The sequence below is a fragment of the Sphingopyxis sp. genome (genome assembly GCF_965279755.1).
Classification (GTDB): domain Bacteria; phylum Pseudomonadota; class Alphaproteobacteria; order Sphingomonadales; family Sphingomonadaceae; genus Sphingopyxis.
Window position 1 is genome coordinate 2,789,046 of the sequence record NZ_OZ257261.1, and the last position, 111,741, is coordinate 2,900,786.

111 protein-coding genes and 2 tRNA genes (2 of these 113 running past the window's edge) are annotated in these 111,741 nt (G+C 64.3%); 67 read left to right on the forward strand and 46 right to left on the reverse strand.

Going from position 1 to position 111,741, the window contains the following annotated elements; all coding sequences use genetic code 11:
* A protein-coding gene (locus tag ACQY80_RS13675; RefSeq protein WP_428680663.1) for an SET domain-containing protein-lysine N-methyltransferase crosses the window boundary here: on the forward strand, nt 1-325 show its 3' portion. Its footprint begins 167 nt before the window's first position; 325 of the gene's 492 nt are visible here — the last part of the coding sequence; the start codon falls outside the window, past its left edge; the stop codon is at nt 323-325.
* A gap of 17 nt (nt 326-342) precedes the next feature.
* A complete protein-coding gene (locus ACQY80_RS13680) occupies nt 343-1,548 on the forward strand; it encodes a diaminopimelate decarboxylase (RefSeq protein WP_428680666.1) in 1,206 nt (401 codons plus the stop codon).
* A gap of 245 nt (nt 1,549-1,793) precedes the next feature.
* Here ACQY80_RS13680 and copC read toward each other — a convergent pair whose 3' ends face one another.
* Nucleotides 1,794-2,177: a copper homeostasis periplasmic binding protein CopC gene (copC, locus tag ACQY80_RS13685; protein WP_428680669.1), complete on the reverse strand. Its 384-nt coding sequence runs from the start codon at nt 2,175-2,177 to the stop codon at nt 1,794-1,796.
* 146 nt (nt 2,178-2,323) lie between these two features.
* On the opposite strand from copC, the gene ACQY80_RS13690 reads away from it, so the two are divergent.
* From ACQY80_RS13690 to ACQY80_RS13710, 5 genes are read left to right on the forward strand one after another with little or no spacing between them, the layout of a single operon-like run.
* Nucleotides 2,324-2,590, forward strand: coding sequence for a hypothetical protein (locus ACQY80_RS13690; RefSeq protein WP_428680672.1), 267 nt, complete (start codon nt 2,324-2,326; stop codon nt 2,588-2,590).
* Complete coding sequence (locus tag ACQY80_RS13695; RefSeq protein WP_428680674.1) at nt 2,590-3,030, forward strand: periplasmic heavy metal sensor; 441 nt, start codon at nt 2,590-2,592, stop codon at nt 3,028-3,030. The genes ACQY80_RS13690 and ACQY80_RS13695 overlap by 1 nt, the downstream gene beginning before the upstream one ends.
* Nucleotides 3,027-3,590, forward strand: a complete 564-nt coding sequence (locus tag ACQY80_RS13700; protein ID WP_428680677.1) for an RNA polymerase sigma factor — start codon at nt 3,027-3,029, stop codon at nt 3,588-3,590. The genes ACQY80_RS13695 and ACQY80_RS13700 overlap by 4 nt, the downstream gene beginning before the upstream one ends.
* 57 nt (nt 3,591-3,647) lie before the next feature.
* Nucleotides 3,648-5,435: a copper resistance system multicopper oxidase gene (locus ACQY80_RS13705; RefSeq protein WP_428680680.1), complete on the forward strand. Its 1,788-nt coding sequence runs from the start codon at nt 3,648-3,650 to the stop codon at nt 5,433-5,435.
* Nucleotides 5,432-6,439, forward strand: a complete 1,008-nt coding sequence (locus ACQY80_RS13710; protein ID WP_428680683.1) for a copper resistance protein B — start codon at nt 5,432-5,434, stop codon at nt 6,437-6,439. The genes ACQY80_RS13705 and ACQY80_RS13710 overlap by 4 nt, the downstream gene beginning before the upstream one ends.
* Before the next feature lie 154 nt (nt 6,440-6,593).
* Here the strand turns inward: ACQY80_RS13710 and ACQY80_RS13715 are convergent, their stop codons facing one another.
* Nucleotides 6,594-7,352, reverse strand: coding sequence for an AraC family transcriptional regulator (locus ACQY80_RS13715; protein WP_428680686.1), 759 nt, complete (start codon nt 7,350-7,352; stop codon nt 6,594-6,596).
* A 175-nt stretch (nt 7,353-7,527) separates the two neighbouring features.
* On the opposite strand from ACQY80_RS13715, the gene ACQY80_RS13720 reads away from it, so the two are divergent.
* Genes ACQY80_RS13720 through ACQY80_RS13730 form a run of 3 tightly spaced genes read left to right on the forward strand, consistent with a single transcriptional unit; the run spans nt 7,528 to nt 10,056 of the window.
* On the forward strand, nt 7,528-8,490 hold the full coding sequence (locus ACQY80_RS13720) for an alpha/beta hydrolase (protein WP_428680690.1): 963 nt from the start codon (nt 7,528-7,530) through the stop codon (nt 8,488-8,490).
* The gene (locus tag ACQY80_RS13725) at nt 8,474-9,052 is read left to right on the forward strand and encodes an FMN-binding negative transcriptional regulator (protein ID WP_428680693.1); all 579 of its coding nucleotides are present in this window, start codon (nt 8,474-8,476) and stop codon (nt 9,050-9,052) included. The genes ACQY80_RS13720 and ACQY80_RS13725 overlap by 17 nt, the downstream gene beginning before the upstream one ends.
* The gene (locus tag ACQY80_RS13730) at nt 9,049-10,056 is read left to right on the forward strand and encodes a histone deacetylase family protein (RefSeq protein WP_428680696.1); all 1,008 of its coding nucleotides are present in this window, start codon (nt 9,049-9,051) and stop codon (nt 10,054-10,056) included. The genes ACQY80_RS13725 and ACQY80_RS13730 overlap by 4 nt, the downstream gene beginning before the upstream one ends.
* 41 nt (nt 10,057-10,097) lie before the next feature.
* Here ACQY80_RS13730 and ACQY80_RS13735 read toward each other — a convergent pair whose 3' ends face one another.
* On the reverse strand, nt 10,098-12,302 hold the full coding sequence (locus ACQY80_RS13735) for a TonB-dependent receptor (protein ID WP_428680699.1): 2,205 nt from the start codon (nt 12,300-12,302) through the stop codon (nt 10,098-10,100).
* A 236-nt stretch (nt 12,303-12,538) separates the two neighbouring features.
* On the opposite strand from ACQY80_RS13735, the gene ACQY80_RS13740 reads away from it, so the two are divergent.
* Entirely contained in the window at nt 12,539-14,704 is a 2,166-nt protein-coding gene (locus ACQY80_RS13740) for a S9 family peptidase (protein WP_428680702.1), read from the forward strand.
* A 10-nt stretch (nt 14,705-14,714) separates the two neighbouring features.
* On the opposite strand, the gene ACQY80_RS13745 is transcribed toward ACQY80_RS13740, so the two are convergent.
* A complete protein-coding gene (locus ACQY80_RS13745; RefSeq protein ID WP_428680705.1) occupies nt 14,715-15,356 on the reverse strand; it encodes a CerR family C-terminal domain-containing protein in 642 nt (213 codons plus the stop codon).
* Between the two features lie 231 nt (nt 15,357-15,587).
* On the opposite strand from ACQY80_RS13745, the gene ACQY80_RS13750 reads away from it, so the two are divergent.
* From ACQY80_RS13750 to rplA, 9 genes are all read left to right on the forward strand, one after another.
* Nucleotides 15,588-17,852, forward strand: a complete 2,265-nt coding sequence (locus ACQY80_RS13750) for a TonB-dependent receptor (RefSeq protein WP_428680708.1) — start codon at nt 15,588-15,590, stop codon at nt 17,850-17,852.
* 38 nt (nt 17,853-17,890) lie between these two features.
* Entirely contained in the window at nt 17,891-19,588 is a 1,698-nt protein-coding gene (locus ACQY80_RS13755) for a sulfatase-like hydrolase/transferase (RefSeq protein ID WP_428680711.1), read from the forward strand.
* Nucleotides 19,589-19,651: 63 nt separating this feature from the next.
* A complete protein-coding gene (locus tag ACQY80_RS13760; protein WP_428680714.1) occupies nt 19,652-20,218 on the forward strand; it encodes a methylated-DNA--[protein]-cysteine S-methyltransferase in 567 nt (188 codons plus the stop codon).
* 123 nt (nt 20,219-20,341) lie between these two features.
* Nucleotides 20,342-20,662, forward strand: a complete 321-nt coding sequence (locus tag ACQY80_RS13765; protein WP_428680717.1) for a DMT family transporter — start codon at nt 20,342-20,344, stop codon at nt 20,660-20,662.
* 195 nt (nt 20,663-20,857) lie between these two features.
* On the forward strand, nt 20,858-21,055 hold the full coding sequence (gene secE / locus ACQY80_RS13770; RefSeq protein ID WP_428680720.1) for a preprotein translocase subunit SecE: 198 nt from the start codon (nt 20,858-20,860) through the stop codon (nt 21,053-21,055).
* Between the two features lie 33 nt (nt 21,056-21,088).
* Nucleotides 21,089-21,625 (forward strand): transcription termination/antitermination protein NusG, encoded by a 537-nt coding sequence (gene nusG, locus ACQY80_RS13775; protein WP_428680723.1) that lies wholly within the window; start codon nt 21,089-21,091, stop codon nt 21,623-21,625.
* 40 nt (nt 21,626-21,665) lie between these two features.
* The gene (locus tag ACQY80_RS13780) at nt 21,666-22,604 is read left to right on the forward strand and encodes an acyl-CoA thioesterase (RefSeq protein WP_428680726.1); all 939 of its coding nucleotides are present in this window, start codon (nt 21,666-21,668) and stop codon (nt 22,602-22,604) included.
* Nucleotides 22,605-22,757: 153 nt separating this feature from the next.
* The gene (gene rplK / locus ACQY80_RS13785; RefSeq protein WP_077028838.1) at nt 22,758-23,189 is read left to right on the forward strand and encodes a 50S ribosomal protein L11; all 432 of its coding nucleotides are present in this window, start codon (nt 22,758-22,760) and stop codon (nt 23,187-23,189) included.
* Between the two features lie 4 nt (nt 23,190-23,193).
* On the forward strand, nt 23,194-23,892 hold the full coding sequence (gene rplA, locus ACQY80_RS13790; protein WP_428680729.1) for a 50S ribosomal protein L1: 699 nt from the start codon (nt 23,194-23,196) through the stop codon (nt 23,890-23,892).
* A 131-nt stretch (nt 23,893-24,023) separates the two neighbouring features.
* Here rplA and ACQY80_RS13795 read toward each other — a convergent pair whose 3' ends face one another.
* The 5 genes from ACQY80_RS13795 to ACQY80_RS13815 form a co-directional block, all read right to left on the reverse strand.
* Nucleotides 24,024-24,389, reverse strand: coding sequence for a hypothetical protein (locus ACQY80_RS13795; RefSeq protein WP_428680732.1), 366 nt, complete (start codon nt 24,387-24,389; stop codon nt 24,024-24,026).
* 170 nt (nt 24,390-24,559) lie between these two features.
* On the reverse strand, nt 24,560-25,738 hold the full coding sequence (gene purT / locus ACQY80_RS13800) for a formate-dependent phosphoribosylglycinamide formyltransferase (protein ID WP_428680735.1): 1,179 nt from the start codon (nt 25,736-25,738) through the stop codon (nt 24,560-24,562).
* Nucleotides 25,739-25,800: 62 nt separating this feature from the next.
* Nucleotides 25,801-26,376: a DUF308 domain-containing protein gene (locus ACQY80_RS13805; RefSeq protein ID WP_428680737.1), complete on the reverse strand. Its 576-nt coding sequence runs from the start codon at nt 26,374-26,376 to the stop codon at nt 25,801-25,803.
* Between the two features lie 70 nt (nt 26,377-26,446).
* The gene (locus tag ACQY80_RS13810) at nt 26,447-27,016 is read right to left on the reverse strand and encodes a TetR/AcrR family transcriptional regulator (RefSeq protein WP_428680740.1); all 570 of its coding nucleotides are present in this window, start codon (nt 27,014-27,016) and stop codon (nt 26,447-26,449) included.
* A gap of 57 nt (nt 27,017-27,073) precedes the next feature.
* Nucleotides 27,074-27,556 carry a GFA family protein gene (locus ACQY80_RS13815; protein WP_428680743.1) on the reverse strand — a complete coding sequence of 161 codons (483 nt, stop codon included), beginning with the start codon at nt 27,554-27,556 and terminating at the stop codon, nt 27,074-27,076.
* A gap of 162 nt (nt 27,557-27,718) precedes the next feature.
* Here ACQY80_RS13815 and ACQY80_RS13820 point away from each other — a divergent pair, with 162 nt between their 5' ends.
* Complete coding sequence (locus tag ACQY80_RS13820) at nt 27,719-28,261, forward strand: nuclear transport factor 2 family protein (RefSeq protein ID WP_428680746.1); 543 nt, start codon at nt 27,719-27,721, stop codon at nt 28,259-28,261.
* Nucleotides 28,261-28,728, forward strand: a complete 468-nt coding sequence (locus ACQY80_RS13825; protein ID WP_428680749.1) for a DUF3237 domain-containing protein — start codon at nt 28,261-28,263, stop codon at nt 28,726-28,728. Before ACQY80_RS13820 ends, ACQY80_RS13825 begins: the two co-directional genes overlap by 1 nt.
* Here the strand turns inward: ACQY80_RS13825 and ACQY80_RS13830 are convergent.
* Entirely contained in the window at nt 28,721-30,370 is a 1,650-nt protein-coding gene (locus ACQY80_RS13830; RefSeq protein ID WP_428680752.1) for a long-chain fatty acid--CoA ligase, read from the reverse strand. The genes ACQY80_RS13825 and ACQY80_RS13830 overlap by 8 nt on opposite strands.
* 182 nt (nt 30,371-30,552) lie before the next feature.
* On the opposite strand from ACQY80_RS13830, the gene ACQY80_RS13835 reads away from it, so the two are divergent.
* A complete protein-coding gene (locus ACQY80_RS13835) occupies nt 30,553-31,734 on the forward strand; it encodes an acyl-CoA dehydrogenase family protein (protein WP_428680755.1) in 1,182 nt (393 codons plus the stop codon).
* A 12-nt stretch (nt 31,735-31,746) separates the two neighbouring features.
* Nucleotides 31,747-32,859 (forward strand): acyl-CoA dehydrogenase family protein, encoded by a 1,113-nt coding sequence (locus ACQY80_RS13840; protein WP_428680758.1) that lies wholly within the window; start codon nt 31,747-31,749, stop codon nt 32,857-32,859.
* 19 nt (nt 32,860-32,878) lie between these two features.
* On the opposite strand, the gene ACQY80_RS13845 is transcribed toward ACQY80_RS13840, so the two are convergent.
* The gene (locus tag ACQY80_RS13845; protein WP_428680761.1) at nt 32,879-34,210 is read right to left on the reverse strand and encodes a spinster family MFS transporter; all 1,332 of its coding nucleotides are present in this window, start codon (nt 34,208-34,210) and stop codon (nt 32,879-32,881) included.
* A 187-nt stretch (nt 34,211-34,397) separates the two neighbouring features.
* On the opposite strand from ACQY80_RS13845, the gene ACQY80_RS13850 reads away from it, so the two are divergent.
* From ACQY80_RS13850 to ACQY80_RS13860, 3 genes are all read left to right on the forward strand, one after another.
* Nucleotides 34,398-35,282: an alpha/beta fold hydrolase gene (locus ACQY80_RS13850; RefSeq protein ID WP_428680764.1), complete on the forward strand. Its 885-nt coding sequence runs from the start codon at nt 34,398-34,400 to the stop codon at nt 35,280-35,282.
* A gap of 161 nt (nt 35,283-35,443) precedes the next feature.
* The gene (locus tag ACQY80_RS13855) at nt 35,444-36,247 is read left to right on the forward strand and encodes an IclR family transcriptional regulator (RefSeq protein ID WP_428680767.1); all 804 of its coding nucleotides are present in this window, start codon (nt 35,444-35,446) and stop codon (nt 36,245-36,247) included.
* A 93-nt stretch (nt 36,248-36,340) separates the two neighbouring features.
* The gene (locus ACQY80_RS13860; protein WP_428680770.1) at nt 36,341-37,210 is read left to right on the forward strand and encodes an SMP-30/gluconolactonase/LRE family protein; all 870 of its coding nucleotides are present in this window, start codon (nt 36,341-36,343) and stop codon (nt 37,208-37,210) included.
* A 140-nt stretch (nt 37,211-37,350) separates the two neighbouring features.
* Here ACQY80_RS13860 and ACQY80_RS13865 read toward each other — a convergent pair whose 3' ends face one another.
* Together ACQY80_RS13865 and ACQY80_RS13870 are read right to left on the reverse strand one after the other, a co-directional pair.
* Nucleotides 37,351-38,112: an SDR family NAD(P)-dependent oxidoreductase gene (locus ACQY80_RS13865; protein WP_428680773.1), complete on the reverse strand. Its 762-nt coding sequence runs from the start codon at nt 38,110-38,112 to the stop codon at nt 37,351-37,353.
* Nucleotides 38,113-38,173: 61 nt separating this feature from the next.
* Nucleotides 38,174-40,351: a TonB-dependent receptor gene (locus ACQY80_RS13870; RefSeq protein ID WP_428680776.1), complete on the reverse strand. Its 2,178-nt coding sequence runs from the start codon at nt 40,349-40,351 to the stop codon at nt 38,174-38,176.
* A 292-nt stretch (nt 40,352-40,643) separates the two neighbouring features.
* Here ACQY80_RS13870 and ACQY80_RS13875 point away from each other — a divergent pair, with 292 nt between their 5' ends.
* From ACQY80_RS13875 to ACQY80_RS13890, 4 genes are all read left to right on the forward strand, one after another.
* Entirely contained in the window at nt 40,644-41,408 is a 765-nt protein-coding gene (locus ACQY80_RS13875) for an enoyl-CoA hydratase/isomerase family protein (RefSeq protein ID WP_428680779.1), read from the forward strand.
* Nucleotides 41,409-41,422: 14 nt separating this feature from the next.
* Entirely contained in the window at nt 41,423-43,018 is a 1,596-nt protein-coding gene (locus ACQY80_RS13880) for an AMP-binding protein (RefSeq protein ID WP_428680781.1), read from the forward strand.
* A 91-nt stretch (nt 43,019-43,109) separates the two neighbouring features.
* Nucleotides 43,110-44,732 (forward strand): flavin-containing monooxygenase, encoded by a 1,623-nt coding sequence (locus ACQY80_RS13885; RefSeq protein WP_428680784.1) that lies wholly within the window; start codon nt 43,110-43,112, stop codon nt 44,730-44,732.
* Nucleotides 44,733-44,767: 35 nt separating this feature from the next.
* Nucleotides 44,768-45,847, forward strand: coding sequence for an NADH:flavin oxidoreductase (locus ACQY80_RS13890; protein WP_428680787.1), 1,080 nt, complete (start codon nt 44,768-44,770; stop codon nt 45,845-45,847).
* 34 nt (nt 45,848-45,881) lie between these two features.
* Here the strand turns inward: ACQY80_RS13890 and ACQY80_RS13895 are convergent, their stop codons facing one another.
* Nucleotides 45,882-46,565, reverse strand: coding sequence for an NUDIX hydrolase (locus tag ACQY80_RS13895; protein ID WP_428680790.1), 684 nt, complete (start codon nt 46,563-46,565; stop codon nt 45,882-45,884).
* 124 nt (nt 46,566-46,689) lie between these two features.
* Between ACQY80_RS13895 and ACQY80_RS13900 the strand changes: the two genes are divergently transcribed.
* Together ACQY80_RS13900 and ACQY80_RS13905 are read left to right on the forward strand one after the other, a co-directional pair.
* Entirely contained in the window at nt 46,690-47,754 is a 1,065-nt protein-coding gene (locus tag ACQY80_RS13900) for a bifunctional nicotinamide-nucleotide adenylyltransferase/Nudix hydroxylase (protein WP_428680793.1), read from the forward strand.
* A gap of 52 nt (nt 47,755-47,806) precedes the next feature.
* Complete coding sequence (locus ACQY80_RS13905; RefSeq protein WP_428680796.1) at nt 47,807-49,195, forward strand: nicotinate phosphoribosyltransferase; 1,389 nt, start codon at nt 47,807-47,809, stop codon at nt 49,193-49,195.
* A gap of 36 nt (nt 49,196-49,231) precedes the next feature.
* Here the strand turns inward: ACQY80_RS13905 and ACQY80_RS13910 are convergent, their stop codons facing one another.
* Nucleotides 49,232-50,473, reverse strand: a complete 1,242-nt coding sequence (locus ACQY80_RS13910; RefSeq protein ID WP_428680799.1) for a serine hydrolase domain-containing protein — start codon at nt 50,471-50,473, stop codon at nt 49,232-49,234.
* Nucleotides 50,474-50,972: 499 nt separating this feature from the next.
* Between ACQY80_RS13910 and ACQY80_RS13915 the strand changes: the two genes are divergently transcribed.
* Nucleotides 50,973-52,100, forward strand: coding sequence for a sensor histidine kinase (locus tag ACQY80_RS13915; protein WP_428680802.1), 1,128 nt, complete (start codon nt 50,973-50,975; stop codon nt 52,098-52,100).
* A 115-nt stretch (nt 52,101-52,215) separates the two neighbouring features.
* On the opposite strand, the gene ACQY80_RS13920 is transcribed toward ACQY80_RS13915, so the two are convergent.
* Nucleotides 52,216-53,553, reverse strand: coding sequence for a glycine zipper 2TM domain-containing protein (locus ACQY80_RS13920; RefSeq protein ID WP_428680805.1), 1,338 nt, complete (start codon nt 53,551-53,553; stop codon nt 52,216-52,218).
* A 1,166-nt stretch (nt 53,554-54,719) separates the two neighbouring features.
* Between ACQY80_RS13920 and ACQY80_RS13925 the strand changes: the two genes are divergently transcribed.
* The gene (locus tag ACQY80_RS13925; protein WP_428680808.1) at nt 54,720-54,896 is read left to right on the forward strand and encodes a hypothetical protein; all 177 of its coding nucleotides are present in this window, start codon (nt 54,720-54,722) and stop codon (nt 54,894-54,896) included.
* 264 nt (nt 54,897-55,160) lie between these two features.
* Here the strand turns inward: ACQY80_RS13925 and ACQY80_RS13930 are convergent, their stop codons facing one another.
* The gene (locus ACQY80_RS13930) at nt 55,161-56,030 is read right to left on the reverse strand and encodes a LysR substrate-binding domain-containing protein (protein ID WP_428680811.1); all 870 of its coding nucleotides are present in this window, start codon (nt 56,028-56,030) and stop codon (nt 55,161-55,163) included.
* A 132-nt stretch (nt 56,031-56,162) separates the two neighbouring features.
* On the opposite strand from ACQY80_RS13930, the gene ACQY80_RS13935 reads away from it, so the two are divergent.
* Complete coding sequence (locus tag ACQY80_RS13935) at nt 56,163-56,537, forward strand: nuclear transport factor 2 family protein (protein ID WP_428680814.1); 375 nt, start codon at nt 56,163-56,165, stop codon at nt 56,535-56,537.
* Nucleotides 56,534-57,322: an SDR family oxidoreductase gene (locus ACQY80_RS13940; protein ID WP_428680817.1), complete on the forward strand. Its 789-nt coding sequence runs from the start codon at nt 56,534-56,536 to the stop codon at nt 57,320-57,322. Before ACQY80_RS13935 ends, ACQY80_RS13940 begins: the two co-directional genes overlap by 4 nt.
* A gap of 182 nt (nt 57,323-57,504) precedes the next feature.
* On the opposite strand, the gene ACQY80_RS13945 is transcribed toward ACQY80_RS13940, so the two are convergent.
* From ACQY80_RS13945 to ACQY80_RS13955, 3 genes are all read right to left on the reverse strand, one after another.
* The gene (locus ACQY80_RS13945; protein WP_428680820.1) at nt 57,505-58,431 is read right to left on the reverse strand and encodes a lipid kinase; all 927 of its coding nucleotides are present in this window, start codon (nt 58,429-58,431) and stop codon (nt 57,505-57,507) included.
* Nucleotides 58,432-58,535: 104 nt separating this feature from the next.
* Nucleotides 58,536-58,772, reverse strand: coding sequence for a hypothetical protein (locus ACQY80_RS13950; RefSeq protein ID WP_428680823.1), 237 nt, complete (start codon nt 58,770-58,772; stop codon nt 58,536-58,538).
* An 89-nt stretch (nt 58,773-58,861) separates the two neighbouring features.
* Entirely contained in the window at nt 58,862-59,650 is a 789-nt protein-coding gene (locus ACQY80_RS13955; protein ID WP_428685874.1) for an N-formylglutamate amidohydrolase, read from the reverse strand.
* 14 nt (nt 59,651-59,664) lie between these two features.
* Here ACQY80_RS13955 and ACQY80_RS13960 point away from each other — a divergent pair, with 14 nt between their 5' ends.
* The 5 genes from ACQY80_RS13960 to ACQY80_RS13980 all read left to right on the forward strand — a co-directional run bounded on the left by ACQY80_RS13960 (nt 59,665) and on the right by ACQY80_RS13980 (nt 62,947).
* A complete protein-coding gene (locus tag ACQY80_RS13960; protein WP_428680826.1) occupies nt 59,665-60,621 on the forward strand; it encodes a transglutaminase family protein in 957 nt (318 codons plus the stop codon).
* Nucleotides 60,615-61,439 (forward strand): transglutaminase-like domain-containing protein, encoded by an 825-nt coding sequence (locus ACQY80_RS13965; RefSeq protein WP_428680829.1) that lies wholly within the window; start codon nt 60,615-60,617, stop codon nt 61,437-61,439. Before ACQY80_RS13960 ends, ACQY80_RS13965 begins: the two co-directional genes overlap by 7 nt.
* A gap of 130 nt (nt 61,440-61,569) precedes the next feature.
* Nucleotides 61,570-62,118, forward strand: a complete 549-nt coding sequence (locus tag ACQY80_RS13970) for a hypothetical protein (RefSeq protein ID WP_428680832.1) — start codon at nt 61,570-61,572, stop codon at nt 62,116-62,118.
* A 48-nt stretch (nt 62,119-62,166) separates the two neighbouring features.
* Nucleotides 62,167-62,604, forward strand: coding sequence for a VOC family protein (locus ACQY80_RS13975; RefSeq protein WP_428680835.1), 438 nt, complete (start codon nt 62,167-62,169; stop codon nt 62,602-62,604).
* 79 nt (nt 62,605-62,683) lie between these two features.
* Complete coding sequence (locus ACQY80_RS13980) at nt 62,684-62,947, forward strand: DUF6961 family protein (protein WP_428680838.1); 264 nt, start codon at nt 62,684-62,686, stop codon at nt 62,945-62,947.
* A 481-nt stretch (nt 62,948-63,428) separates the two neighbouring features.
* On the opposite strand, the gene lysA is transcribed toward ACQY80_RS13980, so the two are convergent.
* Genes lysA through ACQY80_RS14000 form a run of 4 tightly spaced genes read right to left on the reverse strand, consistent with a single transcriptional unit; the run spans nt 63,429 to nt 65,783 of the window.
* Nucleotides 63,429-64,709 carry a diaminopimelate decarboxylase gene (gene lysA / locus ACQY80_RS13985; protein WP_428680841.1) on the reverse strand — a complete coding sequence of 427 codons (1,281 nt, stop codon included), beginning with the start codon at nt 64,707-64,709 and terminating at the stop codon, nt 63,429-63,431.
* 23 nt (nt 64,710-64,732) lie between these two features.
* A complete protein-coding gene (locus ACQY80_RS13990; RefSeq protein ID WP_428680844.1) occupies nt 64,733-64,993 on the reverse strand; it encodes a hypothetical protein in 261 nt (86 codons plus the stop codon).
* Complete coding sequence (locus ACQY80_RS13995; protein ID WP_428680847.1) at nt 64,990-65,505, reverse strand: SAM-dependent methyltransferase; 516 nt, start codon at nt 65,503-65,505, stop codon at nt 64,990-64,992. Before ACQY80_RS13995 ends, ACQY80_RS13990 begins: the two co-directional genes overlap by 4 nt.
* 11 nt (nt 65,506-65,516) lie before the next feature.
* Nucleotides 65,517-65,783 (reverse strand): hypothetical protein, encoded by a 267-nt coding sequence (locus tag ACQY80_RS14000; RefSeq protein WP_428680850.1) that lies wholly within the window; start codon nt 65,781-65,783, stop codon nt 65,517-65,519.
* A gap of 651 nt (nt 65,784-66,434) precedes the next feature.
* On the opposite strand from ACQY80_RS14000, the gene ACQY80_RS14005 reads away from it, so the two are divergent.
* Nucleotides 66,435-67,247 (forward strand): universal stress protein, encoded by an 813-nt coding sequence (locus ACQY80_RS14005; protein WP_428680852.1) that lies wholly within the window; start codon nt 66,435-66,437, stop codon nt 67,245-67,247.
* Nucleotides 67,248-67,300: 53 nt separating this feature from the next.
* Nucleotides 67,301-67,993 carry a Crp/Fnr family transcriptional regulator gene (locus ACQY80_RS14010; RefSeq protein WP_428680854.1) on the forward strand — a complete coding sequence of 231 codons (693 nt, stop codon included), beginning with the start codon at nt 67,301-67,303 and terminating at the stop codon, nt 67,991-67,993.
* Between the two features lie 27 nt (nt 67,994-68,020).
* On the opposite strand, the gene ACQY80_RS14015 is transcribed toward ACQY80_RS14010, so the two are convergent.
* Nucleotides 68,021-68,692 (reverse strand): OmpW/AlkL family protein, encoded by a 672-nt coding sequence (locus tag ACQY80_RS14015; RefSeq protein ID WP_428680856.1) that lies wholly within the window; start codon nt 68,690-68,692, stop codon nt 68,021-68,023.
* Nucleotides 68,693-68,861: 169 nt separating this feature from the next.
* Here ACQY80_RS14015 and ccoN point away from each other — a divergent pair, with 169 nt between their 5' ends.
* From ccoN to hemN, 10 genes are read left to right on the forward strand one after another with little or no spacing between them, the layout of a single operon-like run.
* Nucleotides 68,862-70,520 carry a cytochrome-c oxidase, cbb3-type subunit I gene (gene ccoN / locus ACQY80_RS14020; RefSeq protein WP_428680858.1) on the forward strand — a complete coding sequence of 553 codons (1,659 nt, stop codon included), beginning with the start codon at nt 68,862-68,864 and terminating at the stop codon, nt 70,518-70,520.
* Nucleotides 70,521-70,533: 13 nt separating this feature from the next.
* The gene (gene ccoO, locus ACQY80_RS14025) at nt 70,534-71,310 is read left to right on the forward strand and encodes a cytochrome-c oxidase, cbb3-type subunit II (protein ID WP_428680860.1); all 777 of its coding nucleotides are present in this window, start codon (nt 70,534-70,536) and stop codon (nt 71,308-71,310) included.
* Entirely contained in the window at nt 71,307-71,471 is a 165-nt protein-coding gene (locus tag ACQY80_RS14030) for a cbb3-type cytochrome c oxidase subunit 3 (RefSeq protein WP_428680862.1), read from the forward strand. Before ccoO ends, ACQY80_RS14030 begins: the two co-directional genes overlap by 4 nt.
* Nucleotides 71,458-72,402: a cytochrome-c oxidase, cbb3-type subunit III gene (ccoP, locus tag ACQY80_RS14035; protein WP_428680864.1), complete on the forward strand. Its 945-nt coding sequence runs from the start codon at nt 71,458-71,460 to the stop codon at nt 72,400-72,402. The genes ACQY80_RS14030 and ccoP overlap by 14 nt, the downstream gene beginning before the upstream one ends.
* Nucleotides 72,389-73,846, forward strand: a complete 1,458-nt coding sequence (gene ccoG, locus ACQY80_RS14040; protein ID WP_428680866.1) for a cytochrome c oxidase accessory protein CcoG — start codon at nt 72,389-72,391, stop codon at nt 73,844-73,846. The genes ccoP and ccoG overlap by 14 nt, the downstream gene beginning before the upstream one ends.
* Nucleotides 73,843-74,313, forward strand: a complete 471-nt coding sequence (locus tag ACQY80_RS14045; protein WP_428680868.1) for a FixH family protein — start codon at nt 73,843-73,845, stop codon at nt 74,311-74,313. The genes ccoG and ACQY80_RS14045 overlap by 4 nt, the downstream gene beginning before the upstream one ends.
* A complete protein-coding gene (locus ACQY80_RS14050; RefSeq protein ID WP_428680870.1) occupies nt 74,310-76,424 on the forward strand; it encodes a heavy metal translocating P-type ATPase in 2,115 nt (704 codons plus the stop codon). The genes ACQY80_RS14045 and ACQY80_RS14050 overlap by 4 nt, the downstream gene beginning before the upstream one ends.
* On the forward strand, nt 76,421-76,576 hold the full coding sequence (ccoS, locus tag ACQY80_RS14055; RefSeq protein WP_428680872.1) for a cbb3-type cytochrome oxidase assembly protein CcoS: 156 nt from the start codon (nt 76,421-76,423) through the stop codon (nt 76,574-76,576). The genes ACQY80_RS14050 and ccoS overlap by 4 nt, the downstream gene beginning before the upstream one ends.
* Nucleotides 76,573-76,803 (forward strand): hypothetical protein, encoded by a 231-nt coding sequence (locus ACQY80_RS14060; protein ID WP_428680874.1) that lies wholly within the window; start codon nt 76,573-76,575, stop codon nt 76,801-76,803. Before ccoS ends, ACQY80_RS14060 begins: the two co-directional genes overlap by 4 nt.
* A 60-nt stretch (nt 76,804-76,863) precedes the next feature.
* Nucleotides 76,864-78,177, forward strand: coding sequence for an oxygen-independent coproporphyrinogen III oxidase (gene hemN, locus ACQY80_RS14065; RefSeq protein WP_428680876.1), 1,314 nt, complete (start codon nt 76,864-76,866; stop codon nt 78,175-78,177).
* 105 nt (nt 78,178-78,282) lie between these two features.
* On the opposite strand, the gene ACQY80_RS14070 is transcribed toward hemN, so the two are convergent.
* The gene (locus ACQY80_RS14070) at nt 78,283-78,882 is read right to left on the reverse strand and encodes a hypothetical protein (protein ID WP_428680878.1); all 600 of its coding nucleotides are present in this window, start codon (nt 78,880-78,882) and stop codon (nt 78,283-78,285) included.
* 70 nt (nt 78,883-78,952) lie between these two features.
* Between ACQY80_RS14070 and ACQY80_RS14075 the strand changes: the two genes are divergently transcribed.
* The 3 genes from ACQY80_RS14075 to ACQY80_RS14085 all read left to right on the forward strand — a co-directional run bounded on the left by ACQY80_RS14075 (nt 78,953) and on the right by ACQY80_RS14085 (nt 80,799).
* Nucleotides 78,953-79,603, forward strand: coding sequence for a hypothetical protein (locus ACQY80_RS14075; protein ID WP_428680880.1), 651 nt, complete (start codon nt 78,953-78,955; stop codon nt 79,601-79,603).
* A gap of 563 nt (nt 79,604-80,166) precedes the next feature.
* Complete coding sequence (locus ACQY80_RS14080; RefSeq protein ID WP_428680882.1) at nt 80,167-80,382, forward strand: Arm DNA-binding domain-containing protein; 216 nt, start codon at nt 80,167-80,169, stop codon at nt 80,380-80,382.
* An 84-nt stretch (nt 80,383-80,466) separates the two neighbouring features.
* A complete protein-coding gene (locus ACQY80_RS14085; protein WP_428680884.1) occupies nt 80,467-80,799 on the forward strand; it encodes a tyrosine-type recombinase/integrase in 333 nt (110 codons plus the stop codon).
* 362 nt (nt 80,800-81,161) lie between these two features.
* Here the strand turns inward: ACQY80_RS14085 and ACQY80_RS14090 are convergent, their stop codons facing one another.
* From ACQY80_RS14090 to ACQY80_RS14110, 5 genes are all read right to left on the reverse strand, one after another.
* Nucleotides 81,162-82,121, reverse strand: coding sequence for an alpha/beta hydrolase (locus ACQY80_RS14090; RefSeq protein ID WP_428680886.1), 960 nt, complete (start codon nt 82,119-82,121; stop codon nt 81,162-81,164).
* Nucleotides 82,122-82,215: 94 nt separating this feature from the next.
* Nucleotides 82,216-82,605 carry a RidA family protein gene (locus ACQY80_RS14095; RefSeq protein WP_428680888.1) on the reverse strand — a complete coding sequence of 130 codons (390 nt, stop codon included), beginning with the start codon at nt 82,603-82,605 and terminating at the stop codon, nt 82,216-82,218.
* 19 nt (nt 82,606-82,624) lie between these two features.
* The gene (locus tag ACQY80_RS14100; RefSeq protein ID WP_428680890.1) at nt 82,625-83,755 is read right to left on the reverse strand and encodes an alanine racemase; all 1,131 of its coding nucleotides are present in this window, start codon (nt 83,753-83,755) and stop codon (nt 82,625-82,627) included.
* Nucleotides 83,756-83,769: 14 nt separating this feature from the next.
* Nucleotides 83,770-84,399, reverse strand: coding sequence for an HAD family hydrolase (locus ACQY80_RS14105; protein ID WP_428680892.1), 630 nt, complete (start codon nt 84,397-84,399; stop codon nt 83,770-83,772).
* Nucleotides 84,400-84,571: 172 nt separating this feature from the next.
* Nucleotides 84,572-85,471 carry a LysR family transcriptional regulator gene (locus ACQY80_RS14110; protein ID WP_428680894.1) on the reverse strand — a complete coding sequence of 300 codons (900 nt, stop codon included), beginning with the start codon at nt 85,469-85,471 and terminating at the stop codon, nt 84,572-84,574.
* Nucleotides 85,472-85,675: 204 nt separating this feature from the next.
* Between ACQY80_RS14110 and ACQY80_RS14115 the strand changes: the two genes are divergently transcribed.
* On the forward strand, nt 85,676-87,778 hold the full coding sequence (locus ACQY80_RS14115; protein WP_428680896.1) for a S9 family peptidase: 2,103 nt from the start codon (nt 85,676-85,678) through the stop codon (nt 87,776-87,778).
* A gap of 20 nt (nt 87,779-87,798) precedes the next feature.
* Here the strand turns inward: ACQY80_RS14115 and ACQY80_RS14120 are convergent, their stop codons facing one another.
* From ACQY80_RS14120 to ACQY80_RS14165, 10 genes are all read right to left on the reverse strand, one after another.
* A complete protein-coding gene (locus ACQY80_RS14120) occupies nt 87,799-89,193 on the reverse strand; it encodes an NAD(P)/FAD-dependent oxidoreductase (RefSeq protein ID WP_428680898.1) in 1,395 nt (464 codons plus the stop codon).
* Complete coding sequence (locus ACQY80_RS14125; RefSeq protein ID WP_428680900.1) at nt 89,190-89,558, reverse strand: cupin domain-containing protein; 369 nt, start codon at nt 89,556-89,558, stop codon at nt 89,190-89,192. Before ACQY80_RS14125 ends, ACQY80_RS14120 begins: the two co-directional genes overlap by 4 nt.
* A 22-nt stretch (nt 89,559-89,580) precedes the next feature.
* Nucleotides 89,581-90,306 carry an amino acid ABC transporter ATP-binding protein gene (locus tag ACQY80_RS14130; RefSeq protein WP_428680902.1) on the reverse strand — a complete coding sequence of 242 codons (726 nt, stop codon included), beginning with the start codon at nt 90,304-90,306 and terminating at the stop codon, nt 89,581-89,583.
* A complete protein-coding gene (locus tag ACQY80_RS14135) occupies nt 90,303-90,956 on the reverse strand; it encodes an amino acid ABC transporter permease (RefSeq protein WP_428680904.1) in 654 nt (217 codons plus the stop codon). The genes ACQY80_RS14130 and ACQY80_RS14135 overlap by 4 nt, the downstream gene beginning before the upstream one ends.
* Nucleotides 90,956-91,732 carry a substrate-binding periplasmic protein gene (locus ACQY80_RS14140; RefSeq protein WP_428680906.1) on the reverse strand — a complete coding sequence of 259 codons (777 nt, stop codon included), beginning with the start codon at nt 91,730-91,732 and terminating at the stop codon, nt 90,956-90,958. The genes ACQY80_RS14135 and ACQY80_RS14140 overlap by 1 nt, the downstream gene beginning before the upstream one ends.
* Nucleotides 91,733-91,744: 12 nt before the next feature.
* Nucleotides 91,745-94,186, reverse strand: coding sequence for a penicillin acylase family protein (locus ACQY80_RS14145; protein ID WP_428680908.1), 2,442 nt, complete (start codon nt 94,184-94,186; stop codon nt 91,745-91,747).
* Nucleotides 94,187-94,208: 22 nt separating this feature from the next.
* Complete coding sequence (locus tag ACQY80_RS14150; RefSeq protein WP_428680910.1) at nt 94,209-95,405, reverse strand: M20 aminoacylase family protein; 1,197 nt, start codon at nt 95,403-95,405, stop codon at nt 94,209-94,211.
* Nucleotides 95,406-95,504: 99 nt separating this feature from the next.
* Nucleotides 95,505-97,112, reverse strand: a complete 1,608-nt coding sequence (locus ACQY80_RS14155) for an AbgT family transporter (RefSeq protein ID WP_428680912.1) — start codon at nt 97,110-97,112, stop codon at nt 95,505-95,507.
* 91 nt (nt 97,113-97,203) lie between these two features.
* Nucleotides 97,204-100,224 carry a TonB-dependent receptor plug domain-containing protein gene (locus ACQY80_RS14160; RefSeq protein WP_428680914.1) on the reverse strand — a complete coding sequence of 1,007 codons (3,021 nt, stop codon included), beginning with the start codon at nt 100,222-100,224 and terminating at the stop codon, nt 97,204-97,206.
* Nucleotides 100,225-100,408: 184 nt separating this feature from the next.
* Entirely contained in the window at nt 100,409-101,326 is a 918-nt protein-coding gene (locus ACQY80_RS14165) for a LysR family transcriptional regulator (protein WP_428680916.1), read from the reverse strand.
* A 104-nt stretch (nt 101,327-101,430) separates the two neighbouring features.
* Between ACQY80_RS14165 and leuC the strand changes: the two genes are divergently transcribed.
* The 3 genes from leuC to ACQY80_RS14180 are packed head-to-tail and all read left to right on the forward strand — an operon-like array spanning nt 101,431 to nt 104,382.
* Nucleotides 101,431-102,864, forward strand: a complete 1,434-nt coding sequence (gene leuC / locus ACQY80_RS14170) for a 3-isopropylmalate dehydratase large subunit (protein WP_428680918.1) — start codon at nt 101,431-101,433, stop codon at nt 102,862-102,864.
* Nucleotide 102,865: 1 nt separating this feature from the next.
* Complete coding sequence (leuD, locus tag ACQY80_RS14175; RefSeq protein WP_428680920.1) at nt 102,866-103,480, forward strand: 3-isopropylmalate dehydratase small subunit; 615 nt, start codon at nt 102,866-102,868, stop codon at nt 103,478-103,480.
* Nucleotides 103,480-104,382: an alpha/beta fold hydrolase gene (locus ACQY80_RS14180; protein ID WP_428680922.1), complete on the forward strand. Its 903-nt coding sequence runs from the start codon at nt 103,480-103,482 to the stop codon at nt 104,380-104,382. Before leuD ends, ACQY80_RS14180 begins: the two co-directional genes overlap by 1 nt.
* Before the next feature lie 8 nt (nt 104,383-104,390).
* On the opposite strand, the gene fahA is transcribed toward ACQY80_RS14180, so the two are convergent.
* Complete coding sequence (gene fahA / locus ACQY80_RS14185) at nt 104,391-105,689, reverse strand: fumarylacetoacetase (RefSeq protein ID WP_428680924.1); 1,299 nt, start codon at nt 105,687-105,689, stop codon at nt 104,391-104,393.
* Nucleotides 105,689-106,909 carry an aromatic amino acid transaminase gene (locus ACQY80_RS14190; protein WP_428680926.1) on the reverse strand — a complete coding sequence of 407 codons (1,221 nt, stop codon included), beginning with the start codon at nt 106,907-106,909 and terminating at the stop codon, nt 105,689-105,691. Before ACQY80_RS14190 ends, fahA begins: the two co-directional genes overlap by 1 nt.
* Before the next feature lie 102 nt (nt 106,910-107,011).
* On the opposite strand from ACQY80_RS14190, the gene ACQY80_RS14195 reads away from it, so the two are divergent.
* Entirely contained in the window at nt 107,012-107,482 is a 471-nt protein-coding gene (locus ACQY80_RS14195) for an Lrp/AsnC family transcriptional regulator (protein ID WP_428680928.1), read from the forward strand.
* Nucleotides 107,483-107,513: 31 nt separating this feature from the next.
* On the opposite strand, the gene ACQY80_RS14200 is transcribed toward ACQY80_RS14195, so the two are convergent.
* Nucleotides 107,514-107,604 (reverse strand) — tRNA-Ser (locus ACQY80_RS14200).
* A 73-nt stretch (nt 107,605-107,677) separates the two neighbouring features.
* On the opposite strand from ACQY80_RS14200, the gene ACQY80_RS14205 reads away from it, so the two are divergent.
* Nucleotides 107,678-108,742: a peptidylprolyl isomerase gene (locus tag ACQY80_RS14205; RefSeq protein WP_428680930.1), complete on the forward strand. Its 1,065-nt coding sequence runs from the start codon at nt 107,678-107,680 to the stop codon at nt 108,740-108,742.
* Nucleotides 108,743-108,748: 6 nt separating this feature from the next.
* Nucleotides 108,749-109,063 (forward strand): DUF1905 domain-containing protein, encoded by a 315-nt coding sequence (locus ACQY80_RS14210; RefSeq protein WP_428680932.1) that lies wholly within the window; start codon nt 108,749-108,751, stop codon nt 109,061-109,063.
* On the opposite strand, the gene ACQY80_RS14215 is transcribed toward ACQY80_RS14210, so the two are convergent.
* Nucleotides 109,053-109,253, reverse strand: a complete 201-nt coding sequence (locus ACQY80_RS14215; protein WP_428680934.1) for a hypothetical protein — start codon at nt 109,251-109,253, stop codon at nt 109,053-109,055. The two genes, ACQY80_RS14210 and ACQY80_RS14215, sit on opposite strands and share 11 nt — an antisense overlap.
* Nucleotides 109,254-109,297: 44 nt before the next feature.
* Between ACQY80_RS14215 and ACQY80_RS14220 the strand changes: the two genes are divergently transcribed.
* Together ACQY80_RS14220 and ACQY80_RS14225 are read left to right on the forward strand one after the other, a co-directional pair.
* Nucleotides 109,298-109,372: transfer RNA gene (locus ACQY80_RS14220), tRNA-Thr, on the forward strand.
* Nucleotides 109,373-109,463: 91 nt separating this feature from the next.
* Nucleotides 109,464-110,564 (forward strand): AI-2E family transporter, encoded by a 1,101-nt coding sequence (locus ACQY80_RS14225; RefSeq protein WP_428680936.1) that lies wholly within the window; start codon nt 109,464-109,466, stop codon nt 110,562-110,564.
* On the opposite strand, the gene ACQY80_RS14230 is transcribed toward ACQY80_RS14225, so the two are convergent.
* Nucleotides 110,561-111,439: a LysR substrate-binding domain-containing protein gene (locus tag ACQY80_RS14230; protein ID WP_428680938.1), complete on the reverse strand. Its 879-nt coding sequence runs from the start codon at nt 111,437-111,439 to the stop codon at nt 110,561-110,563. The genes ACQY80_RS14225 and ACQY80_RS14230 overlap by 4 nt on opposite strands.
* Before the next feature lie 160 nt (nt 111,440-111,599).
* On the opposite strand from ACQY80_RS14230, the gene ACQY80_RS14235 reads away from it, so the two are divergent.
* Nucleotides 111,600-111,741, forward strand: partial view of a CDC48 family AAA ATPase gene (locus tag ACQY80_RS14235; protein WP_428680940.1) — the 5' end (the start) only. It continues 2,183 nt past the right edge of the window; 142 of the gene's 2,325 nt are visible here — the first part of the coding sequence; its start codon is at nt 111,600-111,602; its stop codon lies beyond the right edge, outside the window.

A 111,741-nucleotide genomic window follows, 5' to 3' on the forward strand; every position in this document is an offset into this window, starting at 1 on the left:
GCACAGCCTGCAGGTGGCGCCTGGTCTCCATATCGGAGGAACCCGCTATATCGGTTATCTGTCGCACGGATGCGACCCCAACTGCCGTCTCGACATGGTGCGCTTCGAACTCGTGGCGTGTCGTCCGATCGGCGCGGGCGAGATATTGACGATCGACTATGCCGCGACCGAGGACCAGCTTTTCAGTCAGTTCGCCTGCGCGTGCGGGGCGGAAAACTGTCGTCACTGGATCACCGGCCGTCTCGACCCGGTCAGCGCCGCGGGGCAGCTTCATCTCTCCGCGCGCGACCTCGCTGCACGCCATATCGCCGCCGCTTCCGCTTGACCGAACAGTCGGTCGCCATGCCTCGCCTCTGGTGGGAACGCCCCGATCTTTGTTATGAGGACGGACGGCTCCGCTTTGCCGGACATGATGTCGCCATGCTGGCGAAAGAGGCCGATGGCCCACTCTATCTTTATTCCGCAGCACGGGTCAGGGCGAACATCGGACGCGTGCGCGATGCGCTGGTGGCCACAGGCACTCCCTTCCGCATCTATTATGCGATGAAGGCGAACCGTCACGCGCCGCTGCTGACGATGTTGGCCGGCACTGGCCTTTGCGGCGTCGATATCTGCTCGCCGGGCGAGCTCGACCATGCCATCGCGTGCGGCTTTCGTCCCGACCGGATAAGCTTTACCGGTACCGGGGTCGCACCGCGCGATCTCGACCGCCTGCTCGTGCACGATGCGCTGACGATCAATTGCGATACGATCGGGATGATCCGCCGGATCGGCGAGCGCGTTCCGGGCCGCGCGATCGGCATCCGTGTGAACCCCGCGCGCGGAGTAGGGTATGACGACAGCGAACGTCTGACCTATGCGGGCGCGCAGACGACGAAATTCGGCATCTATCGCGAGCAATGGGGCGAAGCGCTGGCGGTCGCCCGCGCGCATGACCTGCGCATCACGAGCCTACATTTTCATGTCGGCTGCGGCTATCTCGACCAGCAACTCGATAGTTGGGAAGCTGCGATTGAGGCGGGTCTTTCTTTCCTTGCCGATCTTCCGGACGCGCGCACGGTAAATGTCGGCGGAGGTTTGGGGGTGCCCCATCGGGCATCGGACAGTCCGCTGAACCTTGCGAAATGGGCGGCCGCGTTGCGGCGTCATTTTGCAGATCGGTCCGTCGAAATCGCAGTCGAACCCGGCGATTATCTGGTGAAGGATGCTGGCATGCTGGTGCTTGGCGTGACCGACGTGGAACGCAAGCGCGACACGCTGTTCGTTAGCGTCGATGGCGGTTTCAATCTACATCCCGAGCCGGTCTTCTATAATTTGCCGTGCGAGCCCGTTGCCTGTGTGCCCCGCTCGGCCGATTCGGCAAACTGGCAGCGCTGCACCATCGCCGGGAACATTAATGAGGCGCTCGATTTATGGGCGAAGGACGTTGCAATGCCGCCGCAGCAAGAAAACGACTTTATCGCTTTTCTGAACGCTGGCGGTTATGGCGCGGCGATGAGTTCGCATCATTGCATGCGATCCCACTTCATCGAGATGTTGCTCGCTTGAAGCGGGGCATATTATCGGGTTTCGTTGTATCGACAGGTCCGGCTTCTCAATCTCGCCCACCCAGATCCGCGCGGTAGGCCAGTTCAAGAACAAGCAATCTGACCAGCTCTGCTGCTTGTGGCAGAGCCATCTCGCGCAACCCGGCACGGCGAAACGCGTAAAGCGGACATGCCGCCAGCCCATGATCGGCATCAGGTTCGCGAACAGCAGAAACCGGATGCCGATCATGAAGGGGGGCCATTGCTCTATTTTACGGTGAAGCTGAATTCGCTGCCCATATGGTGCGTATCGGCGCCAGCGGCCGACCATTTGACCTTGTAAGTGCCGGGAACGAGCGCGCGTTTCGGGGTAAGTGTCAACGACTTGCCGTCCTTCCCCATCGCTGAGGCCACGGCGATCTTCATTGGCGGATGATCTGCCATGCCCGGCATTCCGGTCATCACCAGCTCGGCCTTGACGGTCGAAGCGATGAGTTTCTCGCTGAATTTGAGCTCGATCGAGGTGAGCTTGGCGACCTTGGCATTCGCTGCAGGCGTCGATGCCACGAGCTTCGCATGCGCCAGAGCGGCGGTTGGCGCAAACGCCAGCGCCGCAGCCGCGGCGACAGCGGAGAGCGAAAGTTTGATCATAAAAAGCTCCAATCGGATGGTCATGCTGCTAATACGCATGGCAATACCGCAGCCCTCGAAGAAATAAGCCGGGGCTGTTCCGGGAGAGTATGAGGGGTGCCGCGTTTTCGTGCGTATATCTTCCTGAAAGGACCGGAGAGACGTCGATGGACGAGGAGTTTCGTAAACTGAATGCGGCCGCGCTGCCGTCGGCGCTCGATGCGCTCGACGATCGCGTCCTCTTCGCGCTCTCTGTCCGGAAGGCCGAGACGGCGGCAACGCGCCGCATGATGGCCGTCGCGGCGCTCTGTTCATTGGGTGGCGGCATGGTCGCGGGCGGTCTTTTCATGCCGGGTGCCGTTTCTGCGAGTCCGCTGACGCCGCTGATCCCCGCGAGCCCACTGGCACCTTCGGCCCTATTGGACGTGCGCTGATGACTGCCGCGCGCCGGGTGGCGATCATCGGTTTCATTGCGTTCCTGGCGGCGCTTGCGGGTGTTTTCGTCGGCCGGCTGCTCGTCGAAGCGCCGAAGCAGAGCGAGACCGAGCTACATACACTGTTGCACCGCGAACTGACGCTCTCTTCTGATCAGGAAAAGCGGCTGCAGGCGATCGAGGCGCAATATTCCGGGCGGCGCGGAGCGCTCGAGCTCGAGATGCGGGCGTCCAATATCCGTTTGGCGCAGGCGATCGAGGCCGAGCATGGCTATGGCCCCCGCGTCACCAAGGCGATCGACGAGACGCACGAAGTGATGGGGGAATTGCAGAAGGAGACGCTCCGTCATTTGTTCGCGATGCGCAGCGTTCTCGACCGCGATCAGGCGGCGATGTTCGACAAGGTTGTGGTCAAGGCGCTGACCGCCGATGCGAGGTGACGGGCGATCTGTCGCAATTTGGCGACCGCGATCTCGCGGCTCTCGCCCTTTCCGGCCGACAGGATGCCTATCGTGAGTTTCTGGCGCGGTACAAGGCGCCGGTCTTCCGCCTGATCCGCGCCAACGTCGGCGACGAGGGCGAAGCGATGGACCTGACGCAGGAAAGCTTCGTCGCGGGTTTCGCAGCGCTCGCGCGCTATGACGGCGACCGGCCGTTCCGCGTCTGGATCTCGCGCATCGCGCTCAACAAATGTCGCGACTGGACACGCCGCCGCGCGGTGCGTTCCTTTTTTACGCGCGCGCTTCCGCTGGAAGCTGCCTATGACGTGGCCGGCGACATCCCCACGGTCGAAATGGTGGCAGCCGACCGTGCTCAACTGGCCCGGGTGCAGAGAGCGATCCTCGACCTGCCGGCCAATCTTCGCGAAGTCATCGTGCTACGCGGAATTGAGGAATTGAGCCAGGCCGAAGCGGCGGGGATGCTGGGCGTCAGCGAGAAGACGATCGAGACGCGCCTCTATCGTGCACGCGCCAGATTGCGCGAGATGCTCGACGAATAAGGGACGCGTCGGGCGCGTGCGTATAGTCTTGCAGGTATAACAGAAAGAAGCGGGATAATGCAGATTGATCGGCGGCGTTTTATCGGCGCGGCGGCGGGAGGCGGCGCGGCCGCTGCGCTTGCCGCATGGTTGCCGGCGTGGGCGCAGCCCGTTTCGACCGGCCTGAAGGCCCGGTTGCCGACCGTGTCCGGGGAGGACATCACGCTGCGGATCGCGCGCCAGACGATGCGCGTCGATGGCAGGGTGTCCCGCGCAATCGGGATCAACGGGACGATTCCTGGCCCGCTGATCCGCCTGCGCGAAGGGCAGAGGGCGCGTCTTACCGTCGTCAACGACCTCGACGAGGACAGCTCGATCCACTGGCACGGCCTGATCCTGCCGTTTCACATGGACGGCGTGCCGGGGGTCAGCTTTCCGGGGATCAAGCCTCGCTCCACTTTCGTCTATGAATTTCCGATCGTGCAGGCGGGCACCTATTGGTACCACAGCCATTCGGGGTTGCAGGAACAGATCGGCCATTATGGTCCCATCGTCATCGACCCGAAGGATGCCGACCCGGTCGGATATGACCGCGAGCATGTCATCGTCCTGTCCGATCACAGCCGCCTTTCGCCCGAGGCGATTTTCCGCAAGCTCAAGGTCAACCCCGGCCATTTCAACATGCAGCGCCAGACGCTTTCGGGGCTGGCCGCGGGCGAGGATCAGCCACTTAAGGAGCGGGTCGCCTGGGGTGCGATGCGGATGGATCCGACCGACGTCGCTGACGTCAACGGATCGACCTATACCTTCCTCGTCAACGGTCACGGTCCGCGCGACAACTGGACCGCGCTGTTTGCGCCCGGCGAACGGGTGCGGCTGCGCATCGTCAACGCCTCGGCGATGTCGATCTTCAATGTTCGCATTCCCGGGCTGGGCATGACGATCGTGCAGGCGGACGGGCTGAACGTCGTGCCGCTGCCGGTCGGCGAATTTCAGATCGGGGTCGCCGAAACATACGACGTGATCGTCACCCCGGTCGAGGATCGCGCGTACACATTCGTGGCGGAGGTCAACGATCGCTCGGGCATGGCGCGCGCGACGCTGGCGCCGCGTGCAGGAATGACCGCCGAGGTCCCGCCGCTCCGCAAACGCCCGCTCGCGACGATGAAGGACATGGGCATGGGCGCGATGGCGAGCGGCGATGCGTCCTGCACCGCAGAACATGCGGCGATGGGACACTGCATCCCTGCGCTCGCCGATGCGTCATCCGGCGATCATGCCGCGATGGGGCATGGTGCGGGCGGGATGCAGCACCGCATGCGCGACTTCAGCGTCGCGCCGCAGGTCAAGCGAGATCCCAGCGTCCAGTCGATTTCGCCGATGCCGGTCGACCGCATGGGCGAACCGGGGCAGGGGCTGGAGGATGTCGGACACAAGGTGCTCACCTATCGCGACCTCGTCGCGCTTGATCGCAATCCCAACGTTCGCGCTCCCGATCGCTCGCTCGACATCCACCTGACGGGCAATATGGAGCGCTTCATGTGGTCGTTCGATGGGGTGAAGATGTCCGACCATCACGAGCCGATCCCCTTCATTGAGGGCGAGCGCGTGCGGGTGAATCTGATCAACGATTCGATGATGGTCCATCCGATCCATCTGCACGGTCATTTCTTTGAACTGGTAACGGGGAAGGGCGATCGCGCGCCGCGCAAGCATACGGTGATCGTACAGCCCGGCGGTATCGCAGCCTTCGATTTCACCGCCGATGCGCTCGGCGACTGGGCGTTCCATTGCCATCTCCTCTATCACATGCATGCTGGCATGATGCGCGTCGTTAGCGTGCGTCCGCGGGAGGATGCGGCATGATGCGCGCGTCGATCCTGCTCGCGGGCCTTTCCGTCTTCGCAGTCGTTCCTCCCGCAGCGGCCCAGTCGGACCACGCGGGGCATGGCGGTGCGCAGTCGGCGCCGGTTGCGGAAGAGTCCATGCCGATGGATCATGGCGACGGCGCACAGATAGACATGGAGCCTTCCGCGACCTGCGGGCCCGAGCATGCGGCAATGGCGCATTGCACGCCCGCTGCGCCGCTGCGGACCACGTCTTCGGGTGCGGTGGGAACCGATCTGCCGGCAGGCGATGCCCCGGCGCCGCCGGTGCCGGGCGACTGGTATGCCGATCGGCTCTATCCGAAAGGGGAGATGGAACATTCGCGCCACGCGATGATGGTCGAAAGCGGCGGGCTGGCGACCGGCTTGCTCAGCTTCAATCTTGCCGAATATCAGGCCCGCAAGGGGCGCAACGGCTATCGCTGGGACGCCGAGGGGTGGTATGGCGGCGACATCAATCGCCTGACGGTCAAGAGCGAGGGCGAGGGGGTGTTCGGCGAAGCGATCGAAAACGTCGAAACGCAAATCCTCTACAGCCGCGCGATCGATCCCTATTTCAATTTGCAGGCGGGCGTGCGTCAGGATCTGGGGCATGGCCCCGACCGGACCTACGCCACGCTCGGCTTCGAAGGGCTGGCTCCCTACTGGTTCGAGGTCGATGGTGCGTTGTTCCTTTCGAACAAGGGCGATGTATCCGGCCGCATCGAGGGCTATTACGATCAGCGGATTACGCAGAAGCTGATCCTGCAACCGATGGCCGAGCTAAATCTCGCGGTGCAGGACGTGCCCGAAAACGGCATCGGATCGGGACTGTCGGACATGGAACTTGGTCTCCGCCTCAGATACGAGATCGTCAGGGAGTTTGCACCCTATGTCGGGGTCGAATGGACCCGCAAGTTCGGTGATACGGCACGCTTTGCGCGGGCGGCCGGCGAGGGTGCCAGCGGCGTCAGCTTTGCCATGGGTGTCAGAGCCTGGTTCTGATTTTCAGCAGCACGCAGGGTCTGGCGGCCGCGTCTCGAAATCCGGGGCGCGGCCGTTTTGCCGATATGCGATTGGGGCTTCGCCGGAATTCAGCAATCATCCGAAATTGCCAGGTTAGCAGCCTGATCGTCGAGCGCGCTGCTGCGCCTTCGTCCTACTGCTTCAGATACTGGCTTGGCGGTACACCGAAGGCACGGCGGAACATCGCGGCAAAACCGCTGGGGCTGTCGTAGCCGACGTCATAGGTGACCTGCGTGATCGATGCGCCCGCGGCGAGCATCGACAGCGCCTCCATCAGCCGCACCTGTTGCCGCCAGACCGCTAGGCCCATGCCGGTTTCCTGCTTGAAGGTGCGCGTGAAGGTTCGTCGCCCCATTGCCGCGAGCCCGGCCCAGTCATCGATGTCGCGCGGATCGGCCGGATCGGCGAGGATCGCGTTACAGACACGGAGCAGCCGGAGGTCGCTCGGCATCGACACCTGATAGGGGGCGTTGGGCATGCGCTCGATCTCTTCGAGCAGCAGGTCGATGATCCGGCCCTCGCGCCCGGTCACATCGTAAAGTGGCCGGAAATCGACGACCTCGAGGATGAGGGCCTTCAGCAGGTTCGAGACTTCGAAGACCCGGCATTCGGCGTCGCGCGCGGCGTGACCGCTCGGTAGATAGAGCGTGCGGAGAGATACGGGTCCGCGGCAGGCGACCTCGTGCTTCATCCCGGCGGGCAGCCACACCGCGCGCTGCGGCGGGATGACGAAGCTGGTTTCGGGCGTCCGCACCGACATGACCCCCGCCGATGCGTAAAGAATCTGCACATGATCGTGGCTGTGCATCGGGTCGACATAGCCCGCAGGATATTCGTCCTGCAGCGCCATGACGGGCCGCGCGGTGCGCAATATATCAATGCTGTGCTTCATGGCCCATTTCCCACAAATATCAGCTGACCCCACCTTACAGGCCGAATGACGAAGAAGCCAGATGCGATGCGGCCAATGGCCTTTCCGGCATGGTGATTGGCCCGAACGGGCGATAGGTAAGAAGCCGTGGGGGCTATCACGGCGAACAAGATCGGACCGGAGAGGGAAAACCCGTATGCCCAAGGGCTTGGACGCCGTGCAGGACGATTTGGTCGACGCCGATATCCGGCGTTTTGTCGATGCCGTCGGCGACGCTTACGCCGGACATGGTGCGCCCGCGGACATTGCGTCGCGGCGCCGGATTGCCGAACAGGTCCGCAAACCCTGGCGTGAGGGTGGCCCGATCATGGCCGAAAGCATCGATCTGGACATGGACGGCCTGCGCCTGCGGCTTCACCGGCCGGTGACGGGCGAAAAGCTGCCGGTGATGCTCTACATCCACGGCGGCGGCTGGGTGTTGTTCAGCATCGACACCCACGACCGGCTGATGCGCGAATATGCCGCGCGTGCAGGCATTGCGGTGATCGGGATCGATTACAGCCTGTCGCCCGAGAGTAAATTTCCGGTCGCGCTGGGGGAATGCGCCGCGGCGCTCGACTGGATCGCTGAGCAGGCCGATGCGCTGAACCTCGATGCCGGCCGCGTGCTGATCGGCGGCGATTCGGCCGGCGCCAATCTGTCGGTCGCGACCTGCCTGCTTCAGCGCCAGCGCGGCAAGTCGCTGCCGGCGGCCATGGTGCTCAACTATGGCGCTTTCGCGCCCGAGCATTTGCCGAGCTATGCCCGCTTTGATGGCGAAGGCTACTCGCTCGAATGCGACGAGATGGACGCCTTTTGGGCCGATTATGTCGATAGCGGCGAACAGCTTGCCGATCCGCTGGTCGCGCCGCTTCATGCCGATCTGACCGGCCTGCCGCCGGCGTTCCTCGCGATTGCCGAGTGCGACATCTTGGCCGACTGCAACCACGCTTTTGCCGAAAAGCTGGCGGCCGCGGGTGTGCCGGTCGAGGCTGTGACCTATCGCGGCGCGACGCACAGCTTTCTGGAGGCCGTGTCGATCGCACCGCTGGCACAGCGCGCGTTCGACGAGCAGGCGGCGTGGATCGTCGAGACGGTCGGTCATGATTGCGCCGTTTGAACCCCGCCACCCCGCCGATGCCGCGCGGCTGATCGCCGGCTACCCGCTCGCCTGGCTGATCTCGCGCGCGTTTCATTCCAGCCCGCTGCCACTGATTGCCGAGACCGACGATAACGGTGCGATCGTAGCATTGTTCGGTCATTGCGGGCGGCGCAATCCGCTCGTCGCCGACTTTCGCGCCGACCCGCGCGGACTGGCGCTGTTCAACGGCCCGCAAGGCTATGTGTCGCCCGAATTGCTGTCGAAGCCCGACTGGGCCCCCACGTGGAATTACGCCGTGCTGCGCTTCACCGTCGATGTCGAATTCGTCGAGAACGAGACGCGCGACGCTGTCGAACGGCTGGTCCACGCGATGGAGGGCGATCGCTGGTCGACCGACCGGGTGGGACCGCGCTATGACGCGATGCTCGACCAGATTATCGCGTTCCGCGCGCATGTTGTTTCGGCCGAACACAGCTTCAAGCTGGGGCAGGACGAAAGCGCGACGGGCTTGGCCGAGATCGTCGCCGCGCATCCCGACCGGACCCTGGCGGCATGGATGGAGGAGCAGACGAGGCCGTGAAGCTTTTCTTTGACGATCGTCAGACCGCGCACGCGCCGCTGCGCGAGCTTCATAACGGCGACTGGGTTCCCTTCGCCGAAAATGTCGAGCGTCCGCGCTCGATTGTCGCAGCCTTTGCAGACTGGCAGCCGGTGCGCGATTTCGGAATGGAGCCGCTGCTGGCGGTCCATGATTCCGACTATCTGGCCTTTCTGGAACGCGCGCATCGCGATTGGATCGCTGCGGGGCGGAGCGGCGATGCCATCGGTTATACCTTTCCGGTGGTGCGTCGCCGGCCGCTGGCCTTCGGGCGGATCGACGCGGATCTCGGCGCCTTTAGCTATGATGCCGGAACGCCGATCGCCGAGGGGACGTGGCAGTCGGCCTATTGGTCGGCGCAGGGCGCGCTGACCGCGCTCGATCATCTGGCGGCGAGCGGGGACCGGAACGCGTTCGCGCTCTGCCGTCCGCCGGGCCATCACGCCGGACGCGATTATATGGGCGGCTATTGCTACCTCAACAATGCTGCGATCGCGGCGCGCGCGGCGACCGCGCGCGGCTTGGGTCCGGTTGCGATTCTCGACATAGACTATCACCACGGAAACGGCACGCAGGATATCTTCTACGCCAACGGCGACGTCTTCTTCGCGTCGATCCATGCCGATCCGCGCACCGACTATCCCTTCTATTGGGGCCACGCCGACGAACGCGGCGAAGGGGCGGGCGAGGGGGCGAACCTCAACCTGCCGCTACCACGCGGGACCGATGGCGCAGCCTATCGCCCGGCGCTCGATACCGCGTTGGCGGCGATCTCCGACTGGGGTGCGAAGCTGCTGATCGTCTCGTTCGGCGCGGACACTCACAGCAGTGACCCGATCTCGAGCTTCGCGCTGGAACGCGAGGATTATGGCGATCTGGCGAAAGCGATTGCGGGGCTGGACGTGCCGACGCTGATCGTCATGGAGGGCGGCTACGCCGTCGGTGATCTGGGCCGCAACGTCGCGGCGTTTCTTGAAGGCTTCTAGAAAGCCGGCGCCGCTCCTTTCGAAGCGGCGCCATTGCTTCCTCAGTTCAGGCTGAACCGCAGCGTCGCACCCACCGTGCGCGGCCGCGTCACCGATCCCGCGAAGGAGAAGGGCGCGTTCAGAATGCCGTACTGGTTGAACAGATTCTTGGCGAACAAACCCAGCTCGACGCGGTCGGCGACAGTGATCGACGCGTTCAGGTCGATGATGTGATAATCGCCCTTTTCCAGCGCCGCGCCGAATGCCACCGGTGCACCCGACATATAGCGATGCGACAGGTTGAAACGCGGCTTAAGGGGCGAGTCAGGGAAGTTCAGGTCGACCGAGTTCGACAGGATCCAGTCTGATGCACCCGGCAACTGCGTGCCCTTCGCATAGCCGCCCCCCGGAGCGAAGCTGTCGGGCAGTAGTGTCGACAGGCGCGCGTCGTTATAGGAGACGTTCGATGCAAGGGTCAGATTGCGGGTGGGGCGCAGCGTCAGGCTGAGTTCGATGCCGTCGACGTCCGCACCACCGCCGTTCACCGTATAGGCGTTGAAGTCGCCGGGCGTGAACAGGCGCGCCTGAATATTGCCCCAGTCGATGTGGTAGGCGGTGAGGTCGATGCTAAGCGTCTTGTCGATCAGATCGACACGCGTTCCGATTTCGTAATTCTTGGTCGTGTCGCTTTCGAAGGTCAGCGGCAGGCCGGGAACTGCCGCCGAATAGACGTTGATGCCGCCTATGCGGAAGCCTTCCGAATAAAGCGCATAGACCATGAAATCGTCGCTGGGTTTATAGGTCAGCGAGACCTTCGGGATGAAATCCGAATCCTTTCTGGTGCCCGGCGCGAAGTCGAACGGCGGGATCAGGTTGGCGTTGGGCAGATATTGCAGCCGCGGGCTCGACCGGTATTCGAACAGGCGGCCGCCAACGGTCAGCGTCAGATGATCGACGATATCGAATGAGGCTTCGCCGAAGATCGCCTTTTCGGTGACGCGGTTGCTGCTGACGGTGCGTGTCGCAAGGTCGCCAGGAGCCAGCGTGTCGCCCGACTGGCCGCCGAACATGCCCGGATTGGCGTCGATATGGTCGCCGATGCCCTCGATATAGGTGCCGTCGGTGTTCGCCGAGCGAAGCCGCGTATAGTTGGCACCGATCAACCAGCGGAAGCGGCCGCCGTCGGGAGAGGCGAGGCGAAGCTCGGCATAGTCGGTCTTCGACTTGCCCCGGCTGCTCGCCAGTTCGGGCGTGTTGGTGCGCGGGTCGTTGCCGCCGAAGATCGAGTTGTCGAACGCGAGGTTCGCCTTTTTCTCGGTATAGCTGCCGATCGCGGTCAGCGTCGCGAAGCCCAGATCCTGTTCCAGCTTCAGGCTGTGCAGCATGAAGCTGGTGTCCTGGAACTCGGCGACGTTGGTTGCACGGTCATAGGTCTTGGGCGTCCCGAAGATGACATATGTCTGATCGTCGAGATCATATTCCTGATACATGCTGAGCGCCGAAATCTTGGTCGTTTCGGTCGGGGTGAAGACGATCGAACCGCGCAGGCCGCGCACGCGCAGGTCGTTGCTGCCCTTCTTGCCGAGCAGCGTGTTGTCGAGATAGCCCGCATCGACGCGCTGCAGCGCGACAAGGCGCACGGCGAGCTTGTCGGTTGCGATCGGCAGGTTGACCATGGCCTTGGCGGCGTAATTGACCTCGCCGGCGCGCTTGGTCGATGACAGATTGCCCTCGAAGCCCGCGTCGAAGGCGCTCGGATCGGCTTCGTTGACGACATAGTTGACCGCACCGCCGAGCGACGAGGAACCGAACAACGTGCCCTGCGGCCCCCGGAGTACTTCGACGCGGCTGACATCGAAGCTGTCGACATCGGGGATGACGAGCGGGAAGCCGGGTTCGATCAGGGGAATCTGGTTCAGGTAATAGCCCGTCGTGGCCTGATTGGCTTCATGATAGGTGCTCGACGCGATGCCGCGGATCACGACTTCTGAGACGCCCGGCTGATAGTCGTTGAACACGACGCCGGGGACGCGGGTGATATAGTCGGACAGGCTCTGTGCGTTCAGCTTCTGCAAGGTCGCTTCGCTGACGGCGGAGACCGATCCCGGCACATCGCGAACCGATTCCTGCCGCTTGGTTGCGGTGACGACGATATCGTTATCGTCGGTGCTCGCCGACGCATTCTGGGCGAAAGCCGCCGAGGTTTGCCCGAGGGCGAGTAACGAAATGCCACAAAATACGACGCGCTTTACCGATGCAAAGGACATTTTCGCCTCCCTTTTGGTAGAAAATTCCAATTCTCACGCTATCAGGTTCAACGGTCGTGTCGGCGATAGTCGGGCCATTCTCTCTCTTTATCGGGCCAGCGAAACGGCGAAGGCGGCCGGTCGCAGCACACCGATTTGCCCGATTGGTGGATTTGGCGGCCTGATCGGCGGTGAAAGCCAAACTTGCTTCCATAAGCTGCGGCCGTGATGGTGGTTCGCGTGGGAGACGGTCGGCAATGGACGGTATGGCAAATGGTTCGCGGCGGCGCTTTCTGGGCGGGGCGGCGATGACGGCGATACTGTCGGCAACGCCGCTGGCGCTGGCGAAGGCGGCCAAGGCGCGCTGGCCGAGAGCGGTGCCGCCGCAATCGCCGCGCATCTCGCACATCATCGAACAGCTCGGACGGTCGCGCGACGACGTCTATAGCTGGATGAAGTTTCTGCCCGAGGGCGGCGAGCGGACGCGTACCAATATCCCGAAGCCTGTCGCGACGATGCTGAACGGCGAAAACGCCTATGCCGAGGCGGTGCTGCAACCGCTCGCTGCCGAGCGGGCGGCATTGCTCGATGCGATGCTCGCGCGCACGGCGGGCGAAATGGCGGCGCCGGCGATCGAGCGCGATGGCTGGGCCTATTCGTCCGAAATTCCCGCCGGCGCGGTGCACGCCATCTATAGCCGGCGCAAGGCAGGGGCGGTCTCCGAACTGCTGGTCGATGAGGCGGCGCGCGCTGAAGGGCAGCCCTATTTCCGCAGCACGGGGCATCAGCCGAGCCCCGACCATCGCTGGTTCGTGTGGGCGGAGGATGTCATCGGCAACGATCGCCACCGGATCGTGATCCGCGATAATCGGAGTGGCGCGATCCGCACGCTCGTCGACAAGGATGCCTATGGCTATGGCGGGCTCGTTTTCGGGCCCTCGTCCGAATGGCTGTTCTGGATCTGGCGCGATGCGCGCAACCGGCCGACGCGGCTCTATCGCACCTCGGTCGACGGCAAGACGACCGAGCTGGTCTATGAAGAAAAGGATCCCGCGATCTTCATGGGCGTGCGACGTACCGCCGCCGACGGCTTCGTCGCGCTGACGCTTTCGGGCCCCGATACCGCCGAGGTCCGGCTGGTCCGCGCGGGCGCCGAGACCGCGCCGCCCGAAACCATATGGGTCCGCCGCCCGGGTGTCCGCTACGAAATCGACGAGTGGAACGGCGACCTGATCGCGACGACCGACGCCGACGAAGCGTTCGACATGAAGCTGCTGAGGCTCGACGCAAAGACATTCGCGACCAGGGATGTGCTCGTGCCGCATCGCGCGGGGACGCCGATCCTGTCGGTCCACCCCTTCGCCGGCGCGCTGGTCCGCCTCGAGCGGGTTGACGGACAGCATAGCGTCGCGATCCTGCGCGCCGACGGCTCCGAGGAGCGGGTGGCGTTCGGCGACCCGGCCTATGCCGTCGAAGTGCCGGCCGATCAGCCATACAAGGCCGCGCATGTCCTGATCGTCCACCAGTCGCCCAAATCGCCGCGCCGCTGGATCGAGGTCGGCCTGAAAGACGGCAAACAGCGCATCGTCCAGCAACAGGCGGTAAAGAACTTCAATCCCGACGATTATGAGGTCAAGCGCCTGTTCGCCCCGGCGCCCGACGGCGAACTGGTGCCGATCACCCTGTTGTCGCGCCGCGGCGCGCCGAAGGACGGCAAGGCGCCGCTGCTGCAATATGGCTATGGTTCCTACGGCATTTCGAGCGATCCCGAATTTTCGATCCCGGCACTGACGCTGGTCGATCGCGGCTGGCGCTATGCGATCGCGCATGTGCGCGGCGGCTCGGAAAAGGGCCGTCAATGGTTTCTCGGCGGCCGCAAGTTCACGAAACGCAACAGCTTCACCGACTTTATCGCCTGCGCCGAACATCTGGCCGGCAAGGGCTATACCGCAAAAGGGCGCGTCGTCGCCTACGGCCTCTCCGCCGGCGGCCTGCTGGTCGGGGCGAGCATGAACATCGCGCCGGCCGAGTGGGGCGGGGTGATCGCCAAAGTGCCCTTCGTCGACATGCTCAACACGATGAGCGACGGCGCGCATCCGCTGGTGCCGCTGTTCCGCCCCGACTGGGGAGACCCGCTCGCCGATCCCAAGGCCTATGATTATATCCGGTCAATCTCACCCTATGAGAATGTCCGCGCGGCGCCCTATCCGCCGCTGCTTTGTACCGCGGGGCTCAAGGACGACCGTGTTCCCTATTGGGAGCCGGCGAAGCTCGTTGCCGAGGTACGGCATCAGTCGACCAGCGGCAATCCCGCGATGCTGCTGACCAACATGGATAGCGGTCATCAGGGCAGCGGCGATCTCAAGAGCGAATATGGCGAAATGGCCCTGTTCTGGGCCTTTGCCATGCGGTGCGTCGCCTGACGCCCTGACGTCACATGCGGTCGATCTGCTGGTGCAGTACGCTGGTCAGGCTGTTTAGCTCGCTTTCGCCGATGGTCTGCCACGCCATCGCGCGTTGGGCGACGAGGCGGCGGGTCTGGAACGAGGGAATGCTCGATACGAGCAAGATCGCCTGGAGGCGCGATTCTTCCGATACCTCCTGCTCGGACTTGATCCGCGAAATCAGCCGGGCGTTACGATCTATTCCCGGCAGCCACAGTCGCTCGTAAAAAACATCGAACGCAGGGCCCGGTTCGGAAAGTTCGCGGGCGATGATGCCGTTGCCCAGGGCGAAAGCCTCGCTGCCGAGAATGAAATCGACCGATGTACGCATCAGCTCCTTGAGCGTGTCGCGCGCGCTTTTCGGATCGGGGGGCGCTTCGAGGGTTCGCCAGGCGCCTTCCACGGCCGGCGCGGTCGCCCGCGCATAACGCGCAACGATTTCCTCGGCGCAGGCGCGGTACAGGCCTTCCTTGCTGCCGAAATAATATTTGAGTGGGGGCAGGGTGGTGCTGGCCCGCGCGGCAATCGCGCGTGTCGTTGCCGCCCGGAAGCCCGACCGGCCAAATTCGACCAGCGCGGCGTCGAGGATGCGCTGGCGCGACAGATCGCCCTTGCGGGACGCCGTGGTCACTGTGTCGCGTCCCGGCTGGGGCAGCGCGTCGGATGAATTTGCCCCCAATATTGTCTCCCGATTCCCGAGCAATCCTTGCGGTCCTTGCCTAGCGCAAGAGCGATCGGCTTGGCAAATTCATGGAAAAACAATCGGATATCAGGGATTTGAAAAATACTTAGAATGCTATTGATTCTTTGTCGTTCAAAATATATCAATTGATATATAAAGAGACTCAATCGGGAGGCAGGGATGACGAAGAAGGTCGAATTGCTGGCTGCGGTTTTTGCCGGAAGCCTGATGTGCGGGGCGGCCCCCGCGTTCGCGCAGGAGGCCGTCGCAGGCGAAGAAGCGAGCGTCGAGGCCGGCGCCAACGACATCATCGTCACCGCGACCCGGCGCCCGCAGACACTTCAGGAAGTTCCGATTTCGGTCGGCGTCGTGACCGGCGCTGCTATCGAACAGCAGGGACAGCGGCTGTTTACCGACCTGCAGGCGTCGGTCCCCAATCTCCAGATCGACAACACCAACGGCAATTATGCGATCACCATCCGCGGCCTGGGATCGGGCGCGAACAATCTGGCGTTCGAGCAGTCGGTCGGCCTGTTCGTCGACGGCGTCTATTCGAGCCGGGCGCGGTCGCTGCAAGTGCCCTTCCTCGATGTCGATCGCATCGAAGTGGTGCGCGGGCCGCAGGGCGCGCTGTTCGGAAAGAACACCAATGCGGGCGCGATCAGCATGGTGACGCGCCGGCCGGCCCGCGATTTCGAGGCCGAGGTTCGCGCCGGCACCGAATTGTCCGAAGGCGGCATGAACTTCAGCGGCTTTCTGTCGGGTCCGGTCAGCGACACGCTCAGCCTGCGCGTCAGCGGGGCGGTCGGGCAGGCCGACGGCTATATCGAGAACCGGCTGACCGGGTTCGACGACGGCGGTTCGAAATATCTCTCGGGCCGCGCACAGTTGCTCTGGGAACCGACCGACGATCTCGAAGTCCTGCTGAAGGTCGAAGGCTTCCGGAACGAGGTCAACGGGTCGAACGCGGTCTACAACAATATCGGCAATGCCAACTGCAACCTTTGCAACATCATCCGCAACGCGAGCGGCGGTGTGGATGCGCAGGACAAGCCGGGCTTCTGGCGTTTCAGTCGGGGGACGCCGGCTGAATATGACGTCACCAAATCGCGCACCGGCGCGATGACGATCACCTGGAAGCCCGGTGAATGGTCGATCACCTCGCTCAGTGCCTATCAATGGGTGGATTCGGAGCGAACCTTCAATACCGTCCCCGGTCCCATCGACCTGCTCAACACGTTGCAGGCGGAAAGCAGCGACCAGATCTTTCAGGAGCTGCGTATCGCGCGGGACATCGCGGCCGGGATAAACCTGTCCTTCGGCGCGACCTATACGGACGCCAACCTCGATATCCTTCAACTGATCAACTATAATGGCAATCTCGTCGGCACGACGCTGCCCCAGGCCAAGGGAACGCGCGCCTTCACGCAGTCGTCCTGGTCGCTGTCGCCCTTCGCCTCGCTGGAGGCCGATCTGGTCGACGGCCTGACTTTCAGCGGCAGCCTTCGCTACAGTTACGAAAAGAAGCGGGCGCGCGGCACCAGCACGAACGTCGGTCCGCGCATTCCTGCCAACAATCTCGACTTCGATCTCCGCGGCCAGCGGACCGAAAAGCTGTGGGATTACTCGCTGCGCCTTCGCTACGAATTCAGCCCGCAGGTTTCGGCCTATGTGAGCTATGCGACAGGCACGAAGGGCGGCGGCTTCCTGTCGAACGACGGCCTGCTGCTCTATAATATCCAGAACGGGAACGGCCGCTTCGATTTCGAGGACGAGCGCGCCCGGGCGTGGGAGCTCGGTACCAAGATGCGGCTGCTCGACCGCCGTCTGGACATCGATGTCGCGTTGTTCCGTACCCGTTTCGCCAATCTGCAGGTCTCGTCCTACAACGGCACGGCGTTCATCACCGGCAATGCCGCCAAGGCGACGGCGCAGGGCGTCGAGGTCGAGACCCGCTTCCGACCCAGCCGGGTGTTCAGTCTGGGTGCGACCGGCGCCTATCTTGACGCCAAATATGGTGATTATCCGGGTGGTCCGTGTCTCTACAACGCCCCGGTCGGCTGTACGCCGGTGACGAACAATCTCGCCGGTGTCCGTCTGACCCGCGCCCCCGAGTGGAAAGCGGCGGGCTTCGTCCAACTCGACCTTCCGGTCAGCGATGCGCTGATCTTCTCGGCGAACGGGTCCGCGGATTACACGTCGAAATCCTATCTTCAGGGCGACCTCAATCCGCTGAATACCCAGCCGGGCTACACCAAGTTCAACGCGCGCGTCGCTATCCGCGCTGAAAGCGGAGCGTGGGAACTGGCCCTCGTCGGGCGCAACATTACGAACAAGGTGACCTTCAGTCAGGCGTTCAACACGCCGCTGCTTGGCGGAAACAGCCACGTCGTGATGATCAACCCGCCGCGCACGATCAATCTGGAAGGCGTGGTGCGCTTCTGAAGCAGGCAGGGCGCGTCCTGCGCCGGGAGGAATGAAAGATGGTCTGGACGATCGACCGGCGGAGTTTCGTGGGCGGCGTCGGGGGCGTGGGAGCGCTCGCCGCCTCCGGCGTCCCCGTCGCGGCCCGCGCGCAGGGCGGACGAAAGCTCAACATATTGATGATCGTCACCGATCAGGAACAAAGCATCGCGAGCTTTCCCAAGGGGCTGCTGGAAAAGCTTCCGGGCCATCGCAAGCTTATGGAACGTGGCCTTCTTGTCGAAAATTACCATGTCCAGACGACGCCGTGCAGCCCGTCGCGGTCGACCATCTTCACCGGGCGGCATACGCAGCGTACCGGCATCTATCTGAATTCGGGGGCGTCCGATGCACCGGTCTTGCCCACCGACCTGCCGACGCTGGGGCACATGCTGCGCGCGGCTGGTTATTACACGAGCTACAAGGGCAAATGGCACCTGTCGCCGATCAACGAGAAGCGGAACTGGAATCAGGTTTCGGGGACGATCTATCCGGCGACCGAAGGCGCCATGGACGCTTATGGCTTTGCCGACTACGGCTTCGATGGTGAAGCGGTCGGGCTGACATGGGACGGCTTCCGGCACGACAATTACATCGCGTCCGACGCCTCGCGCAGCATCCTTGATTTCAAGAGCAGCGACAAGGCCGGCGGCAAACCCTGGTTCATGGTCGTGGGACTGCTCAACCCGCACGACATCATGTTCTATGACGCGACGGGGAAGCAAACCGCGTCGCGGGCGCATCCCTATCTGCTCGGCCCGCTGCGCCGCGAACCCGGCGATCCGCTCTATGCCGAGGATAATGGCTTCGAGCTGCCCGAAAGCTATTACCGCGATGATCTGACTACCAAACCCGAAGCGCATCGGGCCATCGTCGCGTCCAACGAGCGAACCTATGGCGAGTTGCAGCGCGCGGACGAGGCGTCATGGCGCCGGTTCCGCAACTATTATTACAACTGCATCCGCGACGTCGACCGTCGGATCGAGCAGCTGTTGTGGGCGCTGGAGACGAGCGGGCAGATCGACAATACCGTGATCGTCTACACGTCCGACCATGGAGAGCGTGCCGGCGCGCACGGGATGCGGCAGAAGGGCGGGACGATCTATCGCGAAGAAACCAACGTTCCGATGATCATCGTGCACCCCGACGTGCCCGGTGGGCGCACGACCAGCCGGCTGATGAGTGCGGTCGACATTGCACCGACGATGCTGGCGTTGGCGGGCGCGGAAAAGAAGTGGGTCAGGGAAGAATATCCAGAGCTTCCGGGTGTCGACATATCTGCCTTGCTTGCGGATCCGCGCACGCGAACCGAGCGCGATGTCCGCGGACATTTGTTCGACTATGCTGTGGGCTATGGCTGGGCGCCCCGCGCGGGTGCGCCTGCGAGCGCGCCCTTTGCCGAGCGGTTCGACCTCTCGCGTCGCCGCCTGCATCGCGGCGTGCACGATGGCCGCTGGAAGTTCGCGCGCTATTTCGCGCCGGCGCAGCATCATCAGCCGCGGAACTGGGGTGAATTGTCGCGCAATAATGATCTGGAGCTGTACGACACCCAGGCCGACCCGAACGAACTCGTCAATCTGGCGGCGCGCCCGGATCAGCAGCGGAACGTCCTGCGCCTGAACATGATGGTGAATGCGCTCGTGACGCGTGAGATCGGGGTGGACAACGGCAGCGAATATCCTGGGCCGACCGAGCTTTACAACCGCCCGATGTCCTGATCCCGGCTTTGAAATCGTGCGGTCGGCGCGCTATCTTGCCCCGGTCGCATCGGGAGCAGGATATTGGCACGCGAGAACCGGTTTCAGCTTTTCGAAACGAACGCGGGTTTTGCGGCGATGGCATGGAGTGGCGCTGGCGTCAGCGCGGTGCGCCTTCCGGCGCCGACAGCCGATGAAGCGGGGCGTGCGATCGCGCGCCGGTTGCCCGATGCCCGGCGCGCCGAACCGCCGCCCGAGGTGCGGGAGGTCATCGGCCGGGCGACGCGATATTTCGCAGGCGAGCGGATCGACTTCGCCGACGTTCCCGTCGATCTGGGTGAGCAAAGCGCCTTCTTCGACCGCGTCTATGCCGAGGTGCGCAAGCTCGGCTGGGGCGAGACGTCGACCTACGGCGCCATTGCCCGAATATTGGATGTCGGCCCGGAATATGCGCGCGACGTGGGGCAGGCAATGGCGGGCAATCCCGTGCCACTGATCATTCCCTGCCACCGGGTGACCGCCGCAGGCGGCAAGATCGGGGGATTCTCTGCGCCGGGCGGATCGATGTCGAAGGCGCGGATGCTCGAACTCGAAGGCGTGCGGCTCGGCCCCGTACCACCGGTTTCGCCGCAGCAGGGTTTCGACTTTTGAGGATCGACTTGGCTACGGTGGCGCCTTCGCCTAAAGACGCGTGATCGCGAAGGGGCCACGTCCCCCCTGCATTGGCAGGTTTCAAGTCCGGGACGGCCCGGCAGCCTTGGAAGGGAGGCTGTCATGGCCTGGATTTATCTTACCATCGCCGGTCTGTTCGAAATCGTCTGGGCCTTTTCGATGAAGCAGTCCGAAGGCTTTACCCGTCCGGTCCCGACGGTCGTGACCATCGCCGCGATGATCGCGAGCTTCGCGCTGCTGTCGATGTCGATGAAATCGCTGCCGCTCGGCACCGCCTACACGATCTGGACCGGTATCGGTGCCGTGGGCGCCTTTCTGGTCGGGATCGCCATATTGGGCGAGCAGGCAAGCGCGATGCGGATCGTCGCGGCGCTGCTGATCGTGTCGGGGCTGGTTCTGATGAAGCTGTCGTCGCCCGCGTGAAACTGCAATTGCTTGCCAAGCAGAAGGCGGGGAGTTAAAGGCCGCTCCATTCGGACAGTTGCGCCGTTTCCTTCCGCCTTTCGCCGGTATGCCGGGGAGGGTGGGCGGACTATTGCCCAAAGCCCGCTTGACGCGGGAGGGGCGGCAACCCATCTGGCCGGAACCCAAGGACGTTTGAAAGACAGGACGATCGATATGGCGAGGCCCAAGATTGGCGAATTCGTCAACCAGGTGAAAACCGAAGCTACGAAGATCGTGTGGCCCACGAGCCGCGAGACGGTGCAGACGACGATCATGGTGATCATCATGACGACGATCCTGTCGCTCTTCTTCTTCGGCGTCGATTCGGTTTTCAAGCTGATCGTCGGCTGGCTGACGTCGCTCGCGCGCTGATCGCGCGATTTATTCAGGGACAGGATACGCAACATGGCGCGCTGGTACATCATTCACGCCTATTCGGGCTTTGAGAACAAGGTTCGCGATTCGGTGCTCGCCGAAGCCGAACGCATGGGGCTGACCCAGCTCGTCGAAGCGGTCGAGGTGCCGGTCGAGACGGTCACCGAGGTGAAGCGCGGGAAGAAGGTTCAGGCGGAACGCAAGTTCTTCCCGGGCTATGTCCTTGCCAAGCTCACCATGACCGACGACGTCTATCACCTCGTCAAGAACACGCCGAAGGTCACCGGCTTTCTGGGGTCGATGGGCAAGCCGCAGGCGATCAGCGAGGCCGAGGCTGCGCGCATCCTTAACAGCAAGGAAGAGGCCGCGGCCCGTCCGAAGCAGGAAATCCGCGTCGATTACGAAATCGGCGATCAGGTCAAGGTGCTCGAAGGTCCGTTCGCGAGCTTCAACGGCCTCGTCGAGGAACTCGATTTCGACAAGGCGCGCGTCAAGGTCAGCGTGTCGATCTTCGGCCGCGCGACCCCCGTCGAGCTCGATTTCGAGCAGGTCGAACGCATGAAGTGATGGCCCTTGGCCGTCGCTTTCCAGCAGATTGGATGATCGCATGAGCCTGACTCCCGAAGAGATTCAGGTTCGCGTCGATCGTGCGCGCGAAATTCAGTCGGCCTTTTCACCCGAAAAGGTCGTCGCCGCCGTGACGCGGCTGTTCGACCTCGAGCCCGTGCCCGGGCTCGAGGACGAGTTTACCTTTCCTGCCTTCAGCAAGCCGACGCGCCAGCGCATCTTCGGCGGACAGGTGATCGCGCAGGCGCTTGTCGCCGCGGCGCGCACGGTCGATCCCGGCAAGTCCGCGCATTCGCTCCACGCCTATTTCCTGCGGGGCGGCGACGAGGCGAAGCCGCTTCACTTCCGCGTGCACCGCGACTTCGACGGACGCAGCTTCGCGAACCGCCGCGTCGTGGTGCGGCAGGACGGCAAGGTCATCTTCAACCTGACCGCGTCGTTCCACGCGCCCGAGCCCGGCGTGAGCCATCAGGCCCCGATGCCCGATGTGCTGCCGCCCGAAGAATGCGTCGAGTTCGTCGAGAATCTGGCGGCAGACCCCAATGTCAGCGACGCGCAGCTCGACCGCATGGCGCGCCTCCGCCCGTTCGAGATTCGCAGCTTCCGGCCGCCGTCGACCGAAAAGGCGACCGCGCATTACCAGTGGTACCGGCTGGCGGCGCCGATCGGCGACGATCCGCTGCTGCACCGCGCCTTCCTCGCCTATGCGTCCGACATGGGGCTGCTGTCGTCGTCGCTGATGCCGCACGGCTTTACCTGGTCGACGCCGGGGCTGTTCTCGACCAGCCTCGACCATGCGATGTGGTTTCATGACGATGTTCGTGTGGACGACTGGTTCGTCTATGTCATGGACAGCGACTGGACGGGCGCGAGCCGCGGGATCAATCGCGGCCTCGTCTATCGCCGCGACGGGACGCTGATCGCCTCGGCTATGCAGGAAGGTTTGCTTCGCATCAAACCGCCCGCGCCCGACGCATAAGGCTTGTTTTTCGGGGCATTTGCGGTTAGGGGCGCCGCTTCGCGTCAGATACGGGCGTGATTCCGCGCGGGAGGAAGGGGTGATGCCCTTCTGCTTGACCGCTAATTTTGAGCTTCGGATCCGTCCGGGGCGACAGAAAGACAGGAGGCCATCATGGCTAAGAAAATCAGCGGCTACATCAAGCTGCAGGTGCCCGCCGGCACTGCCAACCCCTCGCCGCCGCTCGGGCCGGCACTGGGTCAGCGCGGCGTCAACATTATGGAATTCTGCAAGGCGTTCAACGCCGCGACCGATTCCATGGAAAAGGGCACCCCGACCCCGACCATCATCACCGTCTTTGCCGACAAGAGCTTTTCGTTCGTCACCAAGACGCCGCCGGCGACCTATCTGATCAAGAAGGCCGCGAACCTGAAGTCGGGTTCGAAGGAGCCCGGCAAGATCAGCGGCGGCAAGATCGCCCGTTCGAAGCTGACCGAAATCGCCGAGATCAAGATGAAGGATCTCAACGCGAATGATCTGGAACAGGCAACGAAGATCATCGAGGGCAGCGCCCGTTCGATGGGCCTCGAAGTGACGGAGGGCTGAACCGATGGCAAAGCTGACCAAGAAGCAGAAGGCCCTCGAGGGCAAGGTTGACGCGCTGAAGCTTCACGCCGTCGACGAAGCGATCAAGACCGTTCGCGAGCTGGCGACCGCCAAGTTCGACGAAACGCTGGAAATCGCGATGAACCTGGGCGTCGACCCGCGCCACGCCGACCAGATGGTCCGCGGCGTCGTGACGCTGCCCGCCGGTACCGGCAAGGACGTCAAGGTTGCGGTGTTCGCACGCGGCGACAACGCCGAAAAGGCGCTGGCCGCCGGCGCCGACAAGGTTGGTGCCGAAGACCTGATGGAAGACATGCTCGCGGGTAACCTCGACTATGGCCGCGTCATCGCGACGCCGGACATGATGGGCATCGTCGGCCGCCTCGGCAAGACGCTGGGTCCGAAGGGCCTGATGCCGAACCCGAAGCTGGGCACCGTGACCCCGAACGTCGCCGAAGCCGTGAAGGCCGCCAAGGGCGGTCAGATCGAATTCCGCGTCGAAAAGGTCGGCATCATCCACGCCGGCCTCGGCAAGCTGTCGTTCGGCGAGGAAAAGCTCCGCCAGAACTTCGACGCCTTCGTCGATGCGATCGTCAAGGCCAAGCCGGCCGGTGCGAAGGGCAAATATGTCCGCAAGATCGCGCTGTCGTCGTCGATGGGCCCGGGCGTCAAGGTCGACACGGCCGACGTCGTCGGCGCCTGATCGCCAGCGCAACGATTTAGGGAAGGGCCGGAGGAAACTCCGGCCCTTTTCTTATAGGCGAACGGCAGCTTTGGGGTGGGAAGCGGACGCTGCTACCGGAGTTGAAATTTATCCTGATCGGGCAGTTGAGTTCAGTCCAGCCCCACGCCTTTGTCGTAGGTCATATTCACTTGCGGCGACATGTCAGGATTGATGAAGACTCGAAAACCGTCCTTGTCGGGGCAAATCTTGTCCGAAATCACTGAGCCGTCGTAGACGATCTCGATGTCTGAGCATTTTTTCGCGGTCACGTTTACGGCGAGAGAAAGGCCTGTACTCTCGTTCTCCTTGGAAACGTCTAGCGTACCCGAATATATTCCTTCTCCATCGATGGACACCAGCGCTTGGCGCCCGAAAAAGTTGAATAATATTAGCTCCCCTTGGTAGCGGACTTCGGGTGCATCGCTGTCGGTGGCCGTGCATCCGGCGAGGAGTATTAAGGCAAGCAATCTGAGCATCGTGTCGGGAACCCCTGTGTGTCGATCCGCAGTTTCGTGAGATCGGCCAGATTTAGCTAGCCTCGAAGGGCGCCACTCGGATCCGCGCAATTCGCTTACTCCTGGGAGGCGCACGGTATGCGGCCTCGAACCAATGTCCGCAATCGGTCGATAGCAGACGCCCCGCCTTGCTAGCGATAATCGATCGTCAGCTTACCCGCTGCCGCGACCGCAGCTTCTCGTGCGTCGTCGGTTGTGCCGCCTGCGACCTTTGCAAGCGCAACGCCCATCCGGCGATACGGCCGGGTAACCGGCTTGCCGAAGATACGGGCATCGATGGAGATTTCCGCATTCGGCGCGGCCAGGGCGTCGGCGAGCCCGGTGATCGCGAAATTCTCGGCATCGCGGTCGGCGAGCAGGACCGCGCTGGCGCTGGCGTCGGGCACCTCGATCGCCGGGATCGGCAGGCCGAGGATCGCGCGGGCGTGAAGGTCGAATTCCGACAGCGCCTGTGAAATCAGCGTGACCATTCCGGTGTCGTGCGGGCGCGGGCTGAGTTCGGAGAAGATGACCTCGTCGCCCTTCACGAAATATTCGACGCCGAAGATGCCATGCCCGCCGAGCGCATCGACGACCTTGGTCGCCATATCCTGCGCGCTGGCCAACGCGGCATCGGACATGGCGGCGGGCTGCCAGCTTTCGCGATAGTCGCCGCGCTCCTGCCGGTGGCCGATCGGCGGGCAGAAGCTGACGCCGTCCTTGTGGCGCACGGTCAGCAGGGTGATCTCGTAATCGAAGTCGATGAACGCCTCGGCGATGACGCGCAGGCGGTCGCCGCGCATCCCGGCGGCGGCATAGTCCCAGGCGGCGTCGATCGCTTCCGCGTCCCTGACCGTGCTCTGGCCCTTGCCCGATGAGGACATCACCGGCTTGACGACGAGCGGGAAGCCGATGCGCGTAGCCGCGGCGGCCAGCTCTTCGCGGGTCGTCGCATATTCGAAGGTCGAGGTCCTGAGTCCCAGTTCGCTTGCCGCAAGGTCGCGGATCGCGTCGCGGTTCATCGTGAGCTGCGCGGCGCGGGCCGAGGGGACGACGTGGAAGCCCCCAGCCTCGACCTCTGCGAGGATCTCGGTCCGGATCGCCTCGACCTCGGGCACGATATGGTCGGGTTTGTGCTTTTCGATCGTGGCGCGGAGCGCGTCGCCGTCGAGCATCGAGAAGACTTCATACTGGTCCGCGACCTGCATCGCCGGCGCGCCTTCATAGCTGTCGCACGCGATGACATGGCAGCCGAGACGCTTCGCCGAGATGACGAACTCGCGGCCGAGCTCGCCCGAACCGAGAAGGAGGATTTTGGCGGTGGGGGTCATGGCGCGCTCCGTGCTGGGATGAAGGGCGCTCTAGTCGCGAAGGCCGGGCTTGGCCAGAGCCCTCAACCGTGTCGGTGGCGGCGCAGCCGGTCGCCCGCGAACAGCCAGAAGGCCGAGATGAAGAAGTAGAGCGCGCCGATCGACGCGTAGCCCGCGATCATCTCGAGCGCCGGGGCGCCGCCGGCCTTGGCCTTCACCACAAAAAAGCCGCCTGCGAGCGCCGATTGCGCGCCGCTCAGGATCATCGCCCATTGCGCGCCGCTTCGCTTCCAGCGGCTCACCGCGGCGCCGAGTTGCAGCAGACCGGCCACGATCGCCCAGATGCCGAAGACCGCGAGCACCGCGTCGGTGCTGCGCCCAAGCGCGAGGACGACGGCGACCGTCGTCGCGAAGCTGATGGCCGCGTTGGCGGCTTGCGGCCGGTTGCGGGCAAAGCCGCCGCTGCGGCGGGCGTCGAGATAATTGGCGAGCGCGTCCCACGCCGGATAGGCGATCAACAGCGCCGCTGCGATGCCGGGCACGCCGCTGCCACCGACGGCAAAGGCACCCGCCGCCCATGCTGCCGAGAACAGGAAGCGCAGCGTGTAATAGGATTTCAGCCAGCGGGTTTCTGACTGCGGAGACGGCGCGTCGGTCATCGATTTGACTTTCTACTAGTAGGTAGATCGAAAGGGTGAAAGAGAGAAGGGCGAAGGGTGCGGCCTGGTGTCAAGCCGCGAGCCGTTGGAGCAGAGGAGCAGTGATGCGGCCGAACAGCGCTGGATCGCCATGCGCGCGGGCGGACAGCATCGCGCCATGCACCGCAGCGACAAAGGCTTCCGCTTCGGTCTCGACCGGATCGGTCAGGCGTATCCTGCCGGTTTCGGCGCCGCGCGCCATGGCTGCCGCCAGCCATTGTGCGAGCGCGCGGAAATGGGCGCGGACTTCCGCCGCAACGGGGTCGGGCAGCGAAGGAAGTTCGCCCGCGAGCATGACGCAGATGCAATAGGAGGGGCGGGCGTCGGCGATGCAGGCGCTCCAGTAGCCGACATAGGTCCGAAGCTGGTCGAGCGGATCGGGAACCGACGCGGCGATCCCGGCCAAACCCGCCGCGGCCTGACCGCGGTAACGGGCGACGAGCGTGCGGACGAGATCGGCCTTGGCGGGGAAGTGATGGTGGATGCTCGCCTTGCGGATGCCCACGACCGCCGCGATGTCGGCGTAGCTGAAGGCGTTGTAGCCGCCGTCGACGAGCAGGGTCTGGGCGCAGTCGAGAATTTGGTCGGCGGTGGAGGTCATGCGGTCATCTACCTACCAATAGGTAGAGAGTCAATGTCCTTCGCCAAGATCTGCAGTTCAGGTCGGCCAGCTCATGGTGTCGTGATCGGGATGCTGGTGGTTGGTCGAGCGGATCGCCGCGACATAATCGCTCATCGTTTCTTCGGTCGTGCCCTCGGCCTTGATAGGCAGGTCGGCGAAGACGGGCAGTCGGCCCTCAAGCCCGAACTGGACCTTGGGCTGGAAGCGTTCGGGCTCGTCGAATGACCCGGTGGTCAGGTTGATATGCCTGCTCTCGTGATAATCATAGCTCAGCGGCGTCCCGCAATCGCGGCAGAAGCCGCGCGCTGCTTTGTCCGAACTGGCAAAGGTCGCGGGTTCGCCGCGGGTCCAGCGGATCGCGTCGCGCGGGACGCCGATCAACGCGATGAAGAAATTGCCCGCCGCCTTCTGGCACATGCGGCAGTGGCAGATGTGCGAAGTATCGAGCACCGCGGTGACATGCCAGCGGACGGCGCCGCACTGACAGCCACCCGACGCTTCGGTTTCGATGCGATCCATGCCCGTCTCCTCGATCGATGCTGCGATATCGTCCCGACCGGGCGGGTCAAGGCGTCTGCGGTGAGGGCCATCGCCCATGCGATAATTTCGTGCAGGGTGCAGGGCCTCTTTGCGTCGCCGCGGTCCCGGCGCATCACCGGCGAAAAGCAGGGAGCAAGGCGAATGCAGGACAGGGCGTCGGATATCTCGGAACTGATGGACCGCGAGAAAATTCGCGATTGCCTTTATCGCTATTGCCGGGGAATTGACCGCGCTGACGAGGCGATGCTGCGGTCGGCGTGCTGGCCCGGCGGCACCGACGACCATGGCGCCTATAACGGAACCACCGACGGCTTTATCGACTGGGCGATGCAGACGCTGCCCTTGATAGAGCGGGGTATTCACCAGCTCCACAATATTCTGATCGACCTGCGCGGCGAAGAGGCGGCGGTCGAAAGCTATTTCACCGCGTTGCAGCGGCAGCCGGGCGGCGAAGGCGGGCTGGTCGAACTCCTGATGCATGGACGCTATGTCGACCGGTTCGAGAAGCGTGGCGGCGAATGGCGGGTCGCCGACCGTGTGGTCGTCTTCGACTGGGTCGAGGAAAACCCCGCGCCGGACAAGAGCGAGGCCGAACGCTTCGCGCACCGCAAATCGGTCGGGCGCCCTTGGCCCGAAGATCCGGTTTATGCGCTATTCGGGGCAGGGCAGCAGGGAGAAGGCTGATGGGAATCGAGACGCTGGCGTGGGAGCCGTTGTTCGTGATGCGGCTGAACGTCGCCTATGATCAGGCGCAGCCGATCGGCGGCGAAGGCCGGCTCGGGATTTTTCCGGTGCATGGCGGGACGTTCGAGGGGCCGCGGCTGAAGGGGCGCGTGATGCCCGATGGCGCCGACTGGGTGACGTGGCGTGGCGACGGAACGATGATCATCGACGTTCGCACCTCGCTCGAAACCGACGACGGCGCGCGAATCGCGATGCATTATACCGGGCTTACCGTGCCTACCTCGCCCGAGGCGGCCGAGCGTTTCAGGCGGCGCGAGCCGGGGCTGTACGAGGATCTGTATCTTCGCACGACGCCGCGCTTCGTCACGTCGCATCCGGATTATGACTGGATGAACCGCATCATCGCCGTCGCCAATGGCATGCGCACCGACGACGGCCCGATGTATCACGTCTTCGCGATCAGGTGACGGCATCCGCTGCGGCGAAATGATCGCCGTGGCGCCTGCGCAGTTCGGTCTTCAGAAGCTTGCCCGTCGCAGTATGCGGTAATTCCCCGACGAAGATCACATCGTCGGGCAGCCACCAGCGCGCAACCTTGTCGGCGAGATAGTCCATGATCTCGTCCTTGGTGCAGGTCTCGCCGGCGTGCAGCCGGACGAGGAGGAGCGGGCGTTCCTGCCATTTGGGATGTGCGACGCCGATCACCGCGGCTTCGGCGACCTTCGGGTGCGCGACCGCCGCATTTTCGAGGTCGATCGAGGAAATCCATTCGCCCCCCGACTTGATGACGTCCTTGGCGCGGTCGGTGATCTGGAGGAAGCCGTCGGGGTCGATTTTCGCGACGTCGCCGGTATCGAACCAGCCATCGGCGTCGAGCGCGCTGCCCGCCGGCTGGCCGTGATAGGCGCTGAGCACCCACGGCCCGCGAACCTTGAGCAGGCCCGCGGCTTCGCCGTCGCGGGGCAGGTCGTTGCCATCCTCGTCCTCGATGCGCAGTTCGATGCCGAAGACCGAGCGGCCTTGCATCGCGCGGAGATCGATCTGTGCCTCCTCGCCAAGGTCGGCGTGATGCGCGAGCGGGCGGCAAACGGTGGCGACGGGGCTTGTCTCGGTCATCCCCCACGCCTGCATCGTCTCGACGCCCAGAAGGTTGCGGAAGCGTTCGATCAGCGAGCGCGGGGTCGCGGCACCACCGGTGAAGATGCGGTCGAGTTTGAGCGCCGCGCGATCCTCGGCCGCGCGCTCGCGTTCGAGATGGTCGAGGAAGGCGAACCAGATCGTCGGTACGCCGAGCGAGAAGGTCACCCCCTCGTCGCGCATCAACTCATAGAGCGATACCGGATCGAGCGCTGATCCGGGCAGAACCAGCTTCGATCCCGCCATCGCCGCCGAATAGGGAATGCCCCACGCGTTGACGTGGAACAGCGGCGTGACGACGAGGATCGAGTCCGCCGCGCCGAGCGACATGCTGTCGTTGGCGAGCGCGCTCATCGCGTGCAGCACGGTCGAGCGGTGGCTGTAGAGGACGCCCTTCGGATTGCCCGTCGTCCCGCTTGTGTAACAGAGCGCGCTCGCGCTGTTTTCGTCGAGGTCCGGCCAGTGCGCGATCGCACGCGGGCCGTCGGTCAGGCTCTGGTACGAAATCGGGTCGGCGATCGCGGTTTCGGGCATGTCGGCCTGATCGGCGAGGACGATGACGCGCTCGATCTTGGGCAGGTCGGCGAGTAGCGGCTCGACGGTCGCCAGAAGATCGGGATCGACGCACAGCACCCGCGCCCCGCCATGGTCGACGATATAGCGGATCTGCTCGGGAAAGAGTCGCGGATTCACGGTGTGCAGCACCATGCCCGCGCCGCTGACGCCATAATAGAGTTCGAGGTGGGGAAGGCGGTTCCATGCCAGCGTCGCAACGCGGTCGCCGGGTTTCAGGCCGAGGTCTGCGAGTCCCGCGGCGATATGGCGCGCGTGGCGTTCGACCGTCTGCCAGTCCGACCGCTCGATCGAACCGTCGGCCCGGCGCGACATGATCTCGCGGCGCGGATGGTTGGTCGCCGCGTGCCGTATCAGCATCGCGGTCGTCAGGGGCTGCGCCTGCATCAGGCCGTACATGAAACCTCTCCTTTAATGACTTGATTGGTTGCGACGATTGCCCAGCCGCGGGCGGGTGCGAAGCGTCGCCCATTGCGCGTCGCGACAATCACATTTGCGAAATTGGGGCGATCTCCCTCCGCCCGCGAGCCAGCGGGCCGACGCTGCGGCTAAGCCCGGCCCAATTGATGGGAGATGCGATCATGAATCTGGACCTGGCCCCCGAACACCGGGAGTTTCAGCAGGAGGTGCGCGGCTTTTTCGCGAACTCGATTCCCGACGACTGGAAAAAGATCGTCCGCGCCGGGTTGCGCCTGTCGCCCGAAAATCTGGTGGCCTATCAGCGCCGCCTTGCCGAACGTGGCTGGGGCGCGCCGACCTGGCCGAAGGAATATGGCGGCACCGGCTGGACGCCGCAGCAGCTTCACATCTTCTGGTCCGAAGCCTCGGCGGCTGACGCGCCCGCGCAATTCCATCAGGGGCTCGAACTGATCGGTCCGATCATCTTCACCTATGGCAGCCAGGCGCAGAAGGACTTCTATCTGCCGCGTATCATCAGCGGCGAGGATTGGTGGTGCCAGGGCTATTCGGAGCCGGGCGCGGGGTCCGACCTTGCAGCGCTGCGCACGCGCGCCGACCGCGACGGAGACGATTATGTCATCAACGGCCACAAGATGTGGACCAGTTACGCGCATGTCGCCGACCGCATGTTCGTGCTTGCGCGCACCTCGAACGAGGGGCGGCGCCAGCAGGGCATTTCGCTGATCCTCGTCGATATGGATACGCCGGGCATCCGCATCAGTCCGATCCACACGCTCGACGAAAAGCATCACACGAACGAGGTGTTCCTCGACGATGTTCGCGTTCCTGCGGCCAATGTCGTCGGCGAGGAAGGCATGGGCTGGAATTACGGCAAGGTGTTGCTCGACCGCGAGCGCATGGTTGCCGCCGCGACCGCGATGTTCCTGCCACAGACGCTGCGCGCGGTGCGCGAGGTGGCGACGCGCCGCAGGACCGCGCACGGCCTGCTGATCGACAAACCCGAATTCAAGGCCAAGCTCGCACAGGTCGAGATCGAGGCGATGGCGGTGCAGGCGATGGTGATGCGCCTGATGGCCGATGCCGCATCGGGTGCCGACTCCGGTCCGCGCGGGTCGATGGTCAAGCTGCGCTGGTCCGAACTGACGCAGCAGGCGACCGCCTTGTGGGTCGAGGCGCTGGGGCCGGACGCGCAGCATTTCGCGGCGCTCGATGACGACAGCGTGCTGCCGGAGGATATGCCCTTCGCGCTGAAGGGTGCGCTCTATGCCCGCGTCACGACCATCTATGGCGGGTCGAGCGAGATCCAGCGCAACATCATCGCGCGCCGCGCGCTCGGCCTTTGAGGGAGAAGATCCATGCAGTTCGCCTTTAACGACGAGCAGCAGATGCTGCACGACAGCGCCCTTCGTTTCGGCGAAGACCAATGGAATGCCGCCGACCGGCTGAAGCGCCTTGCCGAAGGGCCCGAGGGGACGGCACGCCGCTGGGCGCAGATGGCCGAACTCGGCTGGCTGATGCTGCCGATCGCCGAAGAAGACGGCGGGCTGGGCGGCGGTCCGGTCGAGATCATGGCGATCATGGAAGGCTTTGGCCGTCACCTGATGACCGAGGCCTATGTCAGCCATTGCGTGCTGGCGCCCGCGTTGATGGCGGGCGGCGGCGACCATTGCGCCGCGCTGCTCGAACAGGTCGGAGCGGGGCAGGCACGCATTGCGGCCGCGCTGATAGAGGATGAGGGTTTTGAGGTGGCGGCGATTTCCGCCAACGCCTCGGACGATGGCGGCAGCTTTAAACTGACTGGCGCCAAAGCTCATGTCGAGGACGGCGCCGATGCCGACTGGTATCTCGTCTCCGCGCGCACGGCGGGTACATCGGGCGCGCGCGCGGGCGTCAGCCTGTTCCTCGTCCCGCGCGGCGCCGAGGGGCTGACGATCCAGCGCTTCCGCTCGGTCGACAGCCATCGTCATTGCAGCCTCGACCTTGCCGATGTGGCCGGAATCCCGGTCGGTGCGATCGGCGAGGCCGCGGATCGCATCGACGCCGCGATTGACCGTGCGATCATCGCGCATCTGGCCGAAGCGGTCGGATCGATGGAGGCAGCGGTGGCCGCAACGCTCGACTATGTGCGTACCCGCCAGCAGTTCGGCGCGCCGATCGGCAGCTTTCAGGTCGTCCAGCACAAGATCGTCGACATGAGCGTTGCCTGCGAGGAAGCCCGCGCCTTGATGATGGTTGCGGCCTCGCAGCTTGCGAGCGGGGGCGAGGCGTCGTCGCTGATCGCGGCGGCCAAGGTCCGTGTCGCGCAGTGCGGCATTGCGGTGGCGCAGCAGGCGGTGCAGCTCCACGGCGGGGTCGGCACCAGCGAGGAGCTGGTCGTCAGCCATCACCTCCGCCGCCAGATGATGCTCGATCTCGCGCACGGCGACCGCGACCATCACAAGGCGCGCTTCGCCGAACTCACACGATAAAGGGAATTTGCAGGGCGCCTCAGGCGCCCTGCTTCGCTTCGTCGGCCTCGATCCGGCGGCCCGCCAGCCAGAATAGCAGCGACCCGATGGCGAGCGGCAGCGCGACGAGCGCCATCGCCGCGCGCAGTCCTTGCTCGCTGCCCAGCGACGGCGCGAGCAGGTCGCTCGCAATCCCGACGAACAGCGGTCCGAGCGCAAGGCCGATCGCGTTGGTCACGAACAATTGCACCGCCGCCGCCATCGCCCGCACCCGTGCCGGGACGAGGGTCTGCACCGAGGCGAAGACCGAACCATAGTTCAGCGCATGAACGAAGATCGCGCATGCAAGGAAGGCGAAAGACAGCGGCACGGTTGGCGCGAGCGCGGCACCCGCGAACAGCGGTGCGGCAATGACCAGCGAGGTCGAGGGCACCAGCGTATAGCCCTCGATGCCGCGCCGCGCTGCACGGTCGGCGAGCTGGCCGCCGACGAAGGTGCCGACCATGCCGACCAGCCCGACGATGAGGCCGAGGCTCAGACCGAGGAACACCGTCGGCGGCACGCCCCAACTCGATGCCATTGCGCCGATCCCCTCGACATGGGTTCGCATGTAGAGCGAGCCGAAGAAGGAGGCTTGGCCATAATAGCCGAACGCCCCCATCGCGGTACCGCAGGAGATGAGCCAGAAGCTGGGTAGGCGGCGGAGCGTCGCGAGCACCTGACCCAGCGGCATATGGGGCGCTGCGGCCTGGGTGGCGATTGTGCGCTTGCGCGGTTCGTCGAGCGTGAACCAGACGATGATGGCGAGCAGGATGCCAGGAACGCCGGCGATCAGGAAGGCGGCGCGCCACCCGAGCGTCGCGAGCAATATGCCGCCGAGGACGAGCCCCGCGAGCGAACCGACGGGTACGCCCAGAGAGTAAAGGGCCAGTGCGCGGCCGCGCTGTTCGCGGGGAACATAGTCGGTGATCAGGCTGTGCGCCGCCGGGGTGCAGCCGGCCTCGCCGACGCCGACGCCGATGCGTGCGAGCAGCAGCTCGGTGAAGTTGCGCGCGACGCCGCAGAGCGCGGTGAAGCCGCTCCACACGAACAGCGCGACGGCGATCATCCCGACGCGGTTGCCGCGGTCGGCGATCCGCGCCAGCGGAATGCCCAGGAGCGTGTAGAAGAGGGCGAAGGCGAGGCCGCTGATCATCCCGATCTGCCAGTCGGCAAGGTTCAGGTCGGCCTTCATCGGCTCGACCAGGATCGTCACGATCTGCCGGTCGAGCATGTTGAAGGCATAGACGATCATCAGCAGGAACAGCGCGCCATAGGGCATGTGCGCGGGCGCGGTTTCGGTGGTGGAAGTCGTCGCGGCTTCGGTGGTCATAGGCCTCTCCATGGCGGGCGTCCGGCCCGTCGCTCATCGCCGTGCATTAGGGGGTCGGGCGCGAGCAGGCAGGGCAGGAGGCGGCCCGATGCCCCATTATCCCCATGCTGATTTGTCGCGCCGGGGCAGGGTCGCGCTCGCGCATGTGCCGCAGCGCGAGCACAGGCGCGGACAGAGGAGGCGCGTCATGGCGTTTGCGAAGAACGGGTCCGTCTGCATCCATTATGAGCGTATGGCCGCCGGCGACGGGCCGCCGGTCATCCTGCTCGCGGGTGCCGGGCGGCCCTCGACCGATTTCGATTACGCCTTTTGTGCGCCGATCGTCGCCGCGGGCTTCGTGCCGATCCGTATCGACAGCCGCGACACGGGCCGGTCCGGCGCGCTGGTGGATATCATGCCCGACCTGCACGCAATCAGGGCGGCCGCATTGGGGACCGGCAGCGCGCAGCCGCCCTATCGCATTGCCGACATGGCAGACGACGTGCTCGCCGTGATGGAGGCCGAGGGGATAGCGGCCGCGCATTTTGTCGGGCGGTCGATCGGGGGGCTGGTCGCGCAGCAGCTCGCGGTTCTTCATGCCGATCGCGTGCTGAGCCTCGCGCTGGTGATGGCGATGAGCCGGTCGATGGCCGACGCGATCCCCGACGCCGCGCTCGATCGCTTGATGAGCGAAGACATTCCCGACGAGGAGGCCTATGTCGCACGCCAGCTCGGCGTGGCGCAGGCGAACGGCATGGCCGGGGATTATGATGCGGACCGCATTGCCGAGGGCGCGCGGATCGCGTGGCGGCACGGTGTTCATCGTGGCGGAACCGCGCGGCATTTCGCCGCCAGCCTCGCCGCACCCGACCTGTGCGCCGCACTCGGCGCGCTGCGCGTGCCGACGCTGATCCTGCACGGCCGGCACGACAAGGTGATCCCGCTCGCCCGGGCAATGGAGACCGCCGACGCCATTCCGGGCGCGACGATCGAGATCGACGAGACAATGGGACATGACGGACCGCTGCGGCTTCGACAGGCTTGGGGCGCGCGGATTGCCGAGCATCTGAGGGCCGCATCGACCCGATTCTGACGGTCGCGAGGAAATCACATATGTGATATGGACCGCGAAAGCCGCGGTTTTGGCCGCGTGGCGGTCTTTGAAGTTATCATGTCTTCATCAGAGACCGTCTGAGGACGGCAATTAGACCGACCGCTCAAGGCGCTCCCGCCTTCTGGTGTTGGGATGGAGAGATGAAGAGAAAACCCGTCAAATCGGCCTCGCGCACCTTCGAGGTGCTCGAACTGTTCCGCGACCGCCGCGCGCCATTGCGGCTCAACGAGATCTACTCGGCGCTTGGTTATCCGCAGTCGAGCACGACGAACCTGCTGAAGAGCATGGTGATCGAGGGGTACCTCAACTACAACCGCAACACGCGCACCTATTTGCCGACCCTGCAGGTCGCCTCGCTCGGCAGCTGGCTCTATGGCCATGTCGCGTTCGGCAGCGGCTATAGCTGGCTGATCGACGAGCTTTATCGCAAGACCGATGAGACGATCGTCCTCGTCACGCAGAACGACCTGTTCATCCAATATGTGATGATGCGCGTGCCCGATCATCCGCACAAGCGCCCGCCCAATCCGGGCGAGATGAGGCTGATGCTCGACGCGACGTCGGGCATGGCGCTGATGAGCCGGATGCGCGACCGCGAGATCGACAAAATCTATCGCTATTCAAACTATTACGAGCTCAACCCCGACCGGCGGATCACGCTGGAGGATGTCATGAGCCGCATTCGCTGGATTCGTCATACCGGCTATGTCTATTGGCCCGAGCATCCGGTGCCGGGGATCGCGTCGATCGCGATGCCGCTGGGCGAAAGTATCCACGGCATTCCGCTCGTCATCGGCATCGGCGGCACGACAGAACGCCTGTCTCCGCGTCGCGCCGAATATGTCGAGATCATGCGCGACACGATCGCCGAATTCCGCGAGCGCTTCCCGCAGGATCAGCAAGTGCCGGGCGACGAGGACGATCTGGAGATCGCCGCAGAATAGGCATTTCATTTGGAATAATGGCGGGACCATGCGCGGCAGACCGTGCCTGTCGCGCGCGGGCGCCTATCCTCGCGCGAAAGAGGAGAGCGTTTCATGCCCGTCGAAATCGATCTACTGGATGCCGGCGTTGCCGGCCTCGGCGAAAGCCCGCTTTGGGATCACCGCACCGCGCGCCTGTGGTGGGTGGATTCGAGTGCCGGGCGCCTGCACGCGAGCGGTGCCGAGGGTCAGGATCAGGCGAGCTGGGATCTGGGCCAGCCGATCGGCAGCATCGGTCTTGCGACGGCGGGTCTTGTCGTCGCGCTTGCCGATGGCTTTTACCGGTTCGACGCCTCGACAGGCACGACCACGCCGATCGCGCGGCCCGACATGGCGCCCGGAACGCGGCTGAACGATGGCAAGGCGGACCGCGCCGGCCGCTTCCTGTCGGCGTCGATGCGGACCGGCGACGCCGTGGGGGCAGGGGCGTTGTTCCGGCTCAATGCCGACGGCGCGATCGAGCAGCTCGAAAGCGGGATTGGGATCGGCAATGCGATCTGCTTCTCGCCCGCCGGCGATGCGCTCTATTTCGCCGACAGCCTCGACGGAAAGCTGCGCCGCTATGCGTATGACCAGGCGATCGGCCGGGTCGGCGAGCGGCACGATCTGGTCGATTGCCAGATGCATGGCGGCTCGGGCGCCGATGGCGCGACGGTCGATGCCGAGGGACGGATCTGGGTCGCGCTGGTGCTGGCGCAGGCGGTCGGCTGCTATGCGCCCGACGGGACGCTGCTGCGCTCGATCCCGGTGCCGCTACCCTATCCCTCGTGCCCCGCATTCGGCGGGCCGAACCTCGATACGCTCTATCTGACGAGCATCGCCAATTCGGGGCACCGGCTGGTCGCCGATCACCCCGATGCCGGGCGGATTACCGCGATCCGGGGGCTCGACGTCCCCGGGATCGCGGAAGGCATTTATCGTTGAGTGCCTGGCGTCTGTTCCACTGACGTGGAATCGGCCCCGGCCCGCTCCCCCTCCCGGCCTCCCATAGTTTACTATCGTTGGGGAGGCCGGGAGGGGGAGCGGCCCGGGGCCGAATTGTTTCAGCCCGGCTGAAACCGAAGCTAGCGCAGCGCGATCGAGATGCCGCCGTCGACGAGCAGTGACTGGCCGGTCACGAACCCCGAACGGGCGCTGTCGGCGAAGAACAGCACCGCTTCGGCAATGTCCGATGTCTCGCCGAGCCGGCCGAGCGGGGTGCTCGCCACGCGGGCCTCGAATGTCGCGTCGTCGAGCATCGCGCGAACGCCCTCGGTCGCGACGGTCGATGGGGCGACGGCATTGACTCGGATCTGTGCAGGCGCGAGCTCGATCGCAGACGAGCGCGTCATGCCCTCGACCGCCGCTTTGATGCCGCAATAGACCATCGCATTCGGAAGGCCCATGTGCGCCGATACCGAGGCGATGTTGACGATCGACCCGCTGCCGCGCGCACGCATATGCTTGGCGGCCGCCTGCGTGCCCCAGATGATGCCGGCGATGCCGACGCCGAGCATCTTGTCGAGGCTTTCGGCGTCGATGCCCTCGATCGGCGAATATTTGGTCCACATCGCATTGTTGACGACGATGTCGATCCCGCCGAGCTTTTCCGCGGCGGTATCGAACGCCGCGTGCAGCGCGGCGCCGTCCGACACGTCGCAGCCGAGCGCGATCGCCTTGCCGCCACCGGCTTCGATCTGCTGCACAAGGTCTTCGGCCCAATGCGCCTTGCGATCGAGCAGGGCGAGCGAGGCGCCGTTGCCGGCAAGCTTGAGCGCGATGTCGCGGCCGAGGCCGCGCGACGCGCCGGTGACGAGCGCAACGCGCCCTTCGAGTGTTTTCGTCATTTGATAGAGCCCATAAAAATGAAGCCCGCTTTTGGCGGGCTTCAGTGGGAGAGAAGAGAGGTTAGAATTTATATCCGACTTCAACGCCGTAGACCCGACCCTTGTTGAGCGGTGAGAAGGTCGATCCGGCAAAGAAGGGCAGCGGCGCCTCGGTTCCGAAGGTCGCTTCGTTCAGCAGATTGTTGCCATAGACCGACACCTTCACGCGGCCGTGCGTGATCGCGAGGCTGGCGTCGACCATCGTGGCGGCGCGGAGCAGGCCGGTGTTCTGGTCGTTGTAGAAGGCGGCATCACGATGGTTCGCGCCGACGCGGGCTTCGGCATCGAAGTCGCCGCCAAGGCTGGTCGCATAGGTGATCGACCCGCCATAGCTCCACGGCGACAGACGCGGCAGCTTCAGGGCATAGTCGGCATCGTTGATCACGCCGTCGGCGTTGAGATCGAACAGGATGTCCTCATATTTGCCCTTGGTGTAGCCGAACTGCCCGGCGATCGTCAGGCCGGAGAGGGGCTTGACCAGCACTTCGCCTTCGATCCCCTTGATCGATACGTCTGCCGCATTGGTGATGATCTGGAAGTTACCGAACGGTGCGAAGGGCGCCTGGAATTCGCGCTGCGTGCCGTTGATGCGGCTATAGAAGCCCGCCAGGTTCACACGCGCGAACCCGCCGATTTCCTGCTTCAGGCCGATTTCATAGGCGTCCTGCTTTTCCTGATCGAACGGACCCGGGGCGACATTAGGATTGAGGTTGCGGAAGTTGTAGCCGCCGCTGCGGAAGCCCTTGGCGAACGAGGCATAGAGCAACGTGTCCTCGGTCGGCTTGAACTGGACGCCGATGCGCGGCGTGAAGCCGTCCCAATTATCCTTGTCGGTGAAGTCATAGCTGCAGCGCAGGATGTCGAGATTGCAGCCGCCGACGCCGATCGAGCGGACCTGGACGTCCTTTTCCTCGGCCGAATAGCGTGCACCGACGCTGAAGGTCAGCTGTTCGGTGACGCGCCAGTCGACGGTGGCGAAGACGCCGCCCGTGCGCTGCTTCTGACGACCGCCGCCCGAAACGGTGAGCGCGCCGCCCGACAGCAGGCGCTGCTCGGCATAGTTGATGTCCTGATTGAAGTAGAAGAGGCCGGTCGTCACGTCGAACGCGCCGAAGGTGCCCGCGTAGCGGAGCTCGTTGCTGAACTGCCACTGGTGGATGTTGTTGCGCGAGTGCAGGCTCGTCACCGGCGAGCCGTCGACGTCGGCGCCCGAGTCATTGGACAGCGCGCGGACGGCGGCAATGTTGGTGATCTTGCCGTCACCGAACGCGGTGTCGATGTTCAGTTCGGCGATGCCCTGATCCCAGTCGGTCTTCACGAAGCCGGCGTAGTTCTGGTTCACGCGGAAGCTGTCGCGCGGGTAGAGGCCGTGGTTCGTCACCGCCGGGCCGTCGCCGCGGATGCGGCCATGCTCGTAGCGCAGGACCAGGTCGAAGCTGTCGTTGGGCTGCAGGCGAAGCGCCGAGCGCATGATCAAGGTTTCGCTGCCGCCGATCTTCTTGCCGTCGAAGTCGTTTTTGAACCAGCCATTGTCATCGTTGTAATAGACCGCGACCTTGCCGCTCAGCACGTCGCCCGCGATCGGGCCCGAGACCGAGATGCTCGCGCGCTTTTCGAGGCCGGTCGACAGGCCCGCCTTTGCGTCGAGGCGGAAGCGGTTCGACGGGGTGGTGGTGCGGAGAAGGACCGCGCCGCCGGTCACGTTGCGGCCGAACAGAAGGCCCTGCGGGCCGCGGAGGATTTCGACGCCTTCAAGGTCGAAGGTGTCGAAGAGCACGCCCGCGCTGACACCCAGATAGACGCCATCGACGAACACGCCGACGGTTGGGTCGATCGAGGGGATCGAGCTGTTGATGCCGAGGCCGCGGATCGAGAAGTTCGCATAGCCCGGCGTCGTGCCGACGCTTTCGAGCGAGGCGTTCGGAACCGCATAGCTGACGCTCGAGATCGAGCGCGCGTGGATGCTGTCGAGTTCGCTCGACCCGAAAGCGGTGATCGCGATGGGAACGTCCTGTACGTTCTGCGCCGATCCGCGCTTGGTCGCGGTGACGATGATGTCGCCAAGGCCGCCGCCGTTCGACTGCGCCTCTTCCTGCGCGCCGTCATCCTGGGCGGTGTCGTCCTGTCCGAACGCGGGTGCTGCCATCATCATGGCCGCGAAGCCGACTCCCGCCAAAAGACGCTTGCTGTGTGTGTTCATTGTCCACTCCCTGGTGAATCGCGCTTCCGTTCTTCCTTTCGGTGGCGATTCGCCTCGAAGGGGGTGCGCTGGCTTTAAATCGTGTCGCCGCCCCGTGAAGAGCGACCGGCCCCCGTTCTTTCTTTGCGACGCCAAGAGCAATGTGCGCGGCGGGGAGGGCGCCGATAATCACAAGCGCGATTCCGCGCGGGGGCATTCAATCCAGAATGAGATTTTCGGCGCGTCTCGCGGCTTTCGCGTCCCGATCGCGCCGGTGCGGTGCAATGACCTCCGGCAAATGGGAGACAAATCAATGAGCAGCATTCGCACCGAAATCGATAATTACGTCGCGCTCGTCACACTGGACAATGCGCCGGTCAACGCCGCCGCGCTGGACATGCTCCAGGAACTCACCGACGTCTTCGACAGCTTCAACGACCGCGACGATGTTCGCGTCGCCGTGCTGACCGGTGCAGGGAAATGCTTCAGCGCCGGCGCCGATCTCAAGAACCGGCCCGACCTCTCGATCCCCGGCAAGCGCTGGAACCGCAACCGCGTCGTCCGCGAAGTCGCTTACTCGATCGCCGATTGCGCAAAGCCCGTCATCGCCGCGGTCAACGGCCCCGCGCTTGGCGCCGGCTTTGGTCTCGCCGCGAGCTGCGACATCATCGTCGCCTCTGAAAATGCCGTCTTTGGCCTACCCGAGATCGATGTCGGTCTGATGGGCGGCGGGAAGCACACCTCGCGCATCGTCCCGCACTCGCTGACGCGCCGCATGATGCTCACCGGCTATCGCGCGCCGGCCGCCGAAATGTATCGTCGCGGTATCATCGAGGCCTGCCTGCCTGCCGATGAACTGCTGCCCTATTGCATGGACATGGCGAAACTCATCGCATCGAAGAGCCCGCTCGCGACGCGCTATGCCAAGGACAGCATGCGCACGATCGAGAATATGACGCTGCGCGACGGCTATATCTATGAGCAGGGCAACACGGCGAAGCTGTCGACCTCCTATGACGCGCAGGAAGCCGTCGCGGCGTTCGTCGAAAAGCGCGCGCCCGTCTTTCAGGGCCGCTGAGCGGAGCCGCCGTCATGGACTGGAATTTCGGCGACCTGCTGGACGCGACCGCGGCGCATGTGCCGGGCGACCGTCCGGCGATCATCCGCGGCGATCATGTCACCTGCTGGGCCGATTTCGACGCGCGGTCGAACCGGCTGGCGCGCGCGATGCTGGCGGCCGGCTTGCCCGCCGGCGCGCGCATCGCGATCCTTGCGCGCAACATCCCCGAGTTTATCGAGATCGCCGCGGCTGCGTTCAAGGCGCGGCTGACGCACGTCAATATGAACTATCGCTACACGACGTCGGAGATCGAATATGTGCTGCGCGACTGTCAGGCGGCGGGGCTCTTCTATCAGGACGAGTTCGGCCCGATCGTCGCGTCGCTGATCGGTGGCGCGATCGAGCATCTGACCTACGCGGTCCAGATCGGCAGCGACGGCGCCTATGACGGGATCGTGTCGGAGGGGGACGCGTCGCCGCTGGATATCCGGCGGTCGCCCGACGACGGCTATCTTCTTTATACGGGCGGCACCACCGGGCGACCGAAGGGCGTGATGTGGCGCTCGGCCGACGCGCGGCGGTCGCAGCTCGAATCCCCGGTGGCGGTGACGACCCCCGCGAGCATGGACGACCATGTCGCGCAGGTTCTGAAGGGCGCGGCGGGACGGGTGATGCCCGCCTGTCCGCTGATGCACGGCGCGGGACTTAACAGCTCGCTCGCCGAATTGCTCGTCGGCGGCACGGCGGTGCTGCTGCCCTCGGACCGGTTTAGCGCCGAGGAACTCTGGAGCGAGGCCGAGCGGCACAAGGTCACCCGCATCCTGATTGTCGGCGATGCGTTCGCGCGGCCGATGGCCGACACGCTGCTTGCCAATCCGGGGCGCTGGGATCTGTCGGCGCTGCGGCTGATCTCGTCGGCAGGGCTGATGTGGTCGGAGCAGGTGAAGGCGGCGCTGCTCGAAGCCTTGCCGCAGCTCACGCTGCTCGACATCCTCGGTGCGTCCGAAGCCTCGGGTTTCGGTTATGCGATCACCAACAAGGATCGTGCGACCCCGACCGGGCTGTTCGAGGCGGGGCCGCAGACGGTGATCGTCGATCAGGACAGCGGCCGCGTGCTTGCCGACAACGAAGTCGGCTCGGGCTGGCTCGCGCGGCGGCCGCCGTTCGGCGCGGGCTATCATGGCGATCCCGAAAAGACCGCGAGAGTCTATCGCACGATCGACGGACAGGCCTATGCGGTCCCCGGCGACATGGCCGAACGCTTGCCCGACGGACGCTTCCGCCTGCTCGGGCGCGGCAGCATGTGCATCAACACCGGCGGCGAAAAGGTCTTCGTCGAAGAGGTCGAGGAGGCGCTGAAGCGTGTCGACGGTGTCGCCGACGCGATGGTGTTCGGCCTGCCCGATCCGAAATGGGGCAGCGTCGTCACCGCGCTGATCGAGGCGGGCGAAAGCCCCGACGATCAGGCTCTGCGCGACGCCCTGTCCGCAGACCTCGCCGCCTACAAGCAGCCGCGCACGATCATCCGCGTCGCCGTCCTGCCGCGCCATGCGAGCGGGAAGAGCGACTATCGCAGCGGGATGGACCTCGCGCGCGCCGAAATTTCAGCCCGGACGTCCACTGGCTGATCGTCGCCGGCCCGCAGCGTCCGGCGCGGACGCGCGGGCTGGCGACCTCGCCGCCCGACGACCGACTTACAGATTCTCCCAAGGATTTCCGATGCAACAGGCCAATTCCTCCCCCGACACGACTCCCCGCCGCCTCGATGCGCTGATCATCGGCGCCGGTTTCGGCGGCATGTATGCGCTCCACCGCACGCGCGGCATGGGGCTCGACGTCCATCTGATCGAGGCGGGCGACGATGTCGGCGGCACCTGGTACTGGAACCGATATCCCGGCGCGCGCTGCGACGTGATGAGCATCGATTACAGCTATTCCTTCTCGGACGAGATCCAGCAGGAGTGGACGTGGAGCGAGCAGTTCGCCGCGCAGCCCGAAATCCTCTCCTACGCCCGCTTCGTCGCCAACAAGCTCGACCTGAAGCGCGACATCAGTTTCGAAACGCGCGCGACCGCGGTTCATTATGACGAGGAAGCGGCGCTGTGGCGGATCGAGACCGATCGCGGCGACGTCTATGAGGCGAGTTATTGCCTGATGGCGACCGGCCCGCTCTCGGTCCCGAAGCAGGTCGACATAGCGGGCGCCGACAAGTTTAAGGGCGAGCTCTATCTCTCGGGCAAATGGCCGCACCATGACGTCGACCTGAAGGGCAAGCGCGTCGCGGTGATCGGCACCGGGTCGTCGGGTATCCAGATCGTTCCGGTGGTCGCCGAGCAGGCCGAGCATCTGTACGTCTATCAGCGGACGCCCAGCTTCACGCTGCCGATGCGCAACCGCAAGCTCGACGATGAGTATGTCGCGCATATCAAGGCGCACTATCCGGGGCTGCGCGCCGCTGCGCGCCATTCGCTGACCGGCGGCGTGCGGCCGATCACGCATCGGCCGGTGTTCAGCGTGACGCCCGCCGAGAGCCAGAAGCTGATGGAGGATGCGTGGCAGCACAGCGGGCTGTCGTTCCTCGGCCTGTTTTCGGATCTGCTCACCAACCGCGACGCGAACGAGGTCGTCGCTGAATTCGTGCGCGGCAAGATCGCGGAGACGGTGAAAGATCCCGAAACGGCGCGCAAGCTGACCCCGCGCGGCTATCCGATCTTCGCGCGGCGCCCGTGCCTCGATACCGGCTACTACGAGGCGTATAATCGCGACAATGTGACGCTGAAGGATTGCCTCGAGCATCCGATCGTCGAGATCACCGAAAAGGGCATTCGCACCGCCGAGGGCCAGGTCGAGGTCGACATCATCATCGCCGCCATCGGTTATGACGCGCTCACCGGCGCGATGCTGTCGATCGATATCGAGGGCCGCGACGGCCGCAAGCTCAAGGACAAGTGGGCGGACGGCGGGCGCTCGCATCTGGGTTTGATGATCGAGGGATTCCCGAACCTGTTCGTCATCGCGGGGCCGAACGGGCCGTCCGCGCTAGCCAATTTTATCCTTCTGAATGAGCAGAATGTCGACTGGGTCTGCGACTGTATCGAACATATGCGCCGCGGCGGTCTGCGTTCGATCGAGGCGAATGCCGACGCCGAGGACGGGTGGATGCAGAAGGTGACGACTCTGGGGTCGCTGTCGCTCTATCCGACCGCGAACACCTGGTACACCGGCGCCAATGTGCCCGGGAAGCCGCGCACTTTTCCGGTCTACATCGGGGGGCTCGGCCGCTATCGCGAAATCTGTTCCGACGCGGCGGCGGACGGCTATCGCGGCTTCACGCTGCGCTAGGTCCGGCGCGCGCGTCCCGATATGGAGTGAGCGATATGTCGTCCGAAAAACTGTTCGAGCCGCTGTCCCTTGCGCGCGGTGCGCCGATGAAGAACCGGCTGATGCTCGCGCCGCTCACGAACCGGCAGAGCCATGCCGACGGCACGCTGTCGGATGCCGAGCGCAACTGGCTCGAGATGCGCGCGGCGGGCGGGTTCGCGCTGACGATGACTGCCGCCGCGCATGTCCAGCCGGTAGGGCAGGGCTTTAGCGGGCAGCTCGGCGCTTTTGACGACGATCATCTCGAAGGCCTGACGGCGCTTGCGGCAGGGATCAGGGCGCGCGGTTCGCTGTCGTCGCTGCAACTGCATCATGCGGGAAGCCGCGCCGAACCGGAGCTGATCGGCGAACCGGTGGCGCCGTCGGAGGTCTCCGAACGCAATGTCCGAGCGCTTTCCGAAGCCGAAGTGGAAGTGCTGCGCGACGATTTCATCGCGGGCGCACGCCGTGCCGAGCAGGCGGGCTTCGACGGGGTCGAGATCCACGGTGCACACGGCTATATCCTCGCCGAATTCCTGTCGGCGGCGAGCAACCGCCGGGGTGGCCGCTATGGCGGCCGCATCGAGAACCGCGCGCGCATCATCTTCGAGATCATCGACGGCATCCGCGCCGTCACGCAGCCCGACTTCCAGCTCGGCCTGCGGCTATCGCCCGAGCGATTTGGCCTCGAACTTGAAGAAATCCGGGATGTCGCGACCGAAATCCTGCGGCAGGAAAAGATCGACTTTCTCGACATGTCGCTGTGGGATGTGAACAAGGAGCCCGAGGAGGAGCGTTTCAAGGGGCGCTCGCTGATGAGCGTATTTACCGAACTCCCGCGCGGCAATGTCCGGCTCGGTGCCGCCGGCAAGGTGATGGATGCCGAAGACGCGGCCGGTGTCATCAAGGCCGGCTGCGATTTCGTGGTGATCGGCCGCGCGGCCATATTGCGGCACGATTTTCCAGAACGCGTGCGCCGCGATCCGGCCTATCGGTCGCCCGAGCTTCCGGCATCGGTTCAGCATTTGCGCGATGAAGGCCTGAGCGACACCTTCATCCACTATATGCGCCGCTGGCCAGGTTTCGTTGCCGAATAATCCTTGGCCCTGAGACCGCCATCCCGAAAGCGGGTCAATCCGCTGCCGGGTTTCGCCCCTGCATGCTGACCCGGTAGAGTTCGGCAGGGCGAAAGGCGCCGCCCGCTTCGCGCTCACCGGTGCCTTCGATCCAGCCCTTGTCGATCATGCGGCGGCGGAATGCCGGCTTGTTCAGCGTCGTGGCGAGTATTGCTTCGTGGACGTCCTGCAGCGCGCGGAGCGTGAAGCGCGGCGGCAGAAGGGCAAAGGCGACGGGCGCATAGTCGAGCTTGCCGCGCAACCGCGTGACCGCATGGTCCAGAATGTCGCCGTGGTCGAAGGCCAACGGGGGCAGCGCGGCGCCGGGGCCGACCGGCGCCAGCATCAGATCGTCCCTGTCGTTCAGCGCGTCCGCCAATCTGTCCGCGGGAAGAAGCGCGAAATAGGCGATCGTGATGATCCGCATGCGCGGATCGCGGCCGGGATCGCCGAAGCTGTAGAGCTGTTCGAGCCAGGCCTCGGTGAGGCCAGCCTTTTGTACGAGGATGCGCTGGGCCGCATCGTCCAGGCTTTCGTCCACGCCGACGAAGCCGCCGGGAAGCGCCCAATCGCCGTCGTGCGGCGGCTCACCGCGGCGCTGGAGCAGGGCCGCGAGCCGACCGTCTTTCACCGTCATCAGCACCAGATCGACGGTTACAGCGAGTGGCGGGAAGGCGGACGGATCATAGGGTTCGTTCATGCACGCTACTTATATGTTGACTAGATATATGTCAAATACATATAAGATACTCGACGCCGCCGAATCGGAGGCGCCTTGCGCCGGGGAGTCCGGTGCAGATGAAGGATCGAGGGAGTCTCGAGCAATGAAACAGACAGATTTCGGCATCTTTATCGGACGCTTCCAGCCACTGCATATCGGACATGAGCATGTTATCCGGCAGGCGCTGACGCAGGTCGGGCGACTGATTGTCCTGGTCGGATCGGCGAATGTCGCGCGCGATCCGCGCAATCCTTTCACCTTCGACGAGCGCGCTGCGATGCTGCGCGCCGCTTTCCGGCACGAGATCGCGGAGGAACGGCTGATCGTCGAACCGCTCGACGACCATCTCTATTCGGATACAGCCTGGGTAACCGAGGTGCAGCGCCGCGTGAACCGCATCATCCTCGACGTCGGCAACGGGCATGGCTTCGGCAGCCACGGGCTTGCCGACTTCCGCGTCGCGCTGACCGGCTATGGCAAGGACGCCTCCTCCTATTATCTCCGCCTGTTTCCCGAATGGGACAATATCCAGATCGACAGCCAGTATGGCACCTTCAGCTCGACCGACGTGCGGCGGCGCTATTTCCAGCGCATCCCCGAAGTGCCCGCGTCGATCCTGACGGTGGACGTCGCGACATGGCTCGACGCATTCAAGCTGGGCGAGACGTTTCGCACCTTGCTCGAGGAAAGCGAATATCTCGCCGACTATCCGAAGCAATGGGGCAAGGGGCCGTTCGTCACCGCCGATGCGGTCGTCGTCCAGTCGGGCCACATCCTGCTCGTCGAGCGCGGGCGGCTTCCCGGCAAGGGCCTGCTCGCACTGCCCGGCGGTTTCGTCGACGCGGGCGAGCGGATCCGTGACGCCGCGATCCGCGAACTGCGCGAGGAGACGGGGATCAGCGACGGCAAGGGACAAATTCCCCCGGCGATGCTCGGCAGCTTCATCGAGGATCATCGCACGCGGGTGTTCGATGCGCCGAACCGCAGCCTGCGTGGCCGTGTCATCACCCATGCCTATCTGTTCCGGCTGCCCGAACGGCGCAAGCTGTTCGCAGTCAAAGGCGGCGACGATGCTGCGCATGCGCGCTGGTATCGCCTCGGCGACCTGAGTCCCGAGATGTTCTTCGAAGACCATTGGTCGATCATCGAAGAGATGGCCGACCTGTAATCCCGCGGCGGGGGAGTCCCGCCGAAACAAGCGAATGTGAGGAGTTCACATCATGAAAAACCTGATCCTGGCGACCGACAGCTACAAGCAGAGCCACTTCCTGCAATATCCGCCCGAGGCGCGCGTCATCAGCGCCTATGTCGAGGCGCGGCCGAACCCCTTTTCCGACGAGATCGTCTTCCTCGGGCTTCAGCCGTTGCTGGTCGATTATTTCAGCCAGCCGATCGTGGCCGCCGACATCGACGAGGCCGAGGCGATCTGCGTCGCGCACGGGGTGCCGTTCAACCGCGCGGGCTGGGAAGCGATCGTCACCGACCATGGAGGCTACCTGCCGCTCGAGATCAAGGCGCTTCCCGAAGGCATGATCGTCCCGTCCGGGGTGCCGATGGTCCAGCTCGAGAATAGCGATCCGCGCATGCCTTGGCTGACGACCTTCATCGAGACGGCGATGCTGCGCGCGATCTGGTATCCGACGACGGTCGCGACACTGAGCTGGAAATGCAAGCAGGTGATCCGCGCGGGGCTGGAAAAGACGTCCGACGACGTGGCGGGCCAATTACCCTTCAAGCTGCACGATTTCGGTGCGCGTGGCGTGTCCTCCGCGGAGAGCGCGGGGCTCGGCGGGCTTGCGCATCTCGTCAATTTTCAGGGCACCGACACGATGGAGGCGCTGGTCGCGGCGCGGCGTTACTATGGCGCCGACATGGCGGGCTTTTCCATTCCTGCCGCCGAGCACAGCACGATGACGAGCTGGGGCCGCGAGCGCGAGGAGGATGCCTATCGCAACATGCTCGACCGGTTCGAGGGCGAGGGACGGATCGTAGCGGTCGTCTCCGACAGCTATGACCTCGACGCCGCCGTCGCCGATATCTGGGGCGGCAGCTTGCGCGAGAAGGTGTTGGGCCGACAGGGCACGCTGGTCGTGCGTCCCGACAGCGGCGATCCGATCGAAACGCCGCTCCGCACGGTGAAGACGCTGTGGGAGAAGTTCGGCGGCAGCGTGAACAGCAAGGGCTATCGCGTGCTCGATCCGCATGTTCGCGTGATCCAGGGCGACGGGATGACGGTCGACAGCATCGGGAAGCTGGTGGCGCGCATGGTCGAGGAAGGCTTTGCGATCGACAATATCGCCTTCGGCATGGGCGGCGGGATGCTGCAGCACGTCAACCGCGACACGCTGTGCTTCGCGATGAAGGCGAATGCGATGCTGGGCAGCGATGGCGTCTGGCACGACGTGTTCAAGATGCCGAGCACCGACCCCGGCAAGGCGAGCAAGGCCGGACGTCAGGCGGTGGTGATGAAGGACGGCCGCATGGCGGCGGCGAGGCTCGACAGTGTCGCTGCGGATGCGGACCTGCTCGTGCCGGTGTGGCGGAACGGCGAACTGCTGATCCGGCACAACTTCGACACGGTGCGCGCGCGATCCGAAGGGAGGGGCTGAGCCATCGCAGGGGGCGGCCCGTCGCGGTGGCGCTGATCAGATCAGCGACTTCAACCGGTCGATCCCCGTTGCCTCCCGGACGATCCGGGCCGCGAGCGCGTTTCCGTTCGCGGCATTGGTGAAGACGACGATCGCGCGTCCGTTTCGGGCATCGCCGACGCCTAGCGTTTTGAAGATCCCGTAGTTGCTGCCGCTGTGCTGGAACAACAGTCCTTCCGGAGATTGTTCGAGTTCCCAGCCCAAGCCCCGCGAGATGTCGCGCCCGCGTATTTCGATCCGGGGGGTAAGCATCGCCTGCCGCGCCGCGTCGCTGATTTCCCAGGCGGCGCGCGCCGGCCGGTCCATCATGAGGGTCATGAACCGCGCATAGTCGGAAGCGGTCGTGAGGAGCCCGCCCGCCGAATTGACCAGCAGATCGTGGGTCGACGGGGTCGTGTCCGGATGCGCCTCGCGCATCGCCGCGATGGAATCCTCGTAGGTCCAGTCGGCGATCGGCTTGCGCCACCGTAGAGCGAACGGGAGCAGCCGGTTACCAAGCTCGCGCGTCGGCTGGGCGGGAAGTTTCGTCTCGCCTTCGGGCGGTTCGGAATGGCCGAAGACCGCCGACCTTGCGATCTCTTCGTCCCAGCCGAAGCTGCTATGCGACATTCCGGCAGGACCGAAGAGCTTGGCCTGCATCAGGCTGCCAAGGCCCATCCCCGTGATCGTCTCGACAACCAGCTGGAGCCAGATGAATGCTTCGCCCGAATAGGTGTAACCCGATCCCGGCGCCCTGCCCGTGACGAGGGGTTCCGACGCCCAGTTCGGCAGCCCGGTCGAATGTTCCAGCACGTGCCGGGCCGTAATCAGGTCGAGATTCGGATCATTCCCCGCATTCGGCGGCCGGCGATAGGAAACGAGCGGCTTGTCGAGGTCGAGGCGCTTCTCGTCGACCAGCCGCATCACGACATAGGCGAAGACCGGCTTGGTCATCGACGCGGCTTCGAACAAGGTCTCCTCGCGCACCGGGTCGTGGGAGAGAATGTTTTTTACACCGAAAGCTCTGTTCCAGACGAGCTTGCCGCGGTCGACAACCGCGATGGCAGCGCCGGGGACGCCTGCGATCCGCATGAGACGCGGAATGTCGCGGACGAGTTCCTCCGACGGGATCCATGCGGGGTTGCCATCGGGGCACCGGATTCCCGCAAAGGCGCGGGCAGATGCCGAACCGCCGGCAATCAGGATTGAGGACCCCGCCAGCAAGGCCCGTCGCCCCAGCATCGTTTCGGAAGTTCCCATATCTGTTCGCCTTTGATCCAAATCGATCGGCATCGACACCGCCGCAAATCTACGCAATTGTAATAATTACAGATTTACGAGGGTTTCTGAAAGATGGCCTTTCGAAGGCATTTGATATCCTTGATGCAATCCACCTGTAGAGAAAAATCCAACGGACCGTCCAGATTGTTCCGAAAATGCCGCCAGGCGTATGGTTGATAAGACCGTCAGGCCGCTGCTCGAACCGGCGGGCCCTTTCGAATATACTGTCGTTGTGTCTCGGGAGACTTCCCGGAGTTGCCTCATGCAATCCGCATAGGTTGACGACAATTCGAACGTCTAATTTGCGCCTGATTTCAGCCTTTCGGCCCGAGTCACTCGCCACTTAAAAGCGGTCGCTTGGATCTAGTGAGCGATGGCGACACGAGGCGATACCGAACCCCTTGCTCAATCAATCGCGCGTAACCGCCGATGGAACGGAATCTTCGCGCACCGCGCCTGCATTCATGATATACCCTCCATGTTCAGGGCGCCCTTGTCGTATTCGCGAGCGCGCCGTTTCTCCCCGGACCCGGCTTTCAAGCCCGTCAGCTCTCCGGTCTCCCCGAAAGGGGCCATGATGATCCGCACCACCCACCCCGACGTCGCGCTCAATCTGGCGCTTGCCGTCATTACCGCCTCCGACGCACCCGCCCTTCTGCTCGACCAGAATTTCACGATCATTGCGGCCAGCACGTCCTTCTGCCGCGCCTTCGCGCTCGACCGGCGGCAAGCGGTCGGGCGGACGCCGCTGGAACTGGGAGACGGCGAGTGGGACGTGCCGCAACTTCGGACGTTGCTCGGCGTCACCTTTCACGGCGACGCACAGATAGAATCCTATGAAATGGATCTCGATGGCCCGCACGCGTCCCGCCGGCTCGTGCTCCATGCGAAGATGCTCGACTATGGCGATCTCACCCGACCGCGTTTGCTGTTGACCATTTCGGACGTCACCGAAGCGCGGATCAGCGAAAAGCTGAAGGACGATCTGTTGCGGGAGAAGGCGATCCTGCTTCAAGAACTTCAGCATCGCGTCGCCAACAGTCTTCAGATCATCGCGAGCGTGCTCATGCAGAGCGCGAGGCGGGTGCAGTCGGAAGAGACGAGAAGCCATCTTCGCGATGCGCATAATCGCGTGATGTCGATTGCCACCGTCCAGCAACATCTGGCGGCGTCGCGGTTGGGCGAGGTCGAATTGCGTGCCTACTTCACGCAGCTTTGCCAGAGCCTCGGCGCCTCGATGATCCGCGACCCGGATCTTGTCTCGCTCAAGGTGAGCGCCGACGACAGCATGGTGAATGCCGACATCTCGGTCAGCCTCGGGTTAATCGTAACCGAACTCGTCATCAATGCGCTCAAGCATGCGTTCCCGGGCGAACGCGGTGGAACGATCCTGGTGGATTATCATGCGCTGGGCGAGGCATGGAAGCTGACGGTCCGTGACGACGGCATAGGTACACCGCGCAAGCTGGCTGCGGCCAAGCCCGGCCTCGGGACCAGTATTGTCGAAGCCCTGGCGAGACAGCTTCACGCGACCGTCGAAACGGTGGGCGCCAATCCCGGAACGAGGGTTTCGATCGCGCACGACGCGCCGGTCGGTGCCGGCTGAAGCGGGCACGGCCGGTTGACAAGATGTCTTGCCAACTTCCGCCATGATCGGGACGAAAAGCTGCCGCCCCCGCATTGAGCGGAAGCGGCAGATCCCCTTTTGATGGGCGTTCGTTTTACTGCGGGCTGAGCCGCAGGCGAAGATTCAGGCGATCGATCCGCGACTGAAGCGCGGCTTCGTTGCGCGCTGACAGCCGGTCCATCCGGTCATGATGCATGGCCCGCTCGCTGGCGCGAATGGATCGCAGCTCGCGGCTGGCACTCATGGCCGTCCGGTTGTCGATCGTGCGCTCCGATCGGGCGGTGCGGACATATTGGTCGAGGTTGGCGAGCTGCGAGAGGATAGCGGGGCGGTTCGCTCCATCGTCGCTGCCCATGCCCTCGCGTCCGGTGGGAATCCAGCGCCCGCGGGCGTCGTAATAGCCCGTCGTCGCTCCGGCGTTCCATCGGCCATTCCGATCATAATAGCCCGGATGCGGATCGGCGACCCAATGTCCGTTCGCGTCGCGGCGTCCGCCCGCCGCGCCGGCAATCCACCGGCCGTTCGTGTCATAATGGCCGACGGTCACGCCTGCCACCCAGCGGCCGCGCTGATCATAGTGACCGCTTGCCGCTCCGGATATCCAGCGGTCGTTGTCATCATAATAACCGGCCGAAGAGGCAGGTATCCAGCGATTCTGGCCGTCATAACTGCCGCTCGCCGTTCCGTCCTCGCGCTGGGGAATCCAGTTGCGCCGCTCGTCATAATAGCCGTTCGGTGTTCCGGTGACCCACTTGTTGTCGCGGTCATAATAGCCGGTAGCCCGGCCGCGAGCGGTCGATGTCGTGTGCCAGGCGCCTGCGGTGTCGTAATAGCCATAGGCGTCGTCGCGGCGAGTTGGCGGGTTTGAAACAGTGTTTCCGATCCAACGCCCGCGATCGTCATACCGACCACTTGCCGAACCCGGAACCCAGAGGTCGTCGCGATCGTAGTAACCGTTTGCCGATGCGGGCACCCATTCGCCGCCCGGTCGATAGTCGCCTTCTCCGCGACTGGACGCCGCGTAAGTGACCCAGCGGCCATCGCTGCCATATCGACCGTTGGGGGGACCATCGACCCATATCCCGTCACGATCATAGTAGCCGCGGGCATCGGAGGAGTTCACGCCGGTGGCGTGCCAGCGATTTTCATTGTCGTAATAGCCAAAGGCATCGCGGCAATCGCGCGTCGGTTTGGCGATCTGGTTGGCGAGAACGGCTCCTGCGGCGGCGCCGATCACGGTTCCGACCGTCTTGTCGCCACGACCGGCGGCGACATTGCCGAGCACGCCGCCGGCTGCGGCACCTCCGATGGTGGCGACGACACGCGTAGAGCGCTGTTCTTCGCAGGTCGCCTGCGACTGCGTTCGTGCGCCGGCGATGGACGGAACAAGGGCGATGGCGGCGATATTCGCCGCGAGAATAAACCTGTACATTTGGGAGACTCCTGGAGCTGGCAAGATGCCGCTCTCTATTGATGAACACCCCGCAGTTTACATTGTTCCTCTATATTTCCATTTTATGAAATAATATTTTCAAGATTCGATACATTTCTTCCTATCGTGATAAATTGTATCGGTAATATTTATTATTTTAATCGGGATTTTATCAACGGACTTAGGACGACTGGAAAATTTGATGAGACGCGCGCGAAATGCGCCCTCGCTGCCTGGGCCGCTACGCGAAGCTCGGACAGCAATGACGGACTGGAGTGGATGCGCCGCTGGCCTTGGACACCAAGCAGCCTGCCGGGGGTGATCAGTGGCGCCCTGCGGCCCATATCGCCGTCAGTTGGCGAATGACCCGTGTGCGATGTTGATAGGTGCTGTACCGTTTGCCGACGCGCCCGTTGGCGAAGTCGTCGGCGAGTTTACGGGTCAGGCTCTCTATCTCCGCTCTCTGCATTTCGGATTCGGTGACCGCCGGTTCGGGAACTGCGGCGCTCGGGTTTCGGATGGGCGCGAACTCGGGGAAGTGGCCGCCTTCATTTTCCCAACTCTCGACTGTGGATCGCCTGTCCGCTTCGTGCCGCGAAGGCAGCGTTATCACGCGAGGCGCGGCCGCGGCCCGCCTGCCTTTCAAAACTTCTGATATATTCGGCATTATCCGGCTCCGTCGTAGAGCGGGAGTATGGAGGTATCTCTCAGTCGCACCGGCGCTCAAGGCATGGGATGCAATATCCCCCATCTGGGGATGATGCATGTCCAATGCTAGAGCAGAGCGATCATATTCGTCGACGGCCCGGATGGAGCTTTGGGGAACTTCGTGTCTAGTTTGCTGACGTGCGATCCAAGCTGCTGCGTGCTTTGGTCCGTCGCCGTTGTAGGATCGACCTTCTGCCATCGCTGGTGGCGCGGCCGTCTTCTGTATGGCGGCCCTTTCCGGAAGGATCGTTATTGCCCCATGATACCTGTCTCTCTCCATGCTCGTAATGAGACAGGTCCTCGCCTTCATCGGCGGGCTTATCGCGAGCAGGCTGAAACTGTGCTGCCGCTCGACCGGACGGAATCGCCTAATTCGCGACCCGGCATGATAAACAGGAACAATGCCCTATCCCGCGCGTCTTCTCCATGCCCACTACCGGGCATTTGAAGAGAGGAGAATGGTCATGGTCAACCCCGACCAGAACCAGACCGGCAACCAGCCGGGCCGCAAACCGGAAGGCGAGCGCCAGCCCCAGCAGGAAGATGGCAATCGCCGTCAGCCCGGCCAGCCGGACCGCGACAAGCGGCCTCAGCAGGGCGGAGAAGCGGCAAAGCCGGGCAAGCAGAGCAGCTAGCCTCCGGCTAACCGATCGTTCCCAAGCCGGGCCGCGTGTCGATACGTGGTCCGGTTTCGTTTTGCTCACTGTTTCGGGCATCTATGCGCCCGAAATCAGACATTCGGTGCCCCGTCTAAATCGCTACTAGCTTGGAGAACATTTCGCATCAAGCAAGTGCAAGTCTGCAATGGGCCTCGAATCGGACGTTCGGTTTCACGCGCAAACCATTGAAAGTCGTGCTTGTATTTGACGACTCCAACGTCTGCTAGCGGCCAACCTCCGTTAGTGCCTCTTCGCCATTTCGCGCGCGAGCGATAAGAATGCGGAGAGACCGGCCGAAGGGTGACGCCTCCCGGGATAATAGAGGCAAAGCCCGGGGAAGGGCGGTGTCCAGTCTTCGAGCAGGCGGACAAGCGCTCCTTCTTCGATATCTATGATGACGTCCTGTTCGAAAAAGAAGCCGATGCCCCGGTTCGCTCGGACCGCGGCGCGTGATAGCGGAAGATCGTCAAAGGTCATGAGGCCGTTCACCTCGACCTGCGCCGTGTCGGCACCCTTCTGGAAATGCCAGCGGTAGAGCGAGCCGTCGGGCAAGCGGATACGGATGCAGCTGTGAGCGAGCAAGTCGGTCGGCACCAGCGGGCGCGACCGCTCAGCCAGATAGGTGGGCGAGGCGACTACGGCGAAGCGCTGGGGCTCGCCGAGCGACAGCGCGATCATGTCGGAAGGGACAAGGGAAGCAACGCGAACACCCAGATCGAAGCCCTCCGCTACGATATCGCGAAGCTGCCCTTCGGTCACCAGATCGACATGCATGTCCGGGTAGCGACGGGAATATTCCAGGAGAAGTTCGGCGAAGGCCGGCGATCGCGCGCCGAAAGGCGGTGCATTGATACGCAGCGTGCCCGTCGGCGTCGCGCGGCGCTCCCGGACGATCTCGATGGCTTCGCGCACATCCTGAAGAGAAGGGCCGATGCGATCGACGAAGACCCGTCCGGCGTCGGTCAACGCTACGCTCCGCGTTGTCCGGTTGAAAAGGCGCACGCCCAGCTCGGCTTCGATCCGCGCGACCACGTGACTGAGCGCGGTCGTCGACATCCCGAGATCGATGGCCGCCCGCCTGAAGGAAGCGCGCCGCGCGACAGCCAGCACAGCGTCGAAATCTCGCAGCGCCAATCGCGACATTATCCCGATTCCTTCATTTCCTCATCCACGATTGGCCCACTTCTTAGAATAGTGGCCGATCCCTAATATCGAGGCAAGCCAAACCGAAGGAGACACGTCATGCAGACCAATGATCACGCCGATCAGCGCAATGATGCCGACGCGCTTGTCGCCGCGTTACCCAAACCGATAGCCGATTATATCGAGGCCAATGCACGGCTCGATGTGGGCGGCATGCTGAAGCCTTTCGCGGCCGATGCCGTCCTCTTCGATGTCGGGCGCCGACATCAGGGCCATGACGAACTCAGGACGTTGTTCGAAGACGAGGTCGTGGCCGTGAAGGCGATCTTCACGCCCGAAGCCGTCCGTCACGAGCAAGCCAAGGTCGTGGTCGAAGGCCTCGCCCATGGCGAATTCAAGGGCAGCCCCATCCGCTTCACCTATGGTTTCACGCTCGAAGACGGCGCCATCAAGACACTGGAGATCACGCTATGAGCGTCCAGGCAGATCCCACCGAATTTGCGGGCAAGCGTGTGGTCGTGAGTGGCGGCACCAAGGGGCTCGGCCGCGCCACCGTTGATCGCTTTCTCGCAGGTGGCGCGCGGGTAATGACCGCTGCGCGCGGAACGCCTGAGTCCATTGGCGGTGTCGAGTTCGTCCGTGCGGACCTAACGACGGCCGAGGGGGGCGAATTGCTGGCCGCAGCGGCGCTCGCGCAGATGGGCGGCGTCGATATCCTCGCCCATGTGATCGGCGGCTCGTCCGCACCGGGAGGGGGCTTTGCTGCCCTGACCGACGATCACTGGCTTGCCGAACTGAATCTGAATCTCATGGCGACGGTGCGCCTTGATCGTCTCCTCGTCCCGCAGATGATCGAGCGGGGCGCCGGCGCGGTCGTGCATGTTACGTCCATCCAGGCGGTCCTGCCTCTTCCAGAATCGACCACCGCATACGCCGCCGCCAAGGCTGCGCTCAGGACCTACAGCAAGTCGATCTCGAAGGAGCTCGGGCCGAAGGGCGTGCGGGTCAACAGCGTTTCTCCCGGCTGGATAATGACAGAGGCGTCCGTTCACCTTCTGGAACGGCTGCAGGCCGCCAACGGCGGCACGGTCGAGGAGGCACGGCAAGTCGTCCTCGAGGGTCTGGGCGGGATACCGATCGGGCGCGCTGCGCAGCCACATGAGGTTGCCGATCTCATCGCCTATCTAGCGTCGGATCGCGCTGCGGCGATCCACGGGGCCGAGTTCGTCATCGATGGCGGCACCGTTCGAGCGGTATGACAACATGGCTCTTACGTTCGCAATCCTTGGTGGGACGTCAGGAAGCCGCGAGCTTCGGTCATCGGTACGTCATCTGGTTTACACCGAGAGGGTTGGTTATCGAATGTCCGGTAACCCAATAAGACGCCCAAGAGCTGTCTGACCGCTATCGGCCGCTTTCAGTTGAACACGTTGCCTGCGCCTCAGCCATGATAGAGGCGGACAGCGCGGGTCCCGGCGACGGCATCGGGCGGAGTAAAAACCCTGACCGCACCAGGCAGTACTTTGAAATGAGCAGGCGTTGCAGTCGCTATTTCGCCGTCGGTGTTGATCGGCATCGGGCGCCGTGTTTCAATGTCGAATTCCACGCAGCGCGCGGTCCGTACTTCTTTCCAGGCCCCGTGAGTGCCGGTCCGAAAGGCTCGCGCCATCAGGGCTGATTTCCAGATGTTTCGCATTTCCAGGCTGTAGAGGTCCAGCGTGCCGTCATCGATAGCAGCCGTTTCTTCAATAATGTTTCCCCCGCCGTACAGGCGGCCATTCCCGATCGCGATCTGGTACGTTCTGACTGTTGTGCGGCTTCCCTTCTCCACAATCGTCGCGCGAAAGCGCCGCGCGCCCGCCAGGATGCGAAGCGCAGCAACGGCATAGCCGAGCCGCCCGAAACGCTTCTTGATTTCCGGATCGAGCTTCTGCGCCAACTCGCTGCTAAGCCCGATGCTCGCCACATTGAAGAAAGCGTGGCCATTGACCATGCCGACGTCGATATGCCGTATGTGGCCGGCAACGATGACGTCGGCGGCCGCTGCGAAGTCGAGAGGGATGGAAAGCGTCCGTGCGAGATCATTGGCCGTACCGGCCGGAATGATACCGAGCGGTAGTCCGCTCTCTATAATCGCCGGCGCAGACGACGAGATCGATCCATCCCCGCCGCAAACCACGACCGCATCGGCGGCCTGGTGAAGGCGCGTGATGTCGCGGGCAATCTCGGGAAGATTTTCGAACGGCTCGACGGTCACGACCAGGCCGCCGGCCTCGAGACGGGTGCGCACAGGCTCCAACGCGCCTTCGCCTTGCCGCGCCTTCGCATTGTGAAGAAGCAGCACGCGTCTGCCGAAATTGGATGGCATGGAAACTACCTGCAGGGAGGAAAATTAGCGCGCCGCTTTCGATAGACTCGATCAGCATTCAAATCCAGACGGCCTGAAAACGGCCAGCTCACGCATCCCAATTGTTACGCTGCCAACCTATCCGCTTCTGGAGCATGACTGACCGCGGCCTCCGGCTCGCGGCTGGAAAAGCAGAATTTCTCTTGCAGGTATACGCGCACATCTTCGTGCCACGGACCTACCGCTGCGACCGCAACGAGAATCTCGACCTGGTAGAAGCCAAGGATGGCGGACCACGCCCGCATCGCCTCGATACTGCTGCGGTTGATCAGGCCATTGTCAGGAAGAATCGGTCCGTGCATCGTGGATCATCCCATTGGCGCTGCGAGGGATTTGCGCCTTTGCTCTGGATAAACGCCAGCGTACGGCCGAGTGTTCCCGCACAAGATGGCTAGGACGCACTGCCGGCGTTCCCAGCTAGTGCCGTTTCGCAGGCAACAGCTAGGGTTTGGCACCACTGCGCCACGCTCGTCGGGCTGGTGAGAAGATCCTGCCGAACTTCGATTTCGGCGTAGGGAAGGCTACGCGGATATGCGTGATGCGGCACGCTATAGTCAGTGGCATCCATGCGATATGGCTCATTGTCGCCCACGACGAGCGAGGGGCGGGCGCCAAGCGCTGCGAGCAGTGCCTTTGCGAAGCGCGTGTTGCCAGCTTCGTGGAGGATGCCGACGTGCCAGGGTCGCGCTTGGCCCGCTAGCGTCGGGGTAAAACTGTGGAGGGCGAGGAATATGGTGGGCCGCGCTGCGGCGGCGCGGTTCGCCAATTCGACCGCGATCCGGTCATGATAGGGGGCATGGATCGCCGCAACCCGGGCAGCCAGCTCATCGGCCGTGAGCATGGCATTCCCGGGAACCGGGCTTCCGTCCGCGTTCGCGCGCGCGGCTTCAACATGTACGGGGTCGCGATTACAGTCGATGACGAGGCGCGAATAACCCTGGTAGATGAAGGGCGCGTCCAGTGCCTTGGCTAAGGCCATCCCTAGGTCGCGCACGCCAATGTCCCATGCGATGTGCCGCGCGCGATCGGCTTCGGTGAGGCCGAGCGTCCCGAGGACGCGCGGAATGGCATTGCCGGCATGATCGCCGGCGATGAGGAACGGAGACCGTCCGTCAGCGTTGAACAACTGAGCGGGCGCAGGTTCGTCCTTCCCGAGGAGGGGATTTCCAGAGAGCGTCATCACGAAAGCCTTCCATGCCCCTGCTCACGATCCGCCACACGACCGAATATACGTATCGGCAGCCGGTCGCCTTCGGTGAGCACCGGATCATGATGCGGCCGCGCGAGAGTTTCGACCAGCGACTTGTAAGAGCCGAGCTTCATATCTCACCTGATCCCTGCGAGCTGCGATGGTTGCACGACGTGCTGGGCAACTCGGTCGCCATCGCGCTTTTCGACCGGCGCGCCAAGGCGCTGCGGGTGGTGAGCGAAATGACCCTCGACCATGCCCCGCTCGAGCACGAGCAGATCGATATCGAGGATTATGCCCGGCAGTTCCCCTTCACCTATGCCTCGGAAGACATGCCCGACCTGCTGCGCTCGATCGAACGCCAATATCTCGATGTCGGACGCGTGATCGATCAATGGGCCAATGCATTCCTGCGTCAGGATGGGCCGACCGATACGCTCGCGCTGCTCACGGATATGGCCACGGCGATCAAGCGCAGTTTCACCTATGTCCCGCGGCACGAAAAGGGCACGCAATCTCCGATCGAGACGCTGACCTTGCGGCAGGGTACTTGCCGTGATTTCGCTGTGCTGATGATCGAGGCGGTTCGCGCGCTTGGTCTGGCAGCAAGGTTCGTGTCGGGATATGTCTATAATCCCTCTCGCAGCGAGGGCCGCGTTGGCGGCGGCAATACCCACGCCTGGGTCCGCGTCTTCCTTCCGGGGTCGGGCTGGATCGAGTTCGATCCTACAAACGGGATCGTCGGCAGCCGCGGCTTGGTCCGCGTGGCTGTGGCGCGCGATCCCTATCAGGCCGTCCCGCTATCGGGGAGCTGGAGCGGCTTTCCTGCAAGCTACATCGGCATGGACGTCACCGTCGAGGTGAAGCTGGGCACAGAAGCCGACGGCGATCCTGTCATTCATTCAGGTGGAGCAACCAACAGCCGGATCGCCGGCCAATCAAGGAACTCGGAAACGTGTTGATTAGGGCTGGATATGAAATATGCTTCGAGACCGCGCGTCCGACCCCGATGATGGCGATGCTCAGCATCCATCCGTCGCGGCAAAAGGACCTGCAGACCCCGCAACAGATTGAGACCTCGCCCGTCATTCCAATCTATAATTACGAGGACGGTTTCGGGAATATCTGCACGCGGCTTACCGTGCCGACGGGGGGCGTCACCCTATCGGCCGATTTCGTCATCGAGGATAGCGGTCTCGAAGATGTCCGCGCGCCAGACGTGCCGCCGACCCCGGTCGAGCAGCTTCCTGACGATGTCCTCGTCTACCTTCTCGGCAGCCGGTACTGCGAGACCGATCGGCTGATGGGGGTCGCGTGGGGCGAATTCGCCCATATCGCCTCGGCGAGAGACCGCGTCGATGCGATCGTGGCGTTCGTCCACAATCATATCAAGTTCGGTTACGAGCATGCGCGGCCGGACAAGACGGCGTGGAACGCCTATCAGGAGAAGCAGGGCGTTTGCCGCGACTTTGCCCATCTCGCGATCACCCTGTGCCGCTGCATGAATATTCCGGCGCGCTACTGTACCGGTTATCTCGGCGATATCGGGATCCCGCCGGTCGACGCGCCAATGGATTTCTCGGCGTGGTTCGACGTCTACATCGACGGCGACTGGTACACGCACGACGCACGCCACAACCGCCCGCGTATCGGCCGCATTTTGATGGCGCGGGGCCGCGACGCGACTGATACAGCGCTGACCACGGCGTTCGGACCCGCACAGGTGGTGTCCTTTCTGGTTCACACAGACGAGGTCTCCGCAATCGACATAGGCCGATAGCGGGCAGGCACGCATCCGATCTCTTCGATGTCGGCTCGCCGCGTCCGTTGCACGGCCGATCAGCATCGCATTTGGCGTGCTGTCGTACATTCCGGCACGGGAAGGCATTGTGGTTCGCGAGGAGTCTTTCATGCCCAAAGCATTCGCCCCGATCACCGCGCTGTGCCTTGCAAGCGCGTTAGCGCTCGCTACGCCCGCCGCGCAGGCGCAGGACGCAGCGCCTGCAACTTCGCTTGTGGTCGGTGCCAAGGTCTATGACCAGAATGGCGAAGAAGTCGGCCAGATCGCGAAAGTGTCCGGAGACAGGGTCGCGGTGTCGATCGACGGCAATGGGCTGGTGGTCCCGAAGAATGCCTTTGTGAAAAGCTCCAAGGGCCCGGCGCTGAAGGCTCCAAAGGCGAAGATCGTCGCGGTCCTGAGGCAGGCCGAGGCCGATGCGGCGGCGGTCGACGGAGCGTTGAAGCCGGGAGCCGAGGTGCGGAGCGCCGACGGTGCCGCGGTGCTCGGCAGGGTCATGGCGATGGCGCCTCAGGGCGCAGTGCTAACGACCAGCGAGGGCAATATCACTATGCCGCGGGCCGCATTTTTCCTGTCGGCGCGAGGGCTGGCGATGAAGGTAGATGAAAAACAGTTCCTTGCAGGCGTCAGGGCGGCGCGGGCGCAGAAGAAGGGCGGTTAGAGATAGGGACTCCCTGTAATCGAGAGCGACATCGAGGAGACCCAAGTTATGGCGATCAAGCGGATGGACAATATAGGAATTGTCGTCGAGGACCTCGACGCGACGGTCGATTTCTTTCTCGAACTCGGCCTCGATCTCGAGGGGCGAGCTACGATCGAAGGCGAATGGGCGGGCCGTGTCACGGGCCTTGGCGACCAGCATGTCGAAGTTGCTATGATGCGCACACCGGACGGCCATAGCAGGCTCGAGCTCTCACGTTTCCTGAGACCTTCCGTCGTTGCGGACCACCGAAACGCCCCGGTAAACGCGCTGGGCTATCTCCGCGCCATGTTCGCCGTAGACCACATCGATGACACTCTGGAACGGGTCCGCGCGCGCGGCGCAGAACTCGTAGGTGAAGTCGTCAACTATCAGGACGTATACCGGCTCTGCTACATCCGTGGACCCGAAGGGATTCTCGTCGGGCTTGCCCAGGAACTTAGTTGAGCGTTTGTCGGCTACTTCGGCCTTTTGATGCACAAACGCCCATGTGCTAGCGTTAGGAAAACACATCGGAGTCGCAGCGATGGGAAGCAATGCCGACCATGATCTTTGGGGTCAGGTGCTCGCACTTGAAACCCAATATGGCGATCGCGCGCTTGCGGTCATTACGGATAGGATTCAAGCGCTTCGAATCTCTGGAGAGCCTCGGGAAGCCGAATTCTGGTCGCAAGTTGCCGAATGCCTCAACGATCTCCATTCAATTCGTTACTTTGGCGGACGAAATCCGGCCAACCCGCCGGCGCCCGCATCTTCTGGTCCGGCCACGAGAGGGAACGCGCCGGCGTAATCCTGACCTCTATCTCACGATCCGACTAGCCAGTCCCACGCGGCAGCAACGCTCCAGTGATTGCGCAAATCCTGACCGAGGAGCCGGAATTGTTCGTCAATTCGGTAGCGTTAGAACTACGTCGGCTTTTCGCATTTCGCCCCCGAGAGCGGACAGTCTGCGAACGGCCACAGCCGGCGATCATCTCGCGCCCTTGCTAAATGATACATCGCTGTACGATGAGCAGCATCAGCGTAGAAAGGCAGGGCTCTGTCAGAATGGCACCCCTTCGCTTTCTGGCTCACCGACGGACAATCCGACGGGCAATATGCCGTGCACGATGACATGAAGCGAACAGCAAGCCCGCCGTGTTTGGCGGGCTCTCGCTCTGCCTCCAACTTTGCGAACCTCTTTCAGCTGCTGCTGAAACTTCAGGGTAAGCGCGAAGATTAGGGGGAGAGAATGGTCGGTGGGAAAATCGCGGCGGCCATTTTATGAGGCGTTAGGCGGCGCGGATCGTTGGAGCGCTTTGCATCCATGGGGCCAGGCGCTGCCTTCGCACCTCGTGCGCTGGCGTGCGCTCGGATATGACCGCATAGCGATTGCCATCTACGAGCACTTCGGGGACGAGCGCCCGGCAATTGTAGGTGGATGCCATTGAAGCTCCGTAGGCGCCGGCCGAACGGAAGAGAGTGAGGTCGCCTTCGCCGACCCGGTCGATTGTCCGGGCTTTGGCGAACGTGTCGCCGGTCTCGCAGATGGGGCCGACGATATTGGCAACGAATGTCTCGCCCTTCGGGCGCACTGCAACGAACTCATGCCATGCATCGTACAGAGCGGGGCGAGCGAGGTCGTTCATTGCCGCATCGACGACGACGAACGGACGCTCCTGCCCAGGCTTAAGCCACAAGACACGCGTGAGCAGAATACCGGCCTGCGCTGCGATGAAGCGTCCCGGCTCGAACAGCAATGCCACATCCCAGTCGCGGGTGATAGCTGCGACCATCGCGCCGTAAGCTTCGACATCGGCGTCCAGATGATCCGGCCGGTAGGCCACCCCGAGGCCGCCGCCCAGGTCGACATTATAGACGCGATGCCCCTTTTCTCGCAGCGCTCGGATGAGATCGCCGATCTTGCGATAAGCCGTCTCGAGCGGCGCGAGGTCGGTGATCTGGCTGCCGATATGGACCGCCAGGCCGTGAAGGTCGAGGCCGGGAAGAGTGGTGAGCCGGTCATACATCGCCGGCGCTTCGCTGATAGGGATGCCGAACTTGCTATCGCAGCGGCCGGTCGTGATCTTGGCGTGAGTGCTCGCATCGACATCGGGGTTGATGCGTAACAGGGCAGGTGCGCGTTTGCCGCGCTGCGCTGCCAAGGCCGACAGCAATTGCCCTTCACGCTCAAGTTCGAGGTTGAAGCGGCCGATGCCGGCATCCAGCCCGGCGATCAGTTCGGGCGCCGTCTTGCCAACGCCTGAAAAGACGATGTGGTTGGCGGTCATCCCGGCGGCAAGTGCACATTCGAGTTCGCCGCCTGAGACAATGTCGGCGCCATAATTCTGATCGGCGAGGATGCGGAGCACGGCGAGTGACGGGTTGGCCTTCACCGCGAACATCAGCTGCTTGCGCGGCACCTTGCCGAGCGCGGCGCGAAACCGCTGCGCCGAGCGCCTGAGCGCATCGGTCGAATAGACATAGGCGGGCGTGCCGACGTGTGCGGCGATCGTTTCCAGCGAGACCGCCTCGGCGTGCATCTCGCCGCCGCGCAAGTGGAACGAGGTCATCGATTATATCCTTTGACGAAAGATCAGCGATTACGGCGCCGGGCCTGCCGCGCGGTTCGTATTGCGCCGGGCAGTTCGCGGTGGCGGCTTCGCTCGACGCGCAGCGCGAGTCCGACCTTTTTGCCGCAGATCAGGAGAAGGAGGCCGCCGGCAGCCACCAGCACGCCGAGGAGGCCGACGAGGTCGGCGCTTCCCGCGGCCGCCGTCGCGGCGCGGGTCGCGAGCGCCCCGGAGGCGATCAGCGCCGCGCCCGCCACGCGCCAGACGAGGTCGCGCTGGGTCATCTCTTTTCTCCCCGGTGCTTAGTCGGCCGGTCCCAAAAAACCGTCTCGCCGGCCGCATGAGCGAGCTTGGCGAGTTCGCGTTCGTCGTCCTTGCACGCCGGGCAGAGCAGCAAGTCGGCGGGGAACTCGGTTTCCTCGCGCATTGCGCGGTTCAGGTCGGCCTTCTCGAAGATCAGGCCGATAGCCGGGTCGGCCTGGCGCGCGGCAGCCTGCCGCGCGTCGGCAATTAGCCGCGGATCGCTGTCGATCCCTCGTCCCTCGATCGCGACGAAGCCGAGCTCGCGGGCGCGGCGGACGGCGTGAATAAGCAGTTCGCCCGCGCCGCAGTCGGCATCGACGATGCGGATGCTGTGCCGGCCACGCTTGCGCAGTCCTTTGAGCTTGCGAAGCATGGCGGGCCAGCGGCGGTCCTTCTCGGCGGGGTTGCGCGCGCCTTGCATGGCGACCGCCTGAACGGCCGCAGCGGGGGACATCCATAGGATGCCGGCGGGGGTCGTGGTGGAATAGCGCATGATCATCCCCCTCATGCCGCGTGTGCGATCGCTGCCTCTTCCGCGCGCAGGGGAGCCAAAGAAACAGTGGGAATCAGCGGATGCACGGCGGCGATAGCCTGTGCCCCCGGAACGCCGCGGCATTCGGCGCGGGCGAAAGCCCAGGCGGCGCCTTGGGAAATGAAACGGCCTTCGAGCTGTCCTTTACAGCCCTGGACCAGCCAGTGACCGGCCAGGTCGCGGCCGACAAATATCGTCAGACCCGATGGGTCGGGCTCCGCGGAAATCGCAGAAATCATGATGAGATGCTCCTTGGCGACTCAGATCAGGACCCGGAAATCGGGACCCGATTCCGGCAATCTATTGATACGCGCATAGGGATTCGAGATCGAGATCTGGCCTTAGCCATTGTATTTTCTTTATTTCCCGGGCGCGCCATCGGGCGAACCCAAGGCGTGCCGAGACGCGCCAAGTCCGAGCTTGGCTTCGCTGGGCGAAATGGCATTGGCCTTTCTTCTGCGGATGCAAAGAACGCGATCGAAGCCATTCGGAGCATGTGCAAGGATTACGTTTACGCACCGCCGGACTTCAAGATTTCGTGCGAGCATGCATTTTAAGGACGCGTGAGACGGGAAATCCCAGGAAGCGCGGCGGCGATTGAACGATTCAATTTTAGGTCCGAAAGTCCGGAATCGGGTCTTACACTTTTCTGAACGAACGACGTGCTTCGGTTGCTTTACGTCGTCCGGGAGAGATCCTGGCGAATGTCGGCTTTCTCCTATCCACTCCCGAAAGCCGCCGATCTTAAACCGGCCATTGTCACCCGTTCCGCGCCAACTGCGTCGACGCGCACACGCGGCTGAATCGCCAATCCCGCTCATTTTGACTGCGATCAATGACAGCGGTGTGGTCCAAATCCATTCTGGCGTGGTTACTGACGGAGAAATGACATGCGTAATGTACTGGTTCATGCCGACGACGGCCCCGCCCTGACGGCGCGGATGGAAAGTGCACTCGCGATCGGGCGGCGGCACGGATCCCACCTGAGCTTTCTGATCAGCTCGCCTTTTCAGCAATTTGTCGCGACAGATCCGTTTGGCGGCATGTATGTCGCGGTCGATCAACTGGCGAAGGCACAGCTTGCCGATCAGGAACTGGAGCAGCGACTGACCGCCGAACTGACGCGCGAAGATGTGCCGTGGGACGTGACGATTGCCGACGGCGATGCCTTGTCGGCGCTTTCGCTGGTGGCAACCCTGACCGATCTCGTGATCGTCCCGCTTGCCGGTACCGAGCGGCGACGGAGCTTTACGCCGCCGATGATGGCAGGTGACCTTGCGATGACGGTGCCGGTACCGGTGCTGGCAATACCCGAAGGCAGCGCGCCGATCGATCTCGACGCCCCAGCGATGATTGCGTGGAATGGCAGCCCGCAGGCGGCGCACGCTTTGCGCGCCGCCGTGCCGCTGATGCGCGATGCGCAGCAGGTCGTGATGGTGACCGTCGGCGCGGAAGAAGGGCGGATCGCGGCCGAGAATGCGCTGATCTATCTGTCGCGCCACGGCATTAAAGCCGAATTGCGGACCGAAGACCGCGGCCGCGATACCGTCGAAGAGACGCTGGAACGCATGGCCAAAGCCCTCGCGCCGGGGCTGATCGTGATGGGCGCGTTCGGCCGACCGCGCCTGCGCGAAACATTGTTCGGCGGCGTCACGCGCTATCTGCTTGAGGCAGCGCCCGCGCCATTGCTGCTCGCGCACTAGGGTTTTGATCCGCTGCGCTTTTCAAACCGGCCGCCATCTTGTAGGGCGGCCGGGTGAGTGATTGTGCGAACTGCGTTGTAAGAAATCGCGCGATTTGCGCGAGCCTGAACCCCGCGGAATTGACCGCGCTGGGCAAGATGGGACGCAGGCAAAAGGTACGGCAGGGGCAGACGCTTCTCTGGGAAGGCGATGGCGCACCGGTTGTCGCCAATGTCCTCGAAGGCGTGCTGAAGCTGGTGGTGTCGACGGCCGACGGACGCGAGCAGATCGTGGGCGTCGTCTTTCCGTCCGATTTCATCGGCCGACCGTTCGGCAAGGAAAGCCCTTATAGCGTGACGGCGATGACCGATGCCGAGGTCTGCATCTTCAATCGCAACAGTTTTGACGACTTCGCGGGCAATCATCCCGATCTGCAGCAGAAACTGCTTCGTCGCACCCTCGACGAACTCGATCGGGCGCGGCACTGGATGATGCTGCTCGGCCGCAAGACCGCTTCCGAGAAGGTCGCGTCCTTCCTGCTCGAAATGTCCGAGCGATTGTCGGAGCAAGGGTGCGGGGAGGGCGGCACGCGGGCGGAGTTCGAACTGCCGTTCGGGCGCCAGCAGATCGCCGACATATTGGGCCTGACGATCGAGACGACGAGCCGGCAGCTCACAAAAATGCGCGCCGACGGCCTGCTCGACCTGCCCTCGCGCCGCGAGATCGTGATCAAGGATCGCGCGGCGATGGAGGACATGGCGGGCTGAAGGCCGCCGGCGCCAGTGGAGAGCCCTTCAGAAGCGGAAGGCGACCCCGGCGCTGATCACCCAGGGGTCGAGCCTGTGGCGCGTCTTCAGCACTTCGGTCGTGCCGGCATACCAGGTTGCGGTCGGACGCAGGAAATAGCGCTTGGCGTCCAGTGACAGGGCAAGGCCGCTGTCGTTCACCGGAATGTCGACCCCGGCCTGTAACGCCGCGCCGAGCTTGTCGCCCATCTTCTGCTTCGTCGCGCCGAGCGACCGTGTCGTCGCGCCCGGCTTTTCGTCGATGAAGATGAAATAGCTGGGACCGGCGCCGACATAAGGGCGAACGCCGCCGTCCTTCCCGAAATGATATTTGAGCGTGAGCGTCGCCGGAACGATCTTCGCGTCGGAGACCAGCGTGGCGCCGTCGAGCGCGCCGCGACCGTTCACGTCATGCTGCGTGACGCCCGCGATCGTTTCGAGCGAGAGACGGTCGGTGACGAAATATTCGATCGCGACCGTCGGCGTGACATTGTCGTCGGCCTTCGCCTGCGTTCCGGCGGGCAGGCCGATGCGGTCGGTTTTGACGTCGCTGATCTTGCCGTCGGGCGCGACATAGGTCGCCAGGACCTTGAACTGGACATCCCCGGCCTTCGCGGCCGCTTGGCCCGGAACCGCCAGCGCGGCGGCGAGAGCTGCAAGAGAGAGATGGTGGGTCTTCATTGTCGGATGCTCCTCTGTTGACGGAGCCTCTCTGCGCCAGGTGCCTGGCCGGGGCATTGACGGGGCGCAATCTTTTCCTTGATCCTGATCAATGTTTTTGCGCGCGCGGACGCGCAAGGCAGCCCCGAACCATGCAGCCCGAATGCTGCATCAAGCGGGGACAAGCGAAATGGACGGTCTGGTAATGAAGGCAGGCGGCTGGCTGGGGCTTGCCCTGCTGGCTCTGGTGATGGCGGCGGCGGCCGTCGACGCGCCCTATGCCGTGCATATGATCATTGTCGCGCTGGCATGCCTTATAATGCTGTGGGCGACGATCTCGCGCACCAACTATGCGAAGCTTGCACGCGGCATCCTGAAGATGCCGCCCGACGAAGGCGTCTATGACGACGATCCGGTGCGCTGGGGTGTCATCGCCACCATCTTCTGGGGGTTCGCGGGGCTCGCCGTGGGTCTCTATATCGCGTTGCAGCTCGCCTTTCCGGCTCTCAACCTCGGCCTCGAATATACCAGCTTCGGGCGGCTGCGTCCGCTCCATACCTCGGCGGTGATCTTCGCCTTCGGCGGCAATGCGCTGATCGCGACGAGCTATTATGTCGTGCAGCGCACCTGTCGCGCGCGGCTTGCCTTTCCGACCGCCGCGCGCTTCGTCTTCTGGGGTTATCAGCTGTTCATTGTGCTCGCCGCGACCGGTTATGTCATGGGCGTCACCGAGGCGCGCGAATATGCCGAACCCGAATGGTATGTGGACCTGTGGCTGACGATCGTCTGGGTCGTCTATCTCGCGGTCTTCGTCGGTACGATCGTCAAGCGCCGCGAGCCGCACATCTATGTCGCCAACTGGTTCTACCTCAGCTTCATTGTCACCATCGCGATGCTCCATATCGTGAACAATCTGTCGGTTCCGGTGACAATCTTCGGGTCGAAGAGCTATTCGGCCTTTGCCGGGGTGCAGGATGCGCTGACGCAATGGTGGTACGGCCACAATGCCGTCGCCTTCTTCCTAACCACGCCCTTCCTCGCGATGATGTACTATTTCGTGCCGAAGCAGGCGGAGCGGCCGGTCTACAGCTATCGCCTGTCGATCATCCACTTCTGGTCGCTGATCTTCCTCTATATCTGGGCGGGTCCGCACCACCTCCACTACACCGCGTTGCCCGACTGGGCGCAGACGCTCGGTATGGTCTTTTCGGTCATCCTGTGGATGCCGAGCTGGGGCGGCATGATCAACGGGCTGATGACGCTGAACGGCGCTTGGGACAAGATCCGCACCGACCCGATCATCCGCATGATGGTCGTCGCGCTCGCCTTTTATGGCATGGCAACCTTCGAGGGGCCGATGCTCTCGATCAAGGCGGTCAATTCGCTCAGCCATTATACGGAATGGACGATCGCGCATGTTCATGCCGGGGCGCTCGGCTGGAACGGCATGATCACCTTCGCCGCCGTCTATTATCTGGTGCCGCGCCTGTGGGGGCGTCCGCGGCTCTATTCGCTGCGCATGGTGAACTGGCACTTCTGGCTCGCGACGCTGGGGATCGTTTTCTACGCCTCCTCGATGTGGGTCGCCGGCATCATGCAGGGGCTGATGTGGCGCGAATATGGTGCCGACGGCTATCTTGTCTACAGCTTTGCCGAGACCGTCGCGGCGATGCATCCGATGTATCTGATCCGCGCCGCGGGCGGGGCGATGTACCTCGCCGGCTTCCTGATCCTGATCGTCAACGTCTGGGCGACGCTCGCGGGCAAGGTCCGCGAGGAAAAGCCGATGACCGAAACCCCGTACAACGCCGCCGCGGACCGCCCGCTGGCGCCCGTTTCCGCCGTATAAGGAGCCTCAGGCCATGGCGACCCAACCTGCCGAAAAGCGCTTCAGCCACAAAAAGCTCGAGCGGAACATTACCCTGCTTGGCTTCTTTTCGCTCGTCGCGGTCGCGATCGGCGGGATTGTCGAGATCGCGCCCTTGTTCTGGATCGACAACACGATCGAGAAGGTCGACGGGATGCGGCCCTATACGCCGCTCGAGCTGGCGGGGCGCAATATCTATATGCGCGAGGGCTGCTACACCTGCCACAGCCAGATGATCCGTCCGTTCCGTGACGAGGTCGAACGTTACGGCCACTACAGCCTCGCTGCCGAGAGCATGTATGACCATCCGTTTCAGTGGGGGTCGAAGCGCACCGGGCCCGATCTCGCGCGCGTCGGGGGCCGCTATTCGGACGAATGGCACCGCGCACATCTGATCGATCCGCGCAGCGTCGTCCCCGAATCGATCATGCCCGGCTATGCCTTCCTTGCCGACCGCGATCTGCAAGAGGCCGACATGTCGCGCGACCTGACGACGCTCTACCGCGTCGGCGTTCCCTATACGAAGACCGATATCGCCAAGGCGAACGACGACATCCGCGCGCAGGCCGATCCCGAAGCAGGGGCGGGCGATCTCGTCAAACGCTACCCGAAGGCGCAGGTGCGCGATTTCGACGGCGATCCCGACCGGGTGACCGAGATGGACGCGCTGATCGCCTATCTTCAGATGCTCGGCACGCTCGTCGATGTCGAGAAAGCGGCACCGCAGGAACAGGCGCATGCGCCGGACGCCCCGGCGGGAGCGGCACGATGAGCTACGACGAAGTCCGCCATTTCGCCGACAGCTGGGGCCTCATCGTCATGGTGGCGATGTTCCTTCTCTTCATCGCCTGGCCCTTCCGCAAGGGCGCCCGCCGTCATCACGACGAAGCCGCAACGATGATCTTCAAGGACGACGACAATGGCCGAGCATAAGCGCATCGACGAAGCGACCGGAACGAGCACGGTCGGCCATGAATGGGACGGCATCGAGGAACTCGACACGCCGATGCCGCGCTGGTGGCTTTGGGCGCTCTATGTGACGATCGTCTGGGGCATCGTCTATGTTATCCTATATCCCGCCGGGCCGATGATCCATGGCGCGACCGAGGGCGTGTTCGGCTGGAGCAGCCGGGGTCAGTTGCAGGCGGAGATGCAGGCCGACGCCGTGCGCCGCGCGCCGGTAATGAACGCGATTGCGGCGACGCCGGTCGCTGGTCTGCCCGCTAGGCCAGAGCTGATGCAGGCCGCGGTGCAGGGCGGGGCGGCCGCGTTCCGCGTTCATTGCGTCCAGTGCCACGGCGCGGGCGGCGCGGGGGTGAAGAAACTCTATCCCAGCCTGACCGACGACGACTGGCTGTGGGGCGGTGACCTTTCGAAGATCGAATATACGATCACCCACGGCATCCGGAATCCCGACCACAAGGAAACGCGGACCAGCCAGATGCCTGCCTTCGGCCGCGAAGGCATCCTCGAGTCCGCGCAGATTTCCGATGTGGTGAGCTTCGTCCGCACGATCAGCCATCAGGAAAAGCCGGGCGCGTCGTCGGCGCGCGGCGCGGTGCTGTTCGAGGCGAATTGCGCCGTATGCCACGGTCCGACCGGTGACGGCGGACGACAGGTCGGCGCGCCGAAGCTGACCGACGCGATCTGGCTATTTGGCGGCGACCGTGCAAGCATCACGGCCACCGTGACCCAGCCGCGCAACGGTGTGATGCCGCGCTGGGGCGCCCGGCTCGATCCGGTGACGATCAAGATGCTCGCGGCCTATGTCTATTCGCTCGGTGGCGGGGAAAAGGCGCCGGTGCCGGCCGTTGGGGCGCAGGGGCCGGCAACCGAAGAACGGGGAGCCGATGGCCAGCCCTGATGATCTGACCGGTGACCATGGGTCGCTCTATGCGGCGCGAAAGGGCGTCTACCCCAAGAAGGTGAACGGCCCTTTCCGCCGCTTCAAATGGGCGATCATGGCGGTCACGCTGGCGATCTATTATGCGACGCCGTGGATCCGCTGGGATCGCGGCCCGCATGCACCCGACCAGGCAGTGCTCGTCGATCTCGCGAACCGGCGCTTCTACATGTTCCAGATCGAAATCTGGCCGCATGAATTCTATTATGTCGCGGGTCTGCTCATCATGGCGGGGATCGGGCTGTTCCTCGTCACCAGCGCGGTCGGGCGCGCCTGGTGCGGCTATGCCTGCCCGCAGACGGTATGGACCGACCTGTTCCAGCATGTCGACCGGCTGGTCGACGGCGACCGCAACGCGCAGATCCGCCTCGCGAACGGGCCGTGGACGGTCGGGAAGGTCGCGAAGCGGGCGCTCAAATATGCGATCTACCTGACCGTCGCTTTCTGGACCGGCGGCGCGTGGATCATGTATTTTGCCGATGCGCCGATGCTGACGCAGGACTTCTGGGCCGGGCAGGCGGCGCCGGTCGCTTATGCCACGGTCGCAATACTGACCGCGACGACCTTCGTCCTCGGCGGCTTCCTGCGCGAGCAGGTGTGCATCTATATGTGTCCTTGGCCGCGCATCCAGACTGCGATGATGGACGAGAAATCGCTGCTCGTGACCTATAAGGACTGGCGCGGCGAACCGCGCGGCAGCGTCAAGAAGGCGCAGGCTCACCCCGGCGCCTTTGGCGACTGCGTCGATTGCAATCAATGCGTCGCGGTATGCCCGACCGGCATCGACATTCGCGAAGGGCCGCAGATCGGCTGCATCACCTGCGCGCTGTGCATCGACGCCTGCGACGGCGTGATGGCGCAGGTCGGTCGCCCGCGCGGGCTGATCGACTATTGCACCCTCGACGATGCAGCGATCGAGAAGGCGAGGGGCACCGCGCCGCCGATCCGCAAGACGCTGCTGAGACCCCGCACGCTGATCTATTTCGGCATCTGGGCCGCGATCGGGCTCGCGATGCTGTTCACCCTCGGTCAGCGCACCCGGCTCGACCTTGCCGTCCAGCATGATCGCAGCCCGCTTTATATCCAGCTGTCGGACGGATCGATCCGCAACAATTACACGCTGAAGCTGCGCAACATGGAGCTTCGCCCGCGCGAGGTCGAGATCAACGTCAATGGTCTCGCCGGCGCGCAGCTATGGACGCAGGCCGGATCGCGCGAGACCGCGCGGCAGAGCCTTCGCCTGTCGCTTGCGCCCGACAGCGTGACTCCGGTCAAGCTGTTCGTCGCGGCCCCCGGCAAGGGGCCGGCGCGGCAGGACTTCACCATCGCGGTGCGCGGACTCGACGACGATCCGCGCGGCGACAGCGACACTATCCAGTTCGATCGGCCGGAGACGGGACAATGACAGACAAGCATGCACAGAAGATCTTCACCGGCCGGCATATGGCGGCGATCCTGATCGCCTTCTTCGGGGTCGTGATGACGGTCAACTTCATCATGGCACGGTTCGCGCTCTCGACTTTCGGCGGGACGGTGGTCGACAACAGCTATGTCGCGAGCCAGCATTATAACGAATGGCTCGCGCACGCGGCGGTGCAGGACCGGCTGGGCTGGCAGCGGTCGGTGACCGTCGATGCCGACCGCCACGTCCGCCTCTCGATCCGCAAGGACGGCAGGGTTTTGGACGGCTTGCAGGTCCGGGCGACGCTCAGCCATCCACTCGGGCGCGTCGAACCGCGCCCGCTGCATTTCCTGATCGCGCCCGACGGCGGTTTGCGGTCCGCCGAAGCGCTGCCCGCAGGGCGCTGGCGGCTCGACCTCTCGGTGCGGCAAGGAGCGGATGAGGCGCGCTATCGGGAGACTCTGCAATGAGCGCCGCCACGCTGATCGAACGCGACTTCGCGGTTCCCGACATTCGCTGCGCGGGCTGCATCGCGAAGCTCGAACAGGGGCTCGTACGCGACCGGCGGATCGCCGCGGCGCGCGTCAATTTCACCGAAAAGCGCGTCCATCTGTCGTGCGTGCCCGATGCCGAGACGCCCGACCTGATCGGTGCCTTCACCAATCTAGGGTTCGAGGCGCATCCGATCGGCAACAGGTTCGACGATGTCTACGCAGAGGCCGAGACGAGCCGCGAACTGCTGCGCGCGGTTGCGGTGTCGGGCTTCGCCATGATGAACGTGATGCTGCTCTCGGTCTCGGTCTGGTCCGGCGCGACGGGAACGACGCGCGACCTCTTTCACTGGCTGTCGGCGGCGATCGCGCTGCCGACGGTCGCCTATGCCGGGCGTCCCTTCTTCCGCTCGGCGTGGCGCGCATTGCGTCATGGCGGCACGAACATGGATGTGCCGATCAGCATCGGGGTGCTGCTCGTTTGCACGATCAGCCTATACGAAACCGCGACGAGCGGCCCGCATGCCTATTTCGATGGTGCGGTGATGCTGTTGTTCTTCCTGCTTTGCGGGCGCTGGCTCGACAGCGTGATGCGCGACCGCGCGCGGGGCGGAGTGACAGCGCTGCTCCGCAATATGGGTACGGGTGCGATGGTCATCGGCGCGGAAGGCCGCAGCCGCTGGGTCGATGCGACCGCGCTGGAACCCGAAATGGTGATGCTAGTCGCCGCGGGCGAACGGCTGGCCGCCGACGGCATCGTTGTCGGGGGCGCAAGCCGGCTTGACCTGTCGTTGCTGACGGGGGAAAGCGCGCCGCAGACCGTCCACGCCGACGCCCATGTTCATGCGGGGACGCTCAATCTCGATGCGCCGATCCGCGTGCGGGTGGCGGCAGTGGGCGCGGACACCGCGATCGCGGACATCGCGCGGCTGATGGGCGAGGCGGCGCAGGGCAAATCGCGCTACGTCCGCATCGCCGACCGCGCGGCGCGTTTTTATGCGCCTGCCGTGCATTGCCTTGCGCTGATGGCGTTTGCCGGATGGATGGTCGCGGGCGCGGGCTGGCACCACAGCTTGCTGATTGCCGCAGCCGTGCTGATCATCACCTGTCCCTGCGCGCTCGGCCTTGCGGTCCCAGCGGCGCAGATCGTCGCAGCGGGTGAGTTGATGCGCGCCGGGGTGCTGATCAAGGATGGATCGGCACTCGAACGGATGGCCGAGGTCGATCTGGCGCTTGTCGACAAAACCGGGACGCTGACGCTCGGGCGACCCGAGGCGATCGGGATCGAGCGGCTGGATATCGGCGTGAAGTCGCTCATCCTCGCGCTGTCGCAGGCGAGCCGCCATCCGCTCAGCGAGGCGCTGACGCGCGGCTTGCAGATGTTCGACGTTCGTCCCGCCGAAGTGACCGACGTCCGCGAGACGCCGGGCTTTGGCATCGAGGCGCTATGGGCGGGGAAGACGGTCACGCTGGGGCGGCCACAGGCCGGGGGGCTCGGCGATGCACTGGCGAGCGAACTGACCGTCGGCGGCCGGTCGGTCGCGACGATCCGGTTCGCCGATCGGCTGCGTCCCGACGCGCGCGAAGCGATCGACGCGCTCTGCCGGGAAGCGATTGGCGCGATGATCCTGTCGGGCGACCGCGCCGAGGCCGTAGCGCCGGTCGCACGCGAGTTGGGACTGACCGCGCAGACCGGGATGAGCCCGCAGGACAAGCTGGCTGCGATCGAACGGCAGGAAGCGCTGGGGCACAAGGTGCTGATGATCGGCGACGGGCTCAACGACGGGCCCGCTCTGGCCGCGGGCTATGCCTCGATGGCGCCCGGATCTGCCAGCGACGTCGGCAAGAATGCCGCCGATTGCATCTTTCTCGGCGACCGGATGATGCCGGTGGTTCAGACCGTCAGGATGGCACGGCGCACGCAAGCGGTGGTGCGGCAAAATTTCATTCTTGCGATCGGGTACAATATGATCGCGGTTCCGCTAGCTTTCTTCGGCTTCGTCACCCCGCTGGTGGCGGCGATTGCGATGTCGGGTTCGTCGCTGATCGTCGTCGGCAACGCATTGCGGCTAAAAAGGGCGATCCGGTGAACGGGCTGATCTTGCTGATCCCGATCGCGCTCGGTTTGGGGCTGCTCGGTCTTGCGGCATTTTTGTGGTCGATGCGGCAGGGGCAGTTCGACGATCTCGACGGCGCGGCGCTGCGCATCTTTGTCGAGGATGAAGAAAGCGACGCACCATGAGGATCGGCAAAATCCCGATGGCATTGGCGGTCGCCGCGCTGATGCAGCCACCGATTGCTGTCGATGCGCGGGTTGTTGTCGTTCCGGCGTGTGGAGCCCAGCCGCACAAGATGCTGCTTCCCGGCGATCCGGTCGATCCCAACCAGCGGCGCGGTTGCGACAAGGCGTGTCATGCCGTGACCGAGCGTCGCGGGAAATTCGCCGGAGCGAAGCGGGGCTGTTGCTAGATGTCCAATATGTTGATCCCGATCAATGTCGGGGTGCATGAGACCGCATAAGACAGGCTCATGTGGACCTATCATCCCGATTTGCTCGCCCGGCCCGTGCCGCGCTACACCAGCTATCCGACCGCGATGGAGTTCGCCGAAGATGTCGGCGCCGACGATTATGCGCTCGCGCTCGACGGGATCGACTCCGCAACGCCGATCTCGCTTTATGCGCACATCCCCTTCTGCGAGCAGATATGCTGGTATTGCGGCTGCAACACCGGGGCGGCGGGGCGCAGACAGCGGCTGGCCGACTATCTGGCGGCGCTAGGGTCGGAGATTGCGATGGTGGCGAAACGCCTTGGCGGGCGCGGGCGCGTCGGACGGATCGCCTTTGGCGGCGGCAGCCCGAACGCGATCGCGCCGGTCGAGTTCGTCCGCCTGCTCGACCGGATGCTGACCGTTTTCGATGCGACGCGGCCCGACATTTCAATCGAGATCGATCCGCGCGGCTTTACCTCCGAATGGGCGCTGGTGCTGGCGGCGTCGAACGTCACGCGCGTCAGCCTGGGGGTTCAGACCTTTGCGCCGCATCTCCAGAAGGCGATCGGCCGCGTGCAGCCGCTTGCCGATATCGAATGTGCGATGGCGGCGCTGCGGCTGCGCGGGATCGATGCGATCAACTTCGACCTGATGCATGGCTTGCCGGGGCAAAGCGTGGCCGATCTCGATGCAACGCTGGATGAGACGATCAGGCTCGCGCCCAGCCGCATCGCGCTGTTCGGCTATGCCCATCTGCCGCAGATGCTGCCGCGCCAGCGGCGCATCGACGCGAGCAATCTTCCCGATGCGCGGCTCCGCTTCGAACAGGCGGCGCACGGATATGGGCGATTGACCGCAGCCGGCTATGTCGCCGTCGGTTTTGATCATTTTGCGCGGCCCGACGACCCGCTGGCAGTCGCGCTGAGCGAGGGTAGGGTAAACCGCAATTTTCAGGGTTTCACCGAAGATGACGCGTCGGTTCTGCTGGGTTTTGGCGCGAGCGCGATCAGCAAATTTCCCGACCTGATCGTTCAGAACGAGAAACGCGCGGGGCCATATCGCGATCTGATTGGCGAGGGCCGGTTGGCGGCGGTGCGCGGCGTGGTCCGCGCGCAAGAGGAAAGGGAACGCGCTGCAATCATCAGCGATCTTCTGTGTCAGGGCCGCACGCGGCTGGAGGGGAGATGGGTGCAGGCAACGCAGGTTTCGTTGGCCGATTTCGGTGCGCAGCGGCTGATCGACTGGGATGGCGACACGCTGATCATTCGCGATGACGCGTTGCCTTACGCCCGCATCATCGCGTCGCAATTCGACCGCATTCGCGGGAGCGTGTTTCCGGATAATTTCCGATGAACGTTCGCTTTCTACGACCCAACTGCAAGAGCTGACCGTCTTAAATCGGCCAAGCGGCGCCGCACGAAACGCAGTTCGTTCGATGACGGCGAAATGCCGTCGCGCTCATCGTCCGCTGAAAGGCTCATCTCTTTGGGTTCGTGCGCCGATCAGGACCCGGGACATGTTTCCTCGCTCACGAACCGTGAGAAAGACGATGTAGGGAAGCAGGAAACCCGCGCCTCCGAAAAAGGCGATGAGCGCGAGGAGCAGGGCGATCGCCGTAAATCCATTCCGCCAAGCCGTCCAAAGCGCAGAGAGGATAAGAAAGCAGAGAAAATCGAGGTTAAACTGTCCGGGCCATCCCAGCTTCGCCATGTCTCCGAAAAAGATCGGCAACAATCCGAGCCCGTGGCGGGAAATGACGACAGCGGTATAGGTGGCCAGCGCCAGCCAAAGGATGATCAATAAAGTACGAAACGGCCCCATCGACGGCAATCTGCCACGAGATTGCTGCGGCGGCAATTGCGGTTTTGAGGAACTGCGTTGCGCAAGCTCCTCCCAGGAGTTGCAGAGCCCGCTTTGGGCCTTTCCATCTCGCAGCTGTGCGAGATGAACCGGAACCGACCAGCAGGTTCGGTGTTGAACGAACATGCCTTCGTCCGCCTCGATTTCAGCACCGAGATCTCTTCGCTTCGATACGGCACTCGTCGTCGCTGCGGCCATTCTTCAAATCTTGGTCTCATTTCTTCCCTCGCTCGGCGTCGGAACGCCGATCGGAGAGAAGTCCGACCGATTGTCGACACTGGTCACGCCCGCGGGGTGGGCCTTTTCCATTTGGGGCGCGCTCTATCTGGGAGCTCTGGTTTTCGCTGTGTTCCAGGCGCTCCCGCAGCAACATGATAGCGCACTCATGGCACGCGTCAGGCGTCCGGTCGCAGTCGCCTTTCTGGCCAATGCCGGCTGGGCGACATATGTGCAGCTTGACGACGTCACCATGGTGTCGGTGCTGATCATTCTCGTCGGACTTGGTAGCGGGTTGCTCGCGATGCGCAGGCTGACAAATACACCACAGCCGCTTTCCAAACGGGAGCGGTGGTGCGCGGCGCTGCCGCTCACGGCGCTTGCCGCATGGCTGACGTCCGCTACGATCGTGAACATTTCGTCCGCGCTGCGGTATCACGGCGTCGAAGCGAGCGCATCCACCGCGCCGATCATTTCCGCCGCCGTGCTTGTCGTGGGCGGTCTTGTCGCGGGGACGGCCTTGGCCCGCTCGAAGGGCTGCCCGCCCTATGCGATTGTATTCCTCTGGGCTCTCGCTGCAATCTTCGCCAAAGGCGGGCAGCTTAGTTCGTCCGTCGCGATCGCCTGCGCTGTAGCTGCGTCGATCGTAATTGCGGGAGCACTTATAGGATGGCGCAGGGGCGGAGCGCACTGGACCACCTGACCGGCGCTGCGGCCCCTTCTCGCAAACGATGGTACCCCCCCGCCTGAACCGATGTTCTTCACAGACGCCATTCGCGCACCGACCTTTTGAAAGTTGCTCTAGGGACGCGCAAGTCAGCCGAGCGTCAGATATTCCTTGTCCACGCCATAACGGCTCGCGACGCAGTCGCTCAGCGGACGTCCCGTCCGGCGGCTTCCGTGAGCCCATCAGGACCCGGGAACTATCTCCCCGCTCGCGAGCGATTAGAAACATCAGATTCAGAAATCGGAAACTGGTACCTCCCAAAGAATGACGAGAGCCAGGGGCAGGGACCCCGCCGTAAAGCCGTTATCCCGCGCGTTCCAAAATGCGGAGACGATCAGAAGGCACAGAGAATCAAAGTTGAACTGACCGGGCCAGCCGACCTTGGCCTGGGACGTTGAAATGACCGCAGTTCGGAATCGCGCAGAGGAAGCGCGACGGCAACGCAAGCAGGTTGGTTCTTGACCGCGAACTCTCGAAGCCCGGGAATTGACCGCCGCAGATCACCTTTGCAGGTACGACCACCTTTTTAGGAGGTGCATATGATCATGAGAGACATCGACGCACGGCAAGCCCGGCCCCGCGAAAAATCTTACAAGATCGGAGCGGGGCCGGGCCTCTACCTTGCCGTTCGGCCGGGCGACACCAAGCTCTGGCGCATGAAATTTCGATTTCATGGCCGGGAGAATGCACTGAACTTCGGGCGCTATCCAGAGGTCAAGCTCGCGGAAGCGAGAGCGAAATGTAATGTCGCCTGAGAACTGCCGCCACTTGTTTCAGCAATCCGCGGACATGATCGCGAAGCAAACTCTCGCAGGCCAGAGACCACGCGCAAAGCATTGATGTTCACCTTGTTGACCTGGGCTCGGACGGGAGAAGTCCGCTTTGCCATCTGGTCCGAGTTTGAAGGGCTCGACGAGCTGGATCGCAGGCTGCTGTGGCGGATTCTGGCCGAACGGATGAAAATGCGGGAAGAGCATCTGGTGCCGCTTTCGCGTCAAGCCGAAGCACTGGTGCGTGAACGGCACTTGCGAATGGGGAGGGGGCGGTTTGTTTTTGGCGGCAGCGATCCTGACAAACCCATGTCGGAGAACACGATGCTCTACGCATGCTATCGCATGGGCTATCACGGGCGGCAGACTGTGCATGGCTTTCGCGGGCTTGCATCGACATGAACGAACGAGAGTGGTCGCTATCGCTCCGACTGGATCGAGGTAGCTCTTGCGCATGAGTGCAGAGACAAAGTCCGGGCGGTCCACAATAGCGCGCTCTACCTCGATAGAAGGCGGTTGATGTTGCAGGATTGGGCCGACCATATCGAGAATATCAGCGGCCGGAAAAGCGCTCCAGACACCGCGCCAACGATAACGATCGGCGTTCCAACTGGATTACAGAACGGCTTGTCGCTTCTGGGGCGCAATTGGAGGTAAGTTGGGGTCAGGGGCACTTCTCTCTGTATTTTATTATTAGAAATCAATTATTTAAATTTCAGTTCGCCGCCCTCTTCCGCTACCAAATCCCGTCCCGGGTCGATCGATCAGCCGTTCTGCGGCGCGGTCATCGACGCTGCGGCTGCGAGCAGGCCGGCGTTGAAACGCTGCGACAGAAGCGCATCGGGAATCGCGTTGAAGGCGTGGATGGCTCCGGCATAGCTGTGGAGTTCGGTCGGTACTCCGGCGGCAGTCAGCCGGCGCGCATAGTCCAGATTCTCGTCGAAGAAGAGATCGAGGCTGCCCGTCGCGATATAGGCGGGCGGCAGGCCCGACAGATCCTCGGCGAGGCTCGGCGAGAACCAGCCGCGCCGTGCGTCGTCGGCGGCATAGTCGCCCTGTAGCGCGGCCCAGCCGAACCGGTTACTCGCCCGCGTCCAGATGAATTCGCCCGTCACCGGATTGCGATAGGGGCAATCATCGCCGCCCGTGCGGTGATCGAGCATGGGATATGTGAGGAGCTGTCCCGCGATTGCGGGGCCGCCGATGTCGCGCGCCATGATCGCCAGCGCGGCGGCCAGCCCGCCGCCGGCGCTCTCGCCCGCGACAATGATTCGCCCTGCGTCGAAGCCCAGCGCATCGGCCTGGCCGGCAAGCCATGCCAGCGCCGAATGGCAATCCTCCTGCGGTGCGGGAAAGGGATGTTCGGGCGCGAGACGATATTCGACCGATGCCACAGGCACGCCGGCGGTCGCTGCGAGAATGGCAGGCCCCGCCTGCATCTGCTCGACCGACCCCATCACCATGCCGCCGCCGTGGATGTGCACAATGGCGCCGCCGCCCGGCCGGGTCGTCGCAGGACGATAGAGAAAGACCGGAATGTCCGGCCCGCCGTGAATCGAGGGTAGCGTCAGCCGTTCGGGGACGATGACCGGCGGCGGCAGGATGGCGTAGGCCTTCGCCGCATTGGCGCGGATCTCGGCGATCGGTGCGGCGTCAAGCTCGACCCGCGGAAACAGATCAAGCAGCGGCACGATCTGCGGATCAACAAGGTGGCGTGTGCTCATCGGTCATTCCTTCCTTCGCGGCGTGCACGTTATGCACAGCCGGGGCGCGACGGCTAGCGCCGTGAAGGGGAATGCAGAAAAAGCCGGGATCCGCTCAGCCGACCGCGACGATCGCCTCGATCTCGACCAGTGCACCGAAATGGAGCGGGCCGCTCGGGACGATCGACCGGGCAGGGCGGTGGGTACCGAAGAAGGCGGCATAGGCGCGATTGACCTCGCCCCAATGCTCGACATCGGTGACGTAGACGGTGCAGCGGATGACATCCTCTTTCGCCGCGCCGACGACGCGGGCGATCGCCTCGATATTGCCAAGCGCAAAGGCAACCTGATCGGCGATCGACACATTATCGGCGTCGGCCGTATCCTTGGTCACGCCGAGTTGACCCGACACATAGAGCGTATCGCGATGCAGGACCGCCTGCGCATAGTGGCCGCCGGGCGGCGGGGCGTCGGCGCAGCGTATTTCGGTCAGCTTCTGGGTCATCGTCATACTCCGGATTGTGTTACCAGCCGCCGGTACGCGGCCATTGTTCGGCAATTTGTCCGTCCCGCAGCACGTCATAGGATGAATAGGCGGCGCAGGTCAGGCAGGCATGGTTCGGCAGAATGCGGACAAGGCTGCCGATCGGCAAGCGGTCGAACCAGCTTTCATCGGGAACAGGTACATTGCCATGTTCCTGATGCACGACGGTGACCGCGAGCGAGCCGAGCGGTTCGAGGGTCGCCGCATCGCAGACGAGGCCGTAGCCCGCCTCGGGCATGAAGCGGTTGGCGCCGACATCTTTTGATAGCGCCAGCGCGCCGGCATCGAGGATCAGGCTTGGGCCATTGTGTTGATGTCCGATCACCGTCGCGAGAACCGAGACGGCAATATCCTCCGGCGCGCAGACGCCGCGCGAGAGCTGGGCCAGATCATGGAAGAGGTAAATGCCGGCTCGGACCTCGGTCACGCCCTCCAGATGTCCGGCGAACAGGACGGTGGGGGTCGAACCGATGCTGACGATGGGGCAGGCGTGGCCGCGTTCGCGCAGATAATCCGCCGAAGACACGGCGGCGAGGCGTTCGACCTCGGCGAGCGCCCTGACGGGTTCGGGTTCGGCAAAGGCATAGCTATGGCCCGCGTGCGACAGGATACCCATCAGTTCGAGACAGGGCGCTGCGGCGGCGATGGCATTTGCGATCGCGAGCAGCGCGGGCGATGCGGGCGCGACGCCGCTGCGATGCTCGCCGCAATCGACCTCGATCAACACGCCGAAACGTGCGTCGAGGGCGGCCGCAGCCTGTCCGATAAGCGCGGCGGCGTCCTTGTCGTCGACGACGAACAGCAGCCGTGCGCCGGTTTCGCGCTGGATACGGTCGGCGCGGGCGAGCTTCGCGGGCGCGATCGCGGTCGAATAGAGAATGTCGCGCCAGCCGGCAGCGGCGAAATATTCAGCCTCGGCGAGCGTCGACACGGTGATCGCGCCCTGTTCGCCGCCGGCGGCGATGCGGGCGACATCGGCCGACTTGGCCGTCTTGAGGTGCGGCCGGAGCATGACGCCTAGGTCGGCGCAGCGCGCGCGCATTCGCCCGGCGTTGCGCTTGAGCCGTGCGGCATCGAGGATCAGCCGCGGGGTATCCAGTCCCTCGAACATTGCCGTCCGTTCCCTCATACCAGCTCCACCAGCGGATCGAGCGTATCCGCGATCAACAGGGGCCGCGCCGTATCGGCAACGAACGGCAGCCCCGCCCGGTTGTGCCAGAAAACGGGCATGCCGACACCCGCTGCGCCCGGAATGTCGGCGGGCGATCCCGCCACGAACAAAGTGCGTGCGGGATCGGTGCCCAAGCGGTCGAGCGCGGCGCGATACGGCTGCGGATGCGGCTTGTAATAGCCGGTCTCTTCGGAGGTGGCGACGACCGAGAAGGGGACACCGACGCGATCGGCCGCCTGCCGCCCGAGCGTGGTCGAGCAATTGGTGACGACGCCGAGCCGGATGCCGCGCGCGCTGAGCGTGCCGAGCACGCGCGGGACTTCGGGCCAGGGCTGGAGCGTGTTCCAGTGCGCGGTCAGCGCATCGGCGGCGGCGGGCGATATGCCCGCCTCGACGGCCGCCTCGCGCACCAGATCCTCATAGGGGCGATAGGCGCCGCAGCCATAGGTCAGCGCCAGATAGGCGCGGCGCCAGCGGAGCCCGTCGGCGGCCGATCCCGCAGCGCCGTTCCACAGCGACCAGGAATCGAGCAGGGCCGTCAGAAGGTCGAAGACGACGGCTTCGACCGGAACAATCTGTTTCATAGGCTGAGCTCCAAATCCCGTTTCGCCGGCCGGGGACCGGGCACCCGGATCCGGGCGGCGCCCTTGTGTCGGACCGCGACTAACAGGGATGGGACGGCATCGGCCAATGCCTGTTGCTGATGGTTTTATGCCGCTCCGTAAGCATGTTGGCGCACCGGCCATCGCCGCGCGCCTATGCCGCCGCGAGCCGCCAGAAGGTTTCGGCAGAGGGCGATTGCCGGCCGCGCGGTCGATAAAGGCGGACATCGACGGGGATATCCCAGCGCTCGTCGCCGGCGCGGACCAGCGCGCCCCTGGTAAGGTCATCGGCGACGATGCCGAGCGGGAGCCAGGCCAGCCCCCGGCCATCCCTGGCCATGCGCGCGAGCACCAGCGTGTGCGAGGTGAAAACCGGCGTGAAGCTGGTCGGCATCGCGCTGGCGCCGAGCATCGCCGACACGATGCGGTCCATGCCCGATTCCGCGCCATAGGCGAGCAGGCTGACCGGGCCGCCCCCTTCGCCGACGAGCGGGTGGAGCGGCGCCGTACCGTCGGCGCGCGGGGCGCTGACCGGCACCAGCGCGTCGGCGCCGAGCGAGATCGACTGGAAGCCCGTGCCGTCGAGGACCGACGGCGCGCCGGCATGGAAATAGCAGAGGCAGAAATGAGCCTTGCCGTTCAGCATGATCTGTTCGGAGGCGCCCATATTGTCGGCGTTGAGCTGGATCGGGATCGCGGTGTCCATCATCGCCTGAAGCTGGGCGAGCCATTGCGGGAAGAAGTTCAGCGCGAGCGCATGGGTGACGAGGATCTTGACCGTCGAGGCGGAGGTTCCCGCAATCTCCTGCACCTCGCGCCGGCCATGTTCGATGTCGCGCAACACGGTTTCGGCAATCGCGGCGAAGCGCTTGCCCGCGGGCGTGAGGATCATCTGATGCGTGCTGCGGTCGACGAGTTCGACCCCCAGCCAGTCCTCGAGCGAGCGGATACGGCGGCTGAACGCCGGCTGGGTGACGCAGCGCACTGCAGCCGCACGCGAGAAATTGCCCGCGCGGATCAGCGCGCCGAAATCCTCCAGCCAAGCCATTTCCATCGTGCCAACCCCTCCGGCCTACAGGCCCTTGTAACCGATCGCGCGCGATCGCCCAGCCTTCCCGTCATGCATGGTTTGATCCATATTCTGCATTGGCCCCGGCGTGTGGCGATTGGCAGTCTGTGCTGGTCGAGGGAAATGCCCCGTCGTTCCGGCGCCCGAAAAGGGGGCGGTGGGCGAGGGCGGTTCAGGGAGTAAGGGAAGATGGGTTCGAACATCCTGCGCCGGCCGATGCCGCACCGCAACGCGCGTGTCCTGGCCTGGACAGTCGCCGTAATCTGCGCGGTCATGGTCCCCGGAGCGTCGCCCGCCGCGTTAGCAAAGCCCGCTGCGGAGGCGGCGGCATCGACGCTGGTGCCGCGCGAGCTGCTCTTCCGCTCGCCGACCTATTCGGAACTGCAGATCAGCCCCGACGGAAAGCAGCTCGCCTTTCTTCACCCGCTGAACGGCGTCCTCAACGTCTGGGTGGCGCCGATCGACGATCCGGCGGCGGCCAAGCCCGTCACCCGGTTCGACAACCGCCCGCCCGACGGATTCCAGTGGAGCGCCGACGGGCGTTTCATCCTGATCCAGAAGGATGTCGGAGGCGAAGAGCATAATCAGCTCTGGATCGCTGATCCCGCAAAGCAGAGCGTCATCAACGCGACCGACGATCCGGCGGTGCAGACGAAGATCGTCAAGGTGTCTAAAAAGCATCCGGGTGAGATCCTCGTCGGCATGAACATCCGCGACCGGCGCTACCGCGACATCTATCGCATCGACCTCGCCACCGGGCAGCGGACCGAAGTGTTCCGCAACACGCCAAACTATATCGACGTCGTCGCCGATTCCGATTTCAACATCCGCATGGGTGTTCGCGGCAATGCCGACGGATCGTCGACCTATTTAAGGCTCGACCCGGCCGGGCCAAGCGAGTTCATGACGATACCGCTGGCCTCGCTTCGTAATTCGAAGATCTTCGGCCTCGACGCAAAAGGGCAGCTCGCGATGCTCGACAGCCGCGACGGCGACAAGGCGAACCTCGTCTCGGTCGATCTGGCGACCGGCAAGAAGACGCTGCTCGCTGCTGCCGTGCGCGCCGATATTGTCGAACCCTTGCTCGACGAGGAAAGCGGTGCGCTGCTCGCAACGCGCGAAGACCCGCTGGTGAGCGAGTGGACGGTGCGTTCGGACGCCGCACGTGCCGAGTTCGCGGCGCTCGAGGCGGCAGTCGCGGGGCCGTTCAGGATCGCAGGGCAGACCCCCGACAATGCGCGCTGGCTGCTGCTCGAGACGGTGCCGAACCGGCCCGACCGTTATAGCTGGTGGAACCGCAAGGACCGGACGCTGACGCCCTTGCTGTCGACACGGCCCGATCTGGAACCGCGCTCGCTGGGGCGGCGCCTGCCGGTCACGATCGCTTCGCGTGACGGTCTCAGCCTGCCGAGCTATCTGACGCTGCCGCCCGGCGCGAAGCTGGGTGCGAACGGCATGCCGGCAAAGCCGGTGCCGTTGGTGTTGCTTGTCCATGGCGGGCCGTGGCTGCGCGACGATCTGGCCTTCGATCCGCAGCACGCCTGGCTCGCCGACCGCGGCTATGCCGTGCTGTCGGTGAATTTTCGGGCATCGGGCGGCTTCGGCAGCGATTTCATGTCGAAGGGCGACCGGAAATGGTCTGAAACGATGCACGACGACCTGCTCGACGGGGTGCAGTGGGCGATCGACAAGGGCGTGACGACAAAGGATCGCGTCGCGGTAATGGGGCTCTCTTATGGGGGCTATTCGACGCTCGTGTCGCTCAGCTTTACCCCCGACACCTTCCAGTGCGGTGTCGATCTGGCGGGGCCGAGCAACCTGGTAAAGCAGGTTGCCTTGATGCCCGACTGGTGGGCCTGGCAGCGCCCGCAATTCGTCAACCGCGTCGGCGATCCGACGACGAAGGAGGGCGCCGCCGACCTGATGCGGCGTTCGCCGATCGCGCGCGTCGATGCGATCACCAAGCCGCTGCTCGTAACCAACGGCGCGAACGATCCGCGCATCTTTCCCGACCAGTCGCAGGAAATCGTCGATGCGATGAAGGCACGCGGCAAGCCGGTGACCTATGCCTTCTATCCCGACGAGGGGCATGTCTACGCCAAGGATGCGACGAACATTTCCTTCGCCGCGATCGCCGAGCATTTCCTTTCGAAATGCCTCGGCGGGCCGGCCGAGCCCTATGGCGATGATCTTGCCGGATCGCGGGTCGAGCTGAAGGCAGGGGCGGCGTTCGTCCCGGGGCTGGAACAGGCGTTCAAGGCGAGTGGTGGCGCGGCCGCGGCGGGGAAATGATCCCCGCCCCGGTTTAGCCTCTAGGGCTCGCCCAGAAAGGTCGCGAGCGGCGCGTCGAGTGGGGGCGTCTTTCCGGCGGTCTCGGCAAGGTCCATTCGCAGAAACGCATTCTGGACATAGCGGATGCCCGCCCAGCGCAGCGGCTCGACCTCCCAGTTCGGCGCCTGCTCACGCAGATAGGGCGCCTGCGGATCGGGCGCCACGCCGGTGACCAGCCCGGCGAGCGCGCGGGCCGAGATCGCACTGGTGATGACGCCGTGCCCGGTATAGCCATAGGCATGGCCGATCCGGCGGTTGCTGTCGAAATGCACCGTCGGCAGCCAGTCACGCGGAACGCCGAGATAGCCGGCCCATTGGTGGGTGAAGTCGACGCCGTCCAGCGATGGCCACCATTCGAGCAGCCGGTCGCGGATCCAGCCGAAATTGGCATTTTCGCGAAGCGCGGTCTCGCTCATGTCGGAACCATAGCGATAGGGGGCGCCGCGGCTGCCGAAGAGGATACGCCCGTCGGCGGTGCGCGTCAGATAATTGGTGGTGTGGACATAGGAGCTGAGACACTCGCCGCCCGCCCAGCCGACCTGATCCCACTGGTCGGCGGTCAGCGGCGCGGTCAGCATGATCGTCGACGCCATCGGGATCAGCCGGCGGCGATAGTCGGGCAGCCCGGTCAGGAACGCCTCGCCGGCGAGCAGCACGGCCCGGCGTGCGCGGATCGTCCCGCCGGCCGTGACGAGCGCGGGCTGCATCCCGGCGCTGGTCTGGATGACCTCGGTCCCCTCATATATGCGAACGCCGCGCCGTTCGAGCGCGCGCGCCAGCCCGCGCACCAGCCGGCCGGGGTGGATCGTGCCGCCGACGCGGAGGCGCAGCGCGCCATGGACTTCGGTCGCATGCACCGCCTCATGCGCCTGTCCGGCATCGAGCAACTCGCAGACATCGGCCATGCCGAGCTTCGCATAGGCGTCATAGGAGTGCTGCAGCGACGGCAATTGCGCGGCGCTGCGGGCGAGCGTGAGGACGCCGACCGGATTGAAATGTGCGTCGATGCCTTCCTGCTCGCAGATGCGCCCGACCTCATCGACCATCGCCTGCTGCGCGAACAGTATCGCCCGCGCGGTCTCGGCGCCGAAGCGGCGGGTGAGCGCTGCGGGATTGATCGGAAAGCGCGGCGAGCACCAGCCGCCGTTGCGCCCCGACCCGCCGAAGCCGCAGAACTGGCGCTCGACGATCGCGATCGACAGCGACGGGTCGGCCTGCAACAGGAACCATGCCGTCCACAGCCCCGAAAAGCCGCCGCCCAAAATCGCGACATCGACGGTCTCGTCGCCCGAGAGCGGTGCGCGCGGGGTCAGGTCGTCGCCGGTGCTGGCGAGCCAGTAGCTGCCGACGTCGGCGGGCGTGAGGATCGGCGTCATCGCACGGTCTCCGCCTCGTCGAACACAATGAACACCTTCTCGCTGTCGCTGAGAATCTCCCAGGTGCCGCTGCTCCGCGGCGGGAAATAGATGGCGTCGCCGGCGGCGATATGGACGGCCTCGCCCCGGTCGGGGCGGAAGATCGCCTCGCCCGACAGGAAATGACAGAATTCGGCCTGCACGACCTGCCGGCGCCATACCCCCGGCGTGCAATGCCAGACACCGTGCCGGCTGGCGCCCGCGCCGGGAATCGCGGCCGACCGGACCTGCGACACCGGCTGACCCAGCGGTTCGGCGACGGGGGCTGTCGCGGCGGCGGCGAGCAGTTCATGCGGGCGGAAAAGGCTGATCGCATCGGCGGTCATGTGCGGCTCCGTGATCTGGACGTCATAGCGGATGGCGGACCCGGCTGAGGAACAGCCGGGTCCGCTCGGCACGGGGGTTGGAAAGGACATCGGCGGCGGGCCCCTGTTCGGCGATCACCCCGCCATCGACGAAGAATATCTTGTCCGCGACCTCGCGCGCGAAGGCGATTTCGTGCGTGACGATGATCATCGTCATTCCGCCCGCGGCAAGGTCACGCATGACCGTCAGCACCTCGCCGACGCGCTCGGGGTCGAGCGCCGAGGTCGGCTCGTCGAGCAGGATCGCGCGGGGCTTCATCGCCAGCGCCCGCGCGATGCCGACGCGCTGTTGTTGTCCGCCCGACAATTGGCGCGGATAGGCGCCGGTATGGTCGGTCATGCCGACCCTGGCGAGCAACGCCATCGCGCGTTCGCTCGCCTCGGCGACCGGCTGGCGTAGCACATGCACCGGGCCTTCGATTACATTCTGGAGCACTGTCCTGTGCGGAAAGAGGTTGAAGCGCTGGAATACCATGCCGACCGAGGCGCGGATCGCGGGCAGCGACTGCGGCGTCACCGGCATCCCGTCTACGGAAATCGATCCACCGTCATGGCTCTCCAGCCCGTTGATGCAGCGCAGGATCGTCGACTTGCCCGACCCCGAGGGGCCGATCAGACACGCGACTTCGCCCGCCGCGACGCCGAGGCTGACATCCTGCAGCACCGCGCGGCGGCTGAAGCTTTTCTGGAGATTGCGGATCTCGATCATCGGCGCGCGAACCTCCGCTCGAGCCAGCGGACCCCGGCGGCCATCGGCAGGCTCGCCGCCAGATAGAGCAGGGCGATGAGCAGATAGACGGTGCCGTTCTTGAACGTCGATATGGCGAGCAACTGCCCCGCGCGGGTCAGCTCGGCGATCGTGATCGTCGAGGCGATCGACGAATCCTTCAGCAGCATGATCGTCGTGTTGCCGAGCGAGGGCAGCGCGGCGGGGATACCGAGCGGCAGCACGACACGGCGCATCAGCACCGGCCAGCTCATGCCGAGCGCGGTTCCGGCCTCGACCAGATCCTTGTCGACCGACGACAGCCCGCCGCGGAAGTTTTCGGCCTGATAGACCGAATAGGCGAGGCCGAGGCCGAGGACGCCCGCCGCGAAGGGCGGCAGGTCGATGCCCCATTCGGGAAGGACGAAATAGATGCAGAAGAGCTGGACGATGATCGGAATGCCGCGGATGACATTGATGATCGTACGGCTGATCCAGCGCAAAGGTGCGAAACGCGAATAGCCCATCAGCACCCAGACGAGGCCCAGCAGGATGCTGACGATCAGCGCGGCGCCGGTGAGCAGCAGGGTCATGCCGAGCCCGCGCAGCAATATCGGCAGGAATTGCGCTGCGTCGGCAAGGAACGTCGCCATCAGTCCAGTTCCCAATGATGGAGGATCGCCGGAAGTTCGGTGGCTTTGAGGTCGGCGATCGCATCGTCGAGGCGCGGCAGTTGCGGGCTGCCCTTTGCGACGATCAGGCAGAGATCTTCGCGGACCGGCGGACGAAAGTCGTTCGCCATGCGGACGCGACGGCGGGGGCCGACGCGAAGCTGGTAGCGGAGGATCGGATCGTCGCCATAGCCGGCATCGATCCGGCCGTTGGCGAGGTCGCGGACGATCTCGCCGAGACCATCATAGGTGGTGACGCGCGATACCCCGGCGGCGTGAAGCTGATCGACGAAGCGGGTGCCGACCTGTGCGCCGACGCGCAGGCGCCGCGCCGCCGACAGCGACGGATAGGCGGCGGGATCGTCGCTCCGCACCACCAGCCCGCCGCCATAGGAAAAGACCGGAGCGCTGAAGTCGACGATCTTCGCGCGGTCGGGCGTCCGCTGCATTGCCGCCGCGATCATGTCGACCCGGCCCGTCGTCAGCGACGGGATCAGCGCCGAAAAGGGCGCGGCGCGATACTCGCCCTTGATTCCCAGATGGCGGAGGACTGCCTTTGCGATGTCGATCATCGCGCCGGTCAGCTCGTTCGTCGTCGGATCGACGAAGCTGAACGGCACGCCGGTCGGGGAGGAGCCGACCCATAGCTCGTGCGGCCCGCGCTGCTGTCGCGTGCAGGCCGCGAGCGGCAGTCCCGCGATCAGTCCCAGCATCGTCCGCCGGGGAAGCGGCGTCGCTATCGCTCGGGCGCCGTGCACGGCCGCCGCCTGCTAGCGCGCCGGGGGACGGTATTCGAGCGTCACGCTCGACGTCGCGGTCCTGCGGATTTCGTCGGGGACGAGCGTGATCTTCTTGAGCTCGTTGGTCTCGTGCATCATCGTCTGGTCGGCAAGGTTCGGATTGCCCTTGCCCTTGGGATCGATGAACAGATTCTGCCCGCCCGCGTCGATCACCGAATAGAGCGCGCGCCGGTCGCGGGCGATCTCCATCAGCCCGACCCAGCTTTCGCCGCCATTGTGCGGGGCCATCGTCGGGCCGAGGCGGAGCACGGCCGACAGGCGTCGCTCGGGGGCATCCTCGGCCATCTGCGGACGGTCGGGCGTTTCGAGCGAGGCGTCGAAATATTTCCAGAAGATCGGCTGTTTCCACTCGGCCATATCCTTGCCGGGGAAGCGCGCCTTGACCTCGGCCAGCGTCGCCTTGATCGTGTCGATCATCACCGCGGTGCGATCGCGCCCGCCGAAATAGTCGACCGCCAGCGGCGCCCCCGCCTTATCGCCCTGAAAGGCGCGGAGCAGCAGGCTCGACTGATAGGTCAGATAGCGGTCGGCATCGATCTTTTTCCACCAGTCGTCCATGTCGTCGCCGAAGACGATCTGCGGTGCGACCTGCAGCCAGGTGCGATAGAGGGTGAGGCCGGGATTGTCGTAGCGCTGGTCGCCGTCGCGGTCCTGATAGAGGCCGTTGAAGCTCAGCATATAGTCGCCGGCGCGCTTAACCTCGGCATCGTCGCTCGCCTCGATCGCCTTGCGGATGAAAGGCGCGAAGAATTCGGGCGCCGTCTGATTGCGGTCGACCGCGCCCAGCGCGTTGAAGATCTGACCGTTGAAATCGCGCATGTCGAGCAGGGTCAGCGACTGGCCATTCTTGGCGAGCCGGTCGCCGAGCCAGGTACGGAAGGTCGCACCGATGCGGGCGTTGTCGCCCTCCTGCGACCAGCCGGTGGCCTTGCTGTTCCACGACATGAAATACTGCTGCTGCGGATTGATCATCTGCGGTTTTTCGGCGGGGGTCAGAAAACCGGTCCAGTCATATTCGCCCGTTCCCGGCGTCGGCAGGCGCGGATCGACCCCGGCCGCCTTCTTCGGCAGCGCGCCAGCCTCGAAATAGGCGATCGTACCGTCCTCGCCGCCGTAGCAGGCACCGAGATTCCAGCCGAGCCGGTCGACGCCCTTTTCCTTGAACTCGGTCAGGCTCTTCGCGCGGCCCATTTCGGCGAAGGCGACCCACGTGTCGAGCTCGCGGCCGTGGACGCCCATCTGCTGCGAGTAAGCGGTGCCGTTGTCGATGTCCCAGGCGATCACCGGCCCATGGATCGTCCATGCGACATCGTGGGTAACGGGGGCGGCATCCTTGACCCGGAAGGTCTCGGTCCGGTGCTCCATCTTCTTCCAAGCGCCCTTGTACCAATATTCGTAGCGGTTCTTCGGATTGAGCTTTTCGGCGAAGGTCGTGCCGGCCTCGCTGCTGCCCGACACGAGCAGCCAGCCGTGCTGCGCGCCGCGCCCCATCGTCGGGACGCCCCAGCCGGTCGAACCGAAGCCGGCATTGTCGAACCCGCCGCCCTGCAGGTGGATTTCGGGGCCGTCGGCGGTTGCTTCCAGCATCAGCACATTGCCGCTCGCCGACTTCTGCGGCCCGATCACCAGACACCGGCTCGCGCCCTTGACCGGCAGCAGCGGTGAGGTCTGCCCTGCGGCGGAGGCGACATCGCGGTTTTTGGGTAGCTGGGCCGGAGACTGGACGGGCACGGGAAGCGCGCGCGCGGGCGCACGGTCGTCGCCCGCCGGGATGGTCGTCGGGGAATCGGGGTCGGAGATCGGCACGACGTCGTTGAAGATCTGCCACGCCTTCGCCGCACCATAACGGTCGGTCATGGCCTTCAGAAATTCGAGATTGCGGATTTCGTAGGTGTCGCGGCCCAGCGGCGCAGCGGTGATCAGCGCCAGATATTCGGTGAGCGTCCAGCGGGTCGGCTTGATCCCCCAGCGGATGAATTCCAGCGGGGTCAGCTTTTCGGGGTCCGCGTTGACCTCGTCGATGCGCTTGTTGATGCCGTCGACCATGCCGCGGATCATCTTCTGATGCTCGGGCGCGAGCGCGCGATAGCGCGCCATCAACCCGGCATCGGACAGTTTGCGGCCCCGCATCATCTTGTCGGTGTCGAGCGCCGAGGCGCCGACCAGTTCGGCGCGGCGGCCCTGCGTGTTGTGGCGTGCGAGTTCCATTGCGGCGAGGCGGTCGTGCGCGATCGCATAACCCGCGCCGAACATCACCGCGTCCGACGTTTCGCTTTCGACATGCGGGACGCCGAAGCTGTCGCGATAGATGGTGACCTTTTCGGAGGCGCTGCCCTGCGCGTAGGCGGCGGGCGACGCCGCGGCCAGCAGGGCGGCGGAACTCCAGAGCAGGACGGCAGTCGAACGGCGCATGAAAAGCGTCTCCCCGGTGGGTCTATTTCGGCAGGAATGCCTCGGCCAAGGCGACCCACAGCGCGGCCCCCGTCGGCGAAATGCTGTCGTCATAGGTATAATGAGAATTGTGGAGCATCACCGAGCCCGGCCCCTCGTCGCCATTGCCGAGCAGCAGGAAGCAGCCGGGAACGACGTCGAGATAGCGGGCGAAATCCTCGCCCCCCATGCCGGGCACGTCGAGGTCGACGAAGCGATCGGCGCCGACGACGCCGATCGCGATGTCGCGAACGCGCGCATAAAGATCGGCGGGATTGTGCAGCGCGGGGTAGCCGCGCTCGTAATGCAGCTCGGCGGTCGCGCCGAAGGATGCGGCGACGCCCGTCACGATCTCGCGCAGCCGCCGTTCGGTCGCATCCTGGCTCGCCTTCGACAGCGTGCGGACGGTGCCGCCCATGCGAGCGTCATCGGCGATGATGTTGAACGCGGTGCCCGCCTCGACCTTGCAGATCGACACGACGACGGCGTCCATCGGGTCGGCATTCCGCGCGACGATGCTTTGCACCGCGACGATGATATGCGCGGCGACCAGCACGGGGTCGATGGTGAGGTGCGGCCGCGCCGCGTGGCCGCCCTTGCCCGACACGACAATCTCGAACTTGTCGGCGGCGGCGTAGAGCGCGCCCGCACGTCCCGCCAGCTTGCCCGCGGCGATACCGGGGCGATTGTGGATGCCGAAGATTGCCTCCATCGGGAACCGCTCGAACAATCCGTCGCGGATCATCGCGCTGGCGCCGCCGTCGGGATCGCCGTCGGGGCCCTGATAGCCGAGCGATTCCTCGGCGGGCTGGAAGATCAGATGCACCGCGCCGTCAAAATTGCGCGTCGCGGCGAGCTGCTTCGCGGCGCCGAGCAGCATCGTCGTGTGCCCGTCGTGGCCGCACGCGTGCATCACGCCGGGGGTGCAGGATTTGTGATCGGACTCGGTGAGCTCGGTCATCGGCAGGGCATCGATGTCGGCACGGATGCCGATCGCGCGGTCCGACTGGCCGGCGCGGATCGTCGCGACGATGCCGGTGCCGCCCATCCCGGTCTGAACCGCGTCGACACCGAATTCGGCGAGCAGGTCGAGGATGAAGCGGCTGGTGCCCTGTTCGTGAAAGCCGAGCTCGGGATGCCGGTGGATATGCCGGCGCCAGGCGGTCATGTCGGCTTCGAGTGATGTCAGGTCAACGGACATGGGGACGCACCTCCTGGCGCAGCGGCAAGGGAAGGTTAGGGGCCGGGCGCGGACGGCCCCAATGCTTATTGGACATGCTTGTATGTTCCGCTTCGAACGTCATGGTACGGCGTGCGCCGCCACCTGATAGAAGACTTGCGCATGCGGGCCGAGCGGCAGGTCGAGGGCGACCCACGACACGACCATCAATATGCCCATCGCCATGAAGCTGAGCGCATAGGGCAGCATCAGCGCGAGCAGCGAGCCGACGCCCATCGACTTGTCCCAGCGCTGGCAGAAAACAAGAACCAGCGGGAAATAGCTCATCAGCGGGGTCATGATGTTGGTGTAACTGTCGCCCATCCGGTATGCTGCGGTCGTCATCTCGGGGCTTATGCCGAGCAGCATGAACATCGGCACGACGACCGACGACAGCACGCTCCACTTCGCGGTCGCCGACCCGATGAACAGGTCGAGCAGCGAGGAGAGGAGTAGCACGCAGACGAGTAGCAGCGGCGCAGGCAGCCCCATGCCCTGCAATTTCTCTGCGCCGGTGATCGCAACGATCGGCCCGATCCCCGACCAGTTGAACATCGCGACGAAGTGCGCGGCGAAGAAGACGAAGACCAGATAGGGCGCGATCGTCTTCACGCCTTCGCGCATCATGTGGATGATGTCGTTCGAGCCTTTGATCGTCCCGACCGCGCGGCCGAAGACTGTGCCGGTGAGCAGGAAGAGCAGGAACAGCGCGGCGATGATCGAGCCATAGAGCGGCTGGAGCCGGATCGGCCCTTCGGCCTTCTGATCGATGAAGGGCGTATAGCCGGGCCACAGGCACAGCGCAGCGAACAGCGCGACGACGAACAACGCGGCGAGACCGGCGTGACGGAGCCCGCGGCGCTCGTCGGCGCTGAGGTCGCCTTTCTCGAGGTCCGCGCGAAGCTCCTCGTCGACCTCCTCGTTCCAGACGCCGAGGCGCGGTTCGACGATCCGGTCGGTGACGAACCACACGATGGGCGTGAAGAGGATCACGATGCCGAGGATGAAATACCAGTTGCCGAGCGGGTTCATCGTCCAGCCGGGTTCGACGATGCGTGCCGCCTCTTGCGTGAAGCCGAAGAGCAGCACATCTAGCTGGCCGGGCATGATATTGCCCGCATAGCCCCCCGACACGGCGGCGAGCGCGGCGGCTATTCCGGCGAGCGGGTGGCGCCCGACCGACGCAAAGAGCACCGCCGCCATCGGGATCAACACCACATAGGCGGCGTCGGCCGCATGGTGCGAGACCATGCCGACGACCGCGATGATCGGGGTCATGTAGCGGCGCGGGGTGTTGCGGAGCGAGCCGCGGATCATCGCGAAGAACATCCCCGACCGTTCGGCGACCGCAGCGCCCATCATGATCGTCAGGACGATGCCGAGCGGGGTGAAGCTGGCATAGGTCTTTGGCATCTCGGTGAAGAGCCGCGCGATATTTTCCGACGAGAAGAGGCTGGAGGCGCGATAGGTCAGCACCCCGTTCGCAAGCTCGGCATGTTCGGGGGGCTTGGCACCCGAATAGGGAAGCGAGGCGCTCCACCCGAGCGCGGCGCCGATCGCCGACACGATCATCAGCGTGACGATCAGATAGATGAAGATGATGGTCGGGTCGGGCAGCAAATTGCCGACGCGCTCGATGAAGCCAAGGAACCCCTTCTGGCGGGCAGGACGTGTCGTTTCAGCGGTCATGGTGCCCTTCTGCCGGACTGGATCCGGTTTGTGTATCAAAGGATGCGGGGCCCGCGTCCGCGACGCGGGCCCCGACATCGTCAGCCCGAAATCAGAAGTTCACCTCTAGCCCCAGGCGAACGACAGGGCCGAACTGGTCGAAGCCGCCACCCGAGGGATCGATGACCTGCGTCGATTCCATCACCGGCAGCTTCTCGTTGAACAGGTTGGTGACGCCGAACGAGAATTTCGCTTCCTGCTTGCCGTTCAGCGGCAGGGTGTAGGATGCCGAAATATCGTTGTAGAAGCGCGACCCGGTGCGGTCGGGCGCCAGCAGCTCGCGGCTGATGCCCGGCGAGATGTCGGTGAGCGCCTGGCTCGACTGGTAACGGCCCTGCCAGCCGACGGTCAGGCCCCCGGTCGAATAGGTCAAGCCGACGACGCCCTTGTATTTCGGATAGCCGTAGAAGCCTTCGAGAACCGTGTAGAGATCGGGGCGCGCCTGGAAGGTGTAGGTGCGCAGGCGGTGCAGATAGGTGAACGCCAGATTGGCCGACAGGCGTCCATTGCCGACCGGCATGGCATAAAAGATCTGGGTGTCGAGGCCCGAGGTTTCGAGCTTCGACGTGTTCACATAGGTGCTGTTGCCGCCCGTGATGCCGAAATAGTTCGGGCTGGCCGTGTTCATGTCGCGCGTGATGAGCGAGCAGAGATCGGGATCGGGACCGCCCGCACGATCGACGCAGTTTTCGGCAATCTGCTGTGGGCTGAGGAAGCTGATCGCATCGTCGATCTGGATGTTGAACCAGTCGGCCGAAATCTGGAGGCCGGGCAGGAAGCTGGGCGTCAGCACGATGCCCGCCGTCCAGCTGTCCGACACTTCGGGACGGAGGTTGAGGTTGCCCGAGACGATGAACGGCACGCCGATCCCGCCGTTCAGCGGAACGAAGCCCGCCGGGCGGCCGAGCGCGGCGCAGTTTGCGGCGCGGTTCGGGTTGTTGCCGATGTTCGTCTGCGAGCAGGGGTCGTTGACGTTGGTCGTCTGACCCTCGCTCGGACGGAACGCTTCGAAGATGTTCGGAGCGCGGATCGCGCGGCCGAGCGTGGCGCGGAGGCGGAGACCGTCTGTCGGCTCCCAGATCGCGCCCGCCTTCCACGACGTGGCCTGTCCGGCATGGCTGTAGTCCGCGTGACGCACCGCGCCTTCGACCGAAAGCAGCTTCGCAAAGGGCATGTCGGTGAGGAGCGGCACGTTGAGTTCGCCGAAGAATTCGGTGACGTGATAGCCGCCCTCATAATCCTGCGTCGCGGCCTGGTTGGTGAAGCCGGCCTTGACCAGCGGATCTGTGGTGCGACCGTTGCGTTCCTTGCGATATTCGGCGCCGAGCGCGAAACCGATCGCGCCGCCGCCGGGCAGCGTCAGGAACTTCTGCGTATCGCCCGAAAGCGAGAAGCCGGCGGTCGTCTGGCGAATGAAGGCTTCGGAGATTGTCGTCGTGGTGACGAAATCGCGCGCGGCCTGCGAGCTGTTTGTAGAGCCGAAGGGATTGAACGGCTGGCAGACCCCGCCGCCCTGGATGTTCGGTCGCACATAGCCGACCGGCTGCAGCGCGGGAACGTCCATCCGGCAGCGGATCTGGTTCGTCGCGGGGTCGACGACGGCGTCGATCGCGGCGAGCAGATTGGGAACGACCAGACGGTTGTAACCGATGAACTTAGCCTTCGTCCGGCCGTAAGTGCCATAGATGTCGTAGCGAAGGTCGGAGAAGCCGGTCTCGATCTCACCCTTCAGTCCGCCGACGAACGACAGGCTGTTGCGGTCGACCTGGCTGTAGCGCAAGCCGAGGTCGGTGAAGAGCCGGTCGAGGCGTAGCGTGGTTGCCCCGGCCGCCAGCAGGCGCTGGCGGAAATCCTGATTGAGGAAAGCGTTCTGCGCGATGTTGATTGCAAGCCCGGAACGGATCACCGGCTGGCCGCGGCCATAGCTCGACGTATTGTTATAGTCGGCACCGAAATAGGCGGTGACGCTGTCGCTGACATCATAATGCGCGCTGAGGTTGAGGTTGTAGCGCTCGATATCCGGGACGATCGAAATCGAATCGTCGAAGCGGAAACAGGCGGGGCCGCAATTGTCGAAGACGCCGAACAGGCTACCGTCGGTCAGGCTGGGCGTGGGGAAGGGCCGCACCGTGCCGTCGTCGTTGAACGCGAAACGGCCGAGGCCGCCGGTGTCGTTGCTGAAGCCGACGACGCCATAGCCCGAGAAGCGCAGGGCTTCGGCGCCGGGCGCGATGATGAAGTCCGGAATTCCGTCGTTCGGCCCCGTGTCGGCGGGGTTAATCATGGCGACATAATTATGCATGTCGGCCTGCTTCGGGGTGATTTCCTTCACCTTGGCATAGTCGGCGGCGACGGTAATGTTACCGCGGCCTTCGCCGAAATTCATGCCCGCGACCAAGCTGCCGCCATAGGTCAGGCCTTCGCCGCCGCGCGTCGGCTGCGAGCCGTTGAACGACACGCGGACGCCATCGAAATCATCCTTGAGGATGATGTTGACGACGCCCGACACCGCGTCCGAGCCATAGATGGCCGATGCGCCGCCGGTGATGACTTCGATCCGCTGGATCAGGTTGGGGTTGATCGAATTGAGGTCGATCGCGGCGCTGTCGGTCGCGCCGGCGACGCGGCGCTTGCCGTTGACGAGCACCAGCGTGCGGTTCGAACCGAGGCTGCGCAGATCGACGACGGCAAGGCCGCCGCTATTTTCGCCGCGCGACCCCGACGCGCCGGTCTGCTGGCTCTGCTGCATGCTGCCCGAGAAGCCGATCGATGGCTGCTGCGCGAGTGCGCGGCCGATGTCGAACTGGGCGTTGTTGTTCTGGAGCGATTCCGACGTCACGACGCCGACGGGCGTCGGCAGGTCGAGGACGGGGCGGCCGATGCGCGAGCCTGTCACGACAATGTCGCCGCCCGCCGGTACAGCCTGATCGTCACCCGATTCGCTTGGCTCGCTCGCATCCTGTGCCTGCGCGGTACCCCCCAGGCCCGCCAGTCCTGCGAAAAGAGAGATCGCGAGGAAGGATGTGGAAACGTTAAGTTTGCGGCTTTTCGCCGTCGCCGGTCCCTGGATCATATTTTTTCTCCGCCCTGAACCCTGCCAAAGCCGTCCGTTCGTCGGTTAGTGCGAGGGCCCATTCTGTCTATGGACATGCGGTCATCGATCCCAATGCCGGTTCGACATAGAATCATTCGTGCGGCGCGAGGGGGGCTCGCGCAGCTTTATTGCGCAGCTTTTTGAATGCGATCGCGACGCCAAATCAGTCGGCTTCGGCCTTCAGCCGGTTTTTCAGCATGCTCCAGAAGGCTTCGACGCTGGGGCTGCGACGCGCGATGGGCTTGTAGATCCGGATCTCGATCGGGACGTGCCAGCGTGCATCGCCAGCCGCCACCAGTCGGCCGCTCTCAAGATCCTCGCTGGCGAGACTGAGCGGCGCCCAGCACAACCCGCGCCCGTCGCGCGCCATCGATAGCAGTGCGGTCGCCATATGCGAGCGGAAGACGGTGCGCAGCGACGCCGATCCGGCCGAGATCACCTGAGCCGCCTGCAGGATGCGGCCCATGCCCGACTTGTCCTCGAACTCCAGATAGGGGAGTGGCTGACCGCCCGACCCCGGCAGTGCCCAGGTCGGCGCGGCATCGGCGAGGGGGGCGGTCACCGGCATCAGCACGTCCTGCCCGAGCTGGAGCGAGGCGAAGCCCGCCGGGTCGAGGCGGTGCGCCGCGGCGGTGTGATGATGGCAGAGCAGGAAATCGGCCTTGCCCTCGAGCATCAGGCGTTCGCAGGCGGCCATATTGTCGGCGATCAGCGTGATCGTTCCGGCTTCCTGCCCGTCGTGAAGGCTGCGCAGCCATGCGGGAAAGAAGGTCGTCGACAGCGCATGGGTCGACGCAAAGCGGATTTCGTTGCTCAGCGTCCCGCCGATTTCACGGACATGGTCGCGCCCGAGCGTCAGCCGGCGCAATATCTCCTCGGCGACGATGCGGAAGGCCTGACCCGCCTCGGTCAGCGCGATACGGTGCGTGTCGCGATCGACCAGCGTCGCGCCTACCCAGTCTTCGAGCGCGCGAATGCGGCGGCTGAACGCCGGCTGCGTCAGGTTGCGCGCTTCGGCGGCGCGCGAAAAATTGCCCTCGTCCGCGAGCTTGATGAAGTCCTCGAGCCACATGATATCCATTTGCAATCCACCCGTCGCATCAATTGATACTGTCCCGGCATTGGCTTCGTTCGAGCCACGCACGGTAAGCCCCGCCTGCGATTTCCGCAGTGAAGGGTAGAAGAATGTCGGCGCCAAAAACGCTTTACGATAAGATCGTCGACGAACATCGCATATTATCTTTCGACGAATCCGGCGATGCTGGTGAACGATTGTTGCTCTATATCGATAGAACGGTGCTCAACGAATATACAAGCCCCCAAGCGTTCAGCGGGCTTCGCGAGGCCGGGCGGACGCCCTGGCGGCCCGCCGCATCGCTGGGCGTGGTCGATCATGTCAATTCGACGAACCCCGATCCGGGCGCCGGCACGCTGGACGACGGCGCGCGGCGCCAGATCGAATATCTGGGCGAGAACGGCCGCGATTTCGGGATCGAGATTTTCGACCTCTTCGACCCCCGGCAAGGCATTGAACATGTCGTGATGCCCGAACTGGGGCTGGTACTGCCCGGCATGGTCATTGCCGCCGGGGACAGCCATTCGACGACCTATGGCGCGTTCGGCGTCGTCGGGTTCGGCATCGGCACGTCGGACATCGAACATCTGCTTGCGACCCAGACGCTCGTCTATCGCCGGCTGAAGACGATGCGCGTGACCGTGGACGGCCGGCTGGCGCCCGGAGTGACGGCGAAAGACCTTATCATGGAGGTGATCCGCCGGATCGGCGCCGATGGCGCGGCAGGTCACGCGGTCGAGTTCGCGGGTACCGCGATCGCGGCGCTGGGGGTCGAGGCGCGGATGACGATCTGCAACATGGCGGTCGAATGCGGCGCCCGCGTCGCGCTGATGGCGCCCGACGACAAGGTGATCGACTATATCGCGGGATGCCCGCGCGCGCCGTCGGCCGATCTGCTGGGGCAGGGGCGCGCCGAATGGGCGTCGCTTCGCAGCGATCCCGGCGCCCGCTTCGACAAGGAGGTCGCGCTGGATGCAGACGAGGTGCCGCCGATGGTGAGCTGGGGGACCAGCCCCGACCAGTCGCTCGCGATCACCGGCCATGTTCCCGATCCGGAGGATATCCCCGCCGCGCGCCGCGCCGACGCCGTTCGCGCGCTCGCCTATATGGGCCTCGCGCCGAACACGCCGCTGCAGGATATCGCGATCGACCGCGCCTTCATCGGGTCGTGCACCAATGCACGCCTGTCGGATCTGCGCGATGCCGCCGAAATCCTGAAAGGCCGCAAGGTCGCGCCGGGTGTGCGCGCAATGATTTCGCCCGGCAGCAGCAATGTTCGCCGCGCTGCGGAGGCCGAGGGGATCGATCGCATCTTCATCGACGCCGGCTTTGAATGGCGGCGCTCGGGCTGCTCGCTGTGCCTCGCGATGAACGACGACAGTCTCGCGCCCGGTGAGCGCTGTGCGTCTAGCACCAACCGCAATTTCGAAGGACGGCAGGGCATCGGCGGGCGCACCCACCTGATGAGCCCGGCGATGGTGGCGGCGGCGGCGGTGACCGGCAAGCTCGCCGACGTGCGTTCGCTCGCCGCAGTGGAGGCGTAAGATGGAGGGCTTTCTTCGCGTTTCGGGGCCGGTGGCGGCGATGCCGGGGGCGAATGTCGATACCGACGTGATCATGCCGAAGGCGTATCTGAAGGGCATCGACCGGTCGGGTTTGTCGATCGGGCTGTTTCACGACCTGCGCTTTGACGAGACCGGCGCGGTGCGGGGCGATTTCATCCTCAACCGCGCCGATATGGCGGGGACGCGCTTCCTGCTGGTGGGGCCCAATTTCGGTTGCGGTTCGTCGCGAGAACATGCCGTGTGGGGCATGCTGCAATATGGAATCCGCGGGATCATCGGGTCGTCCTATGGCGCGATCTTTGCCGACAATGCGGCGAACAACGGCCTGTTGCTGCTGTCGTTGCCGGTCGAGGAGGTCGCGGCGCTTTCGGCTGTGCTTGACGACGGGGCGGGAGAGATGACGATCGACCTCGAGGCGCAGCGGATCGAGGTCAACGGCCATGCGGCCGGCTTCGATATCGATCCCGCCGTGCGGCGCGCGCTGATGCTGGGGCTCGACCGCATCGGCGAAACGCTGACCCATGCCGAGAGCATTCGCACGTTCGAGAAGGCCTATCTCGCGCGCAAACCCTGGCTCACGGCCGGGCAGGAGTGATGAGCACGCATCCCGAGTATTCCGACCTTTTGCCCGGCTTTCGCTGGGAAGATGTCGATGCCGATGGCGTGCGGATCCGCGCCGCGATCGGCGGGTCGGGGCCGCCGCTGCTGCTGCTCCACGGGCATCCGCAGACGCATCTGACCTGGTTCAAGGTCGCGCCCGAACTGGCAAAGCGTTTCACCGTCGTCGCGACGGATCTGCGCGGTTATGGCGACAGCGAGAAATTGCCCGGCGACGCGCTCCACCTCAATTATTCGAAGCGCGCGATGGCGGCCGATCAGGTCGCGGTGATGGCGGCGCTCGGTTTCGGACGCTTCGACGTCGTTGCGCACGATCGCGGCGCGCGCGTCGCGCACCGCATGGCGCTCGACCATCCGGGCCGCGTCGCGCGGCTGGTCCTGCTCGATATCGCGCCGACCGCGACCATGTATGCCCAGACCGACCGCGCCTTCGCGACGCGTTATTTCTGGTGGTTCTTCCTGATCCAGCCGTTTGATCTGCCCGAACGGATGATCGCCGCCGATCCCGATCATTTCCTCGACCGCCATCTGGCCGGGCAGATCAAGGTCGAAGGCGCGCTGGACCCGCGTATCGTTGCAGAATACCGGCGCTGTTACCGCGATCCCGCCACGCGCCACGCAATCTGCGAGGATTATCGCGCGGCGGCGAGCATCGACCTCGACCATGATGCCGCCGACAGCGACCGGCGGATCGAGGCACCGTTGCTGCTGCTGTGGGGAGCGCAGGGCACGGTGGGAGAGCTTTTCGACGTCATGGAAAGCTGGCGGTCGAAAGCGGTCGATCTGCGCGGGCGCGCGCTGCCGTGCGGACACAGCCCTCAGGAAGAGGTGCCCGGGCTGTTGCTCGCCGAACTGGACGGCTTTTTCGCGAGCACCTGACCGGCGGCTCAGCGCGCGGGCAGGATAACCGCGCGGCATTCGCCGAAGCCGATCGGCACGAAGCCGTCTGCATCGGCGGAGGCACGCAGGATGATCTCGTCGCCATCTTCCAGAAAACCGCGCTGCTCGCCGTTCGGGAGCACGACCGGATCGCGGCCGCCTGTCGTCAGTTCGAGCAGACTGCCGAAGCCGTCGCGCTTGGGCGCGGATATCGTGCCGGTGCCGAGCAGGTCGCCAGAGTTCAGATTGCAGCCGTTCGAGGCGTGGTGCGTGACGATCTGCGCGATCGTCCAGTACATACTCGTTGCCGGGCCGCGGCTCAGCCGGACGGGTGCTGCACCAGCCGCGCGCATGGCGGAAGTCAGCAACAAGACCTCGAGCGTCAGGCCGAGCGCGCCATGCGCCTGATCGTCCGCGTCCCGCAGATAGGGCAGCGGTGCGGGATCGCCCTCGGGTCGTGGCGGCTGGGCGATGCGGAAGGGCGCGAGCGCCTCGATCGTCACCACCCATGGCGAAACGGTCGAATGGAAATTCTTGGCGAGGAAGGGGCCGAGCGGCTGATACTCCCACGCCTGAAAATCGCGCGCCGACCAGTCGTTGAATAGCGAGACGCCGGCGATATGGCGGCCGGCGTCGCCGATCGCGATCGGGGTGCCCAGCGCATTGCCTTCGCCGATCCACACACCCAGTTCGAGTTCATAGTCGAGCCGCTGTGTCGGCTCGAAGAGCGGAGCTTCGGCCTCGGGCGGCTTGCGCTGGCCGCGCGGCCGGACGACGGGCTCACCGGACACGCGCACTGACGAGGCGCGGCCATGATAGCCGATCGGGACATATTTATAGTTGGGGAGCAGCGGATTGTCGGGGCGGAACAGGCGGCCGACATTGTTCGCATGATGGATGCCGACATAGAAGTCGGTGTAGTCGCCGATCCGCGCGGGAAGGTGCATCGTGCACGCGCTACTGGCGTGAAGCAGCGGGGTCATCGCATGCTCCATGGCGGGGTCGGAGAGCATCGCGCTCAGCTGTCCACGCAACGCGGCGCGGTCGGCGAGGGCGAGCGCCATGAGCGCGTTGAGCGTGTCGCTCTGACAGGCCTCGTTCGTGGACGCAGGAAGCAGGCCTGCGGCCGCGCAGGCGCGAAGGTCCAATATCGCGTCGCCGATCGCGACACCCGCGTGCGGGTCTTCGCCGGTGGGGCTGAAAATGCCGTAGGGCAGGTTCTGGACCGGAAAGTCGCCATGCCCGTTTGCCGATGCGACCCAACTGGTGCGAGCGGGATCATGCGTCTCGTCGACCGGCCAGCGCATTATCGCGTGCCCTCTAGATGCGGTAAGAGCGCGTCGGCGAATGCGCGAATGGTGTCGGTCCTGAGGCCGGCGATGTTGATGCGGCCATTCGGCGCCATGTAGATGCCATGGCCCTCGCGCAGCGCGGTAATCGCGGCGGGGGAGAGCGGGAGCATCGCGAACATGCCGCGCTGCCCCGCGATAGACGTCAGGCGCGGGTCCGCTGCGGCGAGCGCCTGACGAAGGCCGTTGATCCGTGAGCGCATCGTGTCGAGTTCGGCCTCCCATTCGGTGCGCAGAAACTCGCTTTCGAGGATTATGCGTACGAGGGCGGCGCCATGGTCGGGCGGCATCGACCACAGGCTGCGCGCGAGGGTCAGCATGTTGGACCGGACCGGGTCGGCGGTCGCGGCGCTCGCCGATTGCACCCACAATGCGCCCACGCGATCGCGGTAGAGGCCGAAATTCTTGTCGCAGCTATAGGCGAGGAGTGCGGTCGGCAGCGCATCGAAGATCATGCGCGTCGCGGTGGCATCGTCCGCCAGTCCGTCGCCGAGCCCCTGATAGGCGAGGTCGACGAAGGGGATCAGCCCGCGGACGGCACACAGATCGGCAAGCGCGTGCCACTGGTCGGGCGTGAAAGAGCTGCCGGTCGGATTGTGGCAGCAGCCGTGGAGGAGCAGGATATCGCCCGCGCGCGCGTCCGCAAGATCATCGATCATCGCGGCAAAGTCGATTGCAGCGGCCGCCGGATCGAAGAAGCGATGGCTGCGCACCTCCAGCCCGGCTTCCGCAAAGATCGGACCATGGTTGGGCCAGGTCGGCGTGCCGATCCAGACCCGCGCGGCGCCGTCGGCGCGCGCCAGCAGTTCGGCGCCGAGACGGAGGGCGCCCGTTCCGCCCGGGGTCTGGACGCCGGTCAGCCGGTCGACCGCGCGGCGGGCGCCGAATATGATCGCGGCGAGCGCCTCGGTATAAGCGGCGTCGCCCTCGGCGCCGAGATAGGATTTGCTGTCCTGCGTTTCGGCGAGCCATGTTTCGGCGGCCTTGACGGCGCGCATCACCGGGGTCCGTCCGGCATCGTCACGGAACACTCCGACGCCGAGGTCGATCTTGTCCGGGCGCGGGTCGGCGCGGTGAAGCGCGATCAGCCCGAGCAGCGCGTCGGCGGGCTGGGTGGCAAGTCGCGCGAAGGGATCGGGAAAGGTCGCGGAGAGCGGCGAGAGAAGGTCGGTCGTCATGCGCGAAATATTGCAGCAATCGCGCGATAAATCTTTTCAAATTCGCGTATGATCGACTAATATGCGCGAAATATTTTCACGTTATGGCGATATGGAGAGAAGGTGATCCATCTCGATGCTCTTGATCGGAAGATCGTCGATGCTTTGCAGTGCGACGGCAGCCTCAGCAACGCCGAACTGGCCGAGCGGGTGGGGAGCACCGGCCCGTCCTGCTGGCGACGCATCAAGCTGCTCGAAGAGGCGGGGGTGCTCGCGAAAAATGTCTGGCTCGTCGATGCGGCGCGGATCGGGCAGGGGGTCAACGTCCTCTGCAACATCCGGCTCAAGAGCCATTCGGCCGAGCACACCGCGCTGTTCGAGAATTTCGTCCGCGATCAGGACCGGATCATGGAATGTCTGTCGATGTCGGGCGAATGGGATTACCAGATCCGCGTCGTTGCGACCGACGTCCCCGATTACGAGATATTCCTGATGCAGACGCTGCTCCGTAACGAGGCCGTTGCTGGCGCCGCATCGCACTTCGCCTTGCGCGTCGTGAAATATCAGACGGCTATCCCGCTTCCGGAAAAATAGCGGATACCGAGCGTGTCCGGGCGAAGGCAAATGGCGGAGCGGGAGGGATTCGAACCCTCGATACGCTTTTGACGTATACTCACTTTCCAGGCGAGCGCCTTCGACCACTCGGCCACCGCTCCGCATGCTTGGAACGCGCGCCCTAGTCGCTTGGCGGGGCTTTCGCAAGCCGGTTGGGCGTGGCAGACATGGCTCATGAAACATCTGCTTCTGGCGGCGGCTGCCGCATCGCTCGTCCTTCCCGTTTACGCAGCCGAACCGGCGCCGGTGCCGTCGCCCGGCGAAATCGCCGCCGCGGCGCCCGCGAGCGACTGGATCGCAATCGCGCCGTCGGATTTGCTCGTGATGGATCTCGCGCCCGACGCGAAGGGCAAGCCGCGGCGCGTTGTCATCCAGCTGATGCCCGCGCCGTTCAGTCAGGGCTGGATCGGCAATATCCGCAAGCTCGCCGCCGCGCATTGGTGGGATGGGACCAGCATCAACCGCGTGCAGGACAATTATGTAACGCAGTGGGGCGACGCGACTGAGAAGAAGCCGCTTCCCGAAGGGTTGGTGACGGTGCCCGAGAGTGAGTATGTGACGACTTCGGATGCCATCAGTGAAGCGAACGCGACGCATCTCGACGGCAATAGTGACGCCTCTTCGGCGGCTGCGGCGCTTGGAGACGAGATCACAGCTTCAGAAGAGCGTAGCAAGGCAGCGCAGATATCTATCGATGGAACGCGTACAAAGGCCGCGCTGGATGGCTGGCACGAGCGCGATTCCTACGCCCCGTGGGTCGAGATTTTCAACGAATGGCCCGTCGGGGCGGAACAAATGGGGGAAGGCCTGTGGCGATATTGGCCAGTGCATTGCTACGGCGCGGTCGGTGTCGGACGGAATATGTCTCCTGATACGGGAAGCGGTGCCGAGCTCTATACTGTAATTGGCGAAGCTCCGCGTCACCTCGACCGCAATATTGCGCTGATTGGCCGCGTTATCAGCGGCATGGAATATCTGACCAGCCTGCCTCGAGGGACGGGGCCTTTGGGTTTTTATGAGGATGAAGCCCAGCGGATTCCCATTCTCTCTGTCCGGTTGGGGAACGAGCTGCCGGCCGCGCAGCAACCGAAGTATGAAATTCTCTCGACAAGCAGCGTCAGCTTCCACCGCTATGTTGATGCGCGCGCCAATCGTCGCGATCCGTTCTTCATCAAGCCGGCAGGCGGCGTGAATATCTGCAACATTCCGGTGCCAATCCGGCCCGTCGCGGCGAAATAGGCGCGCGTGGAAGATTTTACCGTCACGACACCGCTCTGGCGCTGGCAATCGGCGACCGCGCCCGCCTCGTGGTTCTTCGTCACCATCGCGGGCGATGTCGCAGACGGCATCCGGCTCGCGGCGATCAGCGGACAATGGCTCGACGGCCGCAAGGGATTCGGATCGGCGAAGGTTCGCGCGGCGATCGGCGATACGCGCTGGAGCACCTCGGTCTTTCCGCACAAGGAAAGCGGCGGCTGGCTGCTTCCCGTCAAGGCGGCGGTACGCAAGGCCGAAGGGATCGTCGAGGGCGACGCGGTGACGGTGACCGTCAGCCTTTAGGGGGCGTTTCGGCTTTTGCCTCACGCGCCTGCGTCTTGCGTTTGCGCAGATTCTCGCGCAGCGCCTCGGCCAGGCGGCGCTCGCGTTCGAGGTCGGTGGGGGAGGGCGGCTTGCTCATGGCCGCGGCGATGCGGCGAAATCGGCGTAGCGTCAAGCCTCGCACCTTGACAGGTGCAAGGCGCGCCGCCATAGGCCCCGCCTGTCCAGCGAACATCTGTTCGATAGGGCCCGGTTGCTGCTGTAGCTCAGTGGTAGAGCGCACCCTTGGTAAGGGTGAGGTCGGGAGTTCAATCCTCCCTAGCAGCACCATTTTCCCGTTCAGCATTTCAACGCTTTACCCGCCTGCGGCTGCGGGGTTAAAAATGATGCGCGCAGCGCGGGGTGGCGTGAGGGGAAATCAATGACTGCGGGCAAGGGCGACAAGGGAAGCGATAACCGGAGGCCGAGCGATCGCTGGACCTTCCTTGTCCTGCTGATCGCGGTATCGCTCGCTTTCGCAGTGATCCTTTGGCCCTTCTTCGCCGCCATCCTGTGGGCGGTGATTGTCGCGATCCTGTTCGAGCCCGTCTATCGCCGCCTGCTCGCGCGGATGCCGGCGCGGCGCAACGGGGCGGCGCTGCTGACGCTGTTGCTGATCCTGGGCATGGTGATCCTGCCGGCCGCGATCCTGGGGATCGCGCTCGTGAACGAAGCCGCCGCCGTCTATCAACGCATCCAGTCGGGCGAGATCGATCCGGCACAGATCTGGGCGGGATTCCAGTCGGGGATGCCGGCGTGGATCGATCCCTGGCTTGATCGCCTCGGCATCGGAAACATTGCTTCGGCCAAGGAAACGCTTGGCGACAGTGCGGCGGACGGCGTCCGCGCCGTCCTGGGGCAGGCACTCTCGGTCGGGCAGAGCCTGTTCGGCTTGCTGATCAAGCTGATGGTGATGCTCTATCTCGCCTATTTCCTGATCCGCGACGGCGAGCGGCTGCAGCAGCGTATCCGCGCTGCGGTGCCGCTTCGCAGCGAGGATCTGCAGCTGCTGATCGACCGTTTCATCGTGGTCGTGCGGGCGACGATCAAGGGGACGATCGTCGTGGCGATCCTGCAGGGGCTGATCGGCGGCATCGTGCTGTGGGCGCTGGGCATCGAGGCGGCGTTGCTGTGGGGCGTGCTGATGGGCGCGGCATCGCTGCTGCCCGCAGTCGGAACCGGCCTCGTCTGGGTGCCGATGGCGCTCTATCTGCTCGTTACCGGTTCGATCTGGCAGGGGCTGGTGCTCGTCTTTTGCGGCCTGTTTGTCATCGGCATGGTGGACAATGTCCTGCGCCCCATCCTCGTCGGGCGCGAAACGCGCATTCCCGATTATGTCGTGCTGATCGTCACGCTCGGCGGGCTGCAGCTTTTCGGTTTTCACGGCATCGTCATCGGGCCGGTCATCGCCGCGATGTTTATCGCGGTCTGGGATATCGCGACCGGCATCCGCACCGGGGCGGTCGGAACGGAAAGCGCCTAGATTCGCGCGCCCAGCAGCCAGTCGTGGAACAGCTTCACGGCGGGCTGGCGAAGCGCGCGCGGGCGGCAGGCGAACCAGTAGCTGTATGGGCTGTCGACATCGAAATCGAACAGCCGGACAAGCCGCGGGTCACGCGCGTCGTCGAAATGGTGACCGTGCATGAAGGCTACACCGATGCCCTGCGCCGCCGCTTCCAGCATGAGCGGGCCCGAATCGAAATAATCGATCCCGGCCGGCTCCAGATAGGGCATGCCGACCGCCTTTTTCCATTCGCTGAAGGTTTCGGGCATTTCGCGATGCAACAGGATCGTCATGCGCTGTAGCTGCTCGGGAACGGTGATCGGGCGACCCTCGTCGATCAGTGTCCGCGATGCGATCGGGAAGACCTTGTCCTGATCGAGCCGCGCCGCATAGAGCGCGGGATCGATCGAACGGGCGAGGGCGATCGCTGCGTCGATCCCTTCGCCCAGCCGTGCTTCGGCGTGCGACATGGTGTCGATATCGATGTGAAGTTCGGGATGCTCGCGCCGGAGTTCGGGCAGGCGCGGAAACAGGCGCTGCTGTGCGAAGAGCGGCAGCACGTTGAGGTGCAGGCGCAGCGATGCGTCCGGGCTGCCGACGCGGCCGAGAACGCCGCGCAGATCGTCGAGGATCGGCGACAGCTGGTCCTGCAGGTCGCGTCCCGTTTCGGTGAGTTTCAATCCGTGATGATGCCGGTTGAACAGTGGACGTCCGACCGAATGCTCGAGCGTCTGGATCCGCCGCGACAGCGCCGGCATCGACAGGCCAAGCTCGCTCGCAGCCGCTTTAACCGTGCCGTGACGGGCGACCTCAAGAAAGGCTTCCATGCTGCTGAGGGGAGGAAGGCGTTGCATGATCGTCTCGGGCTGGATGATGGCATGACGTTAGCCGACATGCCAGACAATTTGTGCAGTGCGGCATAAAGCTCTGATTGCATTGCGCCAAGACAGGGGTCGAAAATCGTGAACGACCATCCTATCTTCCGCATTCAGACCCCTTTGCTGGAGAAACAATTTGGCCGACGCCGCGGTAAGAGAGAAAAGCATCAAGCTGCAAGTCGCCAGCGCGCGCGCCGAGGAGAGCGGTGGCGGTTTCGCCCGTATCCCGCGTTCGGCGATGGCGGAGCTTGGGGTGACCGAGGGCGATGTCATCCAGA

Coding starts and splice junctions, on each gene's coding strand:
- ACQY80_RS13680 (WP_428680666.1), top strand. CDS start 343: ATGCCTCGCCTCTGGTGGGAACGCCCCGATCTTTGTTATGAGGACGGA.
- copC (WP_428680669.1), bottom strand. CDS start 2,177: ATGATCAAACTTTCGCTCTCCGCTGTCGCCGCGGCTGCGGCGCTGGCG.
- ACQY80_RS13690 (WP_428680672.1), top strand. CDS start 2,324: ATGGACGAGGAGTTTCGTAAACTGAATGCGGCCGCGCTGCCGTCGGCG.
- ACQY80_RS13695 (WP_428680674.1), top strand. CDS start 2,590: ATGACTGCCGCGCGCCGGGTGGCGATCATCGGTTTCATTGCGTTCCTG.
- ACQY80_RS13705 (WP_428680680.1), top strand. CDS start 3,648: ATGCAGATTGATCGGCGGCGTTTTATCGGCGCGGCGGCGGGAGGCGGC.
- ACQY80_RS13710 (WP_428680683.1), top strand. CDS start 5,432: ATGATGCGCGCGTCGATCCTGCTCGCGGGCCTTTCCGTCTTCGCAGTC.
- ACQY80_RS13715 (WP_428680686.1), bottom strand. CDS start 7,352: ATGAAGCACAGCATTGATATATTGCGCACCGCGCGGCCCGTCATGGCG.
- ACQY80_RS13720 (WP_428680690.1), top strand. CDS start 7,528: ATGCCCAAGGGCTTGGACGCCGTGCAGGACGATTTGGTCGACGCCGAT.
- ACQY80_RS13725 (WP_428680693.1), top strand. CDS start 8,474: ATGATTGCGCCGTTTGAACCCCGCCACCCCGCCGATGCCGCGCGGCTG.
- ACQY80_RS13735 (WP_428680699.1), bottom strand. CDS start 12,302: ATGTCCTTTGCATCGGTAAAGCGCGTCGTATTTTGTGGCATTTCGTTA.
- ACQY80_RS13740 (WP_428680702.1), top strand. CDS start 12,539: ATGGACGGTATGGCAAATGGTTCGCGGCGGCGCTTTCTGGGCGGGGCG.
- ACQY80_RS13750 (WP_428680708.1), top strand. CDS start 15,588: ATGACGAAGAAGGTCGAATTGCTGGCTGCGGTTTTTGCCGGAAGCCTG.
- ACQY80_RS13755 (WP_428680711.1), top strand. CDS start 17,891: ATGGTCTGGACGATCGACCGGCGGAGTTTCGTGGGCGGCGTCGGGGGC.
- ACQY80_RS13765 (WP_428680717.1), top strand. CDS start 20,342: ATGGCCTGGATTTATCTTACCATCGCCGGTCTGTTCGAAATCGTCTGG.
- secE (WP_428680720.1), top strand. CDS start 20,858: ATGGCGAGGCCCAAGATTGGCGAATTCGTCAACCAGGTGAAAACCGAA.
- nusG (WP_428680723.1), top strand. CDS start 21,089: ATGGCGCGCTGGTACATCATTCACGCCTATTCGGGCTTTGAGAACAAG.
- ACQY80_RS13780 (WP_428680726.1), top strand. CDS start 21,666: ATGAGCCTGACTCCCGAAGAGATTCAGGTTCGCGTCGATCGTGCGCGC.
- rplK (WP_077028838.1), top strand. CDS start 22,758: ATGGCTAAGAAAATCAGCGGCTACATCAAGCTGCAGGTGCCCGCCGGC.
- rplA (WP_428680729.1), top strand. CDS start 23,194: ATGGCAAAGCTGACCAAGAAGCAGAAGGCCCTCGAGGGCAAGGTTGAC.
- ACQY80_RS13795 (WP_428680732.1), bottom strand. CDS start 24,389: ATGCTCAGATTGCTTGCCTTAATACTCCTCGCCGGATGCACGGCCACC.
- purT (WP_428680735.1), bottom strand. CDS start 25,738: ATGACCCCCACCGCCAAAATCCTCCTTCTCGGTTCGGGCGAGCTCGGC.
- ACQY80_RS13805 (WP_428680737.1), bottom strand. CDS start 26,376: ATGACCGACGCGCCGTCTCCGCAGTCAGAAACCCGCTGGCTGAAATCC.
- ACQY80_RS13810 (WP_428680740.1), bottom strand. CDS start 27,016: ATGACCTCCACCGCCGACCAAATTCTCGACTGCGCCCAGACCCTGCTC.
- ACQY80_RS13815 (WP_428680743.1), bottom strand. CDS start 27,556: ATGGATCGCATCGAAACCGAAGCGTCGGGTGGCTGTCAGTGCGGCGCC.
- ACQY80_RS13820 (WP_428680746.1), top strand. CDS start 27,719: ATGCAGGACAGGGCGTCGGATATCTCGGAACTGATGGACCGCGAGAAA.
- ACQY80_RS13825 (WP_428680749.1), top strand. CDS start 28,261: ATGGGAATCGAGACGCTGGCGTGGGAGCCGTTGTTCGTGATGCGGCTG.
- ACQY80_RS13830 (WP_428680752.1), bottom strand. CDS start 30,370: ATGTACGGCCTGATGCAGGCGCAGCCCCTGACGACCGCGATGCTGATA.
- ACQY80_RS13835 (WP_428680755.1), top strand. CDS start 30,553: ATGAATCTGGACCTGGCCCCCGAACACCGGGAGTTTCAGCAGGAGGTG.
- ACQY80_RS13840 (WP_428680758.1), top strand. CDS start 31,747: ATGCAGTTCGCCTTTAACGACGAGCAGCAGATGCTGCACGACAGCGCC.
- ACQY80_RS13845 (WP_428680761.1), bottom strand. CDS start 34,210: ATGACCACCGAAGCCGCGACGACTTCCACCACCGAAACCGCGCCCGCG.
- ACQY80_RS13850 (WP_428680764.1), top strand. CDS start 34,398: ATGGCGTTTGCGAAGAACGGGTCCGTCTGCATCCATTATGAGCGTATG.
- ACQY80_RS13855 (WP_428680767.1), top strand. CDS start 35,444: ATGAAGAGAAAACCCGTCAAATCGGCCTCGCGCACCTTCGAGGTGCTC.
- ACQY80_RS13860 (WP_428680770.1), top strand. CDS start 36,341: ATGCCCGTCGAAATCGATCTACTGGATGCCGGCGTTGCCGGCCTCGGC.
- ACQY80_RS13865 (WP_428680773.1), bottom strand. CDS start 38,112: ATGACGAAAACACTCGAAGGGCGCGTTGCGCTCGTCACCGGCGCGTCG.
- ACQY80_RS13870 (WP_428680776.1), bottom strand. CDS start 40,351: ATGAACACACACAGCAAGCGTCTTTTGGCGGGAGTCGGCTTCGCGGCC.
- ACQY80_RS13875 (WP_428680779.1), top strand. CDS start 40,644: ATGAGCAGCATTCGCACCGAAATCGATAATTACGTCGCGCTCGTCACA.
- ACQY80_RS13880 (WP_428680781.1), top strand. CDS start 41,423: ATGGACTGGAATTTCGGCGACCTGCTGGACGCGACCGCGGCGCATGTG.
- ACQY80_RS13885 (WP_428680784.1), top strand. CDS start 43,110: ATGCAACAGGCCAATTCCTCCCCCGACACGACTCCCCGCCGCCTCGAT.
- ACQY80_RS13890 (WP_428680787.1), top strand. CDS start 44,768: ATGTCGTCCGAAAAACTGTTCGAGCCGCTGTCCCTTGCGCGCGGTGCG.
- ACQY80_RS13895 (WP_428680790.1), bottom strand. CDS start 46,565: ATGAACGAACCCTATGATCCGTCCGCCTTCCCGCCACTCGCTGTAACC.
- ACQY80_RS13900 (WP_428680793.1), top strand. CDS start 46,690: ATGAAACAGACAGATTTCGGCATCTTTATCGGACGCTTCCAGCCACTG.
- ACQY80_RS13905 (WP_428680796.1), top strand. CDS start 47,807: ATGAAAAACCTGATCCTGGCGACCGACAGCTACAAGCAGAGCCACTTC.
- ACQY80_RS13910 (WP_428680799.1), bottom strand. CDS start 50,473: ATGGGAACTTCCGAAACGATGCTGGGGCGACGGGCCTTGCTGGCGGGG.
- ACQY80_RS13915 (WP_428680802.1), top strand. CDS start 50,973: ATGTTCAGGGCGCCCTTGTCGTATTCGCGAGCGCGCCGTTTCTCCCCG.
- ACQY80_RS13920 (WP_428680805.1), bottom strand. CDS start 53,553: ATGTACAGGTTTATTCTCGCGGCGAATATCGCCGCCATCGCCCTTGTT.
- ACQY80_RS13925 (WP_428680808.1), top strand. CDS start 54,720: ATGGTCATGGTCAACCCCGACCAGAACCAGACCGGCAACCAGCCGGGC.
- ACQY80_RS13935 (WP_428680814.1), top strand. CDS start 56,163: ATGCAGACCAATGATCACGCCGATCAGCGCAATGATGCCGACGCGCTT.
- ACQY80_RS13940 (WP_428680817.1), top strand. CDS start 56,534: ATGAGCGTCCAGGCAGATCCCACCGAATTTGCGGGCAAGCGTGTGGTC.
- ACQY80_RS13945 (WP_428680820.1), bottom strand. CDS start 58,431: ATGCCATCCAATTTCGGCAGACGCGTGCTGCTTCTTCACAATGCGAAG.
- ACQY80_RS13950 (WP_428680823.1), bottom strand. CDS start 58,772: ATGCACGGACCGATTCTTCCTGACAATGGCCTGATCAACCGCAGCAGT.
- ACQY80_RS13955 (WP_428685874.1), bottom strand. CDS start 59,650: ATGACGCTCTCTGGAAATCCCCTCCTCGGGAAGGACGAACCTGCGCCC.
- ACQY80_RS13960 (WP_428680826.1), top strand. CDS start 59,665: ATGCCCCTGCTCACGATCCGCCACACGACCGAATATACGTATCGGCAG.
- ACQY80_RS13970 (WP_428680832.1), top strand. CDS start 61,570: ATGCCCAAAGCATTCGCCCCGATCACCGCGCTGTGCCTTGCAAGCGCG.
- ACQY80_RS13975 (WP_428680835.1), top strand. CDS start 62,167: ATGGCGATCAAGCGGATGGACAATATAGGAATTGTCGTCGAGGACCTC.
- ACQY80_RS13980 (WP_428680838.1), top strand. CDS start 62,684: ATGGGAAGCAATGCCGACCATGATCTTTGGGGTCAGGTGCTCGCACTT.
- lysA (WP_428680841.1), bottom strand. CDS start 64,709: ATGACCTCGTTCCACTTGCGCGGCGGCGAGATGCACGCCGAGGCGGTC.
- ACQY80_RS13990 (WP_428680844.1), bottom strand. CDS start 64,993: ATGACCCAGCGCGACCTCGTCTGGCGCGTGGCGGGCGCGGCGCTGATC.
- ACQY80_RS13995 (WP_428680847.1), bottom strand. CDS start 65,505: ATGCGCTATTCCACCACGACCCCCGCCGGCATCCTATGGATGTCCCCC.
- ACQY80_RS14000 (WP_428680850.1), bottom strand. CDS start 65,783: ATGATTTCTGCGATTTCCGCGGAGCCCGACCCATCGGGTCTGACGATA.
- ACQY80_RS14005 (WP_428680852.1), top strand. CDS start 66,435: ATGCGTAATGTACTGGTTCATGCCGACGACGGCCCCGCCCTGACGGCG.
- ACQY80_RS14015 (WP_428680856.1), bottom strand. CDS start 68,692: ATGAAGACCCACCATCTCTCTCTTGCAGCTCTCGCCGCCGCGCTGGCG.
- ccoN (WP_428680858.1), top strand. CDS start 68,862: ATGGACGGTCTGGTAATGAAGGCAGGCGGCTGGCTGGGGCTTGCCCTG.
- ccoO (WP_428680860.1), top strand. CDS start 70,534: ATGGCGACCCAACCTGCCGAAAAGCGCTTCAGCCACAAAAAGCTCGAG.
- ACQY80_RS14030 (WP_428680862.1), top strand. CDS start 71,307: ATGAGCTACGACGAAGTCCGCCATTTCGCCGACAGCTGGGGCCTCATC.
- ccoP (WP_428680864.1), top strand. CDS start 71,458: ATGGCCGAGCATAAGCGCATCGACGAAGCGACCGGAACGAGCACGGTC.
- ccoG (WP_428680866.1), top strand. CDS start 72,389: ATGGCCAGCCCTGATGATCTGACCGGTGACCATGGGTCGCTCTATGCG.
- ACQY80_RS14045 (WP_428680868.1), top strand. CDS start 73,843: ATGACAGACAAGCATGCACAGAAGATCTTCACCGGCCGGCATATGGCG.
- ACQY80_RS14050 (WP_428680870.1), top strand. CDS start 74,310: ATGAGCGCCGCCACGCTGATCGAACGCGACTTCGCGGTTCCCGACATT.
- ACQY80_RS14060 (WP_428680874.1), top strand. CDS start 76,573: ATGAGGATCGGCAAAATCCCGATGGCATTGGCGGTCGCCGCGCTGATG.
- hemN (WP_428680876.1), top strand. CDS start 76,864: ATGTGGACCTATCATCCCGATTTGCTCGCCCGGCCCGTGCCGCGCTAC.
- ACQY80_RS14070 (WP_428680878.1), bottom strand. CDS start 78,882: ATGGCCGCAGCGACGACGAGTGCCGTATCGAAGCGAAGAGATCTCGGT.
- ACQY80_RS14080 (WP_428680882.1), top strand. CDS start 80,167: ATGATCATGAGAGACATCGACGCACGGCAAGCCCGGCCCCGCGAAAAA.
- ACQY80_RS14085 (WP_428680884.1), top strand. CDS start 80,467: ATGTTCACCTTGTTGACCTGGGCTCGGACGGGAGAAGTCCGCTTTGCC.
- ACQY80_RS14090 (WP_428680886.1), bottom strand. CDS start 82,121: ATGAGCACACGCCACCTTGTTGATCCGCAGATCGTGCCGCTGCTTGAT.
- ACQY80_RS14095 (WP_428680888.1), bottom strand. CDS start 82,605: ATGACCCAGAAGCTGACCGAAATACGCTGCGCCGACGCCCCGCCGCCC.
- ACQY80_RS14100 (WP_428680890.1), bottom strand. CDS start 83,755: ATGTTCGAGGGACTGGATACCCCGCGGCTGATCCTCGATGCCGCACGG.
- ACQY80_RS14105 (WP_428680892.1), bottom strand. CDS start 84,399: ATGAAACAGATTGTTCCGGTCGAAGCCGTCGTCTTCGACCTTCTGACG.
- ACQY80_RS14110 (WP_428680894.1), bottom strand. CDS start 85,471: ATGGAAATGGCTTGGCTGGAGGATTTCGGCGCGCTGATCCGCGCGGGC.
- ACQY80_RS14115 (WP_428680896.1), top strand. CDS start 85,676: ATGGGTTCGAACATCCTGCGCCGGCCGATGCCGCACCGCAACGCGCGT.
- ACQY80_RS14120 (WP_428680898.1), bottom strand. CDS start 89,193: ATGACGCCGATCCTCACGCCCGCCGACGTCGGCAGCTACTGGCTCGCC.
- ACQY80_RS14125 (WP_428680900.1), bottom strand. CDS start 89,558: ATGACCGCCGATGCGATCAGCCTTTTCCGCCCGCATGAACTGCTCGCC.
- ACQY80_RS14130 (WP_428680902.1), bottom strand. CDS start 90,306: ATGATCGAGATCCGCAATCTCCAGAAAAGCTTCAGCCGCCGCGCGGTG.
- ACQY80_RS14135 (WP_428680904.1), bottom strand. CDS start 90,956: ATGGCGACGTTCCTTGCCGACGCAGCGCAATTCCTGCCGATATTGCTG.
- ACQY80_RS14145 (WP_428680908.1), bottom strand. CDS start 94,186: ATGCGCCGTTCGACTGCCGTCCTGCTCTGGAGTTCCGCCGCCCTGCTG.
- ACQY80_RS14150 (WP_428680910.1), bottom strand. CDS start 95,405: ATGTCCGTTGACCTGACATCACTCGAAGCCGACATGACCGCCTGGCGC.
- ACQY80_RS14155 (WP_428680912.1), bottom strand. CDS start 97,112: ATGACCGCTGAAACGACACGTCCTGCCCGCCAGAAGGGGTTCCTTGGC.
- ACQY80_RS14160 (WP_428680914.1), bottom strand. CDS start 100,224: ATGATCCAGGGACCGGCGACGGCGAAAAGCCGCAAACTTAACGTTTCC.
- ACQY80_RS14165 (WP_428680916.1), bottom strand. CDS start 101,326: ATGGATATCATGTGGCTCGAGGACTTCATCAAGCTCGCGGACGAGGGC.
- leuC (WP_428680918.1), top strand. CDS start 101,431: ATGTCGGCGCCAAAAACGCTTTACGATAAGATCGTCGACGAACATCGC.
- leuD (WP_428680920.1), top strand. CDS start 102,866: ATGGAGGGCTTTCTTCGCGTTTCGGGGCCGGTGGCGGCGATGCCGGGG.
- ACQY80_RS14180 (WP_428680922.1), top strand. CDS start 103,480: ATGAGCACGCATCCCGAGTATTCCGACCTTTTGCCCGGCTTTCGCTGG.
- fahA (WP_428680924.1), bottom strand. CDS start 105,689: ATGCGCTGGCCGGTCGACGAGACGCATGATCCCGCTCGCACCAGTTGG.
- ACQY80_RS14190 (WP_428680926.1), bottom strand. CDS start 106,909: ATGACGACCGACCTTCTCTCGCCGCTCTCCGCGACCTTTCCCGATCCC.
- ACQY80_RS14205 (WP_428680930.1), top strand. CDS start 107,678: ATGAAACATCTGCTTCTGGCGGCGGCTGCCGCATCGCTCGTCCTTCCC.
- ACQY80_RS14215 (WP_428680934.1), bottom strand. CDS start 109,253: ATGGCGGCGCGCCTTGCACCTGTCAAGGTGCGAGGCTTGACGCTACGC.
- ACQY80_RS14225 (WP_428680936.1), top strand. CDS start 109,464: ATGACTGCGGGCAAGGGCGACAAGGGAAGCGATAACCGGAGGCCGAGC.
- ACQY80_RS14230 (WP_428680938.1), bottom strand. CDS start 111,439: ATGCAACGCCTTCCTCCCCTCAGCAGCATGGAAGCCTTTCTTGAGGTC.